Source organism: Alteromonas sp. BMJM2, assembly GCF_027257845.1.
In the GTDB taxonomy this organism is placed as follows: domain Bacteria; phylum Pseudomonadota; class Gammaproteobacteria; order Enterobacterales; family Alteromonadaceae; genus Alteromonas.
This window is the reverse complement of the sequence record NZ_JAPVOT010000001.1, coordinates 1-115,343: the sequence shown is the minus strand read 5'-3', so window position 1 is coordinate 115,343 and position 115,343 is coordinate 1. Positions and strand designations below refer to the sequence as shown.

Annotated in this window: 94 protein-coding genes and 1 tRNA gene (1 of these 95 running past the window's edge); 44 read left to right on the top strand and 51 right to left on the bottom strand. The window is 43.8% G+C overall.

Annotated elements, in window-relative coordinates; translation table 11 throughout:
• The 7 genes from O9X84_RS00475 to leuD all read left to right on the top strand — a co-directional run.
• Window positions 1-593, top strand: partial view of a CTP synthase gene (locus O9X84_RS00475; RefSeq protein WP_269517528.1) — the 3' end only. The gene continues 1,039 nt to the left of window position 1, outside the view; only the last 593 of its 1,632 coding nucleotides appear in the window; its start codon lies off the left edge, out of view; it ends in the stop codon at window positions 591-593.
• A 59-nt stretch (window positions 594-652) separates the two neighbouring features.
• Window positions 653-1,945 (top strand): phosphopyruvate hydratase, encoded by a 1,293-nt coding sequence (gene eno, locus O9X84_RS00470; protein WP_269517527.1) that lies wholly within the window; start codon window positions 653-655, stop codon window positions 1,943-1,945.
• Between the two features lie 198 nt (window positions 1,946-2,143).
• On the top strand, window positions 2,144-2,896 hold the full coding sequence (locus O9X84_RS00465; protein ID WP_269517526.1) for a hypothetical protein: 753 nt from the start codon (window positions 2,144-2,146) through the stop codon (window positions 2,894-2,896).
• A gap of 508 nt (window positions 2,897-3,404) precedes the next feature.
• On the top strand, window positions 3,405-4,964 hold the full coding sequence (gene leuA, locus O9X84_RS00460) for a 2-isopropylmalate synthase (RefSeq protein WP_269517525.1): 1,560 nt from the start codon (window positions 3,405-3,407) through the stop codon (window positions 4,962-4,964).
• A complete protein-coding gene (gene leuB / locus O9X84_RS00455) occupies window positions 4,965-6,062 on the top strand; it encodes a 3-isopropylmalate dehydrogenase (protein ID WP_269517524.1) in 1,098 nt (365 codons plus the stop codon).
• A gap of 9 nt (window positions 6,063-6,071) precedes the next feature.
• The gene (leuC, locus tag O9X84_RS00450) at window positions 6,072-7,472 is read left to right on the top strand and encodes a 3-isopropylmalate dehydratase large subunit (protein ID WP_269517523.1); all 1,401 of its coding nucleotides are present in this window, start codon (window positions 6,072-6,074) and stop codon (window positions 7,470-7,472) included.
• A 3-nt stretch (window positions 7,473-7,475) separates the two neighbouring features.
• Window positions 7,476-8,081: a 3-isopropylmalate dehydratase small subunit gene (gene leuD / locus O9X84_RS00445; protein WP_269517522.1), complete on the top strand. Its 606-nt coding sequence runs from the start codon at window positions 7,476-7,478 to the stop codon at window positions 8,079-8,081.
• A gap of 160 nt (window positions 8,082-8,241) precedes the next feature.
• On the opposite strand, the gene nhaC is transcribed toward leuD, so the two are convergent.
• On the bottom strand, window positions 8,242-9,729 hold the full coding sequence (gene nhaC / locus O9X84_RS00440; protein WP_269517521.1) for a Na+/H+ antiporter NhaC: 1,488 nt from the start codon (window positions 9,727-9,729) through the stop codon (window positions 8,242-8,244).
• Window positions 9,730-10,149: 420 nt separating this feature from the next.
• Here nhaC and O9X84_RS00435 point away from each other — a divergent pair, with 420 nt between their 5' ends.
• Complete coding sequence (locus tag O9X84_RS00435; protein WP_269517520.1) at window positions 10,150-11,376, top strand: HD-GYP domain-containing protein; 1,227 nt, start codon at window positions 10,150-10,152, stop codon at window positions 11,374-11,376.
• Between the two features lie 44 nt (window positions 11,377-11,420).
• Here O9X84_RS00435 and O9X84_RS00430 read toward each other — a convergent pair whose 3' ends face one another.
• Together O9X84_RS00430 and O9X84_RS00425 are read right to left on the bottom strand one after the other, a co-directional pair.
• Window positions 11,421-12,719, bottom strand: a complete 1,299-nt coding sequence (locus tag O9X84_RS00430) for a general secretion pathway protein GspB (protein WP_269517518.1) — start codon at window positions 12,717-12,719, stop codon at window positions 11,421-11,423.
• Complete coding sequence (locus O9X84_RS00425) at window positions 12,712-13,623, bottom strand: ExeA family protein (RefSeq protein WP_269517517.1); 912 nt, start codon at window positions 13,621-13,623, stop codon at window positions 12,712-12,714. The genes O9X84_RS00430 and O9X84_RS00425 overlap by 8 nt, the downstream gene beginning before the upstream one ends.
• A 146-nt stretch (window positions 13,624-13,769) precedes the next feature.
• Between O9X84_RS00425 and O9X84_RS00420 the strand changes: the two genes are divergently transcribed.
• From O9X84_RS00420 to O9X84_RS00405, 4 genes are all read left to right on the top strand, one after another.
• Window positions 13,770-15,071, top strand: coding sequence for a CCA tRNA nucleotidyltransferase (locus O9X84_RS00420; protein WP_269517516.1), 1,302 nt, complete (start codon window positions 13,770-13,772; stop codon window positions 15,069-15,071).
• 274 nt (window positions 15,072-15,345) lie between these two features.
• Window positions 15,346-15,933, top strand: a complete 588-nt coding sequence (locus tag O9X84_RS00415) for a porin family protein (protein ID WP_269517515.1) — start codon at window positions 15,346-15,348, stop codon at window positions 15,931-15,933.
• A gap of 300 nt (window positions 15,934-16,233) precedes the next feature.
• Window positions 16,234-16,821 (top strand): LemA family protein, encoded by a 588-nt coding sequence (locus O9X84_RS00410; protein ID WP_269517514.1) that lies wholly within the window; start codon window positions 16,234-16,236, stop codon window positions 16,819-16,821.
• A 9-nt stretch (window positions 16,822-16,830) separates the two neighbouring features.
• The gene (locus tag O9X84_RS00405) at window positions 16,831-17,871 is read left to right on the top strand and encodes a DUF3137 domain-containing protein (RefSeq protein WP_269517513.1); all 1,041 of its coding nucleotides are present in this window, start codon (window positions 16,831-16,833) and stop codon (window positions 17,869-17,871) included.
• A gap of 186 nt (window positions 17,872-18,057) precedes the next feature.
• Here O9X84_RS00405 and O9X84_RS00400 read toward each other — a convergent pair whose 3' ends face one another.
• Both O9X84_RS00400 and msrA read right to left on the bottom strand, forming a co-directional pair.
• Window positions 18,058-20,232, bottom strand: coding sequence for a S46 family peptidase (locus tag O9X84_RS00400; protein ID WP_269517512.1), 2,175 nt, complete (start codon window positions 20,230-20,232; stop codon window positions 18,058-18,060).
• 164 nt (window positions 20,233-20,396) lie between these two features.
• Window positions 20,397-20,996, bottom strand: a complete 600-nt coding sequence (gene msrA, locus O9X84_RS00395) for a peptide-methionine (S)-S-oxide reductase MsrA (protein ID WP_269517510.1) — start codon at window positions 20,994-20,996, stop codon at window positions 20,397-20,399.
• 314 nt (window positions 20,997-21,310) lie between these two features.
• Between msrA and srmB the strand changes: the two genes are divergently transcribed.
• From srmB to hemW, 3 genes are all read left to right on the top strand, one after another.
• Complete coding sequence (gene srmB / locus O9X84_RS00390; protein WP_269517509.1) at window positions 21,311-22,570, top strand: ATP-dependent RNA helicase SrmB; 1,260 nt, start codon at window positions 21,311-21,313, stop codon at window positions 22,568-22,570.
• 206 nt (window positions 22,571-22,776) lie between these two features.
• Window positions 22,777-23,379: an RdgB/HAM1 family non-canonical purine NTP pyrophosphatase gene (gene rdgB, locus O9X84_RS00385; RefSeq protein ID WP_269517991.1), complete on the top strand. Its 603-nt coding sequence runs from the start codon at window positions 22,777-22,779 to the stop codon at window positions 23,377-23,379.
• Complete coding sequence (gene hemW, locus O9X84_RS00380) at window positions 23,372-24,511, top strand: radical SAM family heme chaperone HemW (RefSeq protein ID WP_269517507.1); 1,140 nt, start codon at window positions 23,372-23,374, stop codon at window positions 24,509-24,511. Before rdgB ends, hemW begins: the two co-directional genes overlap by 8 nt.
• Before the next feature lie 96 nt (window positions 24,512-24,607).
• Here the strand turns inward: hemW and O9X84_RS00375 are convergent, their stop codons facing one another.
• The 9 genes from O9X84_RS00375 to O9X84_RS00335 form a co-directional block, all read right to left on the bottom strand.
• Complete coding sequence (locus O9X84_RS00375; RefSeq protein ID WP_269517506.1) at window positions 24,608-25,414, bottom strand: YggN family protein; 807 nt, start codon at window positions 25,412-25,414, stop codon at window positions 24,608-24,610.
• Between the two features lie 249 nt (window positions 25,415-25,663).
• Window positions 25,664-26,164 (bottom strand): Lcl C-terminal domain-containing protein, encoded by a 501-nt coding sequence (locus O9X84_RS00370; RefSeq protein ID WP_442864487.1) that lies wholly within the window; start codon window positions 26,162-26,164, stop codon window positions 25,664-25,666.
• A 91-nt stretch (window positions 26,165-26,255) separates the two neighbouring features.
• The gene (locus O9X84_RS00365) at window positions 26,256-28,058 is read right to left on the bottom strand and encodes an Lcl C-terminal domain-containing protein (protein WP_269517505.1); all 1,803 of its coding nucleotides are present in this window, start codon (window positions 28,056-28,058) and stop codon (window positions 26,256-26,258) included.
• Window positions 28,059-28,161: 103 nt separating this feature from the next.
• Window positions 28,162-28,650, bottom strand: coding sequence for a PAS domain-containing protein (locus tag O9X84_RS00360; protein WP_269517504.1), 489 nt, complete (start codon window positions 28,648-28,650; stop codon window positions 28,162-28,164).
• The gene (locus O9X84_RS00355; RefSeq protein ID WP_269517502.1) at window positions 28,650-29,645 is read right to left on the bottom strand and encodes a response regulator; all 996 of its coding nucleotides are present in this window, start codon (window positions 29,643-29,645) and stop codon (window positions 28,650-28,652) included. The genes O9X84_RS00360 and O9X84_RS00355 overlap by 1 nt, the downstream gene beginning before the upstream one ends.
• Before the next feature lie 202 nt (window positions 29,646-29,847).
• Complete coding sequence (locus O9X84_RS00350; protein ID WP_269517501.1) at window positions 29,848-30,558, bottom strand: LrgB family protein; 711 nt, start codon at window positions 30,556-30,558, stop codon at window positions 29,848-29,850.
• A gap of 4 nt (window positions 30,559-30,562) precedes the next feature.
• Window positions 30,563-30,925 (bottom strand): CidA/LrgA family protein, encoded by a 363-nt coding sequence (locus O9X84_RS00345; RefSeq protein ID WP_269517499.1) that lies wholly within the window; start codon window positions 30,923-30,925, stop codon window positions 30,563-30,565.
• Between the two features lie 204 nt (window positions 30,926-31,129).
• On the bottom strand, window positions 31,130-31,459 hold the full coding sequence (locus tag O9X84_RS00340) for a hypothetical protein (protein ID WP_269517498.1): 330 nt from the start codon (window positions 31,457-31,459) through the stop codon (window positions 31,130-31,132).
• A gap of 224 nt (window positions 31,460-31,683) precedes the next feature.
• Window positions 31,684-32,493, bottom strand: a complete 810-nt coding sequence (locus O9X84_RS00335) for an MbnP family protein (RefSeq protein ID WP_269517497.1) — start codon at window positions 32,491-32,493, stop codon at window positions 31,684-31,686.
• A gap of 456 nt (window positions 32,494-32,949) precedes the next feature.
• On the opposite strand from O9X84_RS00335, the gene O9X84_RS00330 reads away from it, so the two are divergent.
• A tRNA-Ile gene (locus O9X84_RS00330) sits at window positions 32,950-33,026 on the top strand.
• A 230-nt stretch (window positions 33,027-33,256) separates the two neighbouring features.
• Here O9X84_RS00330 and O9X84_RS00325 read toward each other — a convergent pair.
• Both O9X84_RS00325 and O9X84_RS00320 read right to left on the bottom strand, forming a co-directional pair.
• Entirely contained in the window at window positions 33,257-33,784 is a 528-nt protein-coding gene (locus O9X84_RS00325; protein ID WP_269517989.1) for a retron system putative HNH endonuclease, read from the bottom strand.
• Window positions 33,785-34,025: 241 nt separating this feature from the next.
• Entirely contained in the window at window positions 34,026-34,481 is a 456-nt protein-coding gene (locus tag O9X84_RS00320) for an MBOAT family O-acyltransferase (RefSeq protein WP_269517495.1), read from the bottom strand.
• A 209-nt stretch (window positions 34,482-34,690) separates the two neighbouring features.
• Here O9X84_RS00320 and O9X84_RS00315 point away from each other — a divergent pair, with 209 nt between their 5' ends.
• Window positions 34,691-35,680 (top strand): MBL fold metallo-hydrolase, encoded by a 990-nt coding sequence (locus O9X84_RS00315; protein ID WP_269517494.1) that lies wholly within the window; start codon window positions 34,691-34,693, stop codon window positions 35,678-35,680.
• Window positions 35,681-35,769: 89 nt separating this feature from the next.
• Window positions 35,770-36,369, top strand: coding sequence for an HvfX family Cu-binding RiPP maturation protein (locus O9X84_RS00310; protein ID WP_442864481.1), 600 nt, complete (start codon window positions 35,770-35,772; stop codon window positions 36,367-36,369).
• Window positions 36,370-36,443: 74 nt separating this feature from the next.
• Here the strand turns inward: O9X84_RS00310 and O9X84_RS00305 are convergent, their stop codons facing one another.
• From O9X84_RS00305 to O9X84_RS00295, 3 genes are all read right to left on the bottom strand, one after another.
• On the bottom strand, window positions 36,444-37,541 hold the full coding sequence (locus tag O9X84_RS00305; RefSeq protein WP_269517493.1) for a mechanosensitive ion channel family protein: 1,098 nt from the start codon (window positions 37,539-37,541) through the stop codon (window positions 36,444-36,446).
• Window positions 37,542-37,670: 129 nt separating this feature from the next.
• On the bottom strand, window positions 37,671-38,612 hold the full coding sequence (locus tag O9X84_RS00300) for a PA2778 family cysteine peptidase (protein WP_269517491.1): 942 nt from the start codon (window positions 38,610-38,612) through the stop codon (window positions 37,671-37,673).
• A gap of 5 nt (window positions 38,613-38,617) precedes the next feature.
• Window positions 38,618-38,998 carry a DUF6627 family protein gene (locus O9X84_RS00295; RefSeq protein ID WP_269517490.1) on the bottom strand — a complete coding sequence of 127 codons (381 nt, stop codon included), beginning with the start codon at window positions 38,996-38,998 and terminating at the stop codon, window positions 38,618-38,620.
• 205 nt (window positions 38,999-39,203) lie between these two features.
• On the opposite strand from O9X84_RS00295, the gene O9X84_RS00290 reads away from it, so the two are divergent.
• A complete protein-coding gene (locus O9X84_RS00290) occupies window positions 39,204-40,055 on the top strand; it encodes a LysR family transcriptional regulator (RefSeq protein WP_269517986.1) in 852 nt (283 codons plus the stop codon).
• Window positions 40,056-40,071: 16 nt separating this feature from the next.
• On the opposite strand, the gene O9X84_RS00285 is transcribed toward O9X84_RS00290, so the two are convergent.
• Complete coding sequence (locus O9X84_RS00285; protein WP_269517489.1) at window positions 40,072-41,040, bottom strand: L-threonylcarbamoyladenylate synthase; 969 nt, start codon at window positions 41,038-41,040, stop codon at window positions 40,072-40,074.
• 255 nt (window positions 41,041-41,295) lie between these two features.
• Here O9X84_RS00285 and O9X84_RS00280 point away from each other — a divergent pair, with 255 nt between their 5' ends.
• The 4 genes from O9X84_RS00280 to O9X84_RS00265 all read left to right on the top strand — a co-directional run bounded on the left by O9X84_RS00280 (window position 41,296) and on the right by O9X84_RS00265 (window position 48,585).
• A complete protein-coding gene (locus O9X84_RS00280; protein WP_269517487.1) occupies window positions 41,296-42,942 on the top strand; it encodes an NADH-quinone oxidoreductase subunit L in 1,647 nt (548 codons plus the stop codon).
• Window positions 42,942-45,353, top strand: a complete 2,412-nt coding sequence (locus O9X84_RS00275; protein WP_269517486.1) for a YbcC family protein — start codon at window positions 42,942-42,944, stop codon at window positions 45,351-45,353. Before O9X84_RS00280 ends, O9X84_RS00275 begins: the two co-directional genes overlap by 1 nt.
• 194 nt (window positions 45,354-45,547) lie before the next feature.
• Entirely contained in the window at window positions 45,548-46,735 is a 1,188-nt protein-coding gene (locus O9X84_RS00270) for a patatin-like phospholipase family protein (protein ID WP_269517485.1), read from the top strand.
• A 257-nt stretch (window positions 46,736-46,992) separates the two neighbouring features.
• Entirely contained in the window at window positions 46,993-48,585 is a 1,593-nt protein-coding gene (locus O9X84_RS00265) for an ABC-F family ATPase (RefSeq protein ID WP_269517483.1), read from the top strand.
• Window positions 48,586-48,761: 176 nt separating this feature from the next.
• Here the strand turns inward: O9X84_RS00265 and O9X84_RS00260 are convergent, their stop codons facing one another.
• Entirely contained in the window at window positions 48,762-49,724 is a 963-nt protein-coding gene (locus O9X84_RS00260; RefSeq protein WP_269517482.1) for a BadF/BadG/BcrA/BcrD ATPase family protein, read from the bottom strand.
• A 321-nt stretch (window positions 49,725-50,045) separates the two neighbouring features.
• On the opposite strand from O9X84_RS00260, the gene O9X84_RS00255 reads away from it, so the two are divergent.
• Window positions 50,046-50,804, top strand: a complete 759-nt coding sequence (locus tag O9X84_RS00255; RefSeq protein WP_269517481.1) for a MipA/OmpV family protein — start codon at window positions 50,046-50,048, stop codon at window positions 50,802-50,804.
• A gap of 57 nt (window positions 50,805-50,861) precedes the next feature.
• Here O9X84_RS00255 and O9X84_RS00250 read toward each other — a convergent pair whose 3' ends face one another.
• From O9X84_RS00250 to sbcD, 3 genes are all read right to left on the bottom strand, one after another.
• A complete protein-coding gene (locus O9X84_RS00250; RefSeq protein ID WP_269517480.1) occupies window positions 50,862-51,347 on the bottom strand; it encodes a CreA family protein in 486 nt (161 codons plus the stop codon).
• A gap of 109 nt (window positions 51,348-51,456) precedes the next feature.
• Complete coding sequence (locus tag O9X84_RS00245) at window positions 51,457-55,293, bottom strand: AAA family ATPase (RefSeq protein WP_269517479.1); 3,837 nt, start codon at window positions 55,291-55,293, stop codon at window positions 51,457-51,459.
• Window positions 55,290-56,699 (bottom strand): exonuclease subunit SbcD, encoded by a 1,410-nt coding sequence (sbcD, locus tag O9X84_RS00240; RefSeq protein WP_269517478.1) that lies wholly within the window; start codon window positions 56,697-56,699, stop codon window positions 55,290-55,292. Before sbcD ends, O9X84_RS00245 begins: the two co-directional genes overlap by 4 nt.
• A gap of 240 nt (window positions 56,700-56,939) precedes the next feature.
• On the opposite strand from sbcD, the gene O9X84_RS00235 reads away from it, so the two are divergent.
• Both O9X84_RS00235 and O9X84_RS00230 read left to right on the top strand, forming a co-directional pair.
• A complete protein-coding gene (locus O9X84_RS00235; protein WP_269517477.1) occupies window positions 56,940-58,373 on the top strand; it encodes an adenosine deaminase family protein in 1,434 nt (477 codons plus the stop codon).
• A 113-nt stretch (window positions 58,374-58,486) separates the two neighbouring features.
• The gene (locus tag O9X84_RS00230) at window positions 58,487-59,530 is read left to right on the top strand and encodes an AI-2E family transporter (RefSeq protein WP_269517476.1); all 1,044 of its coding nucleotides are present in this window, start codon (window positions 58,487-58,489) and stop codon (window positions 59,528-59,530) included.
• A 77-nt stretch (window positions 59,531-59,607) separates the two neighbouring features.
• Here the strand turns inward: O9X84_RS00230 and O9X84_RS00225 are convergent, their stop codons facing one another.
• The 3 genes from O9X84_RS00225 to O9X84_RS00215 form a co-directional block, all read right to left on the bottom strand.
• Entirely contained in the window at window positions 59,608-60,045 is a 438-nt protein-coding gene (locus O9X84_RS00225; protein ID WP_269517475.1) for an SRPBCC family protein, read from the bottom strand.
• 212 nt (window positions 60,046-60,257) lie between these two features.
• A complete protein-coding gene (locus O9X84_RS00220; RefSeq protein ID WP_269517474.1) occupies window positions 60,258-61,523 on the bottom strand; it encodes a TMEM143 family protein in 1,266 nt (421 codons plus the stop codon).
• A 391-nt stretch (window positions 61,524-61,914) separates the two neighbouring features.
• On the bottom strand, window positions 61,915-62,127 hold the full coding sequence (locus O9X84_RS00215) for a hypothetical protein (protein ID WP_269517473.1): 213 nt from the start codon (window positions 62,125-62,127) through the stop codon (window positions 61,915-61,917).
• 909 nt (window positions 62,128-63,036) lie between these two features.
• On the opposite strand from O9X84_RS00215, the gene O9X84_RS00210 reads away from it, so the two are divergent.
• The 5 genes from O9X84_RS00210 to O9X84_RS00190 all read left to right on the top strand — a co-directional run bounded on the left by O9X84_RS00210 (window position 63,037) and on the right by O9X84_RS00190 (window position 66,365).
• Complete coding sequence (locus tag O9X84_RS00210; protein WP_269517472.1) at window positions 63,037-63,336, top strand: helix-turn-helix domain-containing protein; 300 nt, start codon at window positions 63,037-63,039, stop codon at window positions 63,334-63,336.
• Entirely contained in the window at window positions 63,326-64,531 is a 1,206-nt protein-coding gene (locus O9X84_RS00205; RefSeq protein ID WP_332108308.1) for a type II toxin-antitoxin system HipA family toxin, read from the top strand. Before O9X84_RS00210 ends, O9X84_RS00205 begins: the two co-directional genes overlap by 11 nt.
• A 279-nt stretch (window positions 64,532-64,810) precedes the next feature.
• Complete coding sequence (locus O9X84_RS00200) at window positions 64,811-65,482, top strand: YigZ family protein (protein WP_269517469.1); 672 nt, start codon at window positions 64,811-64,813, stop codon at window positions 65,480-65,482.
• A gap of 8 nt (window positions 65,483-65,490) precedes the next feature.
• Window positions 65,491-66,015 carry a M48 metallopeptidase family protein gene (locus O9X84_RS00195; protein ID WP_269517468.1) on the top strand — a complete coding sequence of 175 codons (525 nt, stop codon included), beginning with the start codon at window positions 65,491-65,493 and terminating at the stop codon, window positions 66,013-66,015.
• Window positions 66,015-66,365 carry a YacL family protein gene (locus tag O9X84_RS00190; RefSeq protein WP_269517467.1) on the top strand — a complete coding sequence of 117 codons (351 nt, stop codon included), beginning with the start codon at window positions 66,015-66,017 and terminating at the stop codon, window positions 66,363-66,365. The genes O9X84_RS00195 and O9X84_RS00190 overlap by 1 nt, the downstream gene beginning before the upstream one ends.
• Here the strand turns inward: O9X84_RS00190 and O9X84_RS00185 are convergent.
• Window positions 66,362-67,858 (bottom strand): esterase/lipase family protein, encoded by a 1,497-nt coding sequence (locus O9X84_RS00185; RefSeq protein WP_269517465.1) that lies wholly within the window; start codon window positions 67,856-67,858, stop codon window positions 66,362-66,364. The genes O9X84_RS00190 and O9X84_RS00185 overlap by 4 nt on opposite strands.
• 208 nt (window positions 67,859-68,066) lie before the next feature.
• Here O9X84_RS00185 and O9X84_RS00180 point away from each other — a divergent pair, with 208 nt between their 5' ends.
• Window positions 68,067-68,987 (top strand): cation diffusion facilitator family transporter, encoded by a 921-nt coding sequence (locus tag O9X84_RS00180; RefSeq protein WP_269517464.1) that lies wholly within the window; start codon window positions 68,067-68,069, stop codon window positions 68,985-68,987.
• A gap of 61 nt (window positions 68,988-69,048) precedes the next feature.
• Here the strand turns inward: O9X84_RS00180 and O9X84_RS00175 are convergent, their stop codons facing one another.
• The 6 genes from O9X84_RS00175 to O9X84_RS00150 all read right to left on the bottom strand — a co-directional run bounded on the left by O9X84_RS00175 (window position 69,049) and on the right by O9X84_RS00150 (window position 77,038).
• Entirely contained in the window at window positions 69,049-71,490 is a 2,442-nt protein-coding gene (locus O9X84_RS00175) for an ABC transporter permease (protein WP_269517462.1), read from the bottom strand.
• Window positions 71,487-72,194 (bottom strand): ABC transporter ATP-binding protein, encoded by a 708-nt coding sequence (locus O9X84_RS00170; RefSeq protein ID WP_269517460.1) that lies wholly within the window; start codon window positions 72,192-72,194, stop codon window positions 71,487-71,489. Before O9X84_RS00170 ends, O9X84_RS00175 begins: the two co-directional genes overlap by 4 nt.
• Window positions 72,175-73,437 (bottom strand): efflux RND transporter periplasmic adaptor subunit, encoded by a 1,263-nt coding sequence (locus tag O9X84_RS00165; RefSeq protein WP_269517459.1) that lies wholly within the window; start codon window positions 73,435-73,437, stop codon window positions 72,175-72,177. Before O9X84_RS00165 ends, O9X84_RS00170 begins: the two co-directional genes overlap by 20 nt.
• 22 nt (window positions 73,438-73,459) lie before the next feature.
• The gene (locus O9X84_RS00160; RefSeq protein WP_269517458.1) at window positions 73,460-73,924 is read right to left on the bottom strand and encodes a hypothetical protein; all 465 of its coding nucleotides are present in this window, start codon (window positions 73,922-73,924) and stop codon (window positions 73,460-73,462) included.
• A gap of 384 nt (window positions 73,925-74,308) precedes the next feature.
• Complete coding sequence (locus tag O9X84_RS00155) at window positions 74,309-76,141, bottom strand: M1 family metallopeptidase (protein ID WP_442864486.1); 1,833 nt, start codon at window positions 76,139-76,141, stop codon at window positions 74,309-74,311.
• Between the two features lie 468 nt (window positions 76,142-76,609).
• A complete protein-coding gene (locus O9X84_RS00150; protein WP_269517456.1) occupies window positions 76,610-77,038 on the bottom strand; it encodes an organic hydroperoxide resistance protein in 429 nt (142 codons plus the stop codon).
• A 157-nt stretch (window positions 77,039-77,195) separates the two neighbouring features.
• Here O9X84_RS00150 and O9X84_RS00145 point away from each other — a divergent pair, with 157 nt between their 5' ends.
• A complete protein-coding gene (locus O9X84_RS00145; RefSeq protein WP_269517454.1) occupies window positions 77,196-77,639 on the top strand; it encodes a MarR family winged helix-turn-helix transcriptional regulator in 444 nt (147 codons plus the stop codon).
• Window positions 77,640-77,748: 109 nt separating this feature from the next.
• On the opposite strand, the gene O9X84_RS00140 is transcribed toward O9X84_RS00145, so the two are convergent.
• Complete coding sequence (locus O9X84_RS00140; RefSeq protein ID WP_269517453.1) at window positions 77,749-78,120, bottom strand: hypothetical protein; 372 nt, start codon at window positions 78,118-78,120, stop codon at window positions 77,749-77,751.
• A gap of 496 nt (window positions 78,121-78,616) precedes the next feature.
• Between O9X84_RS00140 and trhA the strand changes: the two genes are divergently transcribed.
• Window positions 78,617-79,273 carry a PAQR family membrane homeostasis protein TrhA gene (gene trhA, locus O9X84_RS00135; protein ID WP_269517452.1) on the top strand — a complete coding sequence of 219 codons (657 nt, stop codon included), beginning with the start codon at window positions 78,617-78,619 and terminating at the stop codon, window positions 79,271-79,273.
• Between the two features lie 8 nt (window positions 79,274-79,281).
• Window positions 79,282-79,842, top strand: a complete 561-nt coding sequence (locus tag O9X84_RS00130) for a hypothetical protein (protein WP_269517451.1) — start codon at window positions 79,282-79,284, stop codon at window positions 79,840-79,842.
• 122 nt (window positions 79,843-79,964) lie between these two features.
• Here O9X84_RS00130 and O9X84_RS00125 read toward each other — a convergent pair whose 3' ends face one another.
• Window positions 79,965-80,873, bottom strand: coding sequence for a hydrogen peroxide-inducible genes activator (locus O9X84_RS00125; RefSeq protein ID WP_269517450.1), 909 nt, complete (start codon window positions 80,871-80,873; stop codon window positions 79,965-79,967).
• Window positions 80,874-81,059: 186 nt separating this feature from the next.
• Here O9X84_RS00125 and O9X84_RS00120 point away from each other — a divergent pair, with 186 nt between their 5' ends.
• A complete protein-coding gene (locus O9X84_RS00120; protein WP_269517449.1) occupies window positions 81,060-82,043 on the top strand; it encodes a universal stress protein in 984 nt (327 codons plus the stop codon).
• Window positions 82,044-82,160: 117 nt separating this feature from the next.
• On the opposite strand, the gene O9X84_RS00115 is transcribed toward O9X84_RS00120, so the two are convergent.
• The 5 genes from O9X84_RS00115 to O9X84_RS00095 all read right to left on the bottom strand — a co-directional run bounded on the left by O9X84_RS00115 (window position 82,161) and on the right by O9X84_RS00095 (window position 89,198).
• Window positions 82,161-83,429, bottom strand: coding sequence for an inorganic phosphate transporter (locus O9X84_RS00115; RefSeq protein ID WP_269517448.1), 1,269 nt, complete (start codon window positions 83,427-83,429; stop codon window positions 82,161-82,163).
• Between the two features lie 322 nt (window positions 83,430-83,751).
• A complete protein-coding gene (gene phoU, locus O9X84_RS00110; RefSeq protein WP_163105107.1) occupies window positions 83,752-84,468 on the bottom strand; it encodes a phosphate signaling complex protein PhoU in 717 nt (238 codons plus the stop codon).
• A 119-nt stretch (window positions 84,469-84,587) separates the two neighbouring features.
• Window positions 84,588-85,394 (bottom strand): phosphate ABC transporter ATP-binding protein PstB, encoded by an 807-nt coding sequence (gene pstB / locus O9X84_RS00105; protein WP_269517446.1) that lies wholly within the window; start codon window positions 85,392-85,394, stop codon window positions 84,588-84,590.
• A gap of 8 nt (window positions 85,395-85,402) precedes the next feature.
• Window positions 85,403-87,037, bottom strand: coding sequence for a phosphate ABC transporter permease PstA (gene pstA, locus O9X84_RS00100; protein WP_269517445.1), 1,635 nt, complete (start codon window positions 87,035-87,037; stop codon window positions 85,403-85,405).
• A complete protein-coding gene (locus O9X84_RS00095; RefSeq protein ID WP_269517444.1) occupies window positions 87,030-89,198 on the bottom strand; it encodes an ABC transporter permease subunit in 2,169 nt (722 codons plus the stop codon). Before O9X84_RS00095 ends, pstA begins: the two co-directional genes overlap by 8 nt.
• Before the next feature lie 235 nt (window positions 89,199-89,433).
• On the opposite strand from O9X84_RS00095, the gene O9X84_RS00090 reads away from it, so the two are divergent.
• From O9X84_RS00090 to ppx, 3 genes are all read left to right on the top strand, one after another.
• Entirely contained in the window at window positions 89,434-89,940 is a 507-nt protein-coding gene (locus O9X84_RS00090) for a glycine cleavage system protein R (RefSeq protein ID WP_269517443.1), read from the top strand.
• Between the two features lie 106 nt (window positions 89,941-90,046).
• Entirely contained in the window at window positions 90,047-92,119 is a 2,073-nt protein-coding gene (ppk1, locus tag O9X84_RS00085) for a polyphosphate kinase 1 (RefSeq protein ID WP_269517442.1), read from the top strand.
• Window positions 92,120-92,135: 16 nt separating this feature from the next.
• On the top strand, window positions 92,136-93,668 hold the full coding sequence (ppx, locus tag O9X84_RS00080) for an exopolyphosphatase (protein WP_269517441.1): 1,533 nt from the start codon (window positions 92,136-92,138) through the stop codon (window positions 93,666-93,668).
• Between the two features lie 76 nt (window positions 93,669-93,744).
• Here ppx and O9X84_RS00075 read toward each other — a convergent pair whose 3' ends face one another.
• Window positions 93,745-96,978, bottom strand: coding sequence for a S41 family peptidase (locus tag O9X84_RS00075; RefSeq protein ID WP_269517440.1), 3,234 nt, complete (start codon window positions 96,976-96,978; stop codon window positions 93,745-93,747).
• A 427-nt stretch (window positions 96,979-97,405) separates the two neighbouring features.
• Between O9X84_RS00075 and O9X84_RS00070 the strand changes: the two genes are divergently transcribed.
• Window positions 97,406-98,572: a DUF418 domain-containing protein gene (locus O9X84_RS00070; protein WP_269517439.1), complete on the top strand. Its 1,167-nt coding sequence runs from the start codon at window positions 97,406-97,408 to the stop codon at window positions 98,570-98,572.
• On the opposite strand, the gene O9X84_RS00065 is transcribed toward O9X84_RS00070, so the two are convergent.
• From O9X84_RS00065 to tkt, 5 genes are all read right to left on the bottom strand, one after another.
• Window positions 98,550-100,721 (bottom strand): alpha/beta hydrolase family protein, encoded by a 2,172-nt coding sequence (locus tag O9X84_RS00065; protein ID WP_269517438.1) that lies wholly within the window; start codon window positions 100,719-100,721, stop codon window positions 98,550-98,552. The genes O9X84_RS00070 and O9X84_RS00065 overlap by 23 nt on opposite strands.
• Before the next feature lie 423 nt (window positions 100,722-101,144).
• The gene (locus tag O9X84_RS00060) at window positions 101,145-102,044 is read right to left on the bottom strand and encodes a fructose bisphosphate aldolase (RefSeq protein WP_269517437.1); all 900 of its coding nucleotides are present in this window, start codon (window positions 102,042-102,044) and stop codon (window positions 101,145-101,147) included.
• A gap of 312 nt (window positions 102,045-102,356) precedes the next feature.
• Complete coding sequence (locus O9X84_RS00055; protein ID WP_269517436.1) at window positions 102,357-103,532, bottom strand: phosphoglycerate kinase; 1,176 nt, start codon at window positions 103,530-103,532, stop codon at window positions 102,357-102,359.
• Between the two features lie 92 nt (window positions 103,533-103,624).
• Window positions 103,625-104,635: an erythrose-4-phosphate dehydrogenase gene (gene epd, locus O9X84_RS00050; protein ID WP_269517435.1), complete on the bottom strand. Its 1,011-nt coding sequence runs from the start codon at window positions 104,633-104,635 to the stop codon at window positions 103,625-103,627.
• 17 nt (window positions 104,636-104,652) lie between these two features.
• Window positions 104,653-106,644 carry a transketolase gene (tkt, locus tag O9X84_RS00045; RefSeq protein ID WP_269517434.1) on the bottom strand — a complete coding sequence of 664 codons (1,992 nt, stop codon included), beginning with the start codon at window positions 106,642-106,644 and terminating at the stop codon, window positions 104,653-104,655.
• A 407-nt stretch (window positions 106,645-107,051) separates the two neighbouring features.
• Here tkt and metK point away from each other — a divergent pair, with 407 nt between their 5' ends.
• Both metK and O9X84_RS00035 read left to right on the top strand, forming a co-directional pair.
• Window positions 107,052-108,197 (top strand): methionine adenosyltransferase, encoded by a 1,146-nt coding sequence (gene metK / locus O9X84_RS00040; protein WP_269517433.1) that lies wholly within the window; start codon window positions 107,052-107,054, stop codon window positions 108,195-108,197.
• A gap of 378 nt (window positions 108,198-108,575) precedes the next feature.
• Window positions 108,576-109,052: a hypothetical protein gene (locus O9X84_RS00035; protein ID WP_269517432.1), complete on the top strand. Its 477-nt coding sequence runs from the start codon at window positions 108,576-108,578 to the stop codon at window positions 109,050-109,052.
• A gap of 85 nt (window positions 109,053-109,137) precedes the next feature.
• Here the strand turns inward: O9X84_RS00035 and O9X84_RS00030 are convergent, their stop codons facing one another.
• Complete coding sequence (locus tag O9X84_RS00030) at window positions 109,138-109,659, bottom strand: 3'-5' exonuclease (protein WP_269517430.1); 522 nt, start codon at window positions 109,657-109,659, stop codon at window positions 109,138-109,140.
• 355 nt (window positions 109,660-110,014) lie between these two features.
• Between O9X84_RS00030 and O9X84_RS00025 the strand changes: the two genes are divergently transcribed.
• Window positions 110,015-110,758 (top strand): substrate-binding periplasmic protein, encoded by a 744-nt coding sequence (locus tag O9X84_RS00025; RefSeq protein ID WP_442864480.1) that lies wholly within the window; start codon window positions 110,015-110,017, stop codon window positions 110,756-110,758.
• A gap of 335 nt (window positions 110,759-111,093) precedes the next feature.
• Here O9X84_RS00025 and O9X84_RS00020 read toward each other — a convergent pair whose 3' ends face one another.
• The 3 genes from O9X84_RS00020 to O9X84_RS00010 all read right to left on the bottom strand — a co-directional run bounded on the left by O9X84_RS00020 (window position 111,094) and on the right by O9X84_RS00010 (window position 113,876).
• Window positions 111,094-111,417 (bottom strand): helix-turn-helix domain-containing protein, encoded by a 324-nt coding sequence (locus tag O9X84_RS00020; RefSeq protein WP_269517429.1) that lies wholly within the window; start codon window positions 111,415-111,417, stop codon window positions 111,094-111,096.
• 389 nt (window positions 111,418-111,806) lie between these two features.
• Window positions 111,807-113,210 (bottom strand): restriction endonuclease, encoded by a 1,404-nt coding sequence (locus O9X84_RS00015; protein ID WP_269517428.1) that lies wholly within the window; start codon window positions 113,208-113,210, stop codon window positions 111,807-111,809.
• A gap of 54 nt (window positions 113,211-113,264) precedes the next feature.
• Complete coding sequence (locus O9X84_RS00010) at window positions 113,265-113,876, bottom strand: recombinase family protein (RefSeq protein ID WP_269517427.1); 612 nt, start codon at window positions 113,874-113,876, stop codon at window positions 113,265-113,267.
• Between the two features lie 596 nt (window positions 113,877-114,472).
• On the opposite strand from O9X84_RS00010, the gene O9X84_RS00005 reads away from it, so the two are divergent.
• Window positions 114,473-115,093: a hypothetical protein gene (locus tag O9X84_RS00005; RefSeq protein WP_269517426.1), complete on the top strand. Its 621-nt coding sequence runs from the start codon at window positions 114,473-114,475 to the stop codon at window positions 115,091-115,093.
• Window positions 115,094-115,343: the final 250 nt, after the last annotated feature.

The window sequence follows — 115,343 nt, the reverse complement described above, 5'->3', positions numbered from 1 at the left end:
TAGTGCCTGGCGGTTTTGGTGAGCGTGGAATTGAGGGTAAAATTGCCGCCGCTCGCTACGCACGTGAAAATAAAGTGCCTTATTTAGGAATTTGTCTAGGCATGCAGGTAGCGCTAATAGAATTTGCGCGAAATGTTGCAGGTATGGATAACGCCAACAGCACCGAGTTCGACCCACAAACTGCATACCCTGTGGTAGGGTTAATCACGGAATGGCTAGATGCAGCGGGCACAACCGAAACACGCACTGAAACCTCAGACCTTGGCGGTACAATGCGATTGGGTAGCCAGCTTTGTCATTTAATTGAAGGCACTAAAGTGCATGAAATGTATGACAACGTCGAAATTTACGAGCGCCACCGACACCGCTATGAAGTGAACAACAATCTTCGCGATGAAATCGAAGCTGCGGGCCTTAAAGTAAGTGGTTTGTCCACTGATAAACGACTTGTAGAAGTTATCGAAATACCTGACCATCCTTGGTTTATCGCAGGTCAGTTCCACCCTGAATTCACTTCAACACCTCGCGATGGACATCCATTGTTTAAGGGGTTTGTTGCAGCTGCAGGCAAATACCAGAAAGAAAATCACTAGTTTCTAATAAAGGGAACGCTTTCCCGTTGCGTTCCCACATCAATTGTTGAGGAAATAACATGGCGAAAATTAGTCGCATCATCGGACGTGAAATCTTAGATTCACGCGGTAATCCAACTGTAGAAGCAGACGTTTATTTAGAGTCTGGCGTTATGGGTCGTGCTGCTGCACCCTCTGGCGCGTCTACGGGTAGCCGCGAAGCATTAGAACTGCGTGACGGCGACAAGTCTCGTTACCTTGGTAAAGGTGTAATTAAAGCAGTAGCGGCTATTAATGACGCCATTGCTCCGGCTCTGCTAGGCAAAGACGCACTAGCACAGTCTGATATCGATCAGGTGATGATTGACTTAGACGGCACTGAAAACAAAGAAACTCTTGGTGCTAACGCTATCCTTGCTGTATCTCTTGCTGTAGCAAAAGCTGCCGCGCTTGAAAAAGGCGTGGCACTTTACGAGCACATCGCTGACTTAAACGGTACGTCTGGTCAATATTCAATGCCTGTGCCTATGATGAACATCATCAATGGTGGCGAGCACGCAGACAACAACGTTGATATTCAAGAATTCATGGTTCAGCCAGTTGGCGCGAAAAGCTTTAAAGAAGCACTGCGCATGGGTGCTGAAATCTTCCACTCACTTAAGAAAGTATTGTCAGCGAAAGGTCTTAACACCGCTGTGGGTGATGAGGGTGGTTTTGCACCAAACCTTAGCTCTAACGCTGAAGCACTTGCTGTTATCGTACAAGCCGTTGAAAACGCTGGTTATAAAATGAATGAAGACATTACCCTTGCACTAGATTGTGCAGCGTCTGAATTCTACAAAGACGGTAAGTATGTATTATCTGGTGAAGATAAGAGCTTCGACTCAGAAGCGTTTGGCGACTACTTAGCCGACCTATCTGCACAGTACCCTATCGTATCTATCGAAGATGGCTTAGACGAGAGTGACTGGGACGGCTGGGAAAGCTTAACGAAGAAGATTGGCGACAAAGTACAGCTTGTTGGTGATGATTTGTTCGTAACTAACACCAAAATTCTGAAGCGCGGCATCGATAACGGTATTGGAAACTCAATCCTTATTAAGTTTAACCAAATTGGCTCACTAACAGAAACGCTTAACGCAATTAAAATGGCGAAAGACGCTGGCTTCACCGCCGTTATCTCTCACCGCTCTGGCGAAACTGAAGACGCGACAATTGCTGATTTAGCGGTAGGTACTGCTGCAGGTCAAATCAAAACTGGCTCTCTTTGCCGTTCTGACCGTGTCGCTAAGTACAACCAACTTCTTCGTATTGAAGAAGCGCTTGGTAGTGCAGCAACGTATAATGGCCTTTCTGAAATTAAAGGTCAGTAAAGCTGATCTGATTGCCAATACGGAGCAATCGTAGCAAAATAATTTCTATTCATCCCGAAAGGCGCCAGTGCTCTTGCACCAGCGCCTTTTTTTGTTTTTATAAGTAATGATACGTAGCCTAAATACCAGCGCATGAGTGGCGAGATCGCAGGTTTCTTGATACGGTTAGTGCAGAGACAGTCAAAACGCGATGTTAACGTGAGCACAAACAGTCATCCGCCAAAAACACAATCAGGTTTTTTTAACGACTTAGGCGAGCTAGGTGGTAATCACGCACAGTTTTCTGAAGTGTGTACGGCGCTATATGAAAGAGAACTTTTGTTTATTGCCCACAGCGGTATCAGCAATGCGTCTATCCTTAAGCGCCGAATTGGTGGCTTGCCTCATCATATTAGAAGTGTCGCTCGATATTTTGTAACCAACCCAACCCCACTATCTACCGATACCTATAACGGAAGCTGGTATGCCAAGCAGCCAAAATCTGCGCCTCGTGTACCACAGAATGCTGATGCAACAGCGCAATGGTTTAGAAAACATGCCGACTATGGGTTAATTGTTCCAGTCTTAGTTAGAACCATTGAAGGTATTCACCTTGAATTAGACACTATCGACAAAACGATGTTGGTAGACGATGTCGTTCATTTGAACAAACACGGTTGGTTTACAGTTGATGGAATCAATCGGGGAAACAGTCAGGAAGCGAATCGAAGAAATAAGCAGGCTAGTCATTTCATTGAAAGCTCAGATGAAGAGTCTCGTGAAAGTGGACTTGAAAGCTACGGAACTTTTGATAGTAAAACTCTTCTTAAACCAACGAAAACCATCATGGCGAGCGCCTGCTCGGGTCACGCTTGGAACTTCAAATCTCGAGTATCACCTCGTGCACTGTCTATTAGAGAAATGCGGCTGTCTACTCAAATAAACTGGAAGAACTTTACCTTATTGAAATAAAGGACTTGTCTACGCCCTTTTTTCTTTTAAGGCGACATTAGTAATGCCATACCAAACCAAACATGCATAAAAATACAAAAATAATAAGTATTCATTCAATTAATAACTTCTCCATATCAGTCTAAAAGAGTACAAACATACTAACCATTTCAAAATTCAAACTCTTTATCTGTATTAGCAGTATTTAAAGAGGCGTTTAAGACCTAAATCCAGAGAGTCATCATCATAAATTAGGACATGCATCCTAATATGAGCATCAAGATAAATTTTTTCATAAAAATTTAATCAATATGGTAAACAATGGTTGACGTTCAGGGCTCACATGGTTAAATTGTCGCTATCAATTTTGGTCAGCAAAGATTTTCGAAAAATGCGTATTCGTTTTCTTCTAATTACTCTACTCCTCAAGGCAGCCAGACTGCACGGGTAGATTGCGACCAGCGATTAATCACACAAAAACCCGTGCACAGCACGGGTTTTTTTTTAACTATTCAATTGAGAGAGCGTCATGACAAATCAAGTGAAAATCTTTGATACCACGTTGCGAGATGGTGAGCAGGCCTTGCCAGCAAGTCTAAGTGCCAAAGAAAAGTTACAGATTGCACTGGCGCTTGAGAGACTAGGTGTAGATATTATTGAAGCCGGTTTCCCTGTGTCTTCACCTGGCGACTTCCAATCAGTACAGTTGATTGCAAAAGAAATCAAAAACTCAGTGATTTGCGGCCTGTCCCGCGCCCTTCCCGGTGATATCGATGCATGCGGCCAAGCCCTTAGCGTAGCTGATCAGTTTAGAATACATACCTTTATTGCCACATCGGAAATACACGTTGGCGCCAAATTGCGTAAATCTCATGATGATGTGGTAGACATGGCCGTGGCTGCGGTAAAGCATGCCCGTAAATACACCGATGATGTGGAGTTCTCATGTGAAGACGCAGGCAGAACGCATATCGACTACCTGTGCCGTATGGTTGAAGCAGCTATTCACGCAGGCGCTACAACGGTAAATATTCCGGATACTGTTGGCTACACAACGCCCACTGAGTTCGGCGGTATTATTCAGCAGTTGTTCAATCGGGTTCCCAACATCGATAAAGCCATTATCTCAGTGCATTGCCATAACGATTTAGGCCTAGCTGTTGCTAATTCACTGGCGGCAGTAGAGCAAGGCGCGCGTCAAGTAGAGTGCACTATAAATGGAATTGGTGAGCGTGCAGGTAACGCTTCACTAGAAGAAATTGCAATGATTTTGCAAACGCGAAAAGGGCTGCTTGGCATTGATACTAATATCAATTCCACAGAAATTTCACGTACGTCTAAACTTGTCAGCCAGCTGTGTAATATGCCGGTGCAATCTAACAAAGCCATTGTTGGGGCCAACGCCTTTAGCCATTCGTCAGGTATTCATCAAGACGGTGTCTTAAAAGCGCAAAATACCTATGAAATTATGACGCCTGAGAGCGTGGGCATTAACAAGAACAACCTTAACCTAACCTCTCGTTCGGGTCGCCATGTTATTAAACATAGGCTTACTGAATTAGGTTACAAGCCTGAAGAATTTGATTTAGAGGCCGTATACGATGCGTTTTTAAAGCTGGCTGATAAGAAAGGACAGGTTTACGACTACGACCTTGAGGCGCTGTTGTTTTTCGATAAGCAAAAGCATGACCAAGCGCACTATCAACTGCTTTACCTTCAGGCTAATTCGGGCAGAGAGATCATCCCAAGCGCTACCGTAAAAATGAAAGTGGGCGAGCAAGAGATTACACAGGCTTGTACAGGTAACGGACCGGTAGATGCCGCATTTAAAGCGATAATTTCCATTCTTGGTCATGAAGACTTGGAAATTGTTGACTTTAAACTAGATTCAAAAGGCGAAGGTGCAGATGCATTAGCGCAAGTGAGTGTTATCGCCACATATAAAGATCGTCGATTCCACGGTATAGGCTTGGCCACAGATATCGTAGAGGCCGGTGTAAAAGCATTGATATTTGTACTGAACAATACTTATCTGGCCGACCAGATTGATCAGCAAAAGAATCAACAAGAACGCGTTGTAGGAGTGTAAATGAGCCAGTTTTCAATTGCCGTATTAGCCGGAGACGGTATCGGTCCAGAAGTTATGCAAGAGGCCAACAAGGTCTTAGATGCTGTAGAAAAGAAGTTTAGCATTACGCTAAATCGCACCGAGTTTCCCGTAGGCGGCTTTGCTATCGATACCGAAGGCGAAGCCCTTCCAGCAAAAACACTGTTAGGTTGTGAACAATCTGACGCGATTTTATTTGGCAGCATAGGCGGTCCTAAGTGGGACACACTTCCACTTGAACAGCGTCCCGAACGCGCTGCACTACTTACGTTAAGAAGCCACTTCGATTTATTCAGTAATTTGCGCCCTGCTCGTATCTATCCTGGGCTTGAAGGTTTATCCCCACTTCGTGAAGACATTGCTAAATCAGGTGTAGATGTGTTGGTAGTACGCGAACTTACCAGCGGCATTTACTTTGGTCAGCCTAAAGGTCGTGAGGGTGAAGGCGAGGAAGAGTTTGCTTACGACACAATGCGCTACAGCAAACGAGAAATTCGTCGCATCGCTGTCGCAGCCTTTGAAGCAGCACAAAAGCGTCGCGGTAAAGTCACCTCAGTAGATAAAGCCAATGTATTGGTTACTAGCAGATTGTGGCGTGAGGTGGCAGAAGAGGTGGCCAAAGACTTTCCCGATGTTGAGCTAGATCATATCTACATCGATAACGCCACCATGCAAATAATGAAGAACCCCGCGCAATTTGACGTCATGCTGTGTTCAAATTTGTTTGGCGATATCGTATCTGATGAATGCGCTATGATGACAGGCTCTATGGGGCTTTTGCCTTCGGCAAGTATGAACGAAGACGGGTTTGGTTTATACGAGCCAGCAGGCGGTTCAGCGCCGGATATTGCAGGCCAAGGCATTGCAAACCCCATCGCTCAAATTTTATCGGCAGCCATGATGTTGCGATTCAGTATGAACTTAAACGACGCGGCAGATGCAATTGAAAAAGCCGTGGTCGCCACTCTTGAAAAGGGCGTACTCACTGGCGAGTTGCTGCCTGAAGATAAAAGAGACCAAGCTTCAAACACATCGCAAGTAGGCGATGAAATTGTTAAACAATTAATGGCGCAGGAGTAGAAATACCACATGGCCAAGACCTTATATGACAAAGTATGGCAAGCGCATATTGTCGACCAACTAGGCGAAGATAGCCTTATTTATATCGACCGCCACTTAATTCACGAAGTGACATCTCCGCAAGCATTCGCTGGCCTTAACGAAAAAGGCCGTAAAGTGCGTCGCCCAGATAAAACTGTGGGAACCATGGATCACAGCATTTCAACGCGCTCGTTAGCCATTGATGCATGCGGCCCAGATAACGCACTACAGCTGCATACCTTAGCCAAAAACTGTGAAGATCACGGTATTCAGCTCTACCCTGTAGGCCATCAAAAACAAGGTATCGTCCATGTAATGGGGCCAGAATTAGGGCTTATACAGCCAGGCATGACCGTAGTGTGCGGCGACTCTCACACTGCAACCCATGGCGCATTCGGTGCACTTGCATTTGGAATAGGTACTTCTCAAGTTGAGCATGTTTTAGCCACACAAACTCTGAAGCAAAGCCGCGCAAAAAGCATGCTTATTAATGTGAATGGTACACTTCCTGTGGGAATTACAGCGAAAGATATTATTTTGGCCATCATTGGCAAAATTGGACACGCTGGTGCAACAGGTCATGTGATTGAGTATGCGGGAGAGGCAATTCGTGGGCTTACCATGGAAGAGCGAATGACTGTGTGTAACATGAGTATCGAAGCAGGAGCCAAAGCTGGGCTTGTAGCACCAGACGACGTTACCTTCGCATATTTGAAAGACCGCGAGTACGCTCCCAAAGGCCAGTCTTGGGATGACGCGGTTGCCTATTGGAAAACTTTATATACCGAAGACGGTGCAAGCTTTGACACGGTTGTTGAACTTGAAGCAGCCGACATAGCACCGCAAGTCACGTGGGGAACCAACCCAGGTCAAGTTATTGGAGTAAATACTCCAGTGCCCGCTCCTGAAGACTTTAGCGACCCTATCGAAATAGAAAGCGCGAAAAAAGCACTTAGCTATATGGGTTTGCAGGCCGGTGAAAAACTTTCTGATGTAGCAGTAAATCACGTTTTCATTGGCTCGTGTACCAATGGTCGTATAGAAGATTTACGCGCTGCTGCCCACGTCGCCAAAAAAGGCAAAGTGTCATCTTCGGTTACCGCCATAGTGGTGCCGGGTTCTGGAGCAGTTAAACGCCAAGCTGAAGCTGAAGGTCTCGATAAGATTTTCGAAGAGGCCGGCTTTGAATGGCGCTTACCAGGCTGTTCAATGTGTTTGGGTATGAACGACGATAAACTAGTTTCTGGCGATCGCTGTGCATCAACGAGCAACAGAAACTTTGAAGGACGCCAAGGCCGTGGTGCACGCACCCATTTAGTGAGCCCAGCTATGGCTGCAGCAGCAGCCATTAACGGCCACTTCGCCGATGTTAGAGACTATCAGGAGTAATACATGTCAGAGCAAGGTTTTACACACCACACGGGCATTGCAGCACCGTTAGACCAAGCCAATGTGGACACAGACCAAATTATTCCTAAGCAGTTTCTCACGGGTGTCACTCGTATTGGCTACGGCAAGCACCTTTTTCACGATTGGCGTTATTTGGATTTAAAAGAGCAAGAGCCTAACCCAGATTTCTCACTGAATAAACCAGAGCACAAAGGCGCTAGCGTATTGTTGGCACGAGAAAACTTTGGTTGTGGTTCAAGTCGAGAGCACGCACCTTGGGCACTGGCCGATTTTGGTTTTAAAACCGTTATTGCCACCAGTTTTGCTGATATCTTTTATGGTAACTGTATCAACAACCAACTGGTTCCTGTTGCGTTAGGTAGCGAACAAATGGACGCTTTGTTTGACGCTGTAAAAGCAGATCCCGCGGTCGCTATTACTGTGGATTTGCCGGCGCAGACAGTAAGCTTCAACGATACATCGTTTAGTTTTGATATAGCATCTCATCACAAAACTAATCTGATAAAAGGCCTTGATGCAATAGGTCAAACTCTCGAGCTTGATAGTGCTATCAGCGCGTTTGAGGACAAACAGCCTAGCTGGCTTTAGGCTGCGAAGGGATTGCTATTAGTAGGGCCTGTCATAAAAGCCCCAGTAAAAAAGTCAAATTAATGCGACAAACAAAAAAGCGAGGGTTTGCTACTATCCTCGCTTTTTTATTTCTTCTTTATATTTTAAACGGTATTTCTTTCAGCGTTCAAACACCAAATCATTCAGTCACTGGCGTGCCATCCTCATTGAATTTGGCAATATCAGCACCTGATGACTTCCATTCTTCCCGCTCTTTATCTGATGCCTTCGGTGAAAACATACCGGTATAGGCATAAAATATCCCTATCAATGGCGCTGTCCAACATGCAAATGCAAGTGGTATATAAAGTAAGTTCTGTAAATTATCACCGGAGATGCCAAGTCCTAATGCAGAGATAACAAAAGCGCCTCCGGCATTCCACGGGATGAGTGGAGACATCAGCGTGCCGCCCTCTTCTATACCACGGGAAAGATTAAGTGTTGAGTAACCCATGCCGCGATAAACAGGAGAATACATACGCCCTGGTAAAGCAACAGATAGGTACGGGTCGCCAGCAACAAGATTCGTAGCAAACGAAGTTCCTACCGCTGCAACTTGAGTACCTGCAAAGGTTTTTGCTTTACTTTTTATAGCATTAATAATACTTCTCAAACAGCCTGTTGTCTCAAGCGCGCCTCCAAAACCGAGGGCGATAAGGACCAGCGATATGGTCCACATCATCGACTGAATACCGCCGCGATTGAGCAGTGAATCAATTTCGCTGATATTGGTTTGGATGGAATACCCGTTGTTCGCATAGTCAAACACCGCCTGAAGCGACTGTCCTTGCGTAACCATGGCAAAGGCACCGCCAACAACTACGCCTGCGAACAGCGAAGGAAGAGGTGGAAATTTCTTTAATGCCAGCAACATAACGACTAGAGCAGGCAATAGCGCCCATGCAGATATGTAGAAGTTGTCTTCTAATGCAGTAGTAATGCCTTCAATTTTTTCAAACGACACACTTTGCGTATCTATAACAAAGAGGCCAACACCAATATAAATTAAGAGCGCAATAACCATAGCCGGTATGGTTGTGGCCATCATGTTTTTTATATGTGAAAAAACGTCCGTTCCCGTTACTGCTGGAGCCAGATTAGTTGTGTCCGAAAGCGGGGATACTTTATCACCGAAAAATGCGCCCGATACTACTGCGCCTGCCGTCCAATACATGGGAATGTCAAAGCCTTCGCCAATGCCCATTAGTGCCAAACCAACGGTTCCAACGCTTCCCCAGCTTGTACCTAAAGACACCGACACTAAGGCACAAATGACCATGCCAGCGGCGAGGAATATTTCTGGCGATAACGTTTTCAAGCCATAGTAAATAATGGTAGGAACTGTACCGCTAGCAATCCATATACCGATAATCATGCCCACCGTAATAAGCACGCTTACCGAGGGCAACGCCACATGGATAACTTTGAATATACCGGCGCGAATATCTTCCCACGACAAGCCAAGGTAAACACCTACAAAACTCGCAAGCGCTACGCCTATTGCCAGGGGTATATGAGGTTCGAAAACGCCAAAGTAGAAAATCTGTGTTCCCAAGATTATTAGCGTTAACACAACAGGTGTTAGAGCCAGCAGTAGACCGGGCGTTTTTTGCTGTTCATCTTTCATAGGACATCCTTATACTAAAGCACTGATATAGACAATCAGACCCTATGCTGTGAATAGCGTTCTAGATATAAAAAGTACTTCGCTAGATATGAAACGCGCTATTACTAGGGCGTGTTGTTCTTTAGTTAATTATTTATTAAATGTGCAGGTTTGCTACGCTACTTTACGCGTAAAAGATCGAATGCATGGAGAATAACAGAGGTTTTGTCAGGGCTTAGTCACGGATTTGGGCACATATTTAAAGTTTGCTTTTGGTTTCATTCTTCAATGAAAACCATTGGCTTTTCAATGAAAACCACTGTTAGAACACGACTTAGTTTTTACGCTTATTAAAAAAAATTCCTCATTATTGGCATATCATCACACCTCACCCTATGCTAATTTAACGAGCTTAAAACGATGCAGTAAACGGAAAATAAAATGTTAGAACAGGTGCCTATTGATGAGCTTAAACCAGGAATGTACGTTACACAGGTTCTACAGCAATCTGGTACGCTTCATATGCGCTCTCAGGGCATTGTTAAGTCCCAAAGCATTGTGGATACATTGAAGAAAAAAGGTATCTTACTTCTCGAAGTCGATATTGCTAAGTCAAAACATCATCGCAATGAAGAAACACAAGTAGATGCTCTGGCAAATGAAGAGCAAAGACCTATAAATGAGTCCTCGGTGTCTGAGTCGAGAACGGCTAAGTCGAAGCCGCTGGACAATGCTTCCATCAACGAAGCTTACGACTTATACGAGAATGCACTGTCTATTCAAAGTAAATTTGTAAAGGCTTTAAACAAGGGCGCCGTAACTGACTTATCTCCTATGACATCACTATCTTACAGTCTCATAGAGAGTGTATTTGATAATGGAGACGCCTTAAGCTGCCTCACCCTCATTAAAGATACTGACAACTACCTGCTAGAACACTCGATAAATTGCTCAGTGTTAACCGGAATATTTTGCAAGTTTCTCGGTTACGACAGAGACAGTATTGAGCAAGCAAGTCTTGGGGCATTGCTTATGGATACGGGCATGTCGTCAATACCTGCTGATATTCGCAGGCCAACTGCATCCTTATCTGAAGACGATCTCGCGGTTTTGAAAACCCACGTAGAAATTGGTACTACCTTAGTAGAGCAATGCGGAGATATTCCTGATTTGTCTTTGCAGGTTATTGAGCAACATCAAGAAAGAGTAGATGGCAGTGGCTATCCAAACGGCCTGAAAAACGATGAGATATCAGAGTTTGCTCGAATAGCCGCCATTGTCGATACCTACGACGAGTTGACATCTCAACACCCGTTACAACAAGGCCTTACACCAATGCAAGCGCTGAAACGCCTATCAGATTCAGCTGGCCTAGATCAATCACTCGTCAACCAGTTCATCCAATGTATCGGCGTACATCCAGTGGGCTCTTTGGTTAAATTGAAAAGCGGCAAGTTAGGCATCGTAAGTAAGATTAATCCAAAAGATCCAATAAGCCCTCATGTAATGACGTTTTACAGCGTGACATCGAGTCACTTTAATGAAATTAAAAAAATTGATCTAAGTCATTACGATGACGAGGTAGTATCTGGCGTACGTCCGGAAGAATTCAGAATAAACTTACCGAAGTTCTTCAAAGAAGTATTTGTTCATCAAGCCCCGCAGTAATCAATAACCGAGTATCGATAATCGGGACTTGTTCTAACATAAAGCTACCAGTCAGTAAGCGCTGCCATAGTAAATATTTCATCTTCAAAAGCTAGCACTACCCGCTGAGCCTCAATGTTTACAATTTGGACTTTGTCGGCAATCCAGTCGCCTTCTGAAAGCTGACGACCATTTACCCTAACCCACCTATCTCGCGGTTGAGACGCGTACATATGGGCACTGAAATTCATTGTAGGCAGCCGAGTTAATAACCTTACCGGTAATTGGTCTACCCGCAGTGTATCGTCACGTACCGTTACCTTGGTCTCAGGCTCTCTTGCTGAACTCGGTGATTTGTCATCAAGTGCTTCAACGGCAGCGTTAAATCGCGCCATTAGCTCTGGAGAAACCTCAATATTGTTAGCGTTACTTGCCTCGTTAAGCACTTTCCCCTCGTACTCGTCGGTAGAGCCCTGCTCACCCGTAATATTTTGTCCTGTGCTTCCCTGCGCCGTGCTTTCCTGATTGTCCGCTCTGCCAGTTTCAGAATAAGCGCTTCCAGAATTAGCGCCCTCAAAATTAGTGCCAGGCCCCGTATTGCGAGCATTATCGACAAAGCCATTTGACGCCGTTTGATTATTCGACGGCTGCGATACGTTGTTATTCATCACATTCTGCGTATTACCAACGTATTGTTGTTGCGCTGATTGCTGACTTGGCTGTTGTGATGGCTGTTGCGCTGGCTGCCGTTGAGATGTCTGCTGCGCTGGCGTTAAATTGTTCCCTGTATTAGTAGATGAGGCTTGCTCACCGCTTGTGCCGCTTTCATTTAGCGCTGCATCTGCACTGGTATTCGAGGGCGTATTTGATGCCGTATCAATATTGCCTGCTGATGCTGAGGTATCGGTAGAAATTGATGAGGCTAACGCCGGCCACCAATTATTCTTAGTCGCTGCGGTAAAGCCTAGTGCCAGTCCACCCATAATCACAACGGCAAAAACAAAAGCTTGCTTTGCATAAAGTGAAAACGACGATGGAAGGCCTTCAACAGTAGGCAAAAATAAACTGCGATTGAATTGATCATTCAACGATTTATCGAAGCGCGCCGACGTGTCGTGCTGGCCCCGCAATAATGCCTGCGTTTGCGTGCGGTGGTGAGCTGAAGTGGGAGTTGGAGCTGCAACTTCAACCGTTTGTTCAGGGTCAATTTCAAGTTCTTGTACTCCCATTTCTGAAAGGCCTTGCACCATAGCATCGCTCGATACTAACCCTGACTTACGTATTTTAACTGGCCCGTTTTGCTTGGTAATCTGCACAATCACCATTCCTGGCTGCAAATTTTCAATAGCAACAATACTAGACATACAAACTCCCAATGGCATACCCACACACTAACGCTAGTACAAACGTACTTGCCAAGTACCACCGGTTTTGGCCCTGCACTCTTTGGCTTACTACATCTTCACCCAAAATTTGTTCTGCCGCTGCGAGAAAAATAGGTTTTTTCACCACCGCATGTTGCTTGGTAAATGAAAGGGTTAACGCCCTATCACATAGCAGATTAATAACCCGAGGAATTCCCCCTGTTATTTGATGTACTGCACGCAAGGTGCCCTTACTGAAAATACTAATATCACCATCTGCCACGCTAAGTCTGTGAGCAATGTAAGAGCTCACCTCCGGGGCGGTTAGCGGCAGCAGGTGATATCGAGCTGTAATGCGCTGTGCAAGCTGTCGAAGTTCATTGCGTTTAAGCAATTGCTGTAGCTCAGGCTGGCCAATTAACACCACTTTAAGCAGCTTTTCTCGGTTAGTTTCTAAATTGGTCAATAAGCGCAGCTGCTCTAAAACCTCAGGCAATAAATGCTGCGCTTCATCAACCATCAATACGGTATTCATACCCGATTGGTGATTTTCGGCGAGTTTAGACAAAATGAGGTCAGTGAAATATTTAAGACTGGCTTTATCAGATGAATATGAAAGCCCTAACTCGTCACACACGGTGGCCAAAAGCTCTAAGGCTGATAACGTGGGGTTTAAAATCATCGCTACCTGAGTGTTATCCGGCAGCTGTTGAAGTAATTTTCGCGAAACCGTTGTTTTGCCTGTTCCAACCTCCCCAGTTAGCATTACAAAACCTCCGCTTTCCCTTAAGCCGAAGGTTAAGTGTGCTAGAGCCTCTTTGTGTCGTGGGCTCATGTAAAGATAGTCGGGGTTTGGCGCTATGGAGAACGGGTTGTCGTTTAACCCGAAGTAATTCAAGTACATGGTTTTCGCTAATTCATCGTAAAAACGATGATTAAACTACCAGAGCATGACGGTAAGTAAAAGCGCCATAGCACGCAGTAACAAATTTAATTGTAACATTGGTATACTCATCATTATTACCCTTACTTTTTGAAGAGCGAGAATACATGCAAGTTTACTTGGTTGGCGGTGCCGTTAGAGACACGTTGTTAGGAAGGCCCGTTACCGAACGCGATTACGTGGTAGTAGGGGCAACCCCTAACGACATGCTCGCAAAGGGCTTCACACAAGTAGGAAAAGACTTCCCTGTATTTCTTCACCCTCGCACTAATGAAGAATATGCCCTAGCTCGTACAGAAAGAAAATCTGGGGCTGGTTACACGGGGTTTATTTGCGATGCATCATCTAAAGTGACTCTTGAAGAAGATTTACGACGTCGTGACCTTACCGTTAACGCCATGGCGCAAGATGATTCGGACAATATTATCGACCCCTACAACGGAAAAGCTGATTTAGAAAACAGATGCTTGCGCCATGTTTCTCAGGCATTTAGCGAAGACCCATTACGGGTATTTCGCGCGGCCCGCTTTGCGGCTAGGTATGCCTACTTAGGTTTTTACATTGCCGAAGACACCATCGCCCTTATGACATCGATGGCAGAAAGTGGTGAATTAAAAGCACTAAGTGCAGAGCGTGTATGGCAAGAGACTAAGCGCAGCCTTTTAGAGCAATCTCCCGAAGTGTATTTTTCAACGTTAGCAAAAAGCAAAGCGTTGCCAAGCTGGTTTATGGAACTCACTGACTTCATCGACGAAGCAATAGAGTTATTGGTTAAAGCAGTAGCCGCCACTAGCAGCAATGGCAGTAGCAGCGATGGCAGTAGCAGTGACGGCGACAGCAGCAGCGACGATAGTATCGATAGTCTCGATAGTAAGGCAGATGAAAACGGCAGCGCTTGTAAAAGAGAACAAGATGATACCCAAATATTAATTACACGGTTTACCTCACTTTGCATATTGTTAAATGAGCAACAAGCAGCGGCGCTGTGTAAACGCCTAAGGGTGCCAAACCAAGTAAGCGAGATTGTTGTGCTGGCCTGTAAATTTAAAACCTTATTGCTAGTTAATGGTATTGGCTCCGCAACAAGCCATAGAGCGAGCTCTACTGAAACCAGTATAACTACAGATGCCCTGTTCACTGTTTTCAACGCTGCGGACGCGTGGCGACGACCTGAGCGCTTTGAACGATTACTTTTCGCCATCGGTCCGGCGGCAGAGGCAAGAGGAGTAAAATGGTCAGCCACGCACGGCCTAATTAATAAGGCCTTAGCCGCAGCGAACCAGGTTAGTGTTAAAGATATTATTGCCAAAGGGCACAAAGGCGCAGCAATAAAGGAAGCTTTAGATAAAGAAAAACTGCAGGCCATAGGCCATGCTATTGAGTCAGGCCAAGGCGAAGGCGCTAAGTAAGTCATTACATACAGCAAAGCTTATGTATTCTTTTCAAACCGCAAGAAAGTTCTGCCGTACAGCTTTTAATCGACGATTAAAAGCTGTACAACTCCGGTCAAAATCCTTTGTAAACTGTGAAACTCTTTCACGGTTTTCTCCTCTTTTCTGTGAAATTTACGCTGGCACACCAATTGAATAGCTAATCATATCAACCGTGAGCTATTACAGCTTCACGTTGAACTTCCCTAGGGGAAGATAATGGAAAGTTATAAATTGAAAAGAGGATGTCATTATGAAAAAAACACTTACAGCACTTGCAGGAATCGCAGCACTTTCATCGCTAACAGCATTTGGTGCCCATGCGCAATCAAACGATATCACAGCTGACGACAGTGGTTTTTATGTGGGAGGTAACTACGGATACCTTCGTGTAGAAGGTGAAGACGACTTTGATGACGACAAAGATGTATGGCAGGGACTGCTCGGTTATAAATTTAACGAGTACGTTGCATTAGAAGGTAGCTTCATCGACTTCGGTGACTACGGCACCGACCTAGCTGGCGGGAATACCGATGGGTATACGGCAGCGATTAAAGGTATTCTTCCGCTAACAGACCGGTTCTCGCTTTATGCAAAAGCAGGACAACTGTGGTCAGAAACTGAGTACAATCTAGGCGGCATATCGAATGAATCCGACGATGAAAGCCTTTTCGTTGGCGCAGGTTTAAGTTACGCCATTACCGCTAACTTCCTAGTAAACGCGGAATACATGGTATACGACGCTGAACTAGACGCGGAAGAAGCCGTTGACGATATCGACGACACAAATTTTGAAACCGATTTAAAACAAGCGAGTATTGGTGTTGAATATCGATTCTAGCTTTAAATAGCGCTTCTAGTTTTAATATGCTTTGACTAGCAGTGCTACTTCTATGCTCACGGACTAATCATTATTCGTGCATATCACAATACGGCGCTCTCTAGCGCCGTATTTTATTGTAAAGAATCTAACGTGAATCAAAGCATGAAAAGAACAGTAACTCACACCAACTTCAAAAACTTTCAAACTTATCAATAAGCTATACTCAGCGGTAAAAATAAACTACTCTGTTCCTCTACAAATTTGCTCACGATGGGTCAACACGCCCTAAATGGACTTATATAATTACAAGGAACACTAATGCAAAACTTTATCGCCAGCAACTGGCTGCTCTTAGCCGCCGTCGCGCTTTTCATCATCATATTTTATTCTTGGTACGTATCAATCATCACAAAGCGAAATGCAGTGGATGAAGCGTATTCTGGTATAGACGTGCAACTTAAAAAGCGTACCGATTTAATCCCCAATATTATAGCAATTGCAAAGAAGTTCTTAAGTCATGAAAAAGCGTTGCTTGAAGAGGTTACGCGTTTACGAAGCGACGTAATGAAGTTATCGAGCAAAGATGAAAGTGCAGATCGCTTTAAGCTTGAAGGTCAGCTGGAGCAAGCAATGTCTGGCGTAATGATTGCCGTAGAAAACTACCCCGACCTTAAATCAGATACAGCAATGGCAGAAGCTCAAAGAACCTATGCTGACGTTGAAGCACACATTTCAGCAGCAAGACGCAATTTCAATAGCGCTAACCGCGTATTGAGAAATTCAACACAGGTATTTCCCGGTAATATTATAGCAAGCATGGTTGGCGTTAAGTCAGTCGCATTCTTCGAAATAACAGAAGCAGAGCGCGCAACGGTTAATGCATCTGACTTATTAAACGCTAAATAGAGCATCTCAATGTTTATTCTAGACGAATTAAATGCTTATTTAGAAGCGTTCAAGCTGCGCTTTAAGCGACAGAGAAAGGGCCAAACAGACGCTCAGGCATCTGACGCTTTAACAGCAACGTTTGAAGATAAAATAAAACCTAAGCTAGAAGCTATTGAGATGCAAAGAGAAGCATTTCATAGCGAGTTCAAAAAGCGTAGCAGAAAGTTACATTTTATATTCTTACCTTTATCAATAGTTATCTCACTGCTTATTGTGGCTGCTGGAGGCGATGGTAGCTACTTCTCTATCATACTCATTACATTTTTAGCAGGTTCGTGCTGGGCGTACAAACCTGCTCTTGACTACATCCACTTGTATAAACAACGAGTACTGCCTCTCATTGTGACAATGTATGGCGACTTTAACTATTCACTTAAATCAAACGTGACTAAGGAAGAATTAAAGGCCTGGGCGATTGCTCCTAACTTCGACTACTTAAAAACGGAAGATTATATTAGTGGCACCATTGACAATATGGGTTTTGAATTCAGTGAACTGTTACTAGAAAAAGGGGGCAGAAATGGTCGCACAACAATGTTTCAAGGCTGCATAGTAACCTTTACAATGCCTTTTGATTTCAACGCTCACACCATGGTTAAACAAGACCTAGGCAAAGTGGCAAACTGGCTTTCTAAAGCACCAAAAACAACAAAAAAAGTAGCGCTCGAAAATGTAGTTTTCGAAAACGTTTTTGAAGTATTTTCAACTGACCAAGTGTTAGCTCGTTATATTCTAACGCCTGTTATGATGGAGCAGCTTTTATCGCTTTATAACATGTTCATGAAAAAAGCGAATGCTACCTGTCTAGAATGCGAGTTTGTAGGCAATAAAGCCGTATTCTTTATTAGGTATAGAGAGAATTTAATTGAGCCAGCATGGATTAGTCAATCTGCTTATGACCTCAACGCACTACCTCTCATCGAGCAGGAAATTGAGCTACTAACGTCAATATCGAAGCAGCTTAATTTAGATATAATGGCCTCTCGAAAAGTGTCTAGCGCATCGTAATTATTGGCATATCCTCCGTCATTATAGATGGCGAATATACTAGATAATTTAAGTCAGGGTAGCACTTCGAACTTGAATTCGCGGGTTTACCTATTGAAGGTTATTTTCCTCATCAATTAAGTATAAAAAAGCCGAGTAAATACTCGGCTTTTGCAGCTTTTAAATTGAAGTGGTTACTTCAGCTATTTATCTCACCACTGTCATTTCTTCTATTAAATTGTTCGCCCCGTCTACATACTCCATTACCCACAGCATATAGCGGGTATCAACGTGGATAGTACGGGTAGTTTTAGGGTCGAAATCCCAATCTGAATTAACACTTTCAAAGGTTCCATCAAACAATAAACCAATTAATTCGGCTTTCGAGTTTAAGGTAGCAGACCCTGAGTTGCCGCCTGTAGAATCTAAGTCGGTTAAAAAGTTAACTGGAACGCTGTTTATATCATCTAATTTATATAGGCCGTACTGCGACTCATTGATGAGTGAAAGCTGTTTTTTAGGTGAATTAAACGGCGTTTCGCCGGTGTCTTTCTCAGTGATGCCTTCAAGACGGGTGAAAGGCTCGTAGATAAGGCCATCTTTAGGCGAACCGCCCATTACGTTACCGTAAGTCACACGCAATGTGCTGTTAGCATCTGGGTAGGCCAAACTTCCCATCGACTTCTGCCAATCAATAATTGCCTTCATATATTTAGGGCGTAGCGCTACGGCTTTGCCGCTTAAGGCTTTGCTTTGATCTTCAATGCGCATTTCAGTATCGAAAAGGGCAACGGCCAATTTAATGAATGGGTCGTCACTATTTTCAAAGTCTTCACGGCTAGCGGTAAGCCATGACAGTCGTGTTTCAGTGTTGGTTAATGAGGTATTCTCGTAAAACGCCTTCAACGTTTTCTGCAGCGTTTGGCTGTCTGTAGAGCCGTTAATGCCAACTGCCTCGTCAAATGAAGCAACGCGATTTTCTTCAGGTTGCTCAAGGTACATGCTAATCATTTTTTGCCAAACGGCTTGATCAACAACCGGGTCGAAACGACGCTCTATTCGCTCCATTCCCTCTTTCAAACGAGTTTGATCCCTTTCTTGAAATCCAGACTCACGCTCAGTATCAGGCTTTTCGCTTTCAATAGCGTTGCGATATAGTGTCTGCGCAGACGACAATAACTGAGAGCGATTCAAGTTGTTGTACCAAAAGTTTTGCTTATTCATTTGAATCTGCTGTTCGCTTACCGCGTCTAATTCAGCCAGCGCCTGTTTAAGTTCGCTTTTGTCATTTTTATCAAGCCAAGCCGACAGCTGTGCTTCGCGCTCAGCACGACGTGGTACTAATCCCACTCGTTTAGCACCTGAAAGCTGGCCTAATGTGTTCTTATGGAAGTTATTTAAACCGGCAAGAGTTGCTTCGTATTTAATGCGCGCGTCGCTTCCTTCTTCTGACACTTTTTCGATAGTATCAATCCACTCGCCTACCAAATCTAAATAGGTGGGGTACAACCAATCGAATGTATACGATACGCGAGACAAACGCGCGTAGCGATTTGTTGAGCCCGGGTACCCCGCTGCCATAACAAAGTCGCCGTCGCTAAGCCCCGCTGCAGACACTTTTAAGAAATGTTCTGGCTTAAACGGTATGTTCTCTTCACTAAAATCGGCTGGTTTACCGTCTTTCCCCACGTAAGCACGATAGAACGAAAAGTCGCCCGTGTGACGAGGCCACATCCAGTTGTCGATATCACCGCCGTATTTACCAATGGAATCTGCAGGTGCATAAGCAATGCGAACATCGCGTATTTCTATTTGTTTAATAAGTTTAAATTCAAGGCCTTGGAAAAATGACGACACTGAACAGCGAAAACCTGGCTCAGACTCACATTCAGTGACTAATGCTTTACGGTTCGCTTCGATAGCATCGAAGCGCGCACGCCCTTCTACCGACTCTTTTATGCCACCAGTTACTTTATCTGTTACGTCTTCAAACCCAACGGTAACAAACATACGGGTGCCAGGCGCAGCAGGCAGCTCTTCATTCATTTGCTTGGCAAGAAAACCATCTTCTAAATAGTTGTTTTCGGGCGTGCTGTTGTATTGCACAGATCCTCTTGCACAATGATGGTTGGTAACTGCCAGCCCTTTATCGGACACAAAAGACGCTGAACAGCCACCAAGCGACACAATGGCGCCCATGGGGAATGCCGTTAAGTCATTAATACTTTCAGCAGGAATGGCCAGCCCGGTTTGCTTTAGCTCGCTAGCTATTGATGGTAATTGCTCTGGCGTGAACATGCCTTCTTTAGCATTTACGTGCATCGCTGCTCCAGCTGCACCAATAAATGCAGTTGAAATACATAACGCTTTTATTTTTGACATAGATTTTCCTTTTTACTGTCAAAAGACGGCGTGATGAGCCGCCTTAGAGTTCCGTGAGATAAAGTAACTGGTTACACAGTTAAGTATTTTTGCATTGTCGCAAAAGCGTCAGCATGTAGTAAGCACACAATTGTTAACAAGTGTAACCAAAGGCGGTGACGTACTTAGTGCGTAACTGCATCACCCCAAATTTCTTCTAAGCGAGCGTCGCGGCCACATCCCCAGCGATACGTTGCATAACGGATTGGGCTTTTTTTGTAGTAGTCTTGATGATAGCTTTCATCGCCTTTAATGGGGTAAAAGGTTGAGGCATCGAGAATAGGCGTAACCACCTGCTGATTTGGAAACTGACTGATAACTGCCTGCTTAGACTTTTCTGCCAGCATGCGCTCACTCTCGCTTTTTACAAAAATAGCACTGCGGTAGCTAGGTCCTTTATCACAGAACTGGCCTTTGTCATCAAATGGGTCGATGTTTACCCAGTAATGGTCCAAAATATCTTGATAACTCAACACGCTAGCGTCGTAAGTGATCAACACGGCTTCGTAATGACCTTGATGATTGCCACTATACGTTGGATTTTTAAGTTTTCCCCCGGTGAAACCTGAAATAACGTCAGTGACCCCTTCCAATGTTTCAAAGTCTTTTTCCATACACCAAAAGCAGCCACCTGCCAGTATGGCTTGTTTCGTTTTCGCAGCCATTGCTAAAGGGCCATAAAAAAGTACGGCACATGTTATTGCCAGCGTAAGAATTTTTTTCATAACAGCGTTTTACCTATTTTGAGAAGCGCTTTTGTTTAGCTATTTTTATCGGCTCTTTTCAAGCGCGTAGGCGTGTTGAGTTAGCCAGCTTTGCATTAGTGCTTGTGTTTATGTTTGTGATTGAATCTATACGGTTAAAACAAAATCGCGGTTTTAATTTAGCGCTATCAACTTTACCATTGCGCTTGATGCAAAACGCGTAAACGAGAACAAAAGGGAATACTGAGATAATCTCATTTTCTGTACAGTTTTTTTCTGTGTTTCGACGCATCAATGCTACAATACACCCCATTCATTTTAAGCGTTTTTATACTATGACTTTCGAAGAACTCGAATTAGACGAAACTCTCTGTCACGCCGTGGCCGATATGGGTTATGAAACCCCAACCAATATTCAAGAATTGGTTATTCCACTTGCCATGGACGGACGAGACATTCTAGCGTCTGCACCCACAGGTACCGGAAAGACAGCGGCATTCTTGCTGCCTGCGTGTCAATTTTTGCTGGATTACCCGCGCAAGCAACCCGGCGCTACGCGTATATTAATTCTAACGCCCACCCGTGAACTTGCCCTTCAGGTATACGAGCAAGCTAAAAGCCTGACTAAGCACACGCAACTCGTTTGCGGTGTTATTACAGGCGGTATTAATTATGGCACCGACAAAGAAACACTAAGCCAAAACTTAGATATTCTTGTGGCCACGCCAGGACGCCTTTTAGAGCACATCGAAAAAGAGACGGCTGACTGCCGTGATATTGAATGCTTAATTCTTGATGAAGCTGACCGCATGCTCGATATGGGCTTTTCTACCGTGGTAAATCAAATAGCTACGGAAGCACGCTGGCGCAAACAGAACCTACTGTTTTCAGCAACGTTAGAAGGCGCAGGGGTAAGAAACTTTGCGAAAGACATCTTAATTAACCCTGAAGTTGTTGAAGCAAATCCATCACGCAAAGAAAAGAATAAAATACACCAGTGGTATCACCTTGCCGATGACTACGCTCACAAACAAGCATTGCTTATTCATATTCTTAAAGAGCAAGTGACTACTGCTGTGGTTTTTGTAAAAACGCGAGAGCGCTTACAAACTTTAAAAGACGTACTTGCATCGAAAGGAATTAATGTTTGCTGGCTACAGGGCGAAATGCCGCAAGACAAGAGAAACGCGGCTTTGGCGCGTTTTAAAAGTGGTGAAGTTCCCATCTTGTTGGCTACTGACGTGGCAGCACGGGGAATTGACGTGCCAGATGTAAGCCATGTGATTAACTTTGATATGCCACGTAAAGCGGATATTTACGTACATAGAATAGGAAGAACCGGCCGCGCTGGGGCAAAAGGTACTGCAATTTCACTGGTAGAAGCACACGACTTTGCCATGGTTGCAAAGGCTGCCCGCTATATGGAAGAGCCTATTAAAGGGCGAGTTATCGCCGAGCTTAGACCTAAAAACAAAACGCCAAAAATTACTGCCAAAAAGAAAAAGGTAGCAACAAAGAAAAAGACAAGGCCGAAGAACAAAGCGAAAGCAAGGGCCAGTTCAAAAGCAAAGTCAGCTAGCAAAAAAGCCAAGTAAGTCAGAGGTTGTTAAGCGCTGCTAGGGTATTTAACGAGGGCATCTAATTTGAGCCATTAAATTTAGCCATTAAATTTAATGGCTATGGCTAGAAACAAAGCTAGCTATCAGATTGTACAATGAAAAGTGCCCGTCAGCGCCCTGCTGTTGACTCAGTTCACTTGGTCCACTGGCAGTGGCAAACCTATTCAACTCAGAGTAATGATATGACATTTCCCCAAAAAATTGTTTTAGCCTCGGGCAATCAAGGCAAGGTACGTGAATTCACCTCTCTTTTTGCTGAATACGGCGTAGACGTAATTGCACAAAAAGAACTGGGCGTTGAAGACGTACCAGAAACAGGTACCACCTTTGTAGAAAATGCCATTATTAAAGCGCGCCATGCAGCTCAGGTAACGGGTTTGCCCGCTATCGCAGACGACTCTGGGTTGGTGGTTGATGCATTAGGCGGTGCTCCAGGCATTTACTCGGCTCGCTATGCTGGCGAAAACGCCAACGACGGTGACAATATCGATAAGCTTTTGGCTGCCCTTGATGGCGAAGCAAAACGCAAAGCCCACTTTTTCTGCACACTGGTATTTATGCGTCACGCCGATGATCCTGTACCGCTTGTCAGCCAAGGCAAATGGCAAGGCGAAATTCTTAAAGCTCGCCAGGGCGATGGTGGTTTTGGATACGACCCCATTTTTAATCTTGCTTCCCACGGCTGCACTGCGGCAGAGCTAGAAAGCGGCGAAAAAAATCGTGTTAGTCATCGCGGTAAAGCGCTGGCCATTTTACTTGATAATATGAGATCTGCTTTTGCGTAATCCACCCCTTAGTTTGTATGTGCATATTCCTTGGTGCGTTCAAAAGTGCCCTTACTGCGACTTCAATTCACATGGATTAAAGTCGGCATTGCCAGAAAAAGAATACGTGGCTCATCTACTCGACGACCTTGCAGAAGACGCCAAGTCTATTGGCGATAGGCAGGTAGATACCGTGTTTATTGGTGGTGGCACACCAAGCTTATTTTCTGCAGACGCAATGGCAGATATTATCGCTGGCATAAAAGCCCGGGTAAATTTAGCACCTGATGCGGAAATTACCATGGAGGCCAACCCTGGCACCGTGGAAGCTGGAAAGTTTTTAGGGTTTTATCAAGCTGGCGTAAACCGTATTTCTGTGGGAATTCAAAGCTTCCAACCGCAGCATTTAGCGGTGCTTGGCCGTATTCATAACGATGACCAAGCTATCAATGCAGTAAAGCAAGCGCACAGCGCTGGACTGCCTACGTTCAATCTTGACCTAATGCACGGATTACCCAAGCAAAGCGTCGACAATGCCATGTCAGACTTAGATAAAGGCATCGCTCTTAATCCATATCACCTATCTTGGTATCAGCTGACCATCGAGCCAAACACGCCCTTTTACTCTCGTCCTCCTGAGCTACCGGATGACGACATATTATGGGAAATTCAAGAACGTGGGCACCGCGTGTTAGAGGCCGCTGGCTATAAGCAATATGAAATCTCAGCTTATGCAAAAGAAGGCCATCAGTGTCGCCACAATGTGAACTATTGGCGTTTTGGTGACTATTTAGGTATTGGCTGCGGGGCTCATGGCAAAATAACGGATATAGAAAGCGGGACGATAAAAAGGCTAGTAAAGGTGAAACACCCTAGAGGCTATATGGAAATGAGTCGCCCTTATATCGATACCACCACACTGGTAGAAGAAGACGATATTCCTTTTGAATTTTTTATGAATAGATTCCGTCTTTTAGAGCCCTGCCCTATCGACGACTATAGTGCGCTAACAGGCGTTTCAATAAGCGATGAGGTAAAAGCTGCGCTAGATGATGCTGCGCAAAAAGGACTGCTAGACATTACACCGCATCACTGGCAGGTCACCGCTAAGGGCAGACGCTACTTAAATACGCTGCTTTCCTGCTTTGTGTAATGCCATGCAAACGAGCCTGCACCGCGTTATACATTGCAATTTTAAAAGTAGCAGTTTTAAAAGCGCCAGTTTGTTTGCAAAGCGGCAGCGCCGGGCTTACTCGTTGGCCGTTTGTGCTGTTTGCGAAGTAATAATGTTGTAGGGTTCAAACGCAGGAATACTCGCTCTTAATTTTTCTTCGGCAATGTCTAAACGCTTTAATTTTTCGCAAAACCATTCGGCTTTTTTACGCAAAGTAGTCGCCTTATCCCCAACATCTAAGCCTTCACCAACGTTATTCAGCTGACGAGTAATAGCGGCTACTTTTTCTTCATTTACTTCACTACTGTCGGTATTTATACCGCTGATAGCTGAGAGGATCCCACCTACAGAAGTAGAAATAGCTTCTTCAAGCTGTGCTTCAATTTCACTGTCTACAAACTCGTCAACGCTCTCTAGCGATCCCGGGCCAATGAAATAGTGATTGCTGGCATGACGAAACTTATCCTTGACTCGGCCTTGTACTCGCTTCATAGCGGTATTTAAACGCTCATAGCTATCGTGATCGCTACCGACTAAGCCTAAATAAACATGCTCGATAGTATCTATAGCTAAATCTACTCCCTCTGTGGCAAGCACTATCATTTTAGGTACTACATAATGCAGTCCATTCGAATACTCTTTAAGCCATGCGCGCTGTTCATCGTTAAGGGTTTGCAACCGCCCGTTAATAAAAAGCTGAGACTGTTCGTTAATTTGTACCACTGTGCGAGTTTTATCCATCACTCGAAGTTGGTCACTGTTAACCGCAATACCGTAGGCAAAATCAATGTTACAGGTGTATTCTGCATGCGTAGAAAAAGGCAGCCCTGCTAGTAAGCAAAGCAGTATCGAAAAAGGTTTGAAACGAAGGAAGTATTTCATAACGCTATTGTGGCTAGCTTACGACAAAATAAAAAGCCGTGTTGAGTTTAACGTGCTAAAAATCAGGTTGAACTTGAATTTGACTGAATAAAAAGAAAGCACATAAATCATTATGTGCTTTTCGTTGAATAATTTTCCGTGGTTTTGTGAATGCAAAAACTAGGAATTGTGCTCATTGGCAGTTCACTCTCGATACAAATAGAGTCAATACAAATAGAAGAAGATTAAACGAGTCATAGTCCCGCATCTCTAATTGTCGGTGGTAAATGTTCTTACTAAGCGAACATAAATAAACCGGTCTTTTTCTTTAATCGAATGGCTTGCATTAAAAAAGGCAACCACCCAAGCTCTATCAGGATCGTCAGCTGAGGGTGTAGAAGTCCAAAAATCATCCGGGGGGGTGGCCGGGAAAAGCGCACTATTTACAGCGGGCCTTACGCAGTCTCGCTCGGTAATCGAAGCAAGCTCTTTCACATTCGGTAAACGCCAGCCAAGCAAATCTTCGTCGCTTGCTTGATGAGCTAGTTGCAGCGCCTCTTGCCACGTGTATTTTATTGCTTCACCTTCGCAGGTTGAGCCGTTCCAGGTTTGCCCTTCTGAGCAACGTCGCCACACAAGGTCGGTAGTCACATCGAGTAATGTGCTAGTTGTTACGGCAGTAAAGTTGTCATTAGGGGTGGTTTCAAGGCCATCTGACAAACACTCTTGCGCCAGCGCCACACTGGGAGTGATGCATAGCGCCGCTAACATACATGCCCCTACCCGCTTAACGTTTAATATGCTGTTTTTGGCTACCGCAGTTTTTGTCATAAAGGTGTTGCTTATAGGTAGTTTCATAACGTTATCTCCCTGCTCTCACTAAACGCACTCTTACTGCCGTAGACTTATTGAGAAAGTTATCAACACCCGAGTCAAAATCTAACGCCCATGAATTTTGAGCATCATCGCTGTTTACACCGTCTGCGCTTGGCACCGACGACCAATACCAAAGAGGCGTGCTCGATACTGCCCCCGTGTTAGGGAAGTAATCTTCATCTATCGCCGCCCCGCTAACGTCACCGAGGTGCATGAGAGAAAAGAGCTCTTTGTGTGTGGGCATACGCCAATCGAAAAAGCCGCACAAACCTTGTGAGTTAACCTCGGCCACATAAGCCGAAGTATTACAGTTAGTGAGCAGGCATGTTGCGGCCATGCCCACTTGGTCGCCTTCAAAACCGCCGTTAACTTCTTCGCTATACCAAGAGTAGGTAAAGTTTACGTCGCGCACCGAACCGTCATCGGTTTTCACTTCCCATACTAAGCCGGTTACGTTATCGCGAACGCAAGACCATGTCTGGGCATCAGCGTCTTGCTCATCGCCGTTTGCGTTTAAGCGGGTAAAATCAAAACCGGCTTTTCCTCTGCCTGCTTTTTCTATTAACCCGTTTTGCTCAATAATATCAGAGCCGCGCTGACCGTCTTGGCCAGGGAAATCGTTTTGTTGTGCTTGAGTTAACGCGTTATTTGTAGCCTGTTGTAGAAAACCTGTGTCGTTCACCAACGCTGTTGGCATGGGTTGAATACGCACCGAAATAGAATCTTCAACACTGTTGCTATTGGCATCGGTTACGGTAAGCGTATACGTCACTACTGTGGCAGACGATACCGCAGGGGCAATAGCGAAGGTAGATAGCGCATCGCTATCGTCAACGGCTTTTATGCTTACCGATGTGCTTGTTGGGTCGCTATTGTTAAGGTTTGAGCCAGTCGCAACAGACAAAGAAGAATTTGCAATACTGCTGCGCTCCCAAGAATATTGAAGCGGCTCTGCCGCCGGAATACTGGTACTCGCTTGTCCATTCAACACAATAACTTCACCACTAAATACGCCTTGCGAAAAGCCGGCGTTAGCTTCTGGTAACGTTTCAGTTTCAGATTGAATAGACAAACTCACTAAAGCGGTGTCGCTCGCCCCTTCGCTATCAACCACTTCTAGCTGAAATTCGAGGGTCTGTGGATCGTTTGCAATAGGCGTTGTGATACTCAACGTAGATAAATTGGTTTCCACACCCGTGATGACATTGGTTCCGCTGGTTTGCGACCACGTATAGCTGGCTATAGCGTTTGTATTTACTGGCGCATCAGCATCGCTGCTGCCAGAACCGTCTAGTACGATATTCACACCGCCTGGAAAATTATTGGCTGGCAAACCACTCCACTGTGGAACCGAAATATCAGCCACGGGGTCGATATTAACAGGCGCAACTGTGATGATAGTGGCATCGCTGGTTGAATTACCGCTTGCGTCATTCACCGCTAACGTAATGGTATAGCTGGTGCTTTCATTTACCGATGGAGCGACAAAGCTCGCTGAAGACGTGGATGTATCGTCATGGGTAATATCAAGGGAAGGCGACGCAGTCCAACTATAGGTGTAGGTACCGTCTCCGCCGGTTACACTGCCGCTTAATGTATAAGTAACCCCTTCGGTAACAGTGGCGTCTGGTCCTGCATTTACCGCCAGAGCGCTGTTGCCTGGACTGCTGTTGGAATCGGAGCCGCCTCCGCCACACGCGCCTAAAATAAAGACACCACAACACACAACAAAAAATCGTGCCGTAGCAGTAAAAAAGCGAGGAGAAAGAATAAAAGGCGTTACTTGCATATAAGCTCCAATAGCACGACAACCTATTTGCCGCGCTTTTAAAAAACAGTATGTTTTAAATTACTGAGGGAGTAAGGAATGAGGCGATGCAGTTGCGTTAACGCTAGAGTACTCTTTTCGACTCCTGCGCCTCTGACACCGATACCTGCAACGATTCTAATTGCTTTTTCCCTACTGCCACATCAGTCATGTCATAAATCATCATACTGATGTAATCAACCTTACCCGTTGCCGAGGTCAACGGTGAAAGCGTGATGTTTTGATACATGTATGGCTCACTACCTGTAATCGGCCGATAGTTGGGAAACTTAAACAAATAAGGGCGTTGCTCCCATGTCATAAATGCACGGGTTTTTAATTCAAACACTGGCTTGGCTTTTTTCATAAACCAGTCTTTTTTGATGGCAGGAAATAGCTCAAATAGCGATTTGTCTCTTACTTCGCTAGGTAGCATTGCGCTGTGGCTTTCCATAAAGCCGTTCCACACCTGCACAGAAAAACTTTTATCTAACACCACAATACCTACATCAACGGTTTGCAGCATATCCATCATCCAATGGAACTCTAATAAATCGTCGAGATTCTGATTCATTAAAAGTCCTCCAGTAGATGGGCGAGTTTTGAATTCATCATTTTCATCGACTCCTCAGTGAACAGCAAAATGAGATCGCATTGAACGTTGTAGCCCTCAAGGCCATAGCTTAATTCAATGGCAAGCGTTCGCTTCCACTTAATTTGGTTCATACTGATGATTTCGGTAATCGCGCGATGTTGACCAAGTACAATAGGATGCCCTTGGCTGAAATTAACATCCATCTGATTTGCCAGTCCGCTGAGGCAGGTGCCAATTAGAATACTGGCAGCGTCCATCAATAGCTCTAATTGAAGCTGGTCGTCTACCTCACCTTCTACATTTAATATTTTGGCCACGTCGTCGAAGCTCGAATCACTTAAAATACACAGTGCCTCGCCGCTAATACCTGGCCCTAAAAAGCCTTGGCAAACCGCGGTGACTTCTTCATGACTTTCTATATCTGACAGCATCATATGAAGTTCAGACACTTCAATGAGATTGACGTTGGGAATGGGTAATTCAACAAATACGTTCATGGTTCTGGCTAGGTGGTCGCCCGCTTGGCCCATGGCTATATTGGTAATTTCTTGGTAGCAATCGCGAATGTCAGGGTCAAGGGGAGTAACCTCGTGCACTTCCTCTTGGTCGGCATGGCGAATATTGTGTCTGTCTAGCACCTCGGCCAGCGTCTGAGGATCAACGGGCTTACGGATAAAATCTAATGCACCCAGTGAGAGTACTCGGTCTCGAGCTTCGGGCTGAATATCGCCAGACACCACGATAACCTTAGTTTTAAGGCCCTGCTTTTGAATAGCTTCTAGAGTGCCGTACCCATCCAGCACGGGCATATTTAAGTCGAGTAGCAGTAAGTCGCCTTTACCGGCGATAAGAGAAGCTAGCCCCTCTTCACCATTCTTAGCAAAGTGAACAGCTACTTCCCAATCTTGGGGGAGGCACTTAGCCACTTGCTTTCGTGCAACTAATGAGTCATCACAAACGAGTACGGAAAACATTAAGTTTTTATACCACCTAATTTTTAGAAACCAGTTTTCACCGACATTGTTAATTATTACCTTATGTAACGATATCGGCAAAATAGCAGCAAACTGAAACGCACTTTTGCTAACGCGTATAATGATATGAAATACATTACTAAGAAATAGCACTTTTGGGGAATATTGCCAACGGTCGCGCTAAATTAATGCCGCTGTAGGTTTATAACACCATGCTGAACAGGAGGGGTAAAATAAATGCGGTAAGCAGGCCGTTAATGCAAAGCCCAAGCGTTGCCATTGCGGTTACCTCCTCGCCCATGTGAATAGCTTTGGCTGTGCCTACTGCATGAGCCACTGTACCTAGGGCGATGCCCTGAGCTTCTGGGCTTGTTACGCGACACAATAAAAAAACCGTATTTGACACCACAGCACCCACAATACCGGTAGTGATAACAAAAACGGCCGCTAGCGCGGGTATGCCACCAATTTGAGCTGTGGCTTCCATGGCCAGCGGCGTAGTTATTGATTTAGCCAATATGGTGAGCTGCAGCGAAATAGGCGAGCCAAGCGTATACAACGTAAACCAAGCCAATAGTGGAGCCAGTACGCCGCCTACCGCAATACTGACAAATAGTCGCCAGCCGTAATGCTTTAATTTTTGCCACTGCTTAAAAATAGGCAGCGCTAAGGCAACGGTGACAGGCCCCAATAACCAGTGTAATAACGATGCGGATTGTTGATACTGCGGTACACTTACATTACTGAGTAGAAGCGCTAACCCAACCAGCGATACCGTTAATACCAGTGGGTGTGATAAAGGGTGCCCTTTATAAAACAAGTTCACTTTTACGCTAATGGCGTAACAACACAGAGTAACAAATAACCATACAAGGCCATTTACGGTAAAGGTATTGAGGAACGCATCTATCATGGCCCTACACCGACTTCTTCTTCATTAATTTACTCGCAACCCACGCCGTTAACCCCAAGCTTAATATTGTGGTGCCCCCAATCGCTAGAACCAGCGCCACCGCATTGGCTTCAATATCGCTCCAATAAACACTGACTCCCAATACCGCAGGAACAAAAAGTACAGACATGTGCTTGAGTAGGGGCTGCGCCATCAATGTGGTGTGCTTTTCAATACTAGGAAAGGCAAAGAGCAAAGAGAGCAATAATACTAACCCTAGTAGCGGGCCGGGAATGGGCAGGCCGAGGGAAGCTGAAAGATATACCCCGCCGTAATAGGCGAGTAAAATAGTAAAAGCGCCAATGAACGTATTTTTAAGCTGAAGCATTTTCGCCTTTCGTCTCTTTGATATTGATTACCAAGTGTATTCTTATACTCGCATGCTGAAAAGCGCGACAAAGGTCTTACTAATAAATGATCACAACGCTTTAGTTAATGATGAAATGCTGCAAAGTGAGGCGTCAGAAACAAGTAAGGGCTAGAAACTAGCCCTTACTTTTAAAATCAATACTTGCTAAAACTCACTATCGGCCTAGAAGAAGCTGTCTTGATGAATTTTAATAAACATGCTGGTGCCAATTTTCGAGTAGTCTATTTTGTACTCTTTCCCGTTAAGGGTTTGGATGAACACCAATGTTTTTTCATCGCCAAACACGTCACTTGTGGTCACGTCGACCAGCTCCATATCCATCATTTTGGCATCGCGCTTGTTCTCTGGCACTTTCCCTTCGTATTGCTTTATACCTTTGTAGGTAACAATAACAGGCGGGTGTTCATCTCCGTTAATGACCAATAAATCTAGCTTTCGAATTTTGTGAATAATGGTGTTACGGCCACTTGTAATAAAGGCTCTTTCTGTCATTTTTATCTCCGCGACAGCGTACCTGCTGTATAAGGCAATGCAATGTTAATATTATTGTATAAGCTTACCATTAAATATATGCATAGCACATACGCAGTAAGCTATTGCTTTGACTAAAGTATAAACATAAAACGAATAAAGCAGGCAAATAAATACGACTTTTTGTCGCCTTTTGCCTACGATCGCTGCAACTACTGCCTCTTTTCTGTATTTATTGCGCTAATTTAGTGCCACTTTATCCAAGGGCGGTACACCAAGTTGTTGATCAGCTTCTTGCATGGGGCAATTTCGGATGACGCAAACTTGCAGTCGTCCACCTCATTTATATCTAACTGAGCAAATATATTAGACACTGAAATATCAATGTCTAGGTCGGTATCTAGCTGTGTCATAGGAAGAATGAACTCAACACGGTTAGTGAATTCACACGCCTCAACTTTCACCTCATCAATACCTGTATCTTCACACCCTGCATTACCCAAATGATAAGACCATGTAGATGAAGGGTCGCCAGTTTTTGATACGTCTAACCGTAAAAACATATGCCCGTCTAGTTGGTTTGCAAACATAGACTTATCATTAATCGGCGACATCTGTTTACTAATGTCGGCGTGATTTTGCTCTAAAGGCAGCCCCATAGTGAAACGCAAGTTGGTTGACAGCTTCAATAGCTCTTCAGAAACGTCTAATACAATCTTATTGTTCGCATCGCTTGGGTTGCTGCACATGGTATGAAACTTTAACAGTGCAGTTGAAGGCGTTTGCCATTGTGTTTGCCTAAATTTCACTCGCTGCCATTTTCCGTCAACCCGCACCTCTGGCTTACTCAAATAGAATCCAAAGTAGTCGATATTCCATCTGTCGTTTCCGGCGCGCACAATGACGGGACAGGCATCAGTTTCAACGCCCACTAGTTTAAACGGTATTTCACCAGCTTCTCTGCTGCCAAAGCTCCCCATATCACAACCACTCAATGACAAGGTGGCAGTAAACAATAGTGCTAACAAAGAAGCAGAACGAGAATGCATGTTCATAACGGGGCGTTTATCCTGTAAAAAAAGAGATGAGACATCTAATAGACAAGCAATAAGGAAGTAAAGTTTAATAAAAGCGTAGTAAATTAACCCAAGCAATTGTTTGCAGCCTTGGGCTAATCGCAAACAGCCTTGGGCTAATCGCAAACAGCCTTGAGCCAATCGAAAACAGACTTGAGCTAACACAAACAGCCCTAATAGTGCTGCTTTTGGCTATAGCGAGTCAAGAAACTTAGTAGGAGTAGAGAAAGCTACGCCCATCATCAAAGCTTTTCACCACATCTTGCGCTAATGTGAACAAAAATAAAGCAAACAATTCATAAAGCTATTGCCAAGGCGTGACAAGCCAAATAAAACTGCTTATACTTGCGGTCGCTTAAATATGTGAAGCACATGTTGCTTTCAAACATAGTTTTAAATCACATAGTTAACGCAGCGCAATATAAAATTCAAAATGGCCCAATAGCTCAGTTGGTTAGAGCATCCGACTCATAATCGGCAGGTCCCCTGTTCAAGTCAGGGTTGGGCCACCATTTTTCTTCGCACTCCACGTAAGTAACCACCAACATTCTTTGTTATTTTGTTTTTTTATAGCAAATTTGTAGCAAACTCGCGATTTCACAATGAATTGGTCAGTTTTGCACTCCGGAGGCAAAGGTCATAGATTCCGATTCTATCGGGTGAGCCATTTTTAAAGGGTTGCAGCCTGATCCTCTTTTTCTTGAAACCTCTTTTTTGAAATATGTAGCAAATGTGTAGCAAGTCATTCGCCATAAAAAGAGTTATATTCGAAGATATCTCTGAGTGCAGTTTCAAACTCTCGCCCTTCAAGGCTTTCCAATTCTTCCTGGATAAGTTCATCAAAAGTATCTTCGTCTATTTCGCCACCTTCCCGCCATTCATAAATTTCTTTCGCCGTGTTAACTGAAGAACGCAATGCTTCTCTTCTAGCGCCTACTAGTTTAGGAGCAGCATTTAGATTAAACACCTTTATTGTGGTGGCTGCTTTTTCTGAGGTGCTCGGGGAAGTCTTGGGGCGAGGCACCACTAGCCCATTGGTTAAAAAAAGCAGGTATTCTCTGGGGTTATCTTGATCAGGCTTGATTAACTTGTTGTGGTCATAAGGTCGGCCCTTTGTATCTTTAAATATTCCACAGCTGTCCCAGTTATCTTTTCCACACGAACCAAAGAGATTGCTCCAAATAAAAGTTAGATTGGGGCTATCATTTCTAGATTGAAAATGTTCAATGTGCCTTTTTTTATCGGATAATTGCCTCTCTGAATCGACCAGACTTTTCTAGACAGACTCTCGTTTGAATTCTTCTAGCTTTTCATAAGCCAGTGGAGGCATATTATTCGCTCTGCCATGTTTTCGACGAGTTCTAAGTGAAAGCTTGCGTCGAAAATTCTTATTATGTCTGTATTACTATAGTGAAAGTGGACAGTAGCAGTGGTGATACCTTTTTTAGCCGCATTATTCTCATCTCCATTGTATAACACAGCTCACAGTCCAAAACTCAATAAACGTGGAGCTAGCTGTAAGCCTGCACAAACACTTCATCAAGCAACGTGGTCAACAAATAACATGCGACTACTATCGCTACATTGAACAATGCACGAATGGCCCACGGGAAGTTAGCGTATTCAAAATTCAGTTTACTTGTGACTAAAACTGCTGCCCCCATGATTGCAAACCAGGGTGTAAAAAAGAATATAGCGTGCCACTTAAGCAAGGTAACCGCTAGGTCGTGAAGTGCTCCACTTACTGAAAAAGTTATCATTATGGCTAGCCACTGCGGTACCCATTTTGATAGCGGCCGCATGACGTATCGCGATAAATAGTAGCTCCATATCGGATTCCAATACCGCCAAAAATGGCTGAAAGATTTGGCCCCTAGGGAACGTGAAAGCATATTTTGCAAAGAGCCAGAAGCACCTAGTCCTAAGCCGGTTCTTTTCTTCACATATTGATTTAGTCTAATTGTCAAAATACATCTCTTTTTGAAAGAAACACAAAGAACAAGAGTGTTGATAATCTATCGAATTTGTTTTTTTCTAGTAAAAGATAACCGATAAACTCTCTGTATCCCATTCACGTTAGCTGTTACTTTCATACGTCTTGTTACACCTAATGCTAATCTTGTACATATGCCTTATCCGCCTATTTACACTTTGAGCAACAAAAGGAACGTGAGTCATGAGATTTGTCAGTACTCTTTTTACCACCTTAAAACTACTATCGCGAAACGTTATCTATATAAGTGCAGCCTTGCTGTTTTTCCAAAGTGCATACGTTTTAGGTAGCACGGCAACAAGAGAACCGGCATTATCTTCAATCTCATCTCCTCAACATTGCGAGAATGTAGCTGTCCAAATACTCGGCTCTGGAGGGCCAGAGTTAGATGATAACCGGGCATCAAGCGCTTACCTTGTATGGCATAATAATACGGCGCTTGTACTTGTTGATGCAGGTAGCGGGAGTAGTATTCAGTTTGGTGCAGCCAATGCGGCTTTTGACGATTTAGATATTATTGTGTTGTCTCACCTGCACACCGACCACGCCGCAGATTTACCTAGCTTTATAAAAGGCAGCTATTTTGGCTCTCGAACGCGGAACCTGCCTATCATTGGGCCAAAAGGTAATAATCTAATGCCGTCAACCGAGTACTATGTGAGCGCCTTAATGGGAGAACAAGGAGCATTTCGTTATTTGTCATCGTACACTCAACCTGAGCAAGATAATTATACGTTAATACCAATATCGGTTACCGCGCCTGCGTTTAATTATAGGGTAAACCCATCACTTGAAGTATCGGCCATCGAGGTTAATCATGGCCCAATCCCGGCGTTGGCTTGGAAAATAAATATTGAAGGTTGCACAATCGTTTTTTCAGGCGATACAAACGATGAAGACGCTACCTTAGCCAACTTTGCGAACAACGCAGACATGTTAGTAGTGCACAACGCCATAAGCAATAATGCAGGCACTGTCGCTAAAAATTTGCATATGACACCTGCGCAACTTATTGATATAGCGGTAAAGTCGAAAGCTAAGCGCATAGTGCTATCCCATATTATGAAGCGCAGTGAAAAAGGGCTGAATGCGTTAAAAGATGCTATTTTCGCCGCTACACACCACCCGGTTTATGCGGCGCAAGACTTAATGATGATACCGTTGTCAGAGTAATACTCCACAAAACATGAAATTTTATGGCGTGAAATTTTTTGGCACGTCAGGCGTTCTTATTTAAAAATTCACATTTAAGGTTTATCGCCGTGCTCATTTCAAAATACGACAATACTGTTAAGCGTTTACACCATTTCGATGGGGTAGCATTACTATTAATAAGGCTTTATCTAGCGCCAGTTATGATTCAGGCCGGTTGGAATAAAGCCAGCAGCTTTTCAGGAATAGTAGATTGGTTCGGTAATGAAGATTACGGTTTGGGGCTACCCTTTCCATTTGTACTTGCGCTACTGGCTACAGCGGCCGAACTGGTGGGCGGCATCTTTCTTTTGTTTGGCTTGGTTACCAGACTAGTTAGCGTTCCTTTGCTAATAACCATGCTGGTGGCCATGGTCACCGTGCATGGAAAAAACGGCTGGCTAGCGATTTCTGATCCTTCTTCGTGGCTGGCTGATGGTACTATTTTGCTAAACGAGCGCATTATGGGCGCTCCTGAGAAGCTTGCTGCTGCCAAATCGCTCCTTCAAACCCACGGCAATTACGACTGGCTTACTTCAAGTGGCAATATTGTGGTGTTAAATAATGGCATTGAATTCGCCGCTACCTATTTTGTTATGTTACTCGTACTACTTATTTACGGCGGCGGAAAATACGTGAGTGCCGATTACTTTTTAACAAGAAATAGATAGCACTAACAACCTTGTTCCCTATGGCAATTGGCTTACTCCTATTGCTGTTTTTATTTATGGCCTTGTTGCTGTTTTTATTTCTGGCCTTGCTGCTGCTCCTGTTGCTGCTCTTGCTGTTGCTCCTGTTTAAGATTAATTGCAGCAATAGGAAATGGGATAACGATGCCCTCTTCGTCAAAGCGCTTTTTAAGCAATTTAATAAACGCACTTTTGATAAAGAAGCGGTTGAAGTATTCACGGGTTCGCAGCATTACCGTAAGGTTAATGCTCGAACTATCAAAGGTATGAAAAAGCACAAACGGTTCGTAGGTATCTACTCCGTATTCATGGGTGTGCAGTGTATGTTTGGCTACCTCTAAACACACTCTTTCTACGTGATCTAAGTCAGAACTGTAATGCACGCCCACTTCAACAGGCACCGATAGCTCCCGCTCGGGATAGTAATAATTAATCAGCTTTGAATTAGACAGCTTGCTGTTTGGCACAATAACAATATTGTTAGGTAGCATTCTTACCCAGGTAGAGCGCCATCCAATCTTTTCAACAAAGCCTTGCTCGCCTGAATCTAGCTCTATGTAATCACCTATACGAATAGGCTTATCCATCACTAACTGAATGCCTGAAAAAAAGTTTTCAAGGGTAGGCTGCAGTGCTAACGCCACCGCCAAAGAAGTGATACCTAGTGAAGCCACAATGGGCGTTATAGAAATACCCATCGCGCTTAAAATAATGAGAATGGCCAGAACCGCTAATACTGCCCGAAGCGCCCCACCGGCAATGGCACTGGTATTTTTAACTAAAGACGATTGGTCTTTGTAGCGACGAAGAGAATAGGTAAGAAAACGCTCTAAGAAAAGGAACAGTGTGATGATAATGCTCGACTCAATAAGTACGTTAAGTACAGTGAGTGTGCGTTCATCGTCTACCTTAAAAACAGAAACAACGCTTTTTACAAGCAGTAAAAATATTACCCAAATAGTTAGGCTAAGGGGTGCGTTTAAAGACAAAACCAGTACCCGATACATACCCGACATACTGCTTGTTTCAGAGCGAGCTTTTTCTTTCAAACGCACCAAAAAAAGGCGTTTCACCAAAAAAAGGACTACAACAGCCAACAATAAACCGGCTATCGCTGCCAGTTGTTTGGGCGCTAAATCGTTTATAAACCCCACGCTAGTCCACTCCCCCGCAGATTGCTTAATATTTTTTTCTGCATTGCTATTGGAACACAATAAAATATAAAGCAACTCTTACGCCACGCAGGCAACTACTGCTCGTAGCTTAGTGAGTCTATCGCAATATTACAGGGCGTTTTCAGCGATAACCGCTGCTATCGCATCATCATTGGGGAACGTATCCAGTGCACTGTCAGCTATTTCTTTCGCTTTATCACGCTTGCCATGCTTTAACAGCTCGATTATATAATTGTGCACAAATGGCTGCTGTTTTTTTGCTACTGGATAGCCGTCACTGAACCAACGAAGCGCAGTCAAGCTATCTTGTTGAGCGTAATAATTAGCAATCAGAAAAAAGCTTAACCACTCAGAGGGCCATTGCTTTGCTGCTGTTTTTAACAGTGGCAGCGCCACATCGTCTTTGCCTATTTTAAGCATGTCGTAAGCGGCACTAATATAAGTGAAAGGCTCCATGGCTGAACTAGCAATACCCGGCGGCACAGGCGCCAAAAACCAATAATTACCTCGCGCCCATGTTTTTTCAAATAGGGACAAAGACATTTCGTGTCGCTCTGTAACGCCGGTATGCAAAGTAACCGTACCTTTTTCGTTGTTGTGACCAAACACAACAGCGTAGTGCCACTGCGGTAATAACTGAATAGATAAGTTTTGAAACACAATAATAGGGATATCGTCGTTTATTAACTCGATAATCGACGTCAGCGTTCCGCGAGACGAATAAGGCAGAAAACCGTAAGAGCGAGCAGCGCTAACCATCTCAAGTTGTAAGCTACCATTCTTGTCTGGAAGAAAAATTTTAGGCGCAATGGCTTCGGGAGGAATATCTACACCATAAAATCCGAATACTTCAGATAATGTTGTCGGCCCGCAGTAAAACTGTTCCTGAGGGTAGAAAGGAACATCATCTATAATATAAGTGGAGGGGAGCGATGCCATCCCCTCTTGCTTTAATCTATCGGCCTGCGGAGAAGATTGGCAGGCTGTAAGCAAAAAGGTAAACAATAAAAAGCCTGCTCTAAAGCAGGCTCGCTTTACGCTATTTAGCATACTAATTAGTTGCTAATAGGACGAATAAACGGATAAACGTCTGTCACACCTGCAAGATCTAAAATAGCGATAACGGCTAACACAGTAAGAACTGCACCAACAATGCCTCCTGCTGGGGCTTCGTTAATGTCATTGTTAAGCTGTGCGATTTCACTGTCGGTCATGCCATTAATACGGGCAATGGCATCGTCACCGCTTATTCCTAAGCTCACCAATTTATTTTGCACATCTTCTCGGTTCACCATCTCAATGAGCTGACTTTTATTGTATTGGGCATATTGTGACTGCATAACACTGTCAGAACTAATAGCCTCTGCATGCACGTGACCCGACATCATTACAAGCGCAGTTAGCCCCGTAACCAATACCTTTGAAATTGTCTTCATAGTGAACATCCTTACTTCGTAAACATTAACTTTTCGTCATTTTTTACCTTCACGACAAAACTTCGGTTCATATTAATTTTTACTTATATTTTTACTTATATTTTTACTTTCCATGATTTTGGCGTGTATAAGAGCATGTGAAGCTGATACAAATTAAGGTATTATTTACAGTAAATTAAGTAGCGGAGATAACCTCGTGTCGAGAATGAACTATCATCATTTGTATTATTTTTGGCGCGTCGCGAATACCGGTAATTTAACCCAAGTAGCCAACGAAATTCACCTCTCGCAGTCGGCTATATCGGCCCAGCTTAAACAGTTTCAACAGCACTTAGGTATAGAGCTTCTCACCCGCAAGGGGCGTTCACTTATTCTAACGCCCGAGGGTAAGCAGGTACTTGCCTACGCCGACGACATATTTTCGAAAGGCGAAGAACTAGAGAGTTTGATCAATAAGGGGCTACCCACTCAACATAGGCACGTTTCAATTGGCGTATTATCGAACTTGTCTCGAAACTTTGTAGAAAGTTTTACGCTACCGCTTATCAACGATAAATTTGCTACTTTCTCTTTGCAAACAGATAGCCTAGAAAACCTGCTCGATGGCCTTTCTAGCTTTAAATTCGATATTATACTCACCAACCACAATGTTGAATTAGGCCAGCAGAACGCCATATGGCACAGCGAATTGGTTTCCCGCCAAGCCATTGAGATCATTGGCCCTACCAAACCACAGCGAACCCGTAAATTCCCCAATAGTTATGGCGATGCTACTTGGGTTCTGCCTTCCCAAAACAGTGAAATTCGCTCTGCATTTAGTATTGCCTGCGCCAAATTTCAATACACCCCCAAAATAAAGGCAGAAACCAACGACATGGCGATGCTTAGATTGTTAGCACGAGATAGCGGCGCCTTTTCAATAATGCCTGAAGTGGTAGTTCGCGATGAAATTGCCAATGGCCTTTTACATATTCAACAAAGTCTGCCCGACGCCTACGAACATTTTTATGCCGTTACACTATCGAAAAAACGAGTTCCCCCCACGTTCAGCAGTTGATTGAACAGACGAAAAATTAGCCCAAAGCCACTACTCGGCTTAATCGATTATTCAGTGCGAACCACGATTCGGTTTTAGGTAAGGCTTCGATGTAAATACAACTCAGACCCTGTTTATCCAGTTGATGCAATGCATCATAAAAGTCGCGACTGTATTGCTGAGGCATCGGAGAAAGTTGAATGTGGTTTCTTTTTTCTAAAGGCCATGTGTAAGATGAATGAGATATTAAGCCTTCGCTTTTAGTAAATCTCTTTTGCATTAGCGCGTCTCTGGAAAGCATCTTCACTGGCGTATTCGGCTGATAATGCTGTAAAACACTGCCTGGTACAGTAAGACCTTCATTGTTTTTGAAAGTGACTTCGGTTTGTAAGTCACGCTTCAGGCTGTCGCGGTTGATAGGCCCAGGCCTCAATATGCAGGGCGTCTCTCCCGTTACATCAATAATGGTCGACTCAATACCCACTTCCGCCCTTCCTCCATCTACCACTGCGGCAATTCGTCCATGTAAAGACGTAAGCACGTGGTCAGCGCTAGTTGGGCTTATAAACTTATATTTGTTGGCAGAGGGAGCAGCAAGCCCAACACCCGCGGCGTTGATTAACGATATGAAATCATCACTCGCTGGCATTCTCAGCACCACGGTATCTTGCCCACCGGTGACGGTATTGCTTACCCATGGCTGCTTTTTTAGTAATAGGGATAACGGCCCCGGCCAATATTTTTCAGCCAATAAATAAGCCCGCGATGGAATATCCCGTGCCCACTTTTTCATATCAGCAATACTGGCAATGTGAACAATAAGCGGGTTTGTGGCTGGTCGCGCTTTGGCTTTAAAAATGGCTTTCACCGCATCTTCGTTCGATGCATCGGCAGCAAGGCCGTATACCGTCTCGGTTTTAATAGCCACGCACTCACCTGCTTTAATAAAAGCAGTTGCCTGCGCTAAGTCGTTGGGAAAGTGAAGAATAGGGGTTGTCGGTTGCATGCTTCGTTATACAAAAATTCTGTTAGCGTAATGATCGCCCTCAATGAATATAAAATAAAATTCAAATTATTAAACATAAACATTCATTAAACAGAACGAATTGCCAACATAAATTCACATTCAATATACTTTTCAATATTTTACTTAAAACAAAAAATTAACACAGTTAAAAATACGAACGATTTTTAAATATATATCTATTTTTTAAATGAAAAAAACCGTGCTTTACTGCTTAAAACAAAAAAGGAGTAAAACATGTCACCTCAAACCAGCGCATTTTTGCTAATTTCGTTGCCACTGTTCTGGGCCATACTGTCTTGGTTTTCCAGCAAAAAAGCCACATTGTTCTCAACTGTCAACATCGAGGAAGTCGCTATTGTGGGAAGCATCACACTTCTTGTCGTGTCTTTAGTTACTGGCCTTTCTAGCAGCATGCTTACTGATGAGGGGACAACTGCAGTGGGTGTCATGTTAGTCTCTATTTCCCCTATGAAAGCCATTGTTATGCTAACGGTTGTAGCAATAGGCACCATCCTTATGCGGTTTTCTCGCAATTACTTAGTCGGTGAAGCCTGCTACCCCCGTTTCTTGCGCTGGATGCAGCTTACCTTGTCCTCTGTGGTTATTACTATCTTAGCCAACCACCTCATTATTTTCTGGGCAGGATGGCTAGCGGTCAGTCTTTCTTTGCACAACTTACTGCTACTTTATCCCGAGCGCCCACGCGCCATTATTGCGGCGCATAAAAAGTTTATTTTAGCTCGCACCTCAGAGTGTTTAATGGCGGGTGCCTTTGTATTGCTGTTTTTAACATTCGACACCTTGTATATCGATGAAATTTTGTATCTCGTGAATGAAGCAAGCCAGCTTAGCCAATCCCAATCAACCTTCACTAATACCCAATTAACTAATACTCATTTAACTAACACTCATTTAACTACGTATGCCGCCTGCCTAATAAGTGCTGCTGCATTACTTAAATGCGCTCAGCTTCCGGCACATGGCTGGTTGATAAATATTGTTGAGGCTCCCACACCAGTGAGCGCACTACTTCATGCTGGTGTTATAAACTTAGGCGGCTATTTATTGCTGGCTTTTGCCCCCCTCATTGCTGTTAGCCCCCCAGCCCAATGGATGCTTTTAGCGGTGGCTGGATTGAGTGTGTTTTTCAGTGCGCTGATAATGACCACACGAGTCACTATCAAAGTACGCCTTGCCTGGTCAACATCATCACAAATGGGGTTAATGCTCATTGAGTGCGCCATGGGATTGTATTCACTTGCGCTAATCCACTTGGTTGCTCACTCGTTTTATAAGGCCTATGCGTTTTTAAATACAGGTTCGGCGGTTTATGAAACCTTAGAGCACAATATTAGCGCCCATCGAGCCCCCCTTTATGCCGACTGGCTAAACGCGGCGTTCATAACCTCTCTTACCATTGCCGCTAGCTTCTCTTTATCCAGCTATCAAGGCCCGGCAAGCCCCTGGGTACTGATGGCGCTGGCATTCACCTCGTTTCTTGCCATGCGTACGGCTAATTCAGACCAAACGCAAATGTATATCTTAGTGGCTATCACCATTGCTCTTGTAAGCTTTTACGCAACAATAAAAGGCATTATTCAAAGCTATATTGTGCCCGCTTACCCGGCCCCAATTGGCATGTTTTCGCTAATGGACATATGGGTATCAGCACTGTTAGTCACGCTATTTGCGCTGCACTTTGCCATGCAGACATTTGCTAGCCATATACTTGTAAAACGTTTTAAACAGCTCTTGTTTGCAGGGTTTTACCTCGATGAATGGTTTACCAAAGTCACATTAAAACTATATCCAATACCGCTGCGTGAAAGAAAAACACAAGGTAATCATGTGGCCTCAGTCTCTAAAATTGGGAGTAAGTAATGACCGTTATCTCACTTAACGCTTCTAGCCTTGACGAGAAGCGTATTCAAAAAGCTGCAGCCCAAGCTTGCGAGGGAGTGGCTCCAAATTTCCCCCTAGATAAATTAATTGCGGTAAACCCGTTTTGGAAGCTAATAAGTAGCTCGCAGCAAGACGTATCTGCAAAAGTACATGCCCTAGCTGGTATATCAACCGTCATGCCAGCGTCTCATTGGTTAGATTTGTATAAAGAGGGAGAGATCTCAGACCATGCAATTTCCCACAGTTTAGCGCAGTATGACATTACGCTTGATAGCGCAACGTTTTTGTCTACGCTAGGCGATTCGAGGCAAAAAATTGCTCTACCGCTAATTACGAAGTATTTCGACAGCTATCGCTCGGCCAGTGAGATGACCTGGCAAGATGAATGCTTATTTCAAATCAGTCAGTTTTGCGCCGCGTACTATCAACACGAATCACCGCTGGTTCACGTTGAAAGCAATTCTGCCGCCGACACTTTATATAAAAGTTGGCTCAATGGGTTAAAGCACGACGCCGGCATCAACGTACTGATGAATACCCGCGGGCTTAAGAAAGTATTTGAAACTCTACCAACAAGTGTTGATGGCCTTCTACTTGAAGCGAGTAAAACACTGGCGCTAGATACCAGCAAAGCGCAAGACTATTTCTACGCGCTCATTATGAGTATTAACGGGTGGTCTTCTTATATCGCTTATCGCACTTGGCTTAAAGACGAAAACGAACTGCAGGGTTTACTCGCTATTCGTCTTGCTTGGGAACTCATTGTGTATCGGTATTATGAAAAACACCATGCAGTAGAAGCTAACCAAGTAAGAACAAGATGGTCTTACGTATTAAATCAACTCCCGGCAAGAATAGCGCAGTTTAAACGAGAAGAGCAAAGCCAGTGGGTAATGATGTATGCCTACGAGTATGAACAGCAACAGCGGCTACAGGCAAAATTGATCAGCTGTACTCCGGCTGAGCAAACCCACGCAGATGTACAGGCAATTTTTTGCATTGATGTTCGCTCTGAAGTCATTCGCCGTGTTTTAGAACTTCAAAGTCCTTCAGTGAAAACCATGGGGTTTGCAGGCTTTTTTGGAATGCCTGTAGCCTATGCACCGGCAAATACAGAAGCTAAGCGTCCTCAACTTCCCGGGCTTCTTGCTCCGCAGCTTTTAGTATCGGAAACGGGTACTGAATCTTATCGCACCGAATTTATTCAGCAGCGCTCTACGTGGCACAAATGGAGTAAGTCGCCACTTGGAAGCTTTTCAATGGTGGAGTCTGCAGGGTGGTGGTATGCCTTTAAACTTCTAAAAAATTCTTGGCTGCCATCGAGTAAAGAAAACCCGATGAATTCACTAAGTCATGAACGCAATTGGGAAATTAAAAATGAAAACGGCCCTATCGGCCTAGTTGATAAAGTGGCCCTTGCTGCAGGTGCGCTTAAAATGATGGGAATGGTTAAGTTCTCTCCTACTGTTTTGCTGGTAGGTCATGGCAGCAAGTCTAGAAATAATCTGCATGCCGCAGGGTTGGATTGCGGCGCCTGCGGCGGTCAATCTGGCGAGGTTAATGTGCGTGTACTAGCACAACTTCTCAATGACGAAGAGGTTCGCAGCGTGCTGAAAACAATGGGTCACAAAATTGCAGGCAATACGCGTTTCATCCCTGCCCTGCATAACACCACCACCGATGATGTGGAGTGTTTTGATAATTCAGTACCAGAGAAAGTAAAAAACTGGCTGCTAAAAGCTAAGCACCACGCGCAAAAAGAAAGGGCAAAACACTACAGTACCAATTTACAGTTTGAATCGGACAAGAAGCGGGATCAGCGCTTTCAGCACCGCGCAAAAGACTGGTCTCAAGTTCAGCCTGAGTGGGGCCTTGCAGGTAACGCGTCGTTTATTATCGGACCTCGACAGCGCACTCGAGGAGTAGACTTAGAAGGCAAAAGCTTTTTACACGACTATACCTGGCAAAATGATGTAGATTCTTCTGTGCTTGAAACCTTAATGACAGCGCCGATGATTGTTACCCACTGGATTAACGCGCAGTACAACGCGTCTGTAACCGATAACGAAAAGTTGGGCAGCGGAAATAAGGTGCTTCACAACGCCCTTGGCAACAACATTGGTGTTTTTGAAGGCAATTCTGGCGACTTGAGAATAGGGCTTTCAAAACAGTCGCTTCACAACGGTGAGCGCTGGGTTCACCAACCTCAACGGCTGGGTGTTTATATCGTTGCCCCAAATCACAAAATTCTCGACATTGTGAATAAACACACCATGTTGCAAGAGCTTATTGATAACGACTGGCTATATTTATTTAGCTGGGAAAAGCAGGCTGTCATAGAAAGACTTTACAAAGGAAAGTGGTACAAATCTCACGGCCTTTCGATGTAATTCTGCCTAACGGCAAATGTGTTTGTGTGTAAGTGTGTTGACAGGGACGTCTTTTTTGCACATTGCTTTTTTTATTCCGCTTTCCAGGTCACTGTATTTTTCCTATCACTGCGATTCATTCTTTCAATTTTCGCATTGGCGTAAAACGCCATATCCTTTGTTTCATCTTAACTATCGGTTGAACAGGAAACAAAATGAATACCCCAGCCCCATCGTCAACCTCACCTCAAGCAAACGAGCGCACTAAGCTAGCGCTTATTGCAGAAGGTGGAGGACAGCGAGGAATTTTTACCGCTGGCGTGCTCGACGCGTGGTTGGCTGAAAATTACGACCCTTTCGACATGTTTATTGGAACTTCAGCAGGTTCTCAAAACTTAACCAGCTTTTTAGCGCGGCAAAAAGGATATGCAAAACGCTTGATTAGAGGTTTGTCTCGTCACAAACGTTTTTTTCAACTGGGCCGCGGCTTGGTGGGTAAGCATATTGTTGATTTAGATTGGTATTTCGACAAAACCAAAGAAACAAATCGACTATTAGATTTTAGTGCCGCAACTGAAAATTTAGGAGATAGAGAGCTATTGATTACCGCTACAAACTCTCGCGACCGGAAGCCTTATTTCCTAAGCCCAACTGGAAGTGCTAATCAATGGCGCGAGCTTCTCAAAGCGTCCAGTGCCCTCCCTTTTTTGTACAAACAAGGCGTAGAGCTTACAACAGACTATAACGCTAGCTCTTATAAAATTGCGACTAGTAACGCTGAACCTTTTGACGTGCCTTCTTATAGCAATACCTCAACGGGCGAAGGTGCTCGCAAAGGTGCTGCCCAAAAGGCCATAAATGGCAAGTACAATGCCCGTTGTATTGAGCCAGCGGCACCTACATCAGATTTTTACTTAGATGGCGGTTTGGCGGCTCCCCTGCCCGTGCGAGAAGCGTACGACCGAGGCGCAAGAAAAATTGTTGTTATTCGCACCGGCGATATTAATTTTCAAGCGCGTTCGGCGTGGCTGCACAAACTGAAATCGTTAGTGTGCGCAACCGGCCACTGCCCCAAAACGATTAATTATTTAGTGCAGCACGAACAGGCTTATCAGCAAGAGTTAGCGTTTATCGCAAACCCACCAGCAGATGTGGAGATCATCCAAATATTTGCTGGCAAACCCTTGCACAGCAAGCTTCTTGGGAGTACGGATAGCGACTTGCGTCATGATTATAAAGTGGGCGTGAGCGCAGGAAAGCACTTTTTAGCTCAGCATGAGGCCGCAAAAGACCATGATGTAGCGCTGCCGGCGACAGATGATTTAGCGCCTTTAGCAGCAGTGGATAGCTCGCCTATCACCCTACCAGCATTAGATAGCCACAGACACAGGCTATCTGCATAGGGGTATTGCTCCTCATAGTCCCTATTTGCTTTAGCGCACAATCTGAATAGATGACTGTAAGCCTTTTACAGCATCCACTTTTCAGTTCGAAGGAATTAGAGCATTAATTGAGACATTTATGTGAAGATAAGGGCAATAGCTCAAAATTTCCTCGACATATTGCCCTTATTTCCTTATAGTGCGCGCGCAATGCAAGCTGCCTCGGCGTACAAACGCGCCCAGCTTTATCTTCTGATTTACTCCCCTGGATACCTGTTTTGATAACCACCGCTAATATTACGATGCAGTTTGGCTCTAAGCCACTGTTTGAAAACATTTCTGCCAAATTTGGCAACGGCAACCGTTACGGCCTAATTGGTGCAAACGGATGCGGCAAGTCTACCTTCATGAAAATTTTGAGCGGTGAACTGACACCGACTTCTGGCAATGTCTCTATGGCACCGGGTACTAAACTCGGTATTTTAAGTCAGAACCAATTCGCATTTGAAGAATTTAGCGCAGTTGACACCGTTATCATGGGCGACCGTGAATTATGGGAAGTAAAGCAAGAACGCGACGCCATTTACAGCAAGCCTGATATGAGCGAAGCAGACGGTATGCGTGTTGCCGATCTTGAAACCCAGTTCGCCGAAATGGACGGTTACACAGCTGAAGCGCGAGCAGGCGATATATTAAGCTCTGCCGGTATTGATGAAAGCTACCACTTTGGCCTAATGAAAGAAATTGCACCGGGTAAAAAAGTGCGTGTTCTTCTTGCTCAAGCCTTGTTTGCAGAACCTGATATTTTGCTACTTGATGAGCCAACCAACAACTTGGATATTTACACCATAAGCTGGTTAGCGGAAGAGCTTAACAAGCGTAAATCTACCATGATCATTATTTCCCATGATAGACACTTCTTAAACTCAGTGTGTACTCATATGTCGGATATCGACTACGGCGAACTTCGTACTTACCCAGGTAATTACGACGATTACGTTCAGGCTGCAATGTTAGTGCAAGAGCAACTGCTCAACGAAAATGCGAAAAAATCAGCTGAAATTGAAGAGCTTCAGGGCTTCGTTGCGCGATTTTCTGCAAATGCGTCAAAAGCAAAGCAGGCAACTTCACGTGCTCGCCGTTTAGAAAAAATTGAATTGTCTGAGGTGAAAGCGTCGAGTCGCCGTAAACCTTACATTGTGTATAAGCAGCACAAAAAACTGCATCGCTTAGCAATAACCCTTGAAGAACTAGGCCATAGCTATCCCGACCTTCCGCTTTTCAGCAACGTTAACTTGCTGCTTGAAGCAGGTCAGCGACTGGCGATTATTGGTGAAAACGGCGCAGGTAAAACCACGCTATTGAAAACCCTAGTGGGCGATTTAGCGCCAACAATGGGCAACATTAAATGGGCGGAAAACGCAGCGATAGGTTACATTCCACAAGACAACGCCAAATTCTTTGCCAAAGATATGACATTATTTGATTGGATGAGCCAATGGCGCAGTCCGAAGCATGATGACCTTCAAATAAAAGGCATGCTGGGACGCTTACTGTTTACGTCTGACGATTTTAATAAGAAAGTGCAAGTGTGTTCAGGTGGTGAGAAAAACCGCCTACTGTTTGGCAAGCTAATGCTTCAAGATATCAACGTGCTTGTGCTAGATGAGCCTACCAACCACATGGATATGGAGTCTATCGAAGCGCTCAACAATGCGATTTACAAATTTGACGGCACGGTTATTTTTGTTAGCCACGACCGAGAGTTTGTTTCTTCGCTAGCCACCCAGATTATAGAAATAAAAGACCAAGAGCTTAACCATTTTGATGGCAACTACGATGAGTTTTTATCGCACAAGGGAATAGCGTAAGTTAACGGTTAAACGTTATTTACAAAATAAGGTGGCGCAAGCCACCTTATTTATTTAAACCACATTTATCTTACAACTCATTCCGCCCAAAGCTTTGTTAGTAAATAGCTTTGTTAGTAAACAGCTCTGTGACTAAAAGCTATTTAACTACAAGTTCTCTTGCCATGAGCCTTCTGTTACTTAAAGCCCTCTTTCACTTCATCAAAAGCCCCATCAACTTGAGAAAAGTACCCTATTGCACCGCGCTGAGCGTTTGTTTTTGGCGAGCATAATAACTTCTGAATATTTTGGGGCATTAATGGAATATAGGTTTGTGCAAGACCGCCGACAATACACACAGGTATAATCGATGAATTTTCAGCGGGTTGTTCGCCATCTATTTTATTAACAGCTCTTTTATAAAAGCCACGAGAATGGTCGTTTAAGATGTTAATAATAGCTTGGATGTAGCGCGCACCTTCGTGAAGAATAGCGGTAGCTGCTTCACAGCCTCCTTCATGACATGCTGTAACAAGGGGTGCCAGCTCTCCATAATGACTGGGTTTGTAAGTGGAGGTAATAGTAACAACATCGCTGGCTGTGCGTGCTTGGAGTTGCTCAACCACTCGCTTTGCAAGCGCGCTTTCTTGATGAACGCCATCCATCGTAAGCAAGGTATTTTTGACTGCCTGAAGACCAAGCCACGCTGCGCTGCCATTGTCGCCTAAACTAAGTCCATAACCACCAATATCTTTAAATGTGCCATCGCGATGACACGTAGCTGCCGAGCCAGTGCCGCAGATAATTAGGCCACCGTTTGCGCCTTCATGGGCACCAAAGCAGGCGGCATGCAAATCGCTCATTACGTGAATGCGTTTAAACGGCATTGGCAATGACAGAAAATAGGTCTTTGCTTTAGGAATGTTGGCGCCGGCAAGACCTGCCATTACCACCAGTTCAGACAGAGAAAGCGACAGGTTGGCATCGGCTATTGCTGCATTGCATGCACTCACTATTGATTGCAGTGCCTGTTGGGGGTCGCTCATTATATTTGATGCCCCAGAGACTCCCTCTCCCACTAACTTTCCATCGCTATTTTGCAACACAGCCCGGCAGTGTGAACCTCCGCCGTCGATGCCAATAATGTATTCGTGCTTCACCATTTTCTCGTCAATTTATGTCATATTTCGTTACTTCATCGCTCTTCACTTTATCACAGGCGCTATCATCAACTAAGGTGGTTTTTACACTCTTCACGATTTCGCTTAAAAAACACCAGCTAATAAGTTTAACGCTAAGTCAGGGGACAGCAGCAACACTTGGTTACACTCACTCACGCGTAGTGCTGATCAATTATGACCCATTGAATGTATTCTTGTTTAAGGTTTTATTTTAAGTTCTGTTTTAAGTTCTGTTCAAACTCTGATTTAAACGTTGCTTTAAACGGTCGAATAAAATGTTATTTAAAAGGAGGCTCGAAATTGAAAATACAAACAGGTTTAATACTAGGCGGCTTGCTGTCAGCACTGACAGCTTCTACATTTACGCATGCACAAGCACCACAGCAACCTCAAGGCTGGATGTATGGTTTTGGCATGAACGCATCGCAAGATGTTTACGCGGGCTTCGATAACCGAATTATTCCTATTCCTATTATTGGTTATGCCGGCGAAAAACTCAGGGTGTATGGGCCTTTTGTTAGCTACCAGGTATTTCAAAAAGAGGGCTTCTCAGTCGATGCACAGTTAGTCCCCGTGTTCGCCGGTTACGAGGAATCCGACAGCTTTATCTTTGAAGGAATGGACGATAGAGACTTTAGTTTTGCCGCTGGAATAAGTGCAAATTACAACACGCAAGGCTGGACATACTCCTTATCCACCAATGCCGATATGCTAGGTAAATACGATGGTTTTCAAGCCACCGCGCGAATAGGTAAACAATTCAGAATTAATGGCTTTTTGATTGAGCCCTCTGTTGGTCTTAGCTTTCAAGACAGTAACTATGTGGACTATTACTACGGCGTGCGTCCTGAAGAAGTCACTGCATTTAGAGGTTTGTATGAAGGCAGCAGCGCGACAAATACCGAAGTAAGAGTAGCAATGTCTACGGGGAAGTTTTTAGGCGGCATGACCCGAGTTGACGTGGGCGCTACATTTTTTGATAGCAGCATAAGCGACAGTCCACTCACCGATGACGACACTGCATTGAGCGCCACACTGGTTTACACCCGCATGTTTTAACCTAGCGCTCATTACCATGACAACGTTTATTGGCGCTGCTTTAGCCAATATCAGCGCTTAATTAAACGCCTCGGTTTCCCATAAAGGCACTGTAGAAAGACTGTGCTTATAACTGCCCGATGTTTCTTTTGTGCTGTATGACAAATACATCAGTGTTTTTGATTCTTCGTCGTAAATGCGGCGAAGCTTCATGTTTTTGAAAAACACACTTTTAGACTTTCTAAAAATCACATCACCGGAAGGCGATTTATCGATACTCGCCAGCATTTCCGCGGTTATCGGCCCGGTTTGTCTGCAGGCGATGGCGCTATCAGACGGATCTGAAAAGTCTAGATCGGCTTCGATGCTAGAAATATGACAGGTAACGCCCGTCACTATGGGGTCGACTAACGCGTCTATTTTAATATCTTTGGTGGTAAATAATCCAAGAGACACATCACCTACTTCACTGTCGCTGCAACCTGCTACGCCAGTTATAGCTAATACTAATGCACCTGCTATAAATAGCTTATTTCGCTTTTTACCATCATTCCGTAAATTCATGTTTATCCTTTTTATCTTTTAAGCTCTTTACCTTTTAGCCCTTAAGCCAAAAGCGTTTAACACTATGCATACCAACAGTGTAGCGTAACTCGCCTTAACAAATACAACCTTAGGCTGTCACGTTTTCGATAGCATACTGCTTTTCTAATGCACTCAAACCTACGCCGTTTCGCTTTATTACCTTTAACTGAGTAGGAATACGCTCTTTCATTGCCTCGATATGGCTGATAACACCTATCATTTTGCCGCTAGCATTGAGATTATCAAGTGCATCTAAGGCCACATCTAAGGTTTCAGCATCTAGTGTGCCAAACCCTTCATCTAAGAACAGGGAGTCGATACTGGTTTTAAAACTTACCAAATCAGACAAAGAGAGTGCGAGCGCCAAGCTAACCAGAAAGCTTTCGCCCCCAGACAAAGTTTTCGTATCTCGTAATACATCGCCTTGCCAAGTATCAACTACGCTGAGCCCTAGGCCTTCATTTTCTTTGCGAATTAATTGATAACGCCCGTGTAACTTATCAAGCTGCTGATTGGCCAGCACAACTAAGTTATCTAGCGTAAGGCCTTGAGCAAAGCGCCTAAACTTATCGCCACTGGCAGAACCAATTAATGAATGTAAGTACGTAATATCGTCGTAATAGGCCTCAAAACGCGCCATTTCCTCTATTAATTTCTGCTGTTTTTCTTGTGCCTGTGCATTGGCTGCTAACTGCTGAGCTATTTTACCTTGAGAGGACAACAACCCGTCTTTACGCTCATTTTTCTCAGCTATATTCTCGCTAACCTGCAGCGGCCCGTGTTCATCAAGCAACTGCTGCCAGTGCTGAGCACTCTCGTTCGCTACAAGCTTTTCTTGCTGTGCAACTGCATTAGCCACCAGTAACTCAGCATGTTGCAGCTTTTGCGTAATCGAATGCTTAAGCGCAACAAGCTGCTCTCGGGTTTCTTCATCAAGTAGCGATTGAGTAAAGGCCTCTTCGCTTTCGAAGGGGCTTTTAGTAAGCAGGCTTTCAAAATCACTACGAGCAATATCAAGCTGCCCTCGTTTAGCAGTTAACTGCTCGATAAGCTGCTCTTTTTCCGCATCTAGGCGAGCGGCAGTGTTATTGGCGCTCTGCTGCTTAGCTCGAAATTCAGTTAACTGCTTCTCGATGCGCTCTATGTTTTCAGTGGCGGTTTGTCGCACTGTTGTGATGCTTTGCTCAGGAAATACCTCCTGTCGTTTAGCGTGTAATGACGACAGGGAATCTTCATATTGCTTCACCTTTTCTGCATTGTCGTTCAACTGCTGCTGATAAGTCGCTATGTCGCGGGTAAGCGTGGCGAGATTCTCGTTAAAGGTATAAATGCTTGGCAACAGTAATTCAAGCTCATGCTGCTTAGCTTTATAATCGTTAAGTGCGTCGGCCTTTTCTTTTAACCATTGGGTTAAGTGTTGAGGTTCGGGAGCATCAAACTCGACTTCAGTGTGCTTACCTTCAACAGTGTTAACACCAGAAGTGCTAGGGCCAGAGGTGTTAGCGCCAGCAGTAGTAGCACAAGAAATAGTAGCGCCAGCAGTATTCACATTATCTCGAATAACGTCGGCTATAGTTGCAATTAGTGCGCTTTCTTTTTCATCGAGTGCTCGCTGTTTTTGCTCAATATCTTTTTCCAGCTCAGCAATGGATGCCTGCACGTTTTGCTGTTGCTGTAACAGTAACTGGTGCTCACCATTTGCATTTGATAGCTCACGCTGTGCATTGTGGTGCTTGGCTTTTTCGTCGGTTAACTGTTGCTCCGCCCGCTCAATATCTTTTAACTGCCTATTGAGAGAGTCGATACGCGCTTTGTATGCGTTACTAAAGCGTGTAAATTGAGCGTTGTCTTCAACCGGTATTTCGCTAAACGCTGAGTCGATGGCGTGACTAATCACTTCTTGCTGCTGTTGCCACTGCACTTTTATTTTTTCTAACCGCTCTGTTATGGCGTTTTTATTTACAAGGGCTTGCTCAATAGCCATCTCTGCTTTTGCTAGTGCGTCTTTGGCTTTTGTGCCCTCTTGCTCTATATCTTCTAACTGTTTTTTGAGAGCATCTCGCTTTTGCACTGTTGCGGGCACATCAATATTTACCGAGTCTACTTTGTGTTCATTTGCACCGCATACAGGGCACGCCTCGCCGTCATTAAGTTGAGCACGTAAATGCGCTACCTCGTTGTTCAGCGATATGATCTCATCGATGTCTTTTAATCTTGCTTTCGTATTTTTGTAGTCATCCACCAAACTATCGCGCTTGGCTTTTTGCGTCGCTTTTTCGTTATTGCGAGCTTCATCACCTGTCGCAATACTATTCAGATCATCAGTAAATGCTTTATATTGTTGCTGCAAATGGTCGCACTGAATAATGTTATCCCAGTGTTTAAGCTTTACTGCAACTTCATCACTTAGTGTTGCTTTTTCATTACCATTTAACAGCAAGTTAAGTGCATGTTGATAGCTCTCCACTTGCTCGCTTAGCCCTTCACTTTCTACAGTAAATTTTGATACTTCATCAAAGCGCTGGCTTACCTTTTCTGATAGCTGACTTAACGTGTGGGCACTGTCATTGCGCTTAGCTACCCACGAGTTTATTAGTCCTCGTTCGTTATTTATGCCTAGGGCAGATTCGCTCCAGCCGCTTATGTGCTCAGCAATATTGCCAATGTGCCTGTGCGACTGTAAGTAAGACGATAATTCTTCTTTAAGCGCGCGCTGCTGAGAAAAAGCCTTTTCAATTCGCGACTTTTCTTGCGCTTGCTCACCAAGAGATTCCGTTAACGTTGATATTGTATTGGTTAACTCGCTCAGTGTGTCTGTGGTCTGCTGAATTTTATTATCTATCGGCAACACATGATTATTGATGCGTTCTTCAAGGCGAATATTATGAGTCTTTGCTTCTTTCAGCGCTTCCTCGGCCTGCGCGACAGATTGTTGCGCCTCGCTGCATGCTGCCTGAGCATGAGGTAACTGCTGTTCTTTTTCTTTCAGTCTCCCCTCATAAACAGTCACGTCATCTTGAATCGATTTATATTTAAAGTAAGGAACTCGTAGCACCTCGGCAGGTTCACTTTGCGCTAATTTATCCAGCTTACTTTTTGCCTCGTCTGCGTCACTCTGCGCTGTTTTTTGTAAATTTTGCGCCTCGTTTACGGCGTGTTCATTTTCTTTAACTGCATCTTGCCACTGCTTTTGCTGGTGCAATACGTGAAGCTCTGCAGATAAATCAGCAATGTGTTGTTTGGTCTGTGTGAGTTCATCGTTTAGCGTCTGAGTTTCATGTTCGCTAAGCAGGGTTACGCCCTCTAGCATTAACCCAAAGTCTTTCTTTTTTTGTTTAGCCTCAGAAAATTGGGCATGCACCGCTTGGGAAATTTGACCGTAAATTTCTGTTCCCGTGAGCTCTTCTAATAGCTCGGCTCTGTCATTTTCATTAGCATTCAAAAATGCCGCAAAGTCGCCTTGAGACAGCATCATCGACTTAGTAAAGCGGTCAAAGTTAAGCCCAGTAAGTCGTTCTACTTCATCACTTTTAGGTCGAACCTGGGTTGCTAGAACTTTGCCAGTGTCTACTTCGGCGAGTTCAACGTCGGCACTTTGCAAATTGCCATCGGCCTTGCCTCGCGCTCTGCGCATACTCCAAAATGCACGATAAGCTTTGCCTTTAATATCAAACTCCACCTCTGCCAAGCACTCTGCCGTGCCGCGAGTCATAATATCGTTCGCCGTAGAAGAGATAGTGCCTAAACGAGGCGTTTGATGATAAAGCGCTAAACAGATGGCATCGAGCAATGTGGTTTTACCCGCACCGGTTGGCCCGGTAATGGCAAATAAACCGTTATCAACAAAAGGTGACTGGGTAAAATCTATCTTCCACTCGCCTTTTAAGGCATTTAGGTTTTTAAGTCGCAGGGTTAATATTTTCACTTCGCCTGCTCCTTATCTGCTTTGTTGCTAGTCGCAGTGGCATCATTATCCTCATCATTAGCGTGAACTCGCTCTACTGCCTCTGAAAACAGGTGTGTTATGCGCGCTTTGCGATTTGTTGATGATGCTTGAGTGGGTGTGCTTTCATCTGGCTCAGGGCTGTTTTCTCGCTCAGGGCTGTTTTCTCGCTCAAGGCTGTTTTCTCGCTCAAGGCTGTCGTTCACCTCAAGGCTGTCAAAATCTTCAAGGGCCAACCGCGCCTCAAACACCTCTTTTACCGACAGCTCGCTCAGTTGCCTGTTTTTTGTTTCACTTAAGCTCTTAGTGGCGCTTTTTCTCACACGTTTAAGTTGTAATATTTCGGCGTTTTTACCTTCCAACAAGGTCTGTATACGCTGTTGCAAGTCCGTGAGGTAATCTTGGGTTTCAACTTCAATACACAGCCACACAGGGGAAAGCTCTGTGGCATCAGCAATAGCGCTGCTGTTATTAATGGCTAATTCAATGTTCGCTAAATCCCCTTTGATCACCTCCATGGCTTGAAAGCGCGGAACGGGGATCGGCGTGATGGCGGTTTGGCCTAATGTAAACTCCACCATAACAACCTGCTTTTGCGTATTGAGTTCATCAAAGCTTAACGGTATTGGCGAGCCTGAGTAGCGAATATGCTCGGTTTTAGCTACTTTTTGTGGGCGGTGGATATGGCCTAAGGCAATGTAATCGGCCGGCGGAAAGCCACCTGCATCAAACCCTTCTAACGTACCGATATAAATATCCCGCACGCTTTCAGACTGACTTACGCCCAGCGCCGTTAAGTGGCCTGTAGCAACTATAGGAATAGTCTCGGCCTGCCGCTGTGTTTGTGCTGCAATCGAATGTCGAAGCGCAATGGCTTGCTGATATAACATTGCGTAATGTTGCTTTATTGCCTCACCCAACGCATGGCGCTTATCTATCGCACTTTGCCCTGCTGTACTCACCAACACATCTTTTGGGCGAATAAACGGCACGGCACATAAAATAGCGCCAACCTCATCGGTGCTATTTTTAAGCGCAATAACCTGTTCGGCGCTATCACCAAACGTGCTAGCGATAACGTGACTATTTAAATACTTAAGCAGCGATTTACTCTCGTTAAGTACAGAAACAGAGTCGTGGTTTCCCCCCAGTACAACAAGAGTGCATTGCCGACCTTGCAGCGCACCAATGAAAGCATGATAAAGCTCTCGGGCGTAGCTAGGAGGTGTACCTGTATCAAACACATCGCCCGCCACAATCACTGCATCAATTCCATGAGTGTCGACTTCAGTTAAAAGCCATTTCAAAAAGGCGTCATGTTCGAACTTTCGGCTTTTTGTAAAAAAGCTCTGCCCTAAATGCCAGTCAGACGTATGCAATATTTTCATGTAATTGGAGAACCAGAATGCGTTTGGAAAGAATAAAGTGACGTATAGTGAACTCGCAAAGTGCTTATAAATAGACTTCGGGAGCCTTAAGTGAACTATAGAGATATTATGCTTATATGACAATGACGTATACAATGAACTCATTAAAGCAAGCCTGTCAAAACGGCTTAATGTAAAAAACCACACTGATTTTGATGGATTGTTTGAAAGCTTGCAGCCTGTCACAAAGAGGATAGTTAATTGTTCATTCGCACTATAGCGCTTTTGTGCTTACTTACTTTCAGCTTGCACATTGTTGCGGCACCTTCCTCAACGTATATGAACGAATGGTTCACGGCATTTAAACAACGCGCAACACCAGCGCAAATGTATAACTTCTTACATGCCATGCCCAAAGGCGGTGATATTCATCATCACCTTTCCGGCGCTGGCATGAGCGAGTGGTGGTGGGATATCGCCACAAATTCAAAGCAAAACGGCGGCTATACCTATTACACAAAAACAAAACCCACATTATGTAATGGTTACGGCACGAACGAATTTGGCTTTAATCCTCAGCTTTTGATGTTCCACACCATTTCAGCCTTTACTTACGAGCAGCTCTCTAGCTGCGAAAAAAGCAATTACACCCTGCTTACCAACTTAAGCAAGACGCAAAAGCAGGGGTTTCTAAACAGTATTAGATTGGATAAGCCTCACGAGGGCCGCGACGAATTTTTTCAGACTCATTGGCAACGCTTGGGCGACATGCTGCTTAACCCACATATACAAACACATTTACTGCTTAAGAACATGCAGGCCTATCAAAAAGAGAACGTACTGTACTTAGAAACCCAAATCCAAGTAACCGGCATGCGCTTTCCAGATGGCTTTGCTTATACGCCCAAAGCTACTGCCGAACTGTTTGTAGAGATGTTAGAAAGCGACGCTGCGGTAGATACCAATGTGCAAGTGCGCTTCCAACTAGCGATTGTTCGCTTCTTACCTAACGCTGAACAACAGCTTGAAGAAGCATGGACGTTTATTAATGAGAATAGAGACTATTTTGTTGGCATCAACTTTGTGGGCAGAGAAGATAATGACAGAGGGTATCCACTGCGCTTTTTGCCCACACTACGTAAGCTTCGTGCTCAGTCACCACCGGTATCGCTAAGTGTTCATGCCGGTGAGTCGGATGAGCCTAATACTCACATTAGAGATACATTGCTGCTAGGCGCAGACAGGATTGGCCATGGGTATAATCTGATTGAAGACCCAGACACGCTATTGATGATGCGCAACTCTCCCTACCTAGTAGAGATTAACCTCATATCCAACCTGCTACTAGAATACGCCGAGAGCATTGATGCCCACCCCTTTCCGGAGTATCTGCGAACAGGCGTGCCGGTGACGCTTTCAACCGATGATAGAGGCATGTGGAGCAGTAATCTAACCGATGAGTTTTATGTAGCGGTATCGCACTTCAATTTATCGTGGGATGAATTGGTTGAGTTAAATACAAACGCTATAGCTCACAGCTTTATGTCAGATGAAGACCGCGAGACCTTACTGCATCGCCTTAAAAAAGAAACTCAGCGCTTTATTGATAAAAGGTTGAACAATACGCCAATAGCAGACGTAAAGCAGCACTACACCTTTATTTGCAGCTTCGCACCGGCCGTTTGCAGCGAATAGCAAAATTAAAAGTACATAGATAATAGAGCATAGATGATAAGACATGGGCAATGCAGGAGCTTTATAAGCTATTGCACCGCTTAGTTACAGTGTATAACAGGGAGTAAGGACATATGACATCTACAGGAAAAAGGCAGATTCAATACTGGGCACTCGCCCTCGGCGCACTCATTCTTGTACTGTGGTTTTTAGGCGATGTGCTGCTACCGTTTATTTTAGGTGCAGTGGTTGCCTACATTCTCAACCCAGTCGCTGAAAAATTGGAGAGTAAAGGATTCAGCCGACCCGCGGCTACTGCCCTTATTACACTTTCAGCAACGCTCATTTTTGTGCTCATTGCGCTTCTTGTTGTACCGGCAATCGTGTCGCAAGCAATAAGCTTATTCGAATCTGGCCCAGATTTGTTCAACAGTTTAAGTGTGTGGTTAAGTAAAACACTCCCGTCAGTGTTTGGTGAAAGTACAACATTACGCTCAGTGATGAATTCTGCTGGTGAGGTTGTAAAAGAACGTGGGGGTGAGTTTTTAAGTACAGCATTTAGCTCTGCTGCAAACATCATCGATTTGGCAATGCTGTTTGTCATTGTGCCTGTAGTAGCGGTTTATCTACTTTTAGATTGGCACCGCATGAGTTCAACTATTTACGATTTACTTCCTCGCAAACATGAACCCGTTATTCGCGACTTATTGAAAAAAATAGATAAAACCTTAGCTGGATTTATTCGCGGCACAGGCTCCGTATGCATTATTTTAGGCGTTTACTATGCCATCTCGCTAATGCTTGTGGGCCTTAAGTTTGGTCTAGTGGTGGGGTTTGCAGCAGGATTGATAAGCTTCATCCCCTATTTAGGCGCTATCTTGGGCGGATTACTTGCGTTGGGTTTGGCTTTATTTCAGTTTTGGAATGAGTGGATTTCAGTTGCGATGGTAGTGGGAATTTTCGTGTTTGGTCAAGCCGTTGAGGGCAACTTTATTACGCCCAAACTCGTTGGTGACTCTGTAGGATTACACCCAGTGTGGCTGATTATGTCGCTGTCTATTTTTGGTAGCTTGTTCGGCTTTTTAGGGCTTTTAGTTGCAGTGCCGTTGGCCGCCATAATTGGTGTACTAATCCGCTTTTTCATCGATAAATACAAACACAGCGACCTCTATAAATAAAAGGGGGTCAGGTCCACTTTAATAACGCACTTGCCCGCCATATCGATAGAAAAAGAGATTGAGCACTCTGGCTCACGTTATGAATTGCCAATCTGCTTTAAGATACTACCAAACGCTCTTCCACCGTTTTTTTGAATTTGCTTATCGAAATACAAACTTCCCAACAAGAAAATAGTGATATGGCCTTTTGAGCGCCACGTTGCGTGGGTTTTACCGTCTATTTCTTTTAGAGTTATTTCGCCTAGCTGATGATCGTAAGGCAACGGTTTCGACTTTATAACCTTGTAGCCAAGTTTATAAGGAGGCTCAAACGCGACAATTTCTTCATGTAGATTAGCGCCACCTGCGATAATTTCACGCACAGCGCCTAACCCGTTTTTATCGTCCTTACCATGAACGAGTAAGTTCGCTTCATCCACGCCTTTAAACTGCGCATAGTTTTCGTGATCGCTTAGCATCGCAAACACATCGTGGATAGGTTTATCGATTACTCTTTCTACATGAATTGAAAACATTATATACCTACTACAAAAAACGTGAGCCCATTTAAATGCTAGAATATAGAGCAATATGTGAATAGCTCAAATAACCACTTTTTATCTTTATCTATAGGCAATTCGGCCATTATTTGAATAGGTTTGTTTTTGGAGTAAGCTGTATCTGCAAAAGATGGCCCTGCAAGACATGACCTTCAATAGATACACCTTTAAAAACTAAACCTACAAAGCTAGCCTTGGTAAATATTATCCCAATACTCGTCTAATTCGTTAATGGCACTTTTTAACGGCTTAGCCGTGAATCGCTCTTTGTTTTTTTCTACCAGCTTCATTTTAACTAATTTATCGATAGCATCAGACACATCAAAGTCTAAGGTGCAATGGTGAGTTTGCTTAAACCAAGCTTCAATTTCTTTATCGAGTTCATCTGCGCTCATCACTGCTCCTTCATGTTTCAATAAGAATGTATAAGCCAATAAAGCTTCTTTACAGTCTTCCTCTTCTGCGGCATCTACCAGAGTGTGAAACACGCCAGCGTTGTTATCTAAATTCTTAAAATAAAGGTTGTCTGATAAGGCTTTCATAAACCGTATTTTTCGATTTTTAAACTTCGTCCATTCTTTAAAAACAAAGCTGCCAAAAACCCCCATACCAATACCAAAAGTAATAAGGCTTTGCTTAGTAAGCTCTACTGACTCATCTTTAAGCCCCAACCAAAACGCGAGAAACGACGACAGCAGTAATATAGACGCCCCTAATTTCGTCACTAACACAACAATGCCACCGACCGTTGCCGACGCCCCAATGATAAGTTTATCGAGCGGACGCATTTTCACTTCACTGTTTGGAAACAGCATTTCCAAATCTGCTTTGGGCACGTTTTGAAACAGCTTAATAATAGTGGCCCCAGGGGTGAAAGTGACAGGAAGCTGTTTTTTAGTGTTTTTGCGTTGGTCGAAGTAGTCTTTATCTTTAAAGGTAATATAAACCGCCACTCGATCGTAGTTGGTGAACGATATCGATTTTTTGCGCAAACCAAAGAACGTACGTAGCGTTTCTGTTTTAACCGATTCACCTCGGCGATAAAACACGACTTCTTGAAAATCGTCAAAACTCACCGCCAAGCGAACTTTAAACAGCGACTCTTCATGAAGCGCATCTTCTAAATCAGTATCGGTGACTTTTTCAAAGTTGGCAGAATCTAATAATGTGGAAAACTCACTGGCGAAGTCTTTTTGGACGGCCTTACGTTCGCTATCTGTAATGTCTTTCAGCGTGCGGGTATCTTTGTTGGGGTCGAATAGCGCGTAGCTGTTTTTCAAGCGCTCTAGCTGCTCGTGATACTGAAAGTGAATGCGGCTCACCAACAAGTTGCAAAACACCTCAAAGGAAGTAGCAGTGCTATCAGCATCAGCGGTTTCTTTGTTAATGAGGACATCGTTACACATGGAAACAACATCGGCTTTGCGAAAAGGTATAAATCGTTCTGGGGACATAACCGTTCTAACGTAGGTAATTCACTAACACTTAGCACACCGTTTTTTATTTTGTCAGTGGTGTTATACAAGTGACTAACGAAACTAATTCATGTGCTCAGTAAACCATAAATGACTGATAACACAATGCACCTAAAGGCTACTTACAACATAAATTGGTGTTTGATAATAAGGTGCTCTAATTAATGAAAAGTATTACTCGAGAGCAGCGCAATTAAAGCGTTTGAAGGCCGTTCTTATGTAAAAGATTTACAAATACCCTTTAAACTCAATGACGCTAGTTACAATATAGATTTGCTAGACATAGCGACAGTCTCCAAGGGCAGCTTAAAACCTGCCCCAGAATAGCCGGAGGTTATGGCAACGACATCTGTACTTGCTGCTTTGGCTTTTAAGACTTTGATGTTTTTTGATTGCTTAATGATAAAGCTAGAATAATTATCATACCCCCAAGTGATGACGCACCAATAAATCCTGACCAAAATTGATTACTTAAACCAAAAATTACTTGAGGTTCCATACGACCTAATAGGGGTGCAACAATAGTAGCTGTCAAAAGTAGGGCCGCCGCATAATAAGGTATCGATTTACTGTCAATTTTCACAAATTTTTTCCTATGTAAAAGCATTTTAAAAGCGACTTGAGGACGCTCAGTTTAGGTGTATTTGGTTACTTCTCTGGCCGAGTGAAGTACCTATAAGGGGTCCACGTGAAAGCGAGATCCCAGCCCTCATTTTCATATTCTTTCACTAAGCTTGACCCTCGCAAAGAAACAACACGGATATTTTCCACTGGTGAGTCCGTTTGGGTAAAATAGAGAGTCAGCCACGTTGCGCCGACGATCTTTCTCCCCTTGGCGCCCTCTTCTCGCATAATTTTAGCCTCGTTGAATACAGTGACGCCCCTGCGAGTAGTGCGAGTGCTATCCCGAGGGTCAAAGTCAGCTTCATCTGAATAGATTGCATTGGTTTCCGTGGAGAAACGTTGTTGTGCAGCTTGACGACTAATACCAAGTAATTTACCTATTTCCGCCCAACTTAACCCCGCTCTACGCCCAGACTGAACCCACTGCGCGAGTGATTTGTTAGCTTCGTCCGCTGCAATATAAGCCTCAACAATTAAACCAGAATAATCCTCCGAGGTAGCATTATCTAAAGCTTCCGGTTTACTATCCGTGTGCCAGTTTAGAATAAAGTCAGCAACTTTATTCCTGAGCTCTTTTTCCTTTGCAATGTCAATAATCGCCTCCTTTGAGTAGCAATAATAACGTCAATATAACATTGACAAGACAAGTGTCAACATAAAATTGACAAATACTCGCTGCCTGTTCTCTCTACATATAGCAGAAAGTTTAAGTAGCTAGTTTTTGTTGTCGTGAGAGCACTAGGCTTTGTTTACAGAATGTCGATCGCTGCTTTAAACATGCTTTGTATATATTCAAATCATCTTGCATGCTAATTAAATACTGCTAAAGTAGTCTTTAATGAATTAATGACTGATTAAGTGTTCATTTATGAGATCTGAGCAAGCGTCAAAGTTGGCGAATAAATTGGGTGATTTAATACGTCAGCATCGCACTTTGAATTATACCCAAAGTACGTTTGCGAAAATGATAGGCGTATCCCGTTCAACGGTGCAAAAACTTGAGCAAGGCGAGGTGGTAAAAAGCGATATATTGTTTGAGGCTTTAGTTGCGCTTCAGCTACAAGGCTCGTTGTTAGACGAGGTTAATGAGTTGGTTGCGGATGCTGGTGGTTATAATGCAAGGCAGCGCAAAGGCCGTAAAACTCAGGAGATTAATGATGACTTCTGAGGCTTATGTTTTTATTGATGGTTTGGAAGACGCCCCCATTATTTGTGGCTTTTTCAAGCTAAACACACAAACAGGTCGTGGGGAGTTTAACTACGGTAAAAGTTACCTCGCACGGCCAGATGCGTTTGCTCTTGATCCTGTGCATTTACCGCTACAATCTGGCATTTTTAGCTATTCGGCGAATAAAGGTATATTTGGCGTATTAAGTGATGCCGGTGCTGACTCATGGGGTCGTAAACTTATACTTTCACTGCATAACACTAGACCCAAAAACGAACTTCAGTTTTTACTAGCTGGGTCTGGATATGGTGTTGGTGCTTTGGTTTTTAGTTTGTCGCGCAGTGCATCAAAGCATAAAACAAATAAAAACACGTTAGCCGACTTAGCGTTTTTAGATCGAGCCAAGGACGATTTACTCGCTGATAAGGCTATTTCACTCGAGGCAAAAAAAGCCTTTGAGTTTGGTCAAAGTATGGGTGGAGCAAGGCCTAAAACATCAGTGAAAATTGGTGAGAAACTTTATTTGGCAAAGTTTAATCGTCAAGACGATTTGTTCAATTTAGTTAGAGCTGAGCATGGTGCTATGCGTATGGCTAATGAATTGGGGATTCGTTCTGCAAATACCTGCATTCATGAAACAGAAAATGGAGACGTTCTTTTGGTTGAGCGTTTTGACGTAAGCGATGGCTTACCAACCCATCATTTTTTGAGCGCCAATAGCTTGTTGCAAAGGCCTAAAGTCGCGTTAAGCGATTTAGCTACTTACTATAGCTATGCTGAACTGGCTGAGTTTATTCGCCACCATACAGGTAAATTTGCGGATGATGCTACTGAACTATTTAGGCGAATGGTATTTAACGTATTTATAGGTAATACAGATGACCACAGCCGTAACCATGCATTTTTGTACAATTTTGTTGAGCAAACGTGGCGCTTGAGCCCCGCTTACGATATTACTCCAATTAATAACTCAAAGCAGCACGGCCTAGGGCTTGGTGATGATGGCCGCTATGCGAGTATCGATAATATTCTGTCGCAAGCTAAACGCTTTGGTTTAAATAATGCTCAGGCCAAAAAGATTATTGCTGAGATTGAGTGTTATTTTCGTCAATGGCCTGCTCATTTTAAACGTTTTGCTGATATCAGCGAGGTTGACATAAAGCGTTTAGAAGGCGTAATTCCTTTCATAAGTTAGTGAGCATAAGGAGATTGGAATGTATACCTTATTCATTCAACAGAGTCTAATTTTGTTGGGTTCAGAGTCATTTCACTCACTCTTAGAGCAGGACTGTAAATGAAAAATGTTGGACCTGATAGCATTCTTAAATCATACATTTCGCATATCTCTGCGCTAAAATAGGCCCACAGTTTTAAGCATTTCTTTCAATTTCATCAATCACATCTATTTCGTATTCTAATGCACTACCTCTACGACCCGCTTAATTGCAGCTGCGCAATGGGTTATACTTATCACATGAATTATCCCGTTCCCGCCAATCAGGTTGAAGTCCTGTTTGAAGTAAAGAAAAGCAAGTTTATTGCGATGGCAGCATTTGCCAACTCTCGCGAGAGCGCAATGGCCGTGCTTGATGAAGTAAAGAAGCGCTATCCCGATGCACGACATCACTGCTGGGCCTATATTTTTGGTCCTCCAAGCTCTCCCGTAAGCGCTGCTATGGCCGATGATGGCGAGCCAAGTGGCACAGCCGGCAAACCTATTTTAAACGTGCTTCAGCATAAAAATATTGGCGATGTAATGATTGTAGTGACTCGTTACTTTGGCGGTATAAAGCTGGGTGCTGGCGGTCTTGTTCGCGCTTATTCTGCATCGGCGCAGCAAGCCATTGAACAGCTCACTGTACGAGAAGAAGTTACTCTTCACACGCTTACCGTTGATGTAGACTTTAAGCACGAACAATTTGTTAGGCATTTGGTTCAGCAAGCGTCGGGAAATATTGCCGACTGTCGCTATGCACAGCAGGTCAGTATTGATATTCAAATACCCGTTACCCACGTAGAAGAAATAAAGCAGCAGCTGGCGCCAATTGTTAATCAAGACATTGAAGGCCAGCCAGGTGACAGCCCGGACGTTGACAGCCCGGACGTTGAAAGTAAGCAAAGCAAATTGAATGATTCATCAGTATGAGTGCTAATATGAGTAGCAGGCTTCAATATCTCTCACACTACCCTGAGAGACTGCAACAACAAATTCAACAGATGATTGACGACAACGCGCTGGGAGATTGGCTGCGCACTCGTTACCCTACCACTCACTCAGTGGCAAACGACAACGACTTACGCGAATATGTGATGGGGCTTAAAAACCAGTATATGAAAAAAACTCAACCGTTGAGTAAGGTCATATACGATAAAAAAATCCATATTGTGAACCACGCCCTTGGATTGCACTCCTATGTATCTCGGGTACAAGGCGGTAAATTAAAGAGTAAAAATGAATTGCGAGTAAGCAGCTTGTTTAAAAACACGCCAGAGCCATTTTTGAAAATGATAGTGGTGCATGAATTAGCCCACCTTAAAGAAAAAGAGCATAACAAAGCCTTTTACAAGCTCTGCCAACACATGCTGCCCGATTACCATCAAATTGAATTTGATGTACGGGTGTACCTCACTGAACTCGAATTAACCGGTCATGTTTATCAAATGCCTAAGGAAGCCTAATGGATTTTCAATTTCGCACTGACATGTTAGGTGAGCCTTCCGCCAAATGTGATATTGAATGCGAAGCTTTTGGTGATTGGTTAAGTAACGATTTAGGCACAGATCGCGCAAGCATTAATACGGTGCTAGAGGCCATTGAAAACCTGCTGTGTCGCAACATTCCTGATTACCAATTTATTGGCAAGGAATATACGTTAACCATTGAAGACGACGAAGTAATACTTACCCTCAATCACAACGAAACCAGCCACAAAGAATTTGCCGAAGATTACGACCAAGAGATGCAAGCAGGTTGCGGCTTGGCAGATTTCAAACATTTACTGCAAGAATGGAAGGCGTTTATTCGTTAATAAGCGCCCTCTGAAAGCCATCGGTGAATAACGTCGTAAACGGTTTTATTGCCCAGCAATCCAAGGTGACTGATGTTATTCCCCACCCACTGATTCTCTGGTTTAAAATTAAGGTTAAACGCTTCATTTTTATGAATACCTAGTGCGCTATTAAGGGGCACTAAACCATCACCAACGAGATGCTTATTTATAGCGTTAGGCGATGCCGAGGACGTTGTTGCAATGGCAAAACACGCTACCCCATCAGGCAGTGGAATAGGTTTGCGTTGATCGTTAACAAAATCAAAACGCCGTTCAGAGTGAGTGTCGCTTTCAACGATATATCCGTGCCGAAGGTCGGCAATACCTGCACTGCGAATTTGAGTAATGCGTGTTAAAGGAGCCGTGAAGTGATGCATACCTAAAAATAGGTCTACCCAGTTACCCGCTTTTTCAAGGGGCGCACCGTGATGTGGGGTGCCAAGAAACACTATTTTTTTCAAATACTCGGCCCACTGTGCATTTTCTTCGGCTGCCTCTGTGATTGCCGCCGCTTCTGATATTGCAGCTTTAGCATAATAAAGCGCGCTTCTTGTGACCAACCCGCCCATGCTATGGGCAACAACTGAAATATCTAATGAATACCGGCTTTGTAGAGAGTGAAACTGGCTCGTCAACTCGCCTAATAGCGCGTTCAACTCCATCCCATTTTGGTAGATATGCCGCCCCGTATTGTAGTGTAAGTAAACCGTGGGGCATGAGAGGTCATTAGCAAGATGATAACCATGGTCGTGCTCACTTTGCCGCCACTGCACATCGTTCATACATAAGCCGTGCACCATGATGAGAAGCTTGCCTTCGGACTCTGCGATGTGCCGCGACAATGCGTCTAACTCTATATCATTGCCGTGTTGACGAAACGTCATTGCGATGGACAGCGGACTTTGCTGTGTATAAAGATAATCGCCTATTACGCCATTTATGGCTGAGAGTAATGTAGGCTTTATCGGCGAAGGTGATGGTGAATGCGTTGATGATGGCGGTGTTGCTTCGCTTACATTGCCGTTTGCATTATCACTGCCAACGACATTGTCTTTGAGGCTGCCGCTGCCTCTGTTATTCAAACTGTCGTTTAATACCGAGAGCGGCATGCTAATGTGCTTGCTTACCTCGCTAGTGATGCTGCGTATACTGTCGTACACCATGCCTGTAATACCACTGCTAAGCGCCTGTTTTGATTTTGGTGTTGATGATTGTGTTGATGCTTGTATTGATGCTTGTATTGATGGCGAAAGCCAATTCAGCGGATTAATACGGCTGTGCATTGTTTCAATTACCAAGGTAAGTTGAATAACCGCCTCGGTAATTAGCCGATTAGCTTCTTGCGCCTGAGAGGGCTTTTTTGTTTGAGTTTGTTTGCCAGTATTTTGGGCATCAGCAGCTTTGGTATCAGTGCCCTTGGTATCAATAGCTTGGGCATCAGTAGCTTGGGCATCTGTTTTTGGGTTAGACAAAGCATGCCCTTCCTATTATCAAGTTGCCCTAAGCATAGCAGTAATGGCGTAAGGACAATCTATTTATTAATCTGCGCTATTTTTTGATTAAAAAGCGCACTAATCAAGAACAAAAAAATTATTCGTCGCCCAGCATAAATTCGCTATCTTATTTCTAAAACAAGCGTATTATCCGCCGAATATTAACACTTGAGTCTTTGAGCCGAAAATGGCCATAGGTTTTCACCACACTAAAGAAAAAACCTTACTACGTGTATCGTTTTACGTAGCGGGTTTGTTTGTATTTATCGCACTTGGCTTTGCCTTTATTACCCATTCAGCCGCCATCCTATTTGACGGCGCATACTCACTCATTGCCTTTTTCATGTCGTTACTCACCCTGAAAGTAGCAAATTTAGTGCAACTGCCCGATGACGACCGTTTTCATTTCGGCTATACGGCAATAGAGCCTACGTTAAACTTATTCAAATCCATTGTTATCATTGCCACATGCTTATATGCCGTTGTGGGGGCTATTGGTAGCCTTACAGACGGCGGAATAAAGGCTGAGTATGGCTATGCAATAATTTACGGTGTTATTGCTACTACTGCGTGCTTTGCTGTGTCTGGCTACATGAAGTATCAAAGCAAGCCATTGCGCTCAGACCTAGTGGCGGTAGAAGCTCACACTTGGTTTGTAGATGGCGTATTGAGTGCTTCCATTCTATTAGGGTTTGCCACTGCGTATGGTATTGAGCAAACCCGTTTTGCTGAGTATGCCTCCTTGGTCGACCCCGTTTTGCTTATAATATTAGGCCTTGCGATATTGCCAGTGCCTTTTAAAATTATGCTCGACAGCCTAAAAGAAGTGATTAATAAGGCTCCGCCTGAGTCAGTGACAGCTGTAATTGAAAAGCGGTTAAAGCAAACCTTGATTGCAGTGCCCTATCAACATGTTGAAGTAAGAATAAGTAAAAGCGGAAGAGACATTTATTTACTCGTGCATATTATTGTGGATAAATCGTTTTCCGTTGCCACAATTAGTGAGTTAGACGATATCCGCATAGCCAGTGAGACCGCCATGCGACAATGGGATCCAGCCATTATTATGGATATATTGTTTATCGCTAATCCAGCGTTAGCTGATTAGCGTTTGGGTACTATTTGGGTGCTGTTTAGGTGTTGTTTGGGTGCTATGCGCTAAATAGTGCTCACAGCAGTCTTGAAATGGGTCTCGACAGAAAGTGCTTCGCACACAAAATATTGATCAGCGTGATTAAGGAGAAAGTGACTGCTACGGCAATTAAAAAGTGCTGGCCATTCACTATATTAACCTGAAGGTTGTCTTCCAAAAAACGTCTAGATATTACTACGCCAAGCAAAACGACGGGTAAGGTCACGAAAAAAGGTACAACTTGTGCGAGACCATTTTGAATACTCAACGCTCTCTTACTTGCTCCTATAGCCAGTAATGCCCCCAAACGTTTCTCTTCTAGCTGTAAATTGGTTCGGGAAATATGAAAAATGTTAAACAGCAATAGTAAAGCCAATATACCGGATACCGAAAGGGCACTATGTCGCGTGGTATTCTCAAGATATTCCATATTGAAAAGCTGCCGACTTACCAGAGATTCACGCTCAATACTGTAAGAACCTGCATTTTCATCCGCCCATGAAATTAAAAACTCCTCAAAATCGTCTGCATCAGGCTGTTGGATTAATGCAAAAAAACCTCTCTCTAACAATTGAGGAATAGTGCTAAACGGCTTATAAAGAATGGGCCGCTCACGATTCGAAAAACCATAATGCGGAACATTTTCAACAATACCTGCTATTTTTACGACTTTGGTATTCATAAATCCGCCAACCACCAGTTTCAGTCCCAGCAAATCGTCTAAGTTAGTTAGCTTAAGCTGCTTGGCAAAGCGCAGGGCAAGGTGCTGGTTTACTACCGCTTCATCTCGACTCATTTCGCTCTCGCCAGCAAGTAACTTTACATTTGCCAGTGCGAACAAATTTCCAGATACATGCAGCGAGGTGGCCTCCACAGATTTCTCTGTTTGTCCCTCAATAGAAACCGTATCCCTCATTGCTACGGGGTTTACAAATGAATCAAAGGAAATAGCGGTTTTATTTAGAAATCTGTTATCGAAGTTACCCTCTTTGAAGTTTTCGCTTAAGGCTACGTAATTTTCACTTAATACCTGAAATTCAATCATATCCAATGAATACGTATTTGCATCAGCCACTTTTTTTATCTCGTGCACGGTAAGCGTCATTAAGAAAACGCTTGTTATCAGCATGACTTTTTGCAAAAACGCACTGTGCTTTAAAACACGCAACTGTGAAGAGGTGAGAGAGTCGCTTTTGCTAGACGATAACGTCATTCTTCGCATTGCAGAAAGGTAGGGCAGACTAAAAACAGCGCACAGCAACAAGCAAACCAATAAAGAAACTGGGATAAATAGCGCTATATCTACTGCAAGAGCTTCTGTTTGGAAGTACGTGGTAAGAGTTTCAGAGTTTGACATTTGAGTAAGTGCGTAGCTGTACAGGCCAAAACTCACTACTTGGCTAACAATAAGGTTCGGTAATAATTCTAAAGAGCATTCTTTGAATAGGTCAGCCTTTCCAGCACCAATGGCTCGTTTAATAGTGAGCTCTTTCTTTCGTTGAATGAGCTGCCCTATTTGGGAATAGAGCAAGCTACTCACAATAGCCAGTAACAAGATACTCGACAAAAATAGCAGAGTTTGCCATTGCGCCATTATTTTGTTTTTCGTGATGGGATTAAGCTCTACCCCTTCCGTAATAAGCAGTTTGTGTTGCTCTTCTACAAATTCTACTGCATTTCCAACATCTAAATCGACTACCCCATATGCTCCCATCAAGTCTGGTATAGAAATACCAGGCTCTATTTTTGCAAATACATAGTACTGGGGCGCCCCACGCAAATAATTGCGCGTATAAACAATATTATCCTGTAATTTTTGAGGGTCTGCCTTTTCTCTTTCAGTTAACCTAAAAGGAGCAAAGTGCTCTAATTGACTGTCGTGAGCATAAACGCCTATTTCTAATGTACTCCACCTCGACATGGACTCAGGCACTATTCCAGCAACTATGTATGGTGTTTTGGTATCGTAGATTGTGATTTGAGGTTTTTCATCTACATTGAAGTCACTTAGGTACTTTTGCCAAAAACCAGCTGTAACAAACACAGACTGTGTATTGTTTTCGAGTGATTTCAAATCGGAAGGGAGTGTTAATAATTCAATAAGCGTTTCGTTTAAAAAACCAATATTCACTTCGTCGCTTAACGTTTTACCCACCTTAACTTGGGAACGTTCGACGCCCAATTTTGCGACCTTGGATACGCCTTCTACTTTTTCTAATTTCTCAGCGTGGAACCCCTTAACCGGCTTCACTATATTGCTCATATTACTTCGCACTAAGGTGATAAGCTCTGCCTTTGATCCCACAAAATCAGGCCTGTCTGAGCCAACCACCACGCCAACTTGTAACAACACACTTATCAGGGCTGTTAATAAGCTAACTGATAAAGCAATGACAAAGAATTGGAACTTTGCATTACGCCAGCGCCTAGCAGCGCCCTTGAGGTCGTGAACAATATTGCTGTGAAAAGTAAGCTTCATGGTGCTTTAACGTGCAGTCGCGACAATGTTCCATCATCCATTCGGTATTGGATTGGAAACATATTGGCAATGTCTAAATCATGAGTTACCACCAAAATAGTAGCGCCTGAATCGTTTAAACGCTGAAGCAGGCTCATGACTTTACCGGAATTTTCTTTATCCAAATTGCCGGTAGGTTCATCGGCCAAGATAATGTCAGGCTTATTAATTATTGCTCGTGCAATGGCCACTCGCTGCTGCTGACCTCCTGACAATTGGCTAGGGAATGCATTGGCTTTCTCTAGCATGCCTACTTCGATTAACGCATCAGTCACCAGCGCTGTATATGCTTTACTGCTGAGACTTTTGTTGTATCGCAGAGGGGCGCAAACGTTTTGCGCTACAGTCAGGTCATTGATAAGGTTGAAATTCTGAAAAACCCAGCCTATGTTTTTGTTGCGCAGAATAGACAGCTGCTTTTCTTTGAGTTGTGTCGTAGGGAAGTCGCACAAACCGTATTGACCATCCGTTAACTCCTCGAGTAGCCCAATAATAGACAACAGCGTGGTTTTTCCACTACCCGAGGTGCCTCGAATTGAGGCCATATCGCCTTCTGTGATTTGCAGGTTGGCGTTGCGTACAGCATGGTAAGAGACTTTTCCGCTAACAAAGCTTTTGCTGACGTTTTGTAAATTAATTAGCGTTCTAGGAACTGATTTCTGCATAACTGATTGACGCTCGAGATCCATATTCATCTGGTGAGACAAGAAGTACCGTTTCGCCTACTTCAAGCCCGTCACTCACATACATTTCGGTTTCTGAAATGGCGTTAATGAGCACATGTCTTAGCTCAAATGTTTGTGTATTTTTATTGAGAACATACAGGGTATAGCGACTACGCGTATCCGTTACATGGGATATTTTAGGTAAACCCACTAAAGCTTGTTCGCCTTTGGATATGACCTCTCCCGATATATTCATATTAGGAATTGCACCGCCTGGCAATGTCGCATCAAATGCAGCGTCAAACTCAATCTGATTTTCCACAACGTAAGGAGACACGCGTGACACTCTAGCGGTTACCCTTTCCCCTCTGATATTAATCACCGTACTCATACCCACCTCTACTTGCGCGGCCTCGGATGCGGTAACGGAAAGACGTGCATACATATCCAGTGGATCAGCAATTTGAGCAACAAAGTCTGCCTCTTGAAGCGTTGAGCCAACTTCCATCCCATCGTTAATCAGCGTCACAACGCCACTTTCTTGAGCAAGAATATCCAGCGATTTCACTTGTTGCTCAACGTAATCCTTTTTATTAAGCAGGATCTTTAACTCTGCCTGGGCGACTTCTGATAACGCTTGATTTGTATTGGCTAATGACTGCAACTTTCCCTTTTCTGCTTCCAAAGTAACGCGCGCTCGCTCGACACTCGCCTTTAGCTTGACATAGTTGAGACGGGAAACGATACCAGACTGATAGAGCTGATCTGTGGCGGTCAATTCAATCTCAAGTGAATTTAAGTCAGAAGTCGCAAACGTAACATTATTTTTTTGCTCAAGCAGAGCCTGCTGAGACGTAATTACGTTAGACTTTTCTTTCACTTTTTTCGACAAAATAGAAAGTTCAAGTTCTTCTATTTCTCGATTAAGGGAAGGATTCATCAGTCTCACCAAAACATCACCACGACTGACGACTGAACCAGGGCTCACGTTAACTTCTGCAATCTTGCCAGATACATCGGTGGTAACCACAGAAGAAAGCAATGGTTGTAACTGGCCGAACACTCGAACGGCGTTGCTAGCGGTTACGGGGTAAGCCTCGATAAATAAGTTGCTTTTACTATCTCGATCACTAGTTAGTAAGTATTGCCAAAGAAGCAGACAGGCGCCAATAGCAAACAAAACGACTAAGGGGCCTTTCAGCCATGTCGCCGTGCTTTCTCTTTCTAGACTAGGAATTTCCATACCCACTCCTTGGCGTGTAATTTTAGAATGTTAAAAGTAGCTGAACATCGGACCGCTCAGAAACGGTATTAACCAAAAAGGCATGGTCTTCCTTAATAGTGGGGTGGTAAGCAACCACAGCCCCATACGCATCTTTTGGCATATTGAAATAAAACATTACATACTGATTGTCTGCTTCAAGTTTAAGCAATGACGACGGTACAGATACCGATTTGGGGAGGTCAATTGCGTCGCCAATAAAGTTTTTGACTTTGTCTACGTCAGAAGGCGCTAAGCCAAGTACTTCAATAACCTTATCTCGTGCTAGAAGAGTATTTGTTTCTGTATCAAATAGATAAAACTTTGGCATTTTGGGTTTACTGATCCCGTCACCAACAATGTAGTCTTGATAAATCCGTGTCATCTCTGCATAGCCGACTACTGTTTTTGCAGCTGCAATATTTGAGGCAAAAATGGCGAATGCACATATGGCATAAATGTTTTTCATATAGATTCCTTCCCATAAAGTGGCAGCATGTCCATGCCATCATAGCGTGTAGTAACGTTTATTTTTTAACTTATTTCGAGTCACATTTCTTGTTTTTTACCCTATCTCATTGGCACCATAAACAAAAGAATAATGAATAATGAATAATGAATAATGAATAATGAACAAGAATGCAACAACTCAAGCTATGTAGCAACACAGGCGAATAGATTTTAAAGACATTCTTCATATCAGGTATTTGCACTACCATTTTTGCTGCCGTTTTCATATTTGAGATGCATAAAAAAGCCCTACCAGCCAAAGTTGATAGGGCCTTTATACAGCGTATATTCTGAGAGAACAGGCTTTACCTACTCACTCTTTAATTCATTACTCATAAAGCGCTTAATTAACAAAACCTTCGTTGGCTCTTATCGTTAATGGATGGTAGCCAGGCTTTGCCTCTTCAAATGCTTTTTTCGCAAATGCTTTCCCTTCTGGTGTTTGCGAAAGTGTGCGATAAAGCGGCTTAACCAATTTGTTGCGGCCAATGCTAACCAGATAGTTGTATAAACGCTCGTATGCTGGCTTGTACTCATTGGCTACCGCAATCATCAGCCAGCTGTGGGCAATTTCGTTGTTTTGCGTTTCTGTTAGCGAAAACGCACTGTCTAATTCGACAAGCTGCTTGTCGGTTAACGACTCAGGCATATTGTTAAGGAAGTATAACCATTCATGCACTGTCCATTGCACAGTGTCAATGGCACTTGCCTTCGTGGTATTCGCTAGCCATTCGCTGCGTACCTTATCGATATTAACAAAAGCATCAGACTCAGGCTTCGGTGCACCTTCTGGAATACCAGGTTCAAAAATCCACTGCTGAATACGCCCAGCGTCTAACTTTTCTGGATATTGCTTAAGTAGCGTCTCGTTCAAATAGTCGATAAAGGTATCTGTAGTGATGCTTTTGAATGCAAAGTCTTCGAAGTACTGCATTAAAAATGCATCAAAATTCTCACGCCCTACTTTTTGCTCTAACTCTCGAAGAAAAAGCGCGCCTTTTTCGTAAGGGATATTTGAAAATACGTCGTCAGGGTTACGACCACGTAAATCGATAGCAAGAATTTCATCGTTTTGTTCTAGCGCAGCGATATCGTTTTGCAAGTCTTGATAGCCTAGCACGGCCTCTTTTTTAAACCGCTCATGACCATAAATCATTTCCATGATGCGATAGGTTAAATAGGTGGTAAAGCCTTCGTTTAGCCACAAATCACGCCATGTAGCGTTGGTAACTGTATTTCCAGACCAGCTATGAGCTAACTCATGTGCAATAAGAGACACTAGACTTTTGTCACCCGCAATTACAGTTGGCGTGATAAACGAGAGACGAGGGTTTTCCATGCCACCAAAGGGAAACGATGGTGGTAAAATGAGAAGATCGTATCTGTCCCACTGATAAGGGCCGTAAGTCTCTTCAGTGACTTCGAGCATTGCTTCGGTGTCTTCAAACTCTTTAGCTGCACTTTCAAGAAGCGCAGGTTCGGCATACACCCCTGTTCTCTCCCCCATGGCCTTAAACTGCAGATCGCCAATGGCTAATGCAATAAGATAAGAAGGAATTGGCTGCGGCATGGTAAAGGTATATTCACCATCGCGCTTCGTTTGAGGATCGTTTGCTGCGCTCATTACTGCCAATAAGCTTGGCGGTGTTTTAATGGTGGCCTCATAAGTCACACGCACTTGTGGGGAATCTTGCAATGGTATAAAGCTTCTGGCGTGAACGGCCTGAGCTTGAGTAAATAAGAACGGATGCTTTTTACCTGCAGTTTGTGCTGGTGTGAGCCACTGCACGCCTGACGCACTTGGTGATGTGGCATAGTTCACGGTAACTTGATTGGCGTTCTCGGGTAACGAGATGGAAAGAGGCGTTCCTAGGTCAACATCGGTTTCGCCTAAAGTAAAGGGAACTGCCTCACCATTTACGGTAACAGTTTCAATTTTAAGAGCGCGAGTATCAAGAACAAGCTCATTGTATTTTGGGTTGGTGCGCTCTACCTTGAGCGTTGCACTCCCTGATAACTGCTGAGTATCAAAATTAGCGCTAAGATCTAATGCCAAATGCGTTACCCGTACTTCATCGGGATTAGAGAATGAATGATAATCAGCGCCTGAGGCCATATCAGATGACCCCTCTGTAATTTCTGCTCTAGCGTTGTCTTCGGCCGCCTTATTTCCCATATTTTCTTTTGCAACATCTTTCATGGCAGCGCTAGCGTCGGCCTGGTTTGCAGGCTCAGTTGTGGCATCGCTGCACGCAAAAAGTGCTGGTACACAAATTAGCGTAGCTAGCATTTTGCAGTAGCTCATAGTGTGGTTCCCATATTGTTTCATGCTTCTTCCTTTCTAGTTCTATCCAGCTTGTTCTGTTTCTTTACAAGTTTGGGCAATTCTGTCTAAGAGTTCGTTCTACATGATCATAGTAGCAAGTCGAGACTTCAGGGGCGATAAATAACAATAAGGAAAGAGACTGGTAGCGTTTAACACCAACTTTACTAACTGGGTTGAGTGATGATGTGGGCGCAGTGGCTCTGGGATTGGACAACAAAAGAATTCGGTAGTTGTGAGGTTTCGATTCCGCTGAAGCACGGCTTTAGCGCAGGCTCAATGGCCACTGGGAGACAGTGGCCATTGAATCATTGTAATTATTTAGGCTAGTGCTATTTCTACTTCAATATTGCCGCGAGTAGCATTTGAGTATGGGCACACTTGGTGCGCTGCATCTACTAGCGCCTGAGCCTTGCCTGTTTCCATATCACCAAGGTCGACAGTAAGCTTGACGGCTATGGCAAAGCCTTGCTCAATAGGCCCAATAGACACATCGCCAGTTACGCTAATGTCGTCTGACAATCTAATTTTTTGTGAAGCAGCAACGTGCTTCAGTGCACCGATGAAGCAGGCTGAGTACCCTGCTGCAAACATTTGCTCAGGGTTTGTCCCTTGCCCACCTGCGCCGCCAAGTTCTTTTGGTGTAGATAGCCCAAGCTCAAGCCTTCCGTCACTAGATTTTGCCGTGCCTTCTCTTCCGCCTGTTGCCGTTGCTGTACCGGTATAAACGACCTGTTGTAATGTATGCATCATAAACTCCATTGTTAAAAAGAAAATTGCAAAACAGCAAGCGAAGACTTTAGTTAGCCACACTTACTTTGCATGCAAAATAAAATAACACTATCTCGGCTTGAAGTTCAAGTACTTTGCATACAAAATATAAAACTCTATTGAATTGGAGTTGCCTATGTCTGAATTACTAAAATTAGAAAATCAGCTTTGTCATCGCTTTTATACGCTTTCAAATGCATTTACACGTGCTTACAGGCCCCTGTTGAAGGCGCTGGATATTACTTATCCGCAGTACATTACGCTTATGGCTTTGTGGGAAGCGAATAACATCACCATTGCCGAACTATTAGAGCGCACCGCGATTGATGGTGGAGCTATGACGCTTATTCTTAAAAAGCTGAATGAAAAACAATTCCTCACTATTGAAAAAGACGAACACGACAAGCGAGTTAAACGAGTAATGCTCACCGAGGAAGGTAAATCGAAAAAGCAAATGGCCCAAGACGTACCCTCGCAGATGCTGTGCAAATTAGAAGGCATGAGCCATGAAGAAAGCGTGCAGCTTCGTTACTTACTAGACAAACTTGGTAGCTGCTTTAACGCTGACGAACAAAGATAGCGATTTAAAGGACAGAGAAGTAAAGCGTGTCGTTTTTTTCCGTGCATTGCTGCAGCAGTTAAAACGCTCAAAATTTTAGCTGGCAGTATTAAGCAATACTCGGAGAAGGTTAAGCAGAGGTATACTGCGACATTTCAGCGTCAACTTCTTGCGCATACTGCGTTAGGTGATGCGCTAAAATGTTTTCTACTCTTCTCATAATGTCTTTGCGTTGATGATCCCACCCACGCTTGTCCGCCTGTTTCGCTTGCGCAAGGTAAAATTCAATTCGAGTTTTACGTAATAGATGAGTTTTTCTATTTACGTTAAATTCCATGCTGGTGTAAGTCTCTTCCACATCCGTAATGTCTGTATGATACGGCTTTGCATTATCCTCAGCAGTAGCCTGACTTACAAAGGTATTTCCATTGCCTACTACTCCTATCATAACGATGAGTAACGACACGACTATTCCTGAAGAAACCCATTTTAGAAAAGACATTTTTTACTCCTTGTTTCTGATTTCTATTTCAGCGCTATAACTTTTGACTTTATAACTATTTGCCTTCGCTAATTTAAACTCTTGCGACAAAACACCCATTACCTTGCATCGGTAGTGGTGCTGAAACTGTAAATTGCTTGGTTAACTTTTATGAGTTATCAACCCATTGTTTCCTAGTTACTGCAGGTTTCGAACCAGAATAAAAAAGCCATTAAAATCTTAGAGTTAAAAACAAATGAGCAAGATGGCCGTGTTGATATTGGAAGTTTCTACACAAGAGGGAGTAAAAAGCACCGAGTAAAATATAACCTACCTAACGGTAAGAACGGCATGGCTAGGCGGGGCGGCCTGCTCTGAAAGAAAAGGGTGAGAGGTAAGCTTTAGAAAATAGAAAACTAGTGTCAATATTAGCGCGTTTTCTGCTATCATCACTTTCAGCGAACAGTTGTTCACTGAATTTCACAAAAATGACGACAAGCACGTAATAGGATTAGTCATGTCAGAAATGCGAGACCAACTTGAAAGCATACCCGCAAGGGCTTACTCGGTAATAGAAGAATGGCTCAATAGTATTAGCCACGGCGTCGGTTTGGTTGCAGCCATTATTGGCTTAGTGTTTTTACTCTACCGAGCTGAAGGTACACTTGCCCTAGTTACCGTAGCCATTTATGGCACCACCCTTATTCTAATGTTTTTGAGCTCTACACTTTACCATGCTACTTCACATCACAAAGCCAAAGAATGGCTTAAGCTTTTCGACCACAGCGCAATATATTTATTGATAGCGGGCACTTACACACCCTTGCTTTTAGTGTCTATCGGTGGCGCGTTAGGTATGATAATGACCTGTGTTATCTGGAGCCTTGCATTTGGCGGCGTCGCCTTTAAGCTAGTGGCGCAGCATCGCTTTCCAAAAGTGTCTGTTATGACGTATCTACTTATGGGCTGGATAGCCATCGGCTTAATTTATCCTCTTTACATGGCGCTACCTGGGGCTGGATTGTGGCTACTCGTAGCAGGAGGACTTTGTTTCAGCGTGGGCGTCTGTTTTTACGTTGCAAAAAAGGTAAAATATACTCATGCTATATGGCACGTGTTCGTTATTGGCGGATGCGGTTGTCATTACTTTTCAATTTATTATTTTGTGGTTTAGCGCTCGCTGTGAAAACAACCAAAACTGAGACTAATATTACTGGCACTAACACTAATGGCACTGGCACTACTGCCAATATCACTACAGATAGGTCCCCCGCCATCGCTTGGTTCTCACTGAAAGTGGGCAAGATATGTTTGGGCAAGAAGCCCGTTGCCGAAGCCTATAGTGCATTAAAAAGCTTAGGAGTGACTCACGTGGCAACGGTTCAAACCGGCGAAGAACAAGCCCCAAATGTTCGAGACAGCGCATTTGAAAATGGTTTGGAATGGTTATGGGTGCCCTTTAGTCATCCTTCATCTCAATCGCCAACCGATGATGTTCACTTACATCATTACCTCCATGAGCTATCAAAAATGCTATCTGAAGGTGCCAGTATTTATTTGCACTGCGATGGCTCTCAGCATCGCTGTAGCCTACTGTTTTACGCACTATGCCACTACGTAGGCATTCCATCAAACAGCGCTTACAATGCTCTGCATAGCTTTGGTCGAAATGCGGCAAACAACTTATCACGATCTGAGCTTACGTGGGCTGCCGAACTTGGTCATTCAGCTCCGCATATCTAATGTTAAATCGAGCCACCTAGCAGCTGGTGGCTCTGCGTTAACTTCTTAAGATCATCGTTCTAAGATTATTCTTCTAAGATCCTCTTTCTAATATTTGCGCTATTACGTGTTTGCTCGCTCTATTATTTGAGCGTCGGTATTGGCAATAATGGTGAAACAATTTCACCAATGCGGCGAAACAGCTGCATACGCGTAGTGCCTGAGCGCCAAACAAGTCCAATTTCCCTGAAGCCTTTTTCCTCTGCAGGATAACTCTTGAGCCCTGTATGCTTCAAAATAGACTGGTTAATCGCAAGCTCTGGTAAAAAGGTATACCCCATTTTACTATTTGCTAGTTGTACCAAGGTGTACAGGCTACTGGCGGCGACACTGCTTATTTGGTCGCTGTGCTGTAAGTTACAAGCACTTACCGCATGCCCCGTCATACAATGCTCTTGTTGAAGTAAGAAAATACTTTTCTTAGGCAGTGACGATATATCCACTGGATTAGGTAAGGCGGGTAGCATATCTTCGTGAGCGATAAGATGAAATGGGTCGTGCCCTAACACCATTTGCTTGCACCCTGGGGTTTCCATAGGCAAAGCCAAGATAAGCAAATCTAACCTACCGTCTGTTAACTGTTGCAGTAGCTTTTCAGTCGTATCTTCTTGCATCTCTAAGTTAATATCGGGAAGAAATGCCTTAAAGGCCCCTAACATGCCTTCAAAAAGAAAGGGCGCAATGGTGGGAATAACACCTAGCTTTATGGTACCTCGCTGCCAATTACCGGCATTTTGCGCGTACTCAACGAGTTCACCCGCTTCTTGCAGTATTAACTTACTGCGCTCCACAATGTCTAAACCTAGCGAGGTAAACACGAATGTTTTGTGCTCACGCTCTAGAAGCTGACTGCCAAAGTGTTCTTCAAGATTTTGAATAGCAGTACTTAATGTTGATTGGCTCACGTTGCAACGCTGAGCGGCACGATGGAAATGCTGCTCTTGATACAGGGTTACAAGGTAGTGTAAATGCTTAAGGTTTGGCCACTTCATACTTATCTCATAATTGATTAATAATATAATTCTTAATCTAGCATAAAGATTACGATCAGCACATTAAAAACCCGAAAACGTAATAAAGAATTCTTACTTATACACTGGCAAGCAAGACGTTCTGGGTTTAGGATTAAATTAAAGCGTATTCGGTAAACACGACAATCGCATGCTAATGAGGCCACTATGAAGGGACACTACAAAAACATTCTTTGTGTACTAGGCGACTCTCATCGACAGGATGATACAGTGGCACAAGCACTTCACATTGCTAAAATCCATCAGGCGAATATCACCATTGTGCTTACACTAGAGGCGCTTCCGCCAAATGCCAATATGATCATGGAGTCGTTTTCTTATATTGAGTCTCAGCAAAGTATGGAAACCCAAGCGCAGCAGTGGTTAACAGAGCAATCTAAAAACTGGAGCCAGCATTATCATGCTGATACCGAGGTACTGATAGGCGACCCGCTAATTAATGTTGTGAGTTACGTCGTTAATAACAATATCGATTTAGTCATTAAGCGCGCAGAAGAGAATTTTTTAGATAAACTTTTCGGCAGCCTAGACATGCGCTTGTTGAGAAAATGCCCCTGCCCTGTTTGGGTTGTCGAACGAAAGCCTAAAAGCCAGTACAAAAATGTGGTTGCTGCACTTGATTTGAACTATCACTACCCTAAACACGAAGTCTCCGTGCGCCAAGAGCTCAATCGCGACATACTTCGCCACGCAAGTCAGATTGCTTTACTTGAGTTTGCTCAGCTGCATATTGTGCATGTGTTCGATGCGGTTCCCGAAAACATAGCGAGAGATGGGTTTATCACCGTCGACAACGATAGAATGGAACACGACCTCGCCAAAATATTTGAGGAACGGGATACCGAACTGGCCCTTCTGCTCAACGAACTTTCTGACGAGCTAGACGATGACGTAGTAGACTTCCTTAAACCACAAAAACATATTGTACATGGCTATCCTCGACGAGAAATTGCGGCCACTGCAGCGTCTGTAGGTGCAGACGTGGTTGTCATGGGTACCGTGGCAAGGCTTGGTGTGCCTGGTTTTATCATGGGCGGTACCGCTGAAGAAACTATTCATCAACTGCATTGCGCGGTTGTCGGAATAAAGCCGAATGGATTTCAAACACCTATTACCATAGAGAAAGATTGAACATTAAGGCTAAGTAAAAAACACAGTAATCACTGTTAATGTGATAACAAAAAGCCGCGATAAGTGAAAACGTATCGCGGCTTTTTTAGTGTTCTACATCGTTAGACTGCTTTGGTTTTACACCCCAAACGATGCTCTTAATATATAGAACGAGATAATAGAAAGAATGGCGCCTGCAGGAAGCGTAACAACCCACGACACTACAATATTTCTTACAATGCCAAGGTTAAGTGCAGAAACACCTCTCGCTAAACCTACACCAAGCACGGCTCCAACTAGCGTTTGCGTGGTAGAGATAGGTAGCCCAGTTCCTGACGCAATAACAACGGTACAAGCTGCTGCCAATTCCGCTGCGAAACCACGGCTAGGCGTAAGGTGAGTTATTCCCTGCCCTATGGTTTTTATTACTCGATGACCAAATAGCGCTAAACCCGCAACTATACCTAAACCACCAAGAGGTAAAATCCATACCGCTAACTTGGCATTTGCATTAATTTCGCCGCCACTGCTCACTACACTAACAACGGCCGCTAATGGTCCGATAGCGTTAGCTACGTCGTTCGAGCCGTGTGCGAAGGCCATGCAACACGCTGTCACCACCATTAGCAATGCGAACACTTTTTCTACATTTGCAGCTTGTAAATCTGCATCTTCTGAGCCACTGAACTTCATGCGGCCAATGTACCACTTGCCTAAAACGCCCAATAACACTGCGATAACCACAGCGAGGATATAGCCATTGACCGCGCTCATTTCTAAGCCAACGTGCTTTAGCCCTTTTTTAATCGTCACGAGTGACATTACAAAGCCCGCTAACGCCATATAAAACGGTACGTAGCGCTTTGCACTTTCAAAGGGTGAGGCGGTTTGGAATATAAGTTTATGCGCACTCATAAATATTAAGTACGCTATAACACCTGATATAGCAGGCGTTACCACCCAACTTCCTACAATACCTGCAACTTTTTCCCACGCAACAGCGTCCATGCTAACGCCTACTGCGGTGAAACCAATGATCGCGCCGATAATAGAGTGTGTTGTAGATACAGGCCAACCCAACCAAGACGCTACAGCCAACCAAATACCTGCTGCTAAAAGCGAGGATATCATGCCCAATACGAGCAATTCGGGTATGTCTGTAAAGAAGCTTGAGTCGATAATTCCTTTGCGTATTGTGGAGGTAACCTCACCACCAGCAAGGTACGCCCCAGCAAACTCAAATATCATCGCAATAAAAATTGCTTGTTTTATTGTTAATGCTTTTGACCCTACTGATGTCCCCATTGCATTGGCAACATCGTTGGCTCCAATTCCCCACGCCATGATGAAACCTACACCACCGGCAAGAAGAATTAGAATTAGGCCATAACTTTCAAAAAAATCCACTAAGTATCGCTCCCGAGCTAATGCGATTTGGGCTTTACGCTACTTCACTGTGTAGCAGTTCCCCGAGCCAAATAGGCTAGAGTGTGATGTTAAAGACAGATTATGTTTTAGCATAATGTTCGTTTTTTGCACGACCTGTCCTCGGCTCCGGCGCATGATAACGTAATCATCTTCGAAGCCATAGCGAAAATCATCGAAATTCGGTAAAAGTATATCTCGACGCTGATTATTCAATCAAATGTTTCAATTTTATGACAACTATATTTCAAAATACACGCTATGCCACGCCACGCGTGCGGTATAGCGATATCTACACCGTCAATTAAGTCAGATCTTCTATCTTCTGATGGATACTTTCAAGGGAGGTATGACGCACGTCAGTTCCTCGTGTTAGGTACACAACATATTCACAGACGTTTTTGCACCTATCCCCTATGCGCTCTAGTGAACGCAATGCCCAAAGCACGTCTAGCCAATCTTGCATATCTTCGGTGATTTTTTCCATCTCGGATGTGGTGTACGTTATCAGCCGTTTGTATTCGCTGTCTATTTGGTTGTCCTGGCGATAAACTTCAAGCGCTGCCGACTCATCTTGACGAGCGAAAGCATCGAATGTGCCGCGCATCATGTCGATAACCTGCTCGCCTATCTTCACCATACTACTTTTTATCGTGTCAGAAGAAGGAAGTTTGTTGCGCGTTACTAACTTTGCAATGCGCTCAATTTCATCCCCCATACGTTCAATATCGGTAATGGCTTTAGAAATAGTCATAATTAAACGTAGATCGCTTGCTGTTGGGTGGCGCTTAGCAATAATTCTCAAGCATTCTTCATCTATTTGAATTTCCATAGAGTTTATTTTTAAGTCGTTCAACACCACTTTTTCAGCAATGGCTGCATGATTGTGCTTAATGGCATACAGCGTATCTACCATCTGCTGTTCTACCTCGCCCCCCATGGTCAACACGGAGTTACGCAAGTTTTCTAATTCAACATTAAATGTACCCGAAATATGAGTATTTAAAGCCACTTGACGCATTTTAGTAACTCCGGTGAACAGCAAACGCGACACACGTAAACGTGGCGCATGGAAACAAAGTAATTTCTAAAGGTAGCGCGCCTTTGCTTATATGGCTAGCGCAAATAGAAAAGCCGTTATTAGCCATATCTACCCGTAATGTAATCTTCTGTTTGTTTTTTCTCCGGCATAGTAAACAGCGTATCGCTATCAGCATACTCCACTAGTTTACCTTGATGAAAAAAAGCCGTGTAGTCGCTTACCCGGGCTGCTTGCTGCATATTATGAGTAACGATAACTATCGTACATTGCTTCTTCAGCGAATCCATCAATTCTTCAATGAAAAGCGTGGTTAAAGGATCAAGTGCCGATGTTGGCTCGTCAAGTAGCAACACTTCAGGTTTTAACGAAAGGGCACGGGCAATCACCAACCGCTGCTGCTGACCACCTGATAAGGTCATTGCAGGCTCAAACAATCGGTCTTTCACTTCGTCCCACAAGGCGGCTTGCTTCAGCGCACTTTCGACAGCATCGTCTAAGTTCCTTCTTACACGCACACCCTGAAGCTTCAATCCGTAGCATACGTTTTCGTAAATACTCATAGGAAATGGATTTGGGCGTTGAAATACCATACCTACTTTGGCTCTCAAGCGTGACACATTGGTTTTTTTACTATTGATGTCTTTACCATCAATAATAACTTCACCTTTGTAATGACAGCCGTCGTATAAATCGTTCAAACGGTTAAAACAGTTGATGAGTGTAGATTTACCACACCCGCTTTGCCCAATTAACGCCGTGACTTTGTTTTTAGGGATCCGCATGGTGATGTCTTTTAATACATGCTTTTCCCCAAACCATAAGTTGAGATCCTTTACCTCAACCGCCGATTGCGCATTCGTTAATTCGTTAACTGGCTGTATATCATGTTTAAACAACTTCAGCATTTCAGCTTTTACCCTTTTAAATACCGTTTTCGAAGGCGTGTTCTAAGTAATACCGCTAAAATATTAAGTACAAAAACCACCACCAGTAATAGCAAGCAGGCGGCGAACATCATGGATGCACTTTTCGCATCGGTTTGACTGTGAAACGCACTGTCATAAATTAACACGCCAAGGTGCATGAATTGTCTATCTAAATGTAAAAATGGAAACTCACCGTCAATAGGTAACGCAGGTGCAAACTTTACTGCCCCCACTAGCATGAGTGGCGCAACTTCACCTGCCGCTCTGGCAATGGCCAATATTACGCCAGTCATAATACCTGGCGAAGCAATGGGTAATATAGTGCGTACAATGGTTTCAATTTTGGTGGCACCTAGTGCATAACTGCCTGCCTTTAACCCTTCAGGCACTCGCCTCAATCCTTCTTCAGTCGCCACAATAACCACAGGAAGGGTGAGAATAGCCATGGTCAACGCAGCCCAAAATAATCCTGGGCTCCCCATGGTCGGCGCAGGCAACGTATCGCTAAAAAATAGGCTATCTATACTACCGCCTAATGTGTACACAAAGAATCCCAGACCAAACACACCATATACAATAGAAGGTACGCCAGCCATATTACTTACACTTACCCGAATAATGGTGGTTAGTGCTGTGTTTGGCGCATATTCACTGAGATAGATGGCCGCCATTACGCCAAAAGGAGTCACGATAATGGTCATCATAAATACCATTAGCACTGTACCGAATAAAGCAGGAAACACGCCACCTGACGTATTCGCTTGTTTAGGCGATTCAGTGAGAAACACAAACACTTCACCAATGGCTACCTGCCACTTCTCAAATCCTGTTAATCGACTAACAAAATCGACACTTTGAATCGTAAATATCGGAATACTAAAGGGCTGCCCGTCGGCAAAGCTCACCGCAAGCTTGTATTGATCTCGCTGAGTTTCAAGTGAACGAACTCGCTGTTGATACTCATTGAACTGAGCTACTAGTTTTTCTCGTGCTGGTGCATCCGCTGCCACATCTCGATTGTCAAAACGAGAGAGTGATTCGTGAATTGGCGCTAAAAACTGTTTGTTTAATTTTGTAATTTCAGCTGAGATGAGTGCTACGGAATCCATTATTTGCGGCAATTTAGCTAGCGGAATATTGGCGCCCTCTGGCGTAACCACATTTTCAGGCACAGCCATTACCTGCCGCCCGTCATTGAGCTTTATCTCGGCACTGTTTTTAGCCAGGTCAATACGCTTGATACGCTCACGCTCAACTAACAATTGCGCCCCGTATGGGTTTAGCGCGTCTGCATACTTGAGCCTAATCTCCGATTTAGCTTCATCATCGAATACATTTGCTAAAAGAGTCTCAACCTGCGGCGTAGTCTCTTTAGGAGCAGCCTCTTTAGACGCAACTTCTTTAGGTAGTACTTGGTCGGTGGCAAGCGCTGGAGGAGATATGGGAGTCAGCGCAACGCTGTATATAGGTTTTGGCCAAAAGTAAGCGCCGCCCCTTGCCGTAATCAACACTAGTACGCTAATAAGGGCAATCAGCAATAGGCCAGTAAAAAAAGCGGATAAACTAATCACCAGCGACTGACGCTGCACCGCATTTAGGCCAGAAAGGCGAAGCTTAACCATGCTCTTTTCTCCTTCCCAGTCGCTGTCGCATAACCTCGGCAATGGTATTTACCACAAAGGTGAATGCAAACAAAATGCAGGCGGTAAAAAAGAGAATTTGATAGTGGGCCGATGAAACATCCGCCTCAGGCAATTCAATAGCTAAATTAGCGGTTAATGCCCTTAACCCTTCAATAAGCCCCCAGCTAGATATGGGGGTATTTCCCGTTACCATAAGCACAATCATCGTTTCCCCAAAAGCGCGCCCGAAGCCCAGCATAATGGCGGCTATGATGCCAGGCAGCGATACGTGCAGCACAACATGCATCAGTGTTTGAAGCCGTGTTGCGCCTAGCGCAAAAGAGGCGTTTTTTAAGTCCTCGGGCACACCGTTTATGGCGTCTTCGGCCAGAGAGTAAATACTGGGTGAAATTGCGACACCTAAAGCAATGGCAACCACAATAGTTGTTTTGCCTATTGGGCTATCCGAACCCGATGCTAGTAAAGCAAAACCATCAACGCCCATGATGGAAAATATAAACTGAGGGGCAAACTCTGAGCTGATAAAGGCAAACAATAGGGTTCCGCCTAGAACAAATACCAACTCGCTACCGTGGCGAATACGCTTTGGTAGGTATTGCGCTGCTTGGCGCTGAACAAGCGACACAATAATAAGTGCAATTGGCACAAAGATAATAAAGAAGGCAACGGAAAACAGAAATTGTTCCGCCTTAGGCGATAGCCATATAGCAGCAATGAACCCAATGAGTACACTGGGGATTGCCTCCAACATTTCAATTGCCGGCTTTAACAGGTGGCGAAGTCTCGCTTTTGCAAAGTAAGCAGTATAAATGGCCGCACCAATAGCAACGGGAATGGCAATAATTAACGCCAGCAAGGAGGCTTTAAAACTGCCAATTAAAAGTGGAGTTAAACTAAATTTAGCCTCTTGATAGTCTGATGCACTGGTGGTTTGCCATACCGTCGCCTCAGTATCGTAGCCTTCATAGTGCTGTGGCTCAAACAATGATGACCACGTGGTAATGCCGCTTAAATTTTTGCCCTGCCATGCCGTTATCGAATTACTGCTTCTTCCTATTAACACATCACCATGCCAGTCAATACTAGAAATAGCCGTGTCACTTAGGCGAGAGCTTATTATCTCCCCGGTAATTCGATTGATGAGCAATAGCGTATTGTTGCTCGTTAGCACTGAAATCAAATTCATGCTGGCATGCTCGGCAATATCTAGCGTTACCTCACCATCGCTTAACACAATTGAGTAAGTCTTTTGAAAGTGTAAGCCCTCGCTGCCTTTACTCAATACCCACCGCGTTAATGCATGGGTGTTGAGGTTGTGCAAAAAGAATGAACGCTGTTTGGCCAAGGGGAATACCAATGCATTACTGCCTGCGTGAGACACATTACTGATAAATGGCTCTGATGCATTAGCCTTATCGTAAAGGCGATGAAGATAAATATCGTTATTTTTATGCAGCAGCATGCTTTCACTGCCAGGCATCAGCGTGACCTGTTCTACACCCGAAAAATGCTTATCGATAAACGTGGTGGGCGCTTTGCGATTAACCCAGCGCACAAAAACACCGCTATCAAGGGTAACCTGCGTCACCACCCACCGATTGGATAATTGAATTTGCCAGTGCTTTTGCCCCTGCCAAACCTTTTTAGGAAGCGCAAACGCAATGGTATTAGACGGAGTGCTTTGCACTACCTTCTTATCTAACAGTTTGTCTGCATTGTAGGTTCGCATAGGAATAACACGTACCTGCCCTGTGGGTGAAATATCAATAATGAAGTTTTCGCCCATTACGCTCATAGCAGAAAGTGTGTGACCACAAGGCTTTGTGTAATCTTGTGTATTCTTTAGCTTACCTTCAGAAAAGGCGAGAAGCCCTAATCGGCAGTTTGCTTTTTCTGCCAACAGCGGTTGTCCGTTAAAGATATCACCAGTGCTAATAATAGATTCATTGTTGGGCACGGTGGTGTGGGTAACTTGCTTAAGCGTAGGCGTGTAGGTAAGCGGTATTGCTTGGCTTATGAGGTGTGAAACTAAAATAACCAGCGTCAGCAACACCAGACCGCCAAAGCCCGTCACTAAAAAGCGAGACCGTCTGTCAGTCCGTTGACGTCTATTGTTTATGCTATCGCTATCGGGAGTCATTCTACTTTTTAGTGTTTATATAATAAAAACCCTTCGCTGTGGAAGAATTTGGAGTAAATTGCACTGGTGAGCAGTGTAAGTTTTGTTATGCTAATAGCAAGCGAAAATTTTTTCGTGCTACATGTTTTAGGCGGTGTGTTTATGGCGCTAATCAAATCATTGAGCGCTAACACAGGCCATTAGCCTGCGTAAGCACGTTCAGCTTATTTCTCAGCCATTCATCAAGGAGTTTTGCATGCAATCTATAGTTATAAACATAATGGGGCAAGACAAGCCTGGGTTAGTCGATTCGCTTGCGAAATGTATTTATACACACAAAGGTAACTGGTTGGGATCAAGCTTTGCACACATGGCGGGCTTATTCACAGGCTTTGTTGAAGTGCATGTAAGTGCAGAGGGAAAACAGCCTTTAATAGACGCCATTGAAGCGTTACCCGACATCACCGTTCAACATGTAGCCGCACTTGGACCTCAAGAAAGCAACGCTGTTAAGTATACCGTTGAAGTAATGGGTAATGACAAACCCGGTATAGTGCAAGAACTGACTAATGTACTTAATCAGTTCAACCTCAACATACTTACCTTTGCCTCACACTGCGAAAGCGCGCCTAACTGGGGTAATTTAATTTTTAAAGCGAAAGCGGAAATTGGTGTACCAGCAGAATTTGACGATGGCGCATTGCAAGATGCCCTTGAAGCTTTGGCGAATGACTTAGTTGTCGACATCACCGCAACGCATTAATGTGAAGATTACGCCGTTTCACCCATTGCCAAGTATTGCATTGTCATCAAAGTGTAATTAACGGATGACAGCCTTTGACCATTTTGTGAGTCTTGAATGAGAAATTATGGATAACAACGTTTTATATTATCCTGCGGAACTGAGTTGGTTAGCTTTTAACGAACGCGTGTTGCAGGAAGCCGCCGATCAAAACACCCCTGCTGTTGAACGTATACGCTTTTTAGGTATTTACTCAAACAACCTCGATGAATTTTATCGCGTACGGGCGGCGGGTGTAAAAAGACAAATCACTATTGCACAAAACGACGGCAACGAAGAAGAAGCCGAGCGTCAGACAGCACTAATGGCTTTGATTCAAAAGAAGGTGGTTCAGCTTTCAGAAAAATTCGATAAAATTCATAAAGAAGTCGTAAAAAGTTTAGCCCGATACAATATACATATACTTCGTAAAAACGACTTAGATGATTATCAGCAGCAGTGGGTTCGCAACTTTTTTATCAATAAAGTACTTCGTCACATTGCGCCTATCATTATTGATAAAAAAACAGACCTATTAAAACGGCTAAACGGCACGTCTGTTTATCTTTATGTAGCCCTGAGAAGAAAAGAGAAAAACACGAAATTCGCAGTCATTCAGGTTCCTACCACTGAAATGTCTCGCTTTATGCTTATTCCCCCAGAAAAAAGTAAAAAGAAAAAGCATATTATTATGCTCGACGACATGATTCAGCTTTGCCTTGAAGATATCTTTCGAGGTTTTATCAAGTTTGACGAGGTAGAGTCATTTTCATTTAAGATGACTCGGGATGCAGAGTACTCCATCAACGATGAGATAGACGAGAGCTACGTTGAGAAGATGTCTGAAAGCATGAAGCAGCGCCTTATTGCAGAGCCGGTTCGGGTTATTTATGACACCGACATGCCAGACGATATGATGCAAGACCTGCGCAAGCGCCTTAAAATTACTAAGCTTGATACCATGCATGCTGCGGGACACTATCGTAACTTTAAGGACTTTATTGGCTTCCCCAATGTGGGCAGGGAATACCTTGAACATACGCCGCTGCCGGCTATTGATAGCAAAGCATTTTCGCAACACAACACCGTGTTTGATGCCATTACAGCCAACGATATTTTATTGCACTATCCTTACCACCGCTTTTTGCATTTCACTGAATTTTTGCGTCAGGCAGCTTTCGACCCTAATGTTCGCACCATACGCATTAATATTTACCGAGTGGCCAGTAACTCTCGCATCATCAACTCGCTCATTGACGCGGTGGATAACGGTAAAAAAGTGACCGTGGTTGTGGAGATACGCGCCCGTTTCGACGAAGAAGCTAATATTGAGTGGTCGAAACGCATGACCGAGGCGGGAATTCGCGTTGTACTTGGGGTGCCTACTCTTAAGATTCACTCGAAACTGTGTATTGTGACGCGAGAAGAACGTGGAACTTTAGTTAATTACGCCCATTTTGGTACGGGTAATTTTAACGAAAAAACCGCTAAGATATACACCGATTACAGCTTGTTTACGCGCAATCAAGAATTAGCTGACGAAGGCGTAGCGGTGTTTGACCTTATTCAATACCCGTATCGCCGTTATAAATTCCAGCATTTACAAATTTCGCCGCTAAACTCTAGAACCAAGATCCAGTCGTTAATTCGTCAGGAAATACAGCATTTAAACCAAGGCTTTGATGCGCAAATAACGTTCAAAATCAACAACCTTGTTGATAAAGAGTTGATTGACGATTTATACCGAGCTAGCCAAGCAGGCGTTAAAATTCGCGGTATAGTTCGCGGTATGTGCTCACTGAACCCAGGCCTTAAGGGAATAAGCGACAACATTGAAATTATTTCTATTGTCGATAGGTTCTTAGAACACCCTCGCGTGATGATTTTTGAAGGCGGCGGTGACCGAAAAGTGTTTATCTCTTCTGCCGATTGGATGACACGCAACATGGACAATCGTATAGAAGTGGGCTGCCCAGTTTACGATAGAACCTTGCAGCAGAGCATTGTTGATATTATGGAGCTGCAGTTTAACGATACGCTGAAAGCGCGCGTTATCAACTCTGAGCAGACGAATAATTATGTGTTGCGCGGTAATCGCAGAAAGGTGCGCTCTCAAATAGAAATATACGACTACCTTAAACAACTTGAAGACAACCTGTAGGATAACCTAATCACTAATGACTGAGCATGAATCCATCTTTGACGGTGTAGAGTCCCGGGAAGTAAGTAAAGTCGCCGCGCTAGATATTGGCTCAAACAGCTTTCACCTTGTCGTGGCGAGAATTGTAGCGGGATCTGTTCAAATTCTTCACCGCGTTAAACAGAAGGTACGACTTGCCGAAGGGCTCGGCGACGATAACATTTTGTCAGATGAAGCCATAGATCGTGGTCTTGCCATGCTCAAGGTTATTGCCGAGAGCCTAAAGGGGTTCGAGCCCGATTCAGTTAGAATTGTGGCCACACACACGCTGCGTAAGGCCAAAAATGCAAGAAAATTTATTCGCGCAGCAAAAGACGTGCTGCCATACCCTATTGAGGTTATCTCAGGGGTGGAAGAAGCGCGCTTAATCTACTCCGGCGTTGCCCACACTAATCATGCCGATGGCCAGCAACTGGTGGTCGATATAGGTGGTGGCTCAACGGAGTTTGTTATTGGCAAAGGGTTTAAGCCTTTACTTTGTAGAAGCTTGCAAATGGGGTGTGTAAGCTACACGCAGAAATTTTTTGCTAACGGCGAGCTTAAGCGCAGCGCGTTTAATAAGGCAATAACCAGTGCCGCTCAAGAGCTTGAGATGATAGACGTTAAGTATCGCAAGCTTGGCTGGGTGCAGTGTGTTGGCACCTCGGGGACTATTCGCTCTTTATTTACACTATGTCAGCAAGACAAAACTAACGAACATGATATTCCCGTCACACTGAAAGCCTTGCGCAGCCTTATGGACCAATTCATTGATGCGGGGCATGTTGATAAGCTGGACTTTCCCAATTTAAGCGAAGATCGCCGTGTAGTAATAGCCGGTGGTATCGCTATTTTAATTGCAGTGTTTAAGGCTTTAAATATTAAAGCACTTGTTTACTCCCCTGCTGCATTGCGCGAGGGCGTGCTTTACCAAATGGAAGACGAGCTTCATCACGCTGATATTCGCGGAAGAACGGCCAGTAGCTTGGCAACCCGTTATGATGTGGATACCTCGCAAGCAACTATGGTGTTAAATACCTCGTTAATGCTACTACAAAAAGCTGAAAAAGCATGGAAGCTCAAAGGCCAAGACTTTAAAAATATGCTGGGTTGGGCAGCGCTGCTGCACGAAGTGGGCATACAAATTAATTCCCGCGGCGTGCAGCGTCACAGTGCCTACATTCTCGCTAATGTTGATATGCCCGGCTTTACTCAAGAGCAGCAGTTATTGTTAGCCACACTCGTGCGTTTTCATCGCAAAAAAATACGCATTAGCGACTTGCCTAACTTTAACCTTTTCGACAGCGACGCCGTGAAGCGCCTTATTGCACTGCTAAGGCTGGGGGCGTTACTTAATTTAAAACGACAAGAGCAATTCTTGCCAGATATGACCATTGACGTTACCCCATCATCATTATCGTTGCGCTTTCCTGAAGGTTGGCTTGAAGAAAAGCCCATTTTATCTGCTGACTTAGCCAGTGAGAGCCAGCATTGGCAAGCGCTAGATCTAACGCTATTGATTAATAGTTAGCGGGATTTTTAATCAAGGTATTCAGTAGCTAGCGAAAGTGCTAGCTACTTTCTTAATTTAAGGGTGTGGCGCAACATTACCCTTTAATCGCAGGAGTCGAAAACTCCGGTGGTTCGATAGATTTGGGAGAGGTTTGTTTCAACTGCAGCAGCAATTCTTTCACCGCTCTTTGTAACTGTGGATCATTGCCTTTTGCTAGAGAACGAGCGTCTTGATAAACAGGTATATCCGGAGCAATTCCTTTATTTTCTCCCACCCATTCGTTATTGATTGGGTCAAAAACGGCATTGTCTGGTGCGGTAAGCGCGCCGCCATCGACCAAACTGTAGTGGACAGAGGATTTTACTACGCCCCCCCAAGTTCGAGCGCCTATGAGTTTACCGACTTTTTGCTGGCGAAAAGCCCATGGAAAATAGTCACCACCAGAACCCGCAAGTTCATTTATTAACAACACTTTAGGGCCTTTGATACCCGCGGGTAAAAGCAAAGGCTGACCATTGGGAACTTCATTAGTGATAGCCGCTCGCAACTCACGCTTCATAAGGTCGACCATATAGTCGTCTAGCAAACCACCGCCATTAAAGCGTTCATCAATCACTGCGCCCTGTTTATCTTGCTGAGCAAAATAGTAACGATTAAAAGACACAAATCCTTGATTCGAGGTATTAGGAACCCAGATATAGGCGAGTTTGCCGTCAGATAATTTATCAACCAATCGTCGGTTATCCTCTACCCATGCACGTTGACGAATACCGCGCTCACTGCCAATCGGTTTAACAATAACTTCCCTCGCATCGGCAAAATCAGTTGAATCACTTACATGTAGCACTGTTTGCTGATCTAAGGTGCCATCTAAATATCGATAGAAGTTATCTGCGCTGGTAAGCTCTTTGCCATTAATACCAAGTACAAACTGGCCTTGTGTAACGTTTAACCCTGGCTGGTCCAGCGGTCCTTTTAAGTCAGGATTCCAACTTTCAGCGGTAAAAATACGCGACAGTTGCCACCGGCCCTGCTTCGCAATCAAATCTACACCCAAGAGCCCTGCCACTGACTTTTGAGTTTCTGGGTAATCGCCGCCAAAAACAAAACTATGCCCTACGGATAACTCGCCGTTTACCATATCAAGTAAATACGTTAAATCTGCGCGATGCTTTACATGGTTTACTAATGGCTCGTAACGGCTAAACACCTCGTTCCAGTCACGGCCATGCATATTTTTATCATAAAAATAATCTCGCTGGTAACGCCACGCCTCAACAAACATTTGACGCCATTCTTTTTTCCGATCAAGGCTCATCATCAGTTTGATGTTTAACGGCGCTTCAAGCTTTGCCTCTTCACCGCTGGCATCAACAACAAACCAGCTTTCACCTTTTTTAAGCAATAGTTTTTTAAAGTCTGCCGAAATACTCGCTGACTCAATGCCATCAACAAAAGGGGCGGATTTTCCTTTTTCCAAGTTAAATTTTACCAAGGCTACTTGTTCGTCTTCAGACGTTGCAAAGAACACTTCACCTTTTCCCGCACTCAACACAAAATCATAGGGGCCAGCAGGCATTGGGAGGGGTAATATACGTCGTTCTATATTAGTAAAATCAATTTCAACGTTAGTTTCTTTATCTTCTTTTTTATCATCTATACCTTCATCGCCACTGTGCGTCGCTGTATTGGTTTCTTCTTCATCACTCTTAGGAGCAAACGGTGACACTTGATCAGCTAACAGGCTAACAAGGTAGGGTGCATATTCCGGTTTGGAAGACATGGCACTGGTATTCGCCCAACCACTATTCAATCCATAATCCGTACTAGCAAGAAAATACAAATATTTACCATTTTGATCCCATGCAGGTGATAAAGAATTGGCGAACTTATTAGTTAGGAAATGGGTTTGTTCACTATCAAGGGTATGCACTTTAATTTGCTGAAAACCATTTGCAGCCGTTTTTACATAGGCCAATGCACTCGAATCTGGTGACCATGTTAGGTCGTTATATCCGCGCTCAAGGTTGGTGCCTCCTACGTCGATTGTTTTTAGATTCTGGGTAGCTAGCTCGATAATACGAATGCGGACGTCGTCATCAACAAATGCAATATAGCGTCCGTCAGGCGACCAGGTAGGCTCCCACGCCATTTTTGACTCTCCGATAGGCATTGCCTTAACAGGCGATATACCATCTTGGTCTTGCAACATTAACCGATAACCTTGCTCTTGATGATCAGAAAACCATGCAATTTGATCGCCTTTAGGTGACCATATTGGTGCTCTGTCGGCGGCACCTGAGCTTTGGGTAATATTGCGCACACTACCGTTTTCTAAAGGTATGGTGAAAACTTCACCGCGTGCTGCCATTAATGCACGCTTGCCTGTTGGTGATAAAGAAGCCGCCCGCACTTTGTCGCTGACATTTTGCCATTTGGTTTCAGCCCAAGGATAATCACCGACTAGAGTGATTGAGAGTTTCTGGGTAGTTTCAGACACTATGTCGTAACGATACAAATCACCATTTTGTTCGAATACTAATACCTCGCCATTACTGGCTAATTGCTTAATATCGGCGTTTTTAAATTCGGTTATCTGTTTCAGCTCTTTGCGCTTTACTGAATATTCCCAAACATTTGAGACCCAGTCTCTATCAGAAAGGAAATAGATTTTGTCACCTACCCATACAGGCTCTACATCGATGGTCGAATCATTATTGATCATCGTCTCTTGAAGGTTTTTCAAATCAACTATAACCAAGGGGGTATTTTGACCGCCGCGATAATTACGCCATTCTGTATCCCACCGCGCCATGCGGTCTATGACTAGATGCTTGCCATCGTCAGAATAATCGCCGTTAAACGCCCACTGTGCCAGTGCCAATTTGGCGGGCCCGCCAGCGGCAGGAACCGTCCACAACCGATTGATAGGGCGTGGTGCAGTATCTCTGCCTGATGTAAACAGCACCTGTTGGCCATCCACAGTCCAACCTCGAACCGAGCCTCCTGAAGCATGCCATGTCAAACGTTTAGCCTGACCGCCTGCTGTAGGCATTACATACACGGAGTCCGTCCCTGAACGGTTAGATGAAAAAGCAATATGCTGACCGTCTGGCGAAAACTGAGGGTGACTCTCTACAGCAGCGGTACTGGTTAGGCGTTGACTGTTTTGACCATTCAAATCGGTTAACCAAATATCACCTGCATGAGTAAACGCAATGTGCTGTTCACTTACTGCTGGCTGCCGTAGCAACCGCGTTTCTTGGGCATTTAAGTAGGTAGATAACACGGTGAGTTGAAGTATGACGATACTGAGCATGAGCTTCATAAGCCGCAGTTCCTTGTAAATATGAGCTAACAGAAGGCTGTCTGTCTATTAACTTCATACTGTACAACGTAAGATGAACAAAAAATAGACACTATTTTTTTAAATCATCTTGAGACCTTTCTACTTTTACAATCATTGGCGATGGTTTTGCTGCTATACCGCGAGATGATTCAAGTATTTCGTTAAATGTCATATCTATCATCTGAAATTTAAACGCTGAATCAATTTAACGAATAACAGACCCAGCATTGATCTTGCTGCATGTTGTGGTGAATACATTCCAGAAAGGTCATAGGCGCAACACAAATAAACGTTTCGATACATTTTTCATTTCGATTTTATTTAGCAGACTCGCTACACTGCTGTAACTCCAAACTGCTATGGCTCTAAATTAATGGCACTCCATCTTCTTTTACAAGGAATGTAAATGCGAATTCATTCAATAGACGCCATTCGAGGCCTAGCTATCCTCGGTATACTCTTTTTAAATATTACGTTTCACCAAAATTTTTACACTGGCTACGCGTTTTTTGAAGAACCGCTTTTATCTGATGACATCATTTCGCTAGTTAATGCCCTTTTCTTAGATGGAAGATTCCGTTCGTTATTTTGCTTGCTCTTTGGCGCAGGCTTGGCTATTCAGTTTGAACACTGCCAATCGCGAGGATACGACTTTTTAACGTTTGCTAAATCTCGATTAAAGTGGCTTTTTGTATTTGGACTGCTGCACGGCGTATTCATTTTTGGTGGCGATATTCTGCTGTATTACAGTATTTGTGCATTTTTAATTCTAAAGAATTTTTCCCTTAGCCAAGGCGATCTGAAGAAGAAAAGCCTCACTTACTTAGTAATTGGCAGTGTTATTATGCTCGCCGCTGGCGTGATATCAGCATTTTTTTTCGACTTCGGCGGCGAACTTCCACTTAGAGCCAGTGAGGTTTACAGCGAAGAAGTGGCGCAGTGGCAGAGCAGCTATTTATTCCAAATTGAAACACAAGCTACCTTTCAGATAATTAGTATTATTGCCGCCCCATTTACTATGTTTTGGCAATCTATGGGGCTTATGATGTTCGGCGCCTACCTTTACCGAAATGGCTTTTTTAACAAAGGCTTTTCTTCAGCGGCGTTTATAAAGATAGCCGCCATTGCAATAGTGACATCCATCGCCACTACCCTTCCTCTGATATTGATTGAGCAAGTGACAGCAGACTTAACACCGCTGCTGTCGAGTGTCGCCGCTATTTTTTGCGCGTTGGTTTACGCTCATTTATTCGTTAAGGTAAAAAATACAGCAGCGTGGTGGTATCAGTCGCTAGTTAACTGCGGAAAAGTGGCGTTTACGCTATACCTCACTCAATCAATTGCGATGGCGGTGCTCTTTCGAATAGTCATGCCTGCGTACTTCCCTGACTTTGCCTTTACAGTCACCTTGCTCGATTTGCTTATTATTACGTTAGCCTTTACTGCTATTCAGATAGTGCTGGCGAATGTAATGGCTAAGCACCTCCGCCAAGGCCCTTTTGAAGCCCTTTGGCGAAAGTTGTATTTGCGCAGTTTTTATAAGAAGCGCTCTAGAGCGAATCTGGCGTTGTAACCTCATCATCACCGCTGTACTTTTTAAACCACGCTAAGATATTTTCTACCTTGGCAATCATTCGCGACGGTTTTGCTGCGATACCGTGAGACGATTCAGGTACTTTTACCAGTACTGAATCTACTTTCTGAATTTTAAGCGCTTGATAAAACTGCTCAGTTTCAGACATAGGAGTACGTTTATCATTCACCCCTGTAATGAGCATGGTAGGCGTTGTAACATTGCCAACTAGCGAGAGTGGCGAGCGCTTCCAATAATGCTCTACGTTGTCCCACGGCTTGCCTGGGAACTGAAAAGGTATTTGGTAAAGCCCCGAGTCAGCGGTAAGCACTTTAGACAGCCAATTAATAACAGGCTTTGCCACTACCGCGGCTTTAAACCTATCCGTTAGGCCAATGGCATAAGCAGACGCAATTCCTCCGGCTGAACCACCGGTGATGTAAAGCTTTTCAGGGTCGGCAATGCCTTTTTCAATGAGCGCATCAACGCCAGACATGTGGTCAGCAAAGTCATACTTTGAGCTGTACTTACCTTGAAGTAACAACGCAAAACGCTCTCCATAGCCAGTGCTACCTCTATGATTATCGTAAAACACCACGTAGCCTTCGGCCGCCATTCGCTGTAACTCTGCCGTAAACACTGGGCCATAGGCTAAATTTGGACCGCCATGAATTTCTAAAATGAGTGGGTAGCTTTTACTGCTGTCGTAATCTGGTGGAAGAATATACCAGCCCTGGATTTCTTCTCCATCTATTGAAGACGTGTAAACAATCTCTTTCACCTCACCCAACGTTTTGTGGCCAAGCACATCTTCATTCAGCGATGTTAGTTGGCGCTCATCATCGTTAGTAACATACAAGTCAGCAGGTCTGTTAGTAGTACCTTTTGTGTAGGCAATAACATCACCCGCGGCGTGGAAAGTGGCAAAAACGTATGGCCGGCCTAATGTAGTGCCCCCTAACCCAGATGCCATATTGGTTACTTTACCCGATAGCGACACACTATCGACTTGCGCTAGGCCTCTTATCGACTGCTGAAAATAGATGTTCTTGTTATCTTTCCATACAAAGTTGGACACAGAATTGTCAATGGTTTCAGTGAGATTTTTATGCTCTGTACCATCGGCATTCATCACATACAAATACGTATTTTTATACATGACTTTTTCATCGCTTCTGCGCTCATAAGCCACATATTTACCATTAGGCGATACAACCGGTGACGCTTCACGACCTTTAAAACTGGTTAGTTGCTCGATATGCCCCTGCATGTCTACCGTATAAATATCTGCCTCTATTGGCTCATATTCCCAGTTGCTGCTTCGATTGGCTGAGAAATAAATTTTTGCGCCGTCATGAGAAAAGCTTAAGCTTCCGCGGTGGTGATAATCCCCCGAGGTAAGCTGCCTTGCGGTACCGCCTTGTGATGGCACGACGAATATATGTGTGTACGCTGGCTCTAATACGCCTCTTCCGTCGGCCTGGTAACGTGCTTTAGTAATATATTCAAAGCTTGGAGACCAGCTGGCCCCTTTCGGTTTTTTAGGCATATTCACTTTCAGCGGCTTTTCTTCGGCATCGACGCTCATAGTAAATGCAATGTGCTTTCCATCAGGCGACCAGGTAATGGAACTAGGGGAAGAGGTGACATTGGTAACAAGAGCCGTTTGCCCTGTATCCATCCAGCGCACATAAAGCTGTGGCTTTCCTTCTTCGTTAGACAAATACGCCAAACGTTTTCCATCAGGGGACCAGCGCGGCGAGTAGTAATTATGCTTAGACGATAGTAAAGGCCGGTTGTTACTACCATCGACACTGGCAAGCCAGATATTAGCACGCGTGCTATCAGACATAATGTTACTAGAGCGACGCACGTAGACCACCTGCTTTTTATCTGGCGATACCTGTGCTTCGCTCACATACTCCAAATTGAAAATATCTTCTGACGCAAAGTGGTGAGCCTTGCTGGATGCTGGTGATGTTGGCGTCGAATTCACAGTGCTAGTGTCTTCTTGGGCCACGCTGGTCGCGGGAAGTAACGTACTCAGCAAAGAAGTACCTAAGGAAAATACTATGGCCGTAGAAATGCGGCCTGTAGAAAATGATTTCTTGGTTGTTTTGCGATGTGGGTGTAAATAATGTGCTGTCATTGTTGCCCTATTCTTTTTTTATTTTTGATCTTCAAACTTGTTCAGCCCACATACTAGCGCAATCAAACGCCATGAAGATAAAGCGGGGTTAAATATGCGGCCACTCACTCGATTTAGTCGATAAAATGTACATACTTTCAAGACAAACTGTTCTTTATTTAACGTTGTAAACCGCGTTTGCTGCGATTTAAGCTCAGCGCTTTCTTTGCTCTTTGTGCAATTGTAGCGTCTATTTTTAAGCAAAGGCTAACCGTATACGAAGGAGGAATATTGAACAAGTAGATGACATGGTATTTTAGAACGGCTTACGTACACCAAAATACTGATATAAAAAAGGAGAGCTAGGCTCTCCTTCTAATAGCGTCTTGTTAGCAGTGCTTTTCTGCTTAGCACAACAAAGCAAATCCCGCTCAAAGCGCTAACCTAAGATTTAGATGCAGTATAAATACCGTCAATAGCAGTATCGAGTAGTGCTTCAAATTCTTCTTTGGACTGCTTGGCAGAGGTACCCTCGGTAAGTGCGCGAGAGAAGCTTGCGATCATGCCTTGGTTTTCTGACAACTTTGCATTAGCGTCGTTGCGAGTATAACCGCCAGAAAGGGCTACTACTTTCAATACACGTGGGTGGTCTACTAACTCTTTGTAGAAGTTGGCGTGGTCAGGCAATGTTAGCTTTAACATCACCTCTTGCCCTTCACTTAACAAGTTAAGCTGGGTAAGGATTTCAAGCTTAAGGAGTGCTTCAGCTTCGGCTTTCTGCGGGCTGTGAATATCAACCTCTGGCTCGATAATAGGCACAAGTCCTGCGGCAAGAATTTGCTTACCTACTTCGAATTGCTGCTCGACAACGGCTTTAATACCCTGCTGGTTAGCTAGCTTTACTACGCTTCGCATTTTAGTACCAAACACGTCTTGCGCCACGGCCTTCGCTAGCAATGCGTCAAGTTCTGGCATCGGCTTCATGAGCTGTACGCCATCGCTTTCTTCTTGAAGCCCTTTGTCTACCTTCAAAAACGGAATAACACGCTTCTTCTGCCACAAATAGTGAGCAGTGGACATGCCTTCAATTTCTCTATCTAAGGTATTTTCAAACAAGATAGCGCCTAAAACGCGCTCGCCACTGAAAGGAGCACTAGTAATAATACGAGTGCGCATGTCGTGTACAAGGTTGAACATTTCTTCGTCTGAACTGTATTGTGACTCTTCGATACCGTAAAGACGTAGCGCTTTCGGTGTACTGCCGCCGCTTTGATCTAGCGCTGCAATAAAACCGATTTGTGTGTTGAGTTTATCCAGCATAGATTGCTGAGCTTGTGATGCCATTGCAACACTCCTTTTGTATTGTTCTGCCTATACGACAGCTGTAGGGTTTATAGTTATTTCGTCAGCAAACATCACTGTAAAGCTAACCAGTTCTTATTCACAAAGAACCTTTTTCAAAAATTGTTTTTCGAAAAGCGCCGTTTTCAAAGAAGGTTGCTCTTTAAAAAGCGGCATTTTTGAAAGGCGCTTACCTACACCATGTTATTGCTGTTTTCAGTATAGGTAAGCACCGGTAGCATACTAGGCGCTATTACTTACGTTATAGTTTCAAGTTAATTAATTTGATTAGCTAACTTGAGGCAACGACAGCGCTTATTTATTTTTTTCTTCTAGTATCGCTACGGCAGGCAGTGTTTTTCCTTCAAGAAACTCAAGGAATGCACCACCGCCTGTTGATATGTAAGAGACCTTATCGGCAATCCCATACTTATCGACTGCTGCAAGTGTATCACCGCCCCCTGCAATAGAGAATGCGTCACTTGCTGCAATTGCCTCAGACAGGGCTTTCGTACCTGCACTGAACTGTTCAAATTCAAATACACCGACTGGGCCATTCCACACAATGGTGCCCGCATTTTTAATAATGCTTTCCAAAGCTTTCGATGAGTCTGGGCCAATATCAAAAATCATATCTTCATCAGTGACCTCAGACACATGCTTTAACGTGGCCTCAGTATTTTCATCAAACGCTGCACCTACCACTACATCGGTTGGCACAGGAATGTTTCCGCCATTGGCCTGGGCGTTGTTCATTAGCTGAGTAGCTTGTTCCGTCAGGTCCATCTCAACCAGCGACTTACCTACATTGTGGCCCTGGGCAGCAATAAATGTATTTGCTATACCGCCACCTACAATGAGCTGGTCAACCTTTTCTGCCAGTGTTTTTAATACGGTTAGCTTAGTCGATACTTTTGATCCGCCAACAATAGCCACCATTGGACGCTTAGGATTATCTAGCGCTTTACCTAGTGCATCGAGTTCGGCAGCTAAAAGCGGCCCGGCACATGCTTGAGTAGCAAATTTTGCTACACCATGTGTGGAAGCTTGTGCACGGTGAGCCGTACCAAATGCATCCATCACAAAAATATCGCACAGTGCAGCATATTGTTTGGAAAGGGTTTCGTCGTCTTTCTTCTCGCCTTCATTAAAGCGTACGTTTTCTAAGATCACTAGCTCGCCATCGTTTAGTTCAACACCGTCTAGGTAATCTTTAACAAGCTTTACAGGTACATCGAGGGCGTCGTTTAAATAGTCGACAACTGGTTGGAGTGAAAACTCTTCTGCCGGCTCGCCTTCAGTTGGGCGGCCAAGGTGAGACATCACCATAACGGCAGCTCCAGCATCAAGCGCTGCTTTAATGGTTGGAATTGATGCTTTAATGCGAGCATCGGAGGTTACTTTGCCGTTTTTAACCGGTACGTTTAAATCTTGTCTAATGAGAACACGCTGGCCGTGCAAGGCCATATCATTCATACTTGGAATTGGCATCATCTTTCCTATGTTAATTTAAAAATGTTGTCATTCATTAACGTGTGAAAGCTGCGCGGGTTGGTGCCACCAACCCTGGCAGCATTTACGATTCATTTTGCTTCAAACATCACTTTGGCTGTGTCTAGCATTCGATTTGCAAAGCCCCATTCATTGTCACACCACACCAGAGTTTTAACTAACTGCTTATGGCTTACGCGAGTTTGTGTGCCATCTACAATACACGAGTGTGGGTCGTGATTGAAATCTACTGATACCAGAGGCTCTTCGGTGTAGTCTAAAATTCCCTGCAAGCGACCGTCTTTTGCGTTTCGCAATGCTTGGTTAACTTGGTCGATAGATACTTCACTTTTAAGGCTAACGCTTAAATCCATCGCGGTGACGTTGATGGTAGGTACCCTTACCGCTATTGCTTCGAACTTGCCGGCAAATTTGGGTAAAATACGTTCAATACCCGCCGCCAAGCGCGTATCTACAGGAATGATAGATTGGCTTGCAGCCCGAGTTCGACGTAAATCTTCATGGTATGCATCGATGACCTGCTGATCATGCATTGATGCATGAATGGTGGTAATTGTGCCACTTAGTACGCCAAATGCTGCATCGAGAGCCTGAATTACAGGGACAATACAATTTGTGGTGCACGAGCCGTTAGAGACTAATTTATGGTCACTGGTTAAGGTATCTTCGTTAGTACCGAAAATGACTGTGTTGTCTAAATCGGGAGAACCAGGAGATGAAAACAGCACTTTTTTAGCACCCGCATCGAGATGAAACTGCCCTGAAGCTCGATCATCAAATTTACCTGTACATTCAAGTACAATGTCTACACCTAAAGTGTCCCAAGGCAAGTTGCTAATATCGGCTTCAGCAAGCAGTTGAATGTCATCGCCTGCTACCGTCAACGTTTTATCTTTCAAGGCCACATCGAAACGAAACCGCCCGTGGGCGGTATCGTATTTTAGTAAATGTGCTATGCCTTCGGGCTTAGCAATGTCGTTAATGGCCACAACATTAAACTCGTTATTACGCCCACTCTCGTAAAGTGCGCGTAATACGTTGCGACCAATTCGACCAAACCCATTTATGGCAATATTTACCATTGGCTTTTATTTACCTCTTACAGAGACAGCGCGGCCTCTACGACGGCGTCGGTAGTAATACCAAAGTGCTTGAACAGGTCGCCCGCAGGTGCCGATTCGCCAAAGGTATCCATACCGATAATAGCGCCATTAAGGCCAACATATTTGTACCAGCTATCTTTTGACAGTGCTTCAACCGCTACACGCTTGGTCACTGAAGAAGGCAGTACGCTCTCTCGGTAGTCTTTCGACTGACGATCGAACACATCAGTCGATGGCATTGATACCACGCGCACGGCCTTGCCTTGCTCGGTTAATGCAGCGGCGGCTTCTACTGCCAACTGAACTTCAGAACCCGTAGCAATAAGAATAATTTCAGGCGTGCTGTCACTATCGATAAGTACGTAGCCACCTTTCGCAATATCAGCCACTTGCTGTGAGGTTCTTTCTTGCTGCGCTAAACCTTGGCGCGTAAATATAAGTGTGGTTGGGCCGTCAGTACGCTCGATTGCCGATTTCCACGACACCGCTGATTCAACTTGGTCGCAAGGACGCCAGTTATCAAGATTCGGTGTAGAGCGAAGCGCAACCACTTGCTCAACAGGTTGGTGAGTTGGGCCATCTTCGCCCAAGCCAATTGAGTCGTGTGTGTACACAAAAATAGCAGGCTGCTTCATTAGTGCTGCCATGCGCACTGCGTTACGTGCGTATTCCATAAACATCAAGAATGTTGCACCGTATGCTTTAAAACCGCCGTGTAGCGTAATGCCATTCATCATGGCAGACATACCAAACTCGCGTACACCGTAGTAAACATAGTTACCCGATGCATCGTTAGCTTCAACGCCTTTACTGCCTTCCCAAATTGTTAGGTTAGAGCCTGCAAGGTCAGCAGAGCCGCCTAACAGTTCTGGCAACAATGGACCAAACGCATTCAGCGCATTTTGAGAGGCTTTACGCGACGCAATGTTTTGCGGATTCGCTTGCAACTCTGCAATGATTGCATCTGCTTTGTCACTGAAATCAACTGGCAGTTCACCGTTAACTCGGCGCTTAAATTCTGCGGCTAGTTCAGGGTATGCGGCTTCATAAGCTGCAAAAGCATCGTTCCATGCCGACTCTGCTTCACCGCCCTTGCCTTTGCCATCCCACTGAGCGTAAATGTCATCAGGAATGTCAAACGCGCCGTGCTTCCAGCCTAGCTTTTCACGTGTTGCAACAATTTCATCATCACCTAATGGTGCACCGTGACAAGACTCAGTACCTTCTTTGTTTGGAGAACCAAAACCGATGGTCGTTTTACAACAAATAAGGGTTGGCTTAGCGCTGTTTTCTTGCGCTTTTTCGATAGCGGCTTTAACTTGTTCTGCATCGTGACCGTCTACACCTTCAATCACATCCCAGCCGTAGCTTTTAAAGCGTGCTGGCGTGTCGTCGGTAAACCAACCTTCAACTTCACCGTCAATTGAAATGCCGTTGTCATCCCAAAACGCGATAAGTTTGCCTAAACCTAAGGTACCTGCAAGAGAACATGTTTCGTGTGAGATACCTTCCATTAAGCAGCCATCGCCAAGGAATGTATAAGTGTAATGATCAACAATGTCGTGACCATCGCGGTTAAACTGAGCCGCAAGTACTTTTTCAGCTAGCGCCATACCGACGGCATTGCTCACGCCTTGGCCTAGTGGGCCTGTGGTGGTTTCTACACCAGGTGCATAACCATATTCTGGGTGACCCGGGGTTTTAGAATGCAACTGGCGGAAGTTTTTAAGCTCTTCAATGGGCAGTTCGTAACCCGATAGATGAAGCAGTGAATATAACAGCATTGACCCATGACCGTTCGAAAGCACGAAGCGATCGCGGTTAGCCCATGATGGGTTAGCTGGATTATGGGATAAAAAGTCCTGCCATAATACTTGAGCAATGTCGGCCATCCCCATTGGGGCGCCTGGGTGACCTGATTTAGCTTGTTGAACCGCATCCATACTTAATGCACGGATAGCATTGGCGAGTTCGCGACGAGAGGGCATGTTATCTCCTGGTTATAATTCGTATCTAAGCGAGCGTGGAGGTAAGTCACACATTCGACTTAAGCTCTGCTTTTTAATGTACGTTTGAATGTAGCGTTATTCTTACCCATGCCACCGCACAGTTCAATGGGTTTATAATGCCAAAAGCGAAACTACTCACAAAAAATGGTCTATTAAGCAAAACACACGTAAATGCTCATTGATAAAACACAAATTTGTATGTCCGTACTCGACGTTGATTGGTCTCAATACTTAACCAAAAAAGAGAAACTGATCGGTAAATGTCAACAAATCGTAACGGTTTAGAGCCACGAGACTTTTAGACGTCTAGAAGTAAAGACTGGTATTTATAACTTGATTTAGTACAATACAAACAATTTCGATAATTAAATGCAAACGGAGTACACATGGCCACGAATCTATTCACTTCTGAATCGGTTTCTGAAGGACATCCGGATAAAATCGCTGACCAAATTTCAGATGCAGTGCTTGACGCTATATTAGAGCAAGACTCTCGGGCACGTGTTGCCTGCGAAACCTATGTAAAAACAGGTATGGTTTTGGTTGGCGGTGAAGTTACCACGTCAGCGTGGGTTGATATTGAAGAAATCACTCGAAATACAGTGAAAGAAATTGGTTATACGCATTCTGATATGGGTTTTGACGCTGATTCGTGCGCCGTGCTTAACGCTATTGGTAAGCAGTCTCCCGATATTAATCAGGGTGTAGACCGCGCCAGCTTAGAAGAGCAAGGTGCAGGCGACCAAGGTTTAATGTTTGGTTACGCCAGTGACGAAACCGACGTGCTTATGCCAGCGCCGATTACTTACTCGCACCGTTTAGTACAAAAGCAAGCTGAAGTACGCAAATCGGGAAAACTTGATTGGCTGCGTCCTGACGCGAAAAGTCAGATCACGTTCAAATACGAAAATGACAAGCCTGTTGGCATTGATGCGGTAGTGTTATCAACACAGCATTGCGACTCAGTGTCTACTGAAACCGTTCGCGAAGCTGTCATGGAAGAGATAATTAAACCCGTTCTGCCAAGCGAATGGATTGATGGAAATACCCAATTTCACATTAACCCAACCGGTCGATTTGTTATTGGTGGCCCAATGGGCGACTGTGGTTTAACCGGCCGCAAGATCATTGTTGATACCTACGGCGGTATGGCACGCCACGGTGGTGGTGCATTCTCAGGAAAAGATCCATCAAAAGTTGACCGCAGTGCTGCTTACGCTGGACGTTATGTAGCGAAGAATATTGTAGCGGCAGGGTTAGCCAAGCGTTGTGAAATTCAAATTTCGTACGCTATCGGCGTTGCGCAGCCTACCTCTATCAGCATCGATACGTTTGGTACCGGCGTGGTTGATGAAAAAACATTGGTTGCACTAGTGCGCGAACATTTTGACCTTCGCCCGTACGGCCTAATTAAAATGTTAGACCTTGAGCGTCCAATTTACCGTGCAACTGCGGCCTACGGTCACTTTGGTCGTGAAGCTTTCCCTTGGGAAGCGACTGACAAAGCCGAAGCGCTTAAAGCATCGGTTTAGTTAAATAAATAAGGGCGTGTTAGCGCCGCTAAAAAGCCCTCGTTAATGCGAAAAGCATATTTATAGCGGGGGCTTTTTGTTTTTTAAGTAAAAGAATTTGCGTTAAGTATTTTAAATGCATTTCCGTAAGCTGCATTTTTGTCTATGCTTAGATAAAAGCTATTTATGCTTTAATAGTTAGCCAATTAATAAGTAGCGGTTAAATAAGTAGCTATAAAAATACCTACTGCATCAGCGTGATACCGTAGACGCCGATAAGCAGTGCCATAATAAGATTGTTGAGTAAAGAGTGGCGTTTTTATTCTCTGAATTCAGGCCTTATACCAGTCCGCATAGATAATTACCCTCTCAGCGAGATTGACACTTTAAGTGAGACACATGACAACCAAGCGCTTCTACGTTTTATTGCTACTATGCGGACTCTGTTTTGCCGCTAGCAATGCGAGTGCGCGTGAAAGAAGTGTAGAATCTAACTTTGGCCCCATTCATTTTAAAAGCGCAAAGATGGCAAACTGGCAGCTGAAAAGCCGCTTCAGACCACATTCCACCACGGAAACCCATCAGTACGACAGTAGCTTTACTTACCCCGCCGGTTCGCAAACGTTTGTGAGTGCCAAACGCAGTTTTAATACGCGCTTACCTCAGCATCTTTACGCCACGTACAATACGAAAAACACGGCATTTAGTCATTATGCTGAGTGGCTGTATGTTCCAACAGATATAGGCACGTTTACCCGATTAGGATGGCTTTTAGGCGATAATAAAGGCTTAAACATGGCAGTAGAAATTGAACATCGACAGGTTGGAGAAGAAGAAAACATGGCACTTTCTCTAGGTGTGCATTACCTCTTTTAAGGGGTTGTGTTTCAAAGGTAGGCTCTTAGTTCGTTTTGGCTTTATTTGTCTTCGCTTATTTGTTCGGCCCTTATTTGTTTTGCCCTTATTTACTTTGTTTGGGCGACTGGTGAGTCTTAATCTGAGTTTGTATAAACGTTTGCTGAATTAAATAGGCGTCGGCACTAGCTCTATGTCGCTGGGTATCTAAATTAACTGATAAATCATCCTTCACCTCATGCCACATGTTCATCTGCGGCTCGCTCAAAATGTATTCCATTGCCCTGCACGTAAACGTCATCTCAACCTGAGCGGCGCTAAACAGCTTAATCAGCCATGGGTTATCAACCACCCAACCGTCACTGTATACAATGGTATTGCCTAAAAAGTGATTAAGCTCGTGACACACTCTCACAGGCTCGACTCCGCGAGTGTGAAGCATCTCTCTTGTTATACCGTGCAGTTGTTCGGCTTTGTCATCCCAGTGGAGCCACGAATCAAACGGGCGGATCAATTTACACCACTTTGCACCATCATAGCGCACGATGCCGACTTCAATGGGGTAACTCGCCGCCCCAAAACCACTTGCTTCAACATCGACGATAGAAGGGAGCCATCTATTTTGCACTTTTTCTCCGCATAATTAATTACTAGCACGTTATATTGCCCAAACACTGCACCTGTGTATTAAAGGGTAGCAGTACATTTTTCTTTTAGGCTACTAAAAGCAGACTTAGCCGAATATACGCACTTTTTCTTATTTTTTACTTCTAGCATCGCAATAGTAGAATCATGCCACTTTTCATCATCGTTAATTTGAACTACTCTGACCACATGGGTTGCGTTTAAAGCGCCCCGCTTATTAATAAACATTACCTAAAAACGTCTAAACAAACGATGCAAGCGCTGTTGATAGAATCTTTAATCTTCTTTATAAATGATGCAGTGTTTACGAGCGGCTTTTTACGATGTGGATGGACCCGGTGAAACGACGAATATATCGAATTTTAGTAAAGATGTTGCTGCTCTCGTTAGCCTCTTCAGCCTGTATTGCCAAAGAGTCGCTTAGGTATAACCTCGGCACTTCCGGTAGTTCAATTCCTTACGAAAATGCAGTTGATGACCTGCGCCCTGGCATAATGGTAGAACTGCTGCCGATGATAATGGAAGCTGCAGGGTTTAAAACCGAAAAAGTCATGCTATCTACAAAACGAGCCGCGCAAGCGTTTAGTAATGGGGCACTAGATTTTGACTTTTTCAGCCCAGAGTGGGTGCCATCAAATGAAGCAAACGGTAACTTTGTTTTCACCGACGCTATTATTGATGTGACAGAGTACTTTATTACCCTTCCAGAAAATGTGGATCGTTATCGCACTCGTAACCAAATTCGTAACGACAGCATTGTGGGTACCGTAGAAGGCTACGTTTATTTTGACGCTGATACCTTTACGCCACTCGCCTTTCAATCAGAAAGTGACCTCATATTGGCCTTGCGTAATCAACGGATAGAAGTGGCAATAATGGAAGAAGCTGTTGCTCGCTATTGGTCTGCTAAACACGGTGTTGAAATTAGCTTTGGCGCTATTCACACCAAAGGCTCCCTCGCCCTTCGTTTGCACAGCCGACATAAAGATAAAGTAGGTACGTTAAATAACGTGATACAGAAGTTAAGCGCTGAGGGGAAGATTCAATCAATAATCGACAAATACGCCGATTTCTCTATCTAACTGCCAGATAGCAGCTATCGGGCTATGTTTGCCAACGAGTTATTGTCTTGCTATTACCTTGCAAAGAAGCTTTTTAGAAGAGCGTTCACGAAAAGGTTAAATAAAGGCTTAATTGCCTTATCCCCGCGCAAAACGAATATGCCGACGAAAGTGGTAAACAACGTGACTACGTTGCTCACAAAAATAAAGGTGGAGTTGGCCGATAAGCCATGTGTTGTAAATTGAGGGTCTTATACTATCAAAGACTTACCTTCTGTCTAGAAGAAACTGTGAAACACTTGGTGTTACATAAAGTAAAAGAGCCCTCCCAGTCTCAAACTGCTTACTTTATGAGATTAATGCTTAGTGAGTATCTTTGCTGCTGAGTCAGGCTTTACAGGAATACATATTTTAACCCCGTTAAACCTATAGTGGTTGTAATCAAGCAGTCCCTTCTCACTCAAGCTATTTAATGCTTTGCTTATTTGAGGTTGATGGCACCCTAGTAATTCTGCTAGTTCCTCTTGAGAAGGTGTGTAGAGTTCTCCCCGACTTAGTGCGTCTTGGCTATTCATGTATAGCCACATATACAAGCGAAACTCTATTTTAGATAGCTCTGAGCATTTGATTAGGTCGATCCAAGATGATTCGATTGTCTTAATTTCTTTGATTTTTTTCATTTTTTTTCCTCTTGTATTAGACACAATAAATCCCACAAGGAATTAATTGTGTCAGATTTAGTTTATTGATTTTTTAATTGGTTGGTTTGTTTGTTTGTTTATATTTTGAGCGGGAGGGAAGCTCTAGAACTTGGCGAAGAAAACGCCTCTCTCTTTTACAACATACCACAGAATCATGAAAATACAAGCATTTTCTATGCCACTAGTTATAACTTGATAATTTTAAACGTAAAGTTTTCAAGGTAAGGGGGCGTACGCCTTTACCAAAGGTGCAAAATATCAGCAGAAAAGCCTATAAATCGCCAAATATCAAGCTTTAGTGAGCTAACGTCTTAAAAAGAGGCAAAGAAGTGTTAAAGCCATATCTCATCGGTTTCTAGGATAGTTGCTTATTCTTCGTCTATATGAATATCTATTAACTCCTGCAAGTAATCTAAGATTTTTTCATCAGTGAATAGCCTGATATCTAGATTTTCTGCATATTCCAATGTGTCTTCTTTTACATCGTTAAGTGTGAATAAGATTTTTTCATCGTAAGAAAGCTCATCAGTGAGCTTGAAAAGATAATCAATGTACGTTCGAAATACATAATCGTCATGACTAGCAAAGCATGCAACATAAGAACTGCAATCTTCGATATCAAAGACAAACATATTCTCACTGACAGCAGGCTCAAAAATACTTAAAAACTCGCTAGCATGCTGTTTAAGTCTTTCAGTTTCAGGTGATCTTAGCGACTCCATCATAGACTCATAAAGATCATCTTCATCATAAGCGACAGTCACAGAATTAGTATCACTTTCACCGAAAACATCTGTTATTTGTGAATGGTGCAATAATACGACACCAAGCTTTTCAGCGAGCATTCTTGCAGATTTAGTGAAGGAATTATTAGTGATTACTATTGCATAGTCTCCTTCATAGAATTGCTTAGCAGCTGCAACTTCTTGGACTGCTTTATTCCCTACTGGCCTAGAATAAAGTTTGCATTGAATTATGTAATTTTCGCCTGCGTAATCGGCTATCACGTCAGCCCCTTGATCACCACTTCCTTGAGTTACACGAGCCTCAGCACCTAACTTACTTATTGCCTCTGCGATAGCTTTCTCGTAATCGTATGGATCAATAATTGATGAGAGGTCTTCTGTTGGTGCTGAATCTTCGTTTTCAATGAATCTTTCAAGAGCAAAATCAATGGAATGGTCTAAAATACCGAATCCGTCATCATTATATAGGAGATTCAAATGCTTTCCGTACGGTAGGTAACGAGTTCTTGATTCATGTGTAGTATGTGCCTCAATATAACAATTGACACGATAAACATGTTTTTCAGCAAAACGTTCTAATTCATTAAACCAATGATCTATATTTAAATCCCCATATTCATCCCTGTAGATTAATTGAGAGCGTTTGCGAGCAAGGGGCTTGAAGTAGTCATTCTCGTAAAGAAAACCAAACAATAAGAAGCTTGTAAATACGTTATAAATTTGTTCTACAAGCGTCTGTTTTTCAAGCATTGCTCCATCAAGAAGACTATTAACGTTGTTAAAGCACTCTTTCAAGTCGGTTAAATATAGGTTTCTACCGTTTAACGCTACCTCAGAAGAAATGGCATTTTCGAGATCAGTTTTGATTTCACTGAAGTTATTATTTACTATCCTATTTTTGAAATCTCGATACTGTAGGTTACTATCCAACCCCTCTACTTTTTCCCTAAATGAGTTGAGTGTATCTTCCGATATCTCTGCAACGTTGGATAATTTTTTCGTTAACTTTGAAAAAAAACTTTTCATACCCGCTCCTTGAACTTGTTCATGTCTGAGATATTATAAGCCTCTCTACCGCTTCTATTGAGAACTTAACTCACGTCTCACACGATAAACGGTTGCAATTCCACAGTCTACGAGTTTAGAAACTTCTTCTGCTGTCATTCCCTTATCAGAGTACTTTTTAATATTATTTCGCAGGTCTTGATTCTTAGCTCGACCACCAACCCGTTTACCTTGTGCCTTTGCTTTCTTCATTCCTTGTCTTATTCTCTCTACACGCTTCTCTTGGTCTAATCTAGCCATTGTAGCCATAAGGTCGATAAGCATATTATTGATAACAGCCATGATGCTTCCTGTAATGCCCTCAGAGAAGTGTTCATATGTAGTTGGCAGATCCATAACCACCAGCTTTAATCTCTTCTCAGAGAGTCTTAGCTTTAGCGTATCGAAGTCCTCTTGTCTTAACCTTGACAGTCTATCTACTGACTCAACTAACAAAATCTCACCTTGTTGAGAATCCTGTAATAATCGATTCAACTGAGGTCTTTCTAGTTTTGTACCGCTACAGTTCTCACAATACGTTTCTACAACTTCTAAGTTTTTGCTGCTAGCAAATTCAAGAAGTGCTGACTCTGCCCTCTTACTATCTTGCTCTTTCGTTGACGCTCTGAGATATATTCTAGCTTCCATTATCATTTACCATTTAATTATTATCCCTTAATGATAATAAATCATTTAGGTTTAAATTCAAAGGTTGTGATAGAAAAATTAAAGAATTATCGTGCTCCGTTTCGTTATCGTAAAGCTATACCTTTTTGATAGTTTGTTAGAGGTAGGTTCTGTAAGGAGATTTTATAGCTAATTTTAAACATCGGAAACCTATTCAACTGTAAATATGTCACTGATATTAAATTAATTTAGCGTTCGATCATTTTTCTCAAAAGTGCTTGCATTCGATTTCTTTGTACCTTGTAGAACGCTGAAAAGTTAGTCCCTACTAACATAAAATCCTTTCCAAAATGAGTGGTAAGAAAACCACTAGATATTGGATTGCAATACAGCTAAAACCCCTCTATCTTGTGCCTTGTAGACAAGCGGATTCTTTTTTGCACAGCGCTAACTACATTATTATGCTTTCGGCATCGATTCGCATGATATTAAAATCGGCGCCCACGCAGTCAGAACAAAGGTTGGCGTGTGCTAGCTCAATATGATGAAGATTAACGTCTTGTTCTTTGGAACCGCATTATTTAAATATTAGTCATTTTTCAAGTTAAGGATCCACTTTGAGTTCGAGTAAAATCATTTCATCTACAAAATGGGTTTTAGGAACAATAATTCTTGGGGCTTTGGGAAGCGGTTTATGGGAATTGCTTATATCTGATCTATTTAGTTGGCTAAGTTTGACTTCTTTAGAGTTAGCGAGTCATATTTTTTCTGGATTCAGAGATGATTTATATAAAGGAGTGTCTGACGGAGCAGTAGTTTCTTTCTTAAAACTGCCTGCAACGCTCATTGCCATTGCAATGGTAATGGTACCTGTATTTTTGTTTTTAAGGATTTTCATACTGAGTTCTTTCTATCAAAATGATGATGAACAAGCTGAAAATGGTCAAAGTAAAAAAAGGTTTATTACTTCCAGAAGGTTTTTGGCCTCAACCATGGCAATCATAATTGTTACTTATTTTTCAATTGCTTTTCGTTATATATACACAGCAAAAGCAGCTAACTTTATTGAAAAATCAGTAGATATATTAGCTCCTCATATTTCTGTTGAGAAGCGATTAAATTTAATATCGAATTATAAATCAATTGTAGATTCGAGCGATTATATTAATGTCTATTCTGAACTAAGAAAATTAGAAAAAAAGCACCAAGTTACTCTTCCTGATTTTGAACCTATATAGAATGACTAACAATGTTTTAATGTTAACTAAGTCCAGTCGTAGGGCCCAATTAAGTGGGGCATAATAGCGAAGCTGCTCCCGCGTGCAGGCGTCCCAGCGACCTAAGGGAGTGGCTTGAACGCTTTGATAATCATTGAGCCTCCTCCCTATCAGCATAAACTAAGTTTATCCTAATAGGCGACCAAACCAAGGGAGAAAACTCAATGAACTTTTATACTAATACACATCCGTACTATTGTGGAATCGATCT

Coding starts and splice junctions, on each gene's coding strand:
- trhA (WP_269517452.1), top strand. CDS start 78,617: ATGTCAGAAATGCGAGACCAACTTGAAAGCATACCCGCAAGGGCTTAC.
- O9X84_RS00285 (WP_269517489.1), bottom strand. CDS start 41,040: ATGCAACCGACAACCCCTATTCTTCACTTTCCCAACGACTTAGCGCAG.
- O9X84_RS00160 (WP_269517458.1), bottom strand. CDS start 73,924: ATGAAAAACATTTATGCCATATGTGCATTCGCCATTTTTGCCTCAAAT.
- O9X84_RS00010 (WP_269517427.1), bottom strand. CDS start 113,876: ATGGAAGCTAGAATATATCTCAGAGCGTCAACGAAAGAGCAAGATAGT.
- O9X84_RS00170 (WP_269517460.1), bottom strand. CDS start 72,194: ATGCAGAAATCAGTTCCTAGAACGCTAATTAATTTACAAAACGTCAGC.
- leuA (WP_269517525.1), top strand. CDS start 3,405: ATGACAAATCAAGTGAAAATCTTTGATACCACGTTGCGAGATGGTGAG.
- O9X84_RS00210 (WP_269517472.1), top strand. CDS start 63,037: ATGAGATCTGAGCAAGCGTCAAAGTTGGCGAATAAATTGGGTGATTTA.
- metK (WP_269517433.1), top strand. CDS start 107,052: ATGGCCACGAATCTATTCACTTCTGAATCGGTTTCTGAAGGACATCCG.
- O9X84_RS00415 (WP_269517515.1), top strand. CDS start 15,346: ATGAAAAAAACACTTACAGCACTTGCAGGAATCGCAGCACTTTCATCG.
- O9X84_RS00405 (WP_269517513.1), top strand. CDS start 16,831: ATGTTTATTCTAGACGAATTAAATGCTTATTTAGAAGCGTTCAAGCTG.
- srmB (WP_269517509.1), top strand. CDS start 21,311: ATGACTTTCGAAGAACTCGAATTAGACGAAACTCTCTGTCACGCCGTG.
- tkt (WP_269517434.1), bottom strand. CDS start 106,644: ATGCCCTCTCGTCGCGAACTCGCCAATGCTATCCGTGCATTAAGTATG.
- O9X84_RS00180 (WP_269517464.1), top strand. CDS start 68,067: ATGGCCATAGGTTTTCACCACACTAAAGAAAAAACCTTACTACGTGTA.
- O9X84_RS00195 (WP_269517468.1), top strand. CDS start 65,491: ATGAGTAGCAGGCTTCAATATCTCTCACACTACCCTGAGAGACTGCAA.
- O9X84_RS00075 (WP_269517440.1), bottom strand. CDS start 96,978: ATGAAGCTCATGCTCAGTATCGTCATACTTCAACTCACCGTGTTATCT.
- O9X84_RS00275 (WP_269517486.1), top strand. CDS start 42,942: ATGACCGTTATCTCACTTAACGCTTCTAGCCTTGACGAGAAGCGTATT.
- O9X84_RS00335 (WP_269517497.1), bottom strand. CDS start 32,493: ATGAACATGCATTCTCGTTCTGCTTCTTTGTTAGCACTATTGTTTACT.
- O9X84_RS00155 (WP_442864486.1), bottom strand. CDS start 76,141: ATGGGAAATAAGGCGGCCGAAGACAACGCTAGAGCAGAAATTACAGAG.
- O9X84_RS00200 (WP_269517469.1), top strand. CDS start 64,811: ATGAATTATCCCGTTCCCGCCAATCAGGTTGAAGTCCTGTTTGAAGTA.
- O9X84_RS00020 (WP_269517429.1), bottom strand. CDS start 111,417: ATGAAAAAAATCAAAGAAATTAAGACAATCGAATCATCTTGGATCGAC.
- O9X84_RS00370 (WP_442864487.1), bottom strand. CDS start 26,164: ATGTTAGCGGCGCTATGCATCACTCCCAGTGTGGCGCTGGCGCAAGAG.
- pstA (WP_269517445.1), bottom strand. CDS start 87,037: ATGGTTAAGCTTCGCCTTTCTGGCCTAAATGCGGTGCAGCGTCAGTCG.
- O9X84_RS00015 (WP_269517428.1), bottom strand. CDS start 113,210: ATGAAAAGTTTTTTTTCAAAGTTAACGAAAAAATTATCCAACGTTGCA.
- O9X84_RS00165 (WP_269517459.1), bottom strand. CDS start 73,437: ATGGAAATTCCTAGTCTAGAAAGAGAAAGCACGGCGACATGGCTGAAA.
- pstB (WP_269517446.1), bottom strand. CDS start 85,394: ATGCTGAAGTTGTTTAAACATGATATACAGCCAGTTAACGAATTAACG.
- O9X84_RS00125 (WP_269517450.1), bottom strand. CDS start 80,873: ATGAAGTGGCCAAACCTTAAGCATTTACACTACCTTGTAACCCTGTAT.
- O9X84_RS00065 (WP_269517438.1), bottom strand. CDS start 100,721: ATGACAGCACATTATTTACACCCACATCGCAAAACAACCAAGAAATCA.
- O9X84_RS00120 (WP_269517449.1), top strand. CDS start 81,060: ATGAAGGGACACTACAAAAACATTCTTTGTGTACTAGGCGACTCTCAT.
- rdgB (WP_269517991.1), top strand. CDS start 22,777: ATGACATTTCCCCAAAAAATTGTTTTAGCCTCGGGCAATCAAGGCAAG.
- O9X84_RS00270 (WP_269517485.1), top strand. CDS start 45,548: ATGAATACCCCAGCCCCATCGTCAACCTCACCTCAAGCAAACGAGCGC.
- ppx (WP_269517441.1), top strand. CDS start 92,136: ATGACTGAGCATGAATCCATCTTTGACGGTGTAGAGTCCCGGGAAGTA.
- O9X84_RS00035 (WP_269517432.1), top strand. CDS start 108,576: ATGACAACCAAGCGCTTCTACGTTTTATTGCTACTATGCGGACTCTGT.
- O9X84_RS00230 (WP_269517476.1), top strand. CDS start 58,487: ATGACATCTACAGGAAAAAGGCAGATTCAATACTGGGCACTCGCCCTC.
- O9X84_RS00420 (WP_269517516.1), top strand. CDS start 13,770: ATGCAAGTTTACTTGGTTGGCGGTGCCGTTAGAGACACGTTGTTAGGA.
- O9X84_RS00430 (WP_269517518.1), bottom strand. CDS start 12,719: ATGTCTAGTATTGTTGCTATTGAAAATTTGCAGCCAGGAATGGTGATT.
- O9X84_RS00340 (WP_269517498.1), bottom strand. CDS start 31,459: ATGACAGAAAGAGCCTTTATTACAAGTGGCCGTAACACCATTATTCAC.
- O9X84_RS00060 (WP_269517437.1), bottom strand. CDS start 102,044: ATGGCATCACAAGCTCAGCAATCTATGCTGGATAAACTCAACACACAA.
- O9X84_RS00290 (WP_269517986.1), top strand. CDS start 39,204: ATGAACTATCATCATTTGTATTATTTTTGGCGCGTCGCGAATACCGGT.
- epd (WP_269517435.1), bottom strand. CDS start 104,635: ATGGTAAATATTGCCATAAATGGGTTTGGTCGAATTGGTCGCAACGTA.
- O9X84_RS00410 (WP_269517514.1), top strand. CDS start 16,234: ATGCAAAACTTTATCGCCAGCAACTGGCTGCTCTTAGCCGCCGTCGCG.
- O9X84_RS00055 (WP_269517436.1), bottom strand. CDS start 103,532: ATGCCAATTCCAAGTATGAATGATATGGCCTTGCACGGCCAGCGTGTT.
- O9X84_RS00070 (WP_269517439.1), top strand. CDS start 97,406: ATGCGAATTCATTCAATAGACGCCATTCGAGGCCTAGCTATCCTCGGT.
- O9X84_RS00220 (WP_269517474.1), bottom strand. CDS start 61,523: ATGTCCCCAGAACGATTTATACCTTTTCGCAAAGCCGATGTTGTTTCC.
- O9X84_RS00350 (WP_269517501.1), bottom strand. CDS start 30,558: ATGATAGATGCGTTCCTCAATACCTTTACCGTAAATGGCCTTGTATGG.
- O9X84_RS00355 (WP_269517502.1), bottom strand. CDS start 29,645: ATGTTTTCCGTACTCGTTTGTGATGACTCATTAGTTGCACGAAAGCAA.
- ppk1 (WP_269517442.1), top strand. CDS start 90,047: ATGGATAACAACGTTTTATATTATCCTGCGGAACTGAGTTGGTTAGCT.
- O9X84_RS00095 (WP_269517444.1), bottom strand. CDS start 89,198: ATGACTCCCGATAGCGATAGCATAAACAATAGACGTCAACGGACTGAC.
- phoU (WP_163105107.1), bottom strand. CDS start 84,468: ATGCGTCAAGTGGCTTTAAATACTCATATTTCGGGTACATTTAATGTT.
- leuD (WP_269517522.1), top strand. CDS start 7,476: ATGTCAGAGCAAGGTTTTACACACCACACGGGCATTGCAGCACCGTTA.
- O9X84_RS00190 (WP_269517467.1), top strand. CDS start 66,015: ATGGATTTTCAATTTCGCACTGACATGTTAGGTGAGCCTTCCGCCAAA.
- O9X84_RS00300 (WP_269517491.1), bottom strand. CDS start 38,612: ATGCTAAATAGCGTAAAGCGAGCCTGCTTTAGAGCAGGCTTTTTATTG.
- O9X84_RS00435 (WP_269517520.1), top strand. CDS start 10,150: ATGTTAGAACAGGTGCCTATTGATGAGCTTAAACCAGGAATGTACGTT.
- O9X84_RS00315 (WP_269517494.1), top strand. CDS start 34,691: ATGAGATTTGTCAGTACTCTTTTTACCACCTTAAAACTACTATCGCGA.
- O9X84_RS00360 (WP_269517504.1), bottom strand. CDS start 28,650: ATGAATCAGAATCTCGACGATTTATTAGAGTTCCATTGGATGATGGAT.
- O9X84_RS00295 (WP_269517490.1), bottom strand. CDS start 38,998: ATGAAGACAATTTCAAAGGTATTGGTTACGGGGCTAACTGCGCTTGTA.
- O9X84_RS00280 (WP_269517487.1), top strand. CDS start 41,296: ATGTCACCTCAAACCAGCGCATTTTTGCTAATTTCGTTGCCACTGTTC.
- O9X84_RS00140 (WP_269517453.1), bottom strand. CDS start 78,120: ATGTCTTTTCTAAAATGGGTTTCTTCAGGAATAGTCGTGTCGTTACTC.
- O9X84_RS00225 (WP_269517475.1), bottom strand. CDS start 60,045: ATGTTTTCAATTCATGTAGAAAGAGTAATCGATAAACCTATCCACGAT.
- O9X84_RS00090 (WP_269517443.1), top strand. CDS start 89,434: ATGCAATCTATAGTTATAAACATAATGGGGCAAGACAAGCCTGGGTTA.
- O9X84_RS00150 (WP_269517456.1), bottom strand. CDS start 77,038: ATGCATACATTACAACAGGTCGTTTATACCGGTACAGCAACGGCAACA.
- sbcD (WP_269517478.1), bottom strand. CDS start 56,699: ATGAAAATATTGCATACGTCTGACTGGCATTTAGGGCAGAGCTTTTTT.
- O9X84_RS00365 (WP_269517505.1), bottom strand. CDS start 28,058: ATGCAAGTAACGCCTTTTATTCTTTCTCCTCGCTTTTTTACTGCTACG.
- nhaC (WP_269517521.1), bottom strand. CDS start 9,729: ATGAAAGATGAACAGCAAAAAACGCCCGGTCTACTGCTGGCTCTAACA.
- O9X84_RS00205 (WP_332108308.1), top strand. CDS start 63,326: ATGACTTCTGAGGCTTATGTTTTTATTGATGGTTTGGAAGACGCCCCC.
- eno (WP_269517527.1), top strand. CDS start 653: ATGGCGAAAATTAGTCGCATCATCGGACGTGAAATCTTAGATTCACGC.
- O9X84_RS00425 (WP_269517517.1), bottom strand. CDS start 13,623: ATGTACTTGAATTACTTCGGGTTAAACGACAACCCGTTCTCCATAGCG.
- O9X84_RS00400 (WP_269517512.1), bottom strand. CDS start 20,232: ATGTCAAAAATAAAAGCGTTATGTATTTCAACTGCATTTATTGGTGCA.
- leuB (WP_269517524.1), top strand. CDS start 4,965: ATGAGCCAGTTTTCAATTGCCGTATTAGCCGGAGACGGTATCGGTCCA.
- leuC (WP_269517523.1), top strand. CDS start 6,072: ATGGCCAAGACCTTATATGACAAAGTATGGCAAGCGCATATTGTCGAC.
- O9X84_RS00145 (WP_269517454.1), top strand. CDS start 77,196: ATGTCTGAATTACTAAAATTAGAAAATCAGCTTTGTCATCGCTTTTAT.
- O9X84_RS00375 (WP_269517506.1), bottom strand. CDS start 25,414: ATGAAATACTTCCTTCGTTTCAAACCTTTTTCGATACTGCTTTGCTTA.
- O9X84_RS00250 (WP_269517480.1), bottom strand. CDS start 51,347: ATGAATTTACGGAATGATGGTAAAAAGCGAAATAAGCTATTTATAGCA.
- msrA (WP_269517510.1), bottom strand. CDS start 20,996: ATGAAAAAAATTCTTACGCTGGCAATAACATGTGCCGTACTTTTTTAT.
- O9X84_RS00175 (WP_269517462.1), bottom strand. CDS start 71,490: ATGAAGCTTACTTTTCACAGCAATATTGTTCACGACCTCAAGGGCGCT.
- O9X84_RS00345 (WP_269517499.1), bottom strand. CDS start 30,925: ATGCTTCAGCTTAAAAATACGTTCATTGGCGCTTTTACTATTTTACTC.